The sequence below is a fragment of the Patiriisocius marinus genome (genome assembly GCF_008974325.1).
GTDB classification, from domain to species: Bacteria; Bacteroidota; Bacteroidia; order Flavobacteriales; family Flavobacteriaceae; genus Patiriisocius; species Patiriisocius marinus.
The window spans coordinates 230,686-332,085 of sequence record NZ_BKCG01000004.1; the positions used below are offsets into that span (position 1 = coordinate 230,686).

General features: G+C 33.7%; 82 protein-coding genes and 1 pseudogene (1 of these 83 only partly in view). 52 read left to right on the top strand and 31 right to left on the bottom strand.

Going from position 1 to position 101,400, the window contains the following annotated elements; translation table 11 throughout:
* The 5 genes from GBH57_RS09555 to GBH57_RS09575 all read right to left on the bottom strand — a co-directional run.
* Positions 1-1,117: the 5' end (the start) of a M1 family metallopeptidase gene (locus tag GBH57_RS09555; RefSeq protein WP_151674266.1), read on the bottom strand. Its footprint begins 1,187 nt before the window's first position; 1,117 of the gene's 2,304 nt are visible here — the first part of the coding sequence; its start codon is at positions 1,115-1,117; the stop codon falls past the left edge of the window.
* A gap of 64 nt (positions 1,118-1,181) precedes the next feature.
* Entirely contained in the window at positions 1,182-1,685 is a 504-nt protein-coding gene (locus GBH57_RS09560; protein WP_151674267.1) for a DUF6702 family protein, read from the bottom strand.
* A 127-nt stretch (positions 1,686-1,812) separates the two neighbouring features.
* Entirely contained in the window at positions 1,813-2,580 is a 768-nt protein-coding gene (locus tag GBH57_RS09565; protein WP_151674268.1) for a carboxypeptidase-like regulatory domain-containing protein, read from the bottom strand.
* On the bottom strand, positions 2,570-3,394 hold the full coding sequence (locus tag GBH57_RS09570) for a peptidase associated/transthyretin-like domain-containing protein (RefSeq protein WP_151674269.1): 825 nt from the start codon (positions 3,392-3,394) through the stop codon (positions 2,570-2,572). Before GBH57_RS09570 ends, GBH57_RS09565 begins: the two co-directional genes overlap by 11 nt.
* Before the next feature lie 66 nt (positions 3,395-3,460).
* Positions 3,461-4,285 carry a carboxypeptidase-like regulatory domain-containing protein gene (locus tag GBH57_RS09575; protein WP_151674270.1) on the bottom strand — a complete coding sequence of 275 codons (825 nt, stop codon included), beginning with the start codon at positions 4,283-4,285 and terminating at the stop codon, positions 3,461-3,463.
* Positions 4,286-4,378: 93 nt separating this feature from the next.
* Here GBH57_RS09575 and pepE point away from each other — a divergent pair, with 93 nt between their 5' ends.
* Complete coding sequence (gene pepE / locus GBH57_RS09580; protein ID WP_151674271.1) at positions 4,379-5,080, top strand: dipeptidase PepE; 702 nt, start codon at positions 4,379-4,381, stop codon at positions 5,078-5,080.
* Between the two features lie 252 nt (positions 5,081-5,332).
* Here the strand turns inward: pepE and GBH57_RS09585 are convergent, their stop codons facing one another.
* Positions 5,333-5,767, bottom strand: a complete 435-nt coding sequence (locus GBH57_RS09585; protein ID WP_235904684.1) for a GNAT family N-acetyltransferase — start codon at positions 5,765-5,767, stop codon at positions 5,333-5,335.
* A 59-nt stretch (positions 5,768-5,826) separates the two neighbouring features.
* Between GBH57_RS09585 and GBH57_RS09590 the strand changes: the two genes are divergently transcribed.
* The 8 genes from GBH57_RS09590 (at position 5,827) to GBH57_RS09625 (ending at position 13,596) form a co-directional block, all read left to right on the top strand.
* Entirely contained in the window at positions 5,827-6,564 is a 738-nt protein-coding gene (locus GBH57_RS09590; protein WP_151674272.1) for a M15 family metallopeptidase, read from the top strand.
* A 141-nt stretch (positions 6,565-6,705) separates the two neighbouring features.
* A complete protein-coding gene (locus GBH57_RS09595) occupies positions 6,706-7,479 on the top strand; it encodes a M48 family metalloprotease (protein WP_151674273.1) in 774 nt (257 codons plus the stop codon).
* Positions 7,479-9,293, top strand: a complete 1,815-nt coding sequence (locus tag GBH57_RS09600) for a NosD domain-containing protein (RefSeq protein WP_151674274.1) — start codon at positions 7,479-7,481, stop codon at positions 9,291-9,293. Before GBH57_RS09595 ends, GBH57_RS09600 begins: the two co-directional genes overlap by 1 nt.
* Before the next feature lie 122 nt (positions 9,294-9,415).
* The gene (gene gpmI / locus GBH57_RS09605) at positions 9,416-10,933 is read left to right on the top strand and encodes a 2,3-bisphosphoglycerate-independent phosphoglycerate mutase (protein WP_151674275.1); all 1,518 of its coding nucleotides are present in this window, start codon (positions 9,416-9,418) and stop codon (positions 10,931-10,933) included.
* A gap of 8 nt (positions 10,934-10,941) precedes the next feature.
* Positions 10,942-11,568: a TlpA family protein disulfide reductase gene (locus GBH57_RS09610; protein WP_151674276.1), complete on the top strand. Its 627-nt coding sequence runs from the start codon at positions 10,942-10,944 to the stop codon at positions 11,566-11,568.
* A gap of 42 nt (positions 11,569-11,610) precedes the next feature.
* A complete protein-coding gene (locus GBH57_RS09615) occupies positions 11,611-12,012 on the top strand; it encodes a BT0820 family HAD-type phosphatase (RefSeq protein ID WP_151674277.1) in 402 nt (133 codons plus the stop codon).
* 3 nt (positions 12,013-12,015) lie between these two features.
* Positions 12,016-12,819 (top strand): type I methionyl aminopeptidase, encoded by an 804-nt coding sequence (gene map / locus GBH57_RS09620; RefSeq protein ID WP_151674278.1) that lies wholly within the window; start codon positions 12,016-12,018, stop codon positions 12,817-12,819.
* Between the two features lie 6 nt (positions 12,820-12,825).
* A complete protein-coding gene (locus tag GBH57_RS09625) occupies positions 12,826-13,596 on the top strand; it encodes a class I SAM-dependent methyltransferase (RefSeq protein ID WP_151674279.1) in 771 nt (256 codons plus the stop codon).
* Here the strand turns inward: GBH57_RS09625 and GBH57_RS09630 are convergent.
* The 10 genes from GBH57_RS09630 to GBH57_RS09675 all read right to left on the bottom strand — a co-directional run bounded on the left by GBH57_RS09630 (position 13,588) and on the right by GBH57_RS09675 (position 26,243).
* A complete protein-coding gene (locus GBH57_RS09630) occupies positions 13,588-14,598 on the bottom strand; it encodes an FAD:protein FMN transferase (RefSeq protein WP_151674280.1) in 1,011 nt (336 codons plus the stop codon). The genes GBH57_RS09625 and GBH57_RS09630 overlap by 9 nt on opposite strands.
* Entirely contained in the window at positions 14,595-14,957 is a 363-nt protein-coding gene (locus GBH57_RS09635; protein WP_151674281.1) for a DUF8840 domain-containing protein, read from the bottom strand. Before GBH57_RS09635 ends, GBH57_RS09630 begins: the two co-directional genes overlap by 4 nt.
* Before the next feature lie 112 nt (positions 14,958-15,069).
* On the bottom strand, positions 15,070-15,936 hold the full coding sequence (locus GBH57_RS09640; protein WP_151674282.1) for a DUF4846 domain-containing protein: 867 nt from the start codon (positions 15,934-15,936) through the stop codon (positions 15,070-15,072).
* A 99-nt stretch (positions 15,937-16,035) separates the two neighbouring features.
* Entirely contained in the window at positions 16,036-19,956 is a 3,921-nt protein-coding gene (locus tag GBH57_RS09645) for a zinc-dependent metalloprotease (protein WP_151674283.1), read from the bottom strand.
* Positions 19,957-20,136: 180 nt separating this feature from the next.
* Positions 20,137-21,444 carry an NADH:ubiquinone reductase (Na(+)-transporting) subunit F gene (gene nqrF, locus GBH57_RS09650; RefSeq protein WP_151674284.1) on the bottom strand — a complete coding sequence of 436 codons (1,308 nt, stop codon included), beginning with the start codon at positions 21,442-21,444 and terminating at the stop codon, positions 20,137-20,139.
* 14 nt (positions 21,445-21,458) lie between these two features.
* Complete coding sequence (gene nqrE / locus GBH57_RS09655; RefSeq protein ID WP_151674285.1) at positions 21,459-22,208, bottom strand: NADH:ubiquinone reductase (Na(+)-transporting) subunit E; 750 nt, start codon at positions 22,206-22,208, stop codon at positions 21,459-21,461.
* 67 nt (positions 22,209-22,275) lie between these two features.
* Positions 22,276-22,923, bottom strand: coding sequence for an NADH:ubiquinone reductase (Na(+)-transporting) subunit D (locus tag GBH57_RS09660; RefSeq protein ID WP_151674286.1), 648 nt, complete (start codon positions 22,921-22,923; stop codon positions 22,276-22,278).
* Positions 22,924-22,926: 3 nt separating this feature from the next.
* Positions 22,927-23,676, bottom strand: a complete 750-nt coding sequence (locus tag GBH57_RS09665) for a Na(+)-translocating NADH-quinone reductase subunit C (protein WP_151674287.1) — start codon at positions 23,674-23,676, stop codon at positions 22,927-22,929.
* A gap of 2 nt (positions 23,677-23,678) precedes the next feature.
* Positions 23,679-24,887, bottom strand: coding sequence for an NADH:ubiquinone reductase (Na(+)-transporting) subunit B (locus GBH57_RS09670; protein ID WP_151674288.1), 1,209 nt, complete (start codon positions 24,885-24,887; stop codon positions 23,679-23,681).
* 3 nt (positions 24,888-24,890) lie between these two features.
* Positions 24,891-26,243, bottom strand: a complete 1,353-nt coding sequence (locus tag GBH57_RS09675; RefSeq protein WP_151674289.1) for a Na(+)-translocating NADH-quinone reductase subunit A — start codon at positions 26,241-26,243, stop codon at positions 24,891-24,893.
* Between the two features lie 201 nt (positions 26,244-26,444).
* Here GBH57_RS09675 and GBH57_RS09680 point away from each other — a divergent pair, with 201 nt between their 5' ends.
* From GBH57_RS09680 to apaG, 4 genes are all read left to right on the top strand, one after another.
* Positions 26,445-27,698, top strand: a complete 1,254-nt coding sequence (locus GBH57_RS09680) for a type IX secretion system plug protein (protein ID WP_151674290.1) — start codon at positions 26,445-26,447, stop codon at positions 27,696-27,698.
* Positions 27,699-27,740: 42 nt separating this feature from the next.
* Positions 27,741-29,123, top strand: coding sequence for a pyridoxal phosphate-dependent decarboxylase family protein (locus tag GBH57_RS09685; protein WP_151674291.1), 1,383 nt, complete (start codon positions 27,741-27,743; stop codon positions 29,121-29,123).
* Between the two features lie 75 nt (positions 29,124-29,198).
* The gene (locus GBH57_RS09690; RefSeq protein ID WP_151674292.1) at positions 29,199-30,461 is read left to right on the top strand and encodes a DUF3667 domain-containing protein; all 1,263 of its coding nucleotides are present in this window, start codon (positions 29,199-29,201) and stop codon (positions 30,459-30,461) included.
* A gap of 1 nt (position 30,462) precedes the next feature.
* Positions 30,463-30,849, top strand: coding sequence for a Co2+/Mg2+ efflux facilitator ApaG/CorD (gene apaG, locus GBH57_RS09695; RefSeq protein ID WP_151674293.1), 387 nt, complete (start codon positions 30,463-30,465; stop codon positions 30,847-30,849).
* Here the strand turns inward: apaG and GBH57_RS09700 are convergent.
* Complete coding sequence (locus GBH57_RS09700) at positions 30,839-31,843, bottom strand: DUF6695 family protein (protein ID WP_235904685.1); 1,005 nt, start codon at positions 31,841-31,843, stop codon at positions 30,839-30,841. The two genes, apaG and GBH57_RS09700, sit on opposite strands and share 11 nt — an antisense overlap.
* A complete protein-coding gene (locus GBH57_RS09705; protein ID WP_151674294.1) occupies positions 31,840-32,544 on the bottom strand; it encodes an NRDE family protein in 705 nt (234 codons plus the stop codon). The genes GBH57_RS09700 and GBH57_RS09705 overlap by 4 nt, the downstream gene beginning before the upstream one ends.
* A gap of 287 nt (positions 32,545-32,831) precedes the next feature.
* Here GBH57_RS09705 and pruA point away from each other — a divergent pair, with 287 nt between their 5' ends.
* A complete protein-coding gene (gene pruA / locus GBH57_RS09710) occupies positions 32,832-34,457 on the top strand; it encodes an L-glutamate gamma-semialdehyde dehydrogenase (protein ID WP_151674295.1) in 1,626 nt (541 codons plus the stop codon).
* A 171-nt stretch (positions 34,458-34,628) separates the two neighbouring features.
* Here pruA and GBH57_RS09715 read toward each other — a convergent pair whose 3' ends face one another.
* Entirely contained in the window at positions 34,629-35,927 is a 1,299-nt protein-coding gene (locus GBH57_RS09715) for an Omp28-related outer membrane protein (protein ID WP_151674296.1), read from the bottom strand.
* Between the two features lie 148 nt (positions 35,928-36,075).
* Here GBH57_RS09715 and GBH57_RS09720 point away from each other — a divergent pair, with 148 nt between their 5' ends.
* Positions 36,076-36,558, top strand: coding sequence for a TlpA family protein disulfide reductase (locus GBH57_RS09720; protein ID WP_151674297.1), 483 nt, complete (start codon positions 36,076-36,078; stop codon positions 36,556-36,558).
* A gap of 152 nt (positions 36,559-36,710) precedes the next feature.
* Entirely contained in the window at positions 36,711-38,408 is a 1,698-nt protein-coding gene (locus GBH57_RS09725) for a DUF6029 family protein (RefSeq protein WP_151674298.1), read from the top strand.
* Between the two features lie 461 nt (positions 38,409-38,869).
* Here GBH57_RS09725 and GBH57_RS09730 read toward each other — a convergent pair whose 3' ends face one another.
* On the bottom strand, positions 38,870-39,601 hold the full coding sequence (locus GBH57_RS09730; protein ID WP_151674299.1) for a T9SS type A sorting domain-containing protein: 732 nt from the start codon (positions 39,599-39,601) through the stop codon (positions 38,870-38,872).
* 239 nt (positions 39,602-39,840) lie between these two features.
* On the opposite strand from GBH57_RS09730, the gene GBH57_RS09735 reads away from it, so the two are divergent.
* Positions 39,841-41,550, top strand: coding sequence for a T9SS type A sorting domain-containing protein (locus tag GBH57_RS09735; RefSeq protein WP_151674300.1), 1,710 nt, complete (start codon positions 39,841-39,843; stop codon positions 41,548-41,550).
* Positions 41,551-41,655: 105 nt separating this feature from the next.
* Here GBH57_RS09735 and rsmG read toward each other — a convergent pair whose 3' ends face one another.
* Positions 41,656-42,291: a 16S rRNA (guanine(527)-N(7))-methyltransferase RsmG gene (gene rsmG, locus GBH57_RS09740; RefSeq protein ID WP_151674301.1), complete on the bottom strand. Its 636-nt coding sequence runs from the start codon at positions 42,289-42,291 to the stop codon at positions 41,656-41,658.
* Between the two features lie 130 nt (positions 42,292-42,421).
* Here rsmG and GBH57_RS09745 point away from each other — a divergent pair, with 130 nt between their 5' ends.
* Together GBH57_RS09745 and GBH57_RS09750 are read left to right on the top strand one after the other, a co-directional pair.
* A complete protein-coding gene (locus GBH57_RS09745) occupies positions 42,422-43,522 on the top strand; it encodes a fatty acid desaturase family protein (RefSeq protein ID WP_151674302.1) in 1,101 nt (366 codons plus the stop codon).
* Between the two features lie 4 nt (positions 43,523-43,526).
* Positions 43,527-44,714 (top strand): pyridoxal phosphate-dependent aminotransferase, encoded by a 1,188-nt coding sequence (locus GBH57_RS09750; RefSeq protein WP_151674303.1) that lies wholly within the window; start codon positions 43,527-43,529, stop codon positions 44,712-44,714.
* Positions 44,715-44,796: 82 nt separating this feature from the next.
* Here GBH57_RS09750 and GBH57_RS09755 read toward each other — a convergent pair whose 3' ends face one another.
* Positions 44,797-45,600, bottom strand: a complete 804-nt coding sequence (locus GBH57_RS09755) for a T9SS type A sorting domain-containing protein (RefSeq protein WP_151674304.1) — start codon at positions 45,598-45,600, stop codon at positions 44,797-44,799.
* A 212-nt stretch (positions 45,601-45,812) separates the two neighbouring features.
* Here GBH57_RS09755 and purT point away from each other — a divergent pair, with 212 nt between their 5' ends.
* Both purT and GBH57_RS09765 read left to right on the top strand, forming a co-directional pair.
* A complete protein-coding gene (purT, locus tag GBH57_RS09760) occupies positions 45,813-46,976 on the top strand; it encodes a formate-dependent phosphoribosylglycinamide formyltransferase (protein WP_151674305.1) in 1,164 nt (387 codons plus the stop codon).
* 51 nt (positions 46,977-47,027) lie between these two features.
* Positions 47,028-47,858 carry an OmpA family protein gene (locus tag GBH57_RS09765; RefSeq protein ID WP_151674306.1) on the top strand — a complete coding sequence of 277 codons (831 nt, stop codon included), beginning with the start codon at positions 47,028-47,030 and terminating at the stop codon, positions 47,856-47,858.
* Positions 47,859-47,872: 14 nt separating this feature from the next.
* On the opposite strand, the gene GBH57_RS09770 is transcribed toward GBH57_RS09765, so the two are convergent.
* Positions 47,873-49,378 carry a TrkH family potassium uptake protein gene (locus tag GBH57_RS09770; RefSeq protein ID WP_151674307.1) on the bottom strand — a complete coding sequence of 502 codons (1,506 nt, stop codon included), beginning with the start codon at positions 49,376-49,378 and terminating at the stop codon, positions 47,873-47,875.
* A complete protein-coding gene (trkA, locus tag GBH57_RS09775; protein WP_151674308.1) occupies positions 49,378-50,727 on the bottom strand; it encodes a Trk system potassium transporter TrkA in 1,350 nt (449 codons plus the stop codon). Before trkA ends, GBH57_RS09770 begins: the two co-directional genes overlap by 1 nt.
* Positions 50,728-51,010: 283 nt before the next feature.
* On the opposite strand from trkA, the gene ubiE reads away from it, so the two are divergent.
* Together ubiE and porT are read left to right on the top strand one after the other, a co-directional pair.
* Positions 51,011-51,748, top strand: a complete 738-nt coding sequence (gene ubiE, locus GBH57_RS09780) for a bifunctional demethylmenaquinone methyltransferase/2-methoxy-6-polyprenyl-1,4-benzoquinol methylase UbiE (RefSeq protein WP_151674309.1) — start codon at positions 51,011-51,013, stop codon at positions 51,746-51,748.
* Positions 51,749-51,817: 69 nt separating this feature from the next.
* A complete protein-coding gene (gene porT / locus GBH57_RS09785; protein WP_151674310.1) occupies positions 51,818-52,525 on the top strand; it encodes a type IX secretion/gliding motility protein PorT/SprT in 708 nt (235 codons plus the stop codon).
* Here the strand turns inward: porT and GBH57_RS09790 are convergent.
* On the bottom strand, positions 52,512-53,240 hold the full coding sequence (locus tag GBH57_RS09790) for a TrmH family RNA methyltransferase (protein ID WP_151674311.1): 729 nt from the start codon (positions 53,238-53,240) through the stop codon (positions 52,512-52,514). The genes porT and GBH57_RS09790 overlap by 14 nt on opposite strands.
* Positions 53,241-53,298: 58 nt before the next feature.
* Between GBH57_RS09790 and tamL the strand changes: the two genes are divergently transcribed.
* From tamL to GBH57_RS09815, 5 genes are all read left to right on the top strand, one after another.
* On the top strand, positions 53,299-55,890 hold the full coding sequence (tamL, locus tag GBH57_RS09795; protein WP_151674312.1) for a translocation and assembly module lipoprotein TamL: 2,592 nt from the start codon (positions 53,299-53,301) through the stop codon (positions 55,888-55,890).
* 113 nt (positions 55,891-56,003) lie between these two features.
* Positions 56,004-57,071 (top strand): class II fructose-bisphosphate aldolase, encoded by a 1,068-nt coding sequence (gene fbaA / locus GBH57_RS09800; RefSeq protein WP_151674313.1) that lies wholly within the window; start codon positions 56,004-56,006, stop codon positions 57,069-57,071.
* Positions 57,072-57,120: 49 nt separating this feature from the next.
* Entirely contained in the window at positions 57,121-57,987 is an 867-nt protein-coding gene (accD, locus tag GBH57_RS09805; protein WP_151674357.1) for an acetyl-CoA carboxylase, carboxyltransferase subunit beta, read from the top strand.
* A 308-nt stretch (positions 57,988-58,295) separates the two neighbouring features.
* The gene (rpsO, locus tag GBH57_RS09810; RefSeq protein ID WP_151674314.1) at positions 58,296-58,565 is read left to right on the top strand and encodes a 30S ribosomal protein S15; all 270 of its coding nucleotides are present in this window, start codon (positions 58,296-58,298) and stop codon (positions 58,563-58,565) included.
* Positions 58,566-58,886: 321 nt separating this feature from the next.
* Positions 58,887-61,115, top strand: coding sequence for a polyribonucleotide nucleotidyltransferase (locus GBH57_RS09815; RefSeq protein WP_151674315.1), 2,229 nt, complete (start codon positions 58,887-58,889; stop codon positions 61,113-61,115).
* Between the two features lie 92 nt (positions 61,116-61,207).
* Here the strand turns inward: GBH57_RS09815 and GBH57_RS09820 are convergent, their stop codons facing one another.
* Both GBH57_RS09820 and GBH57_RS09825 read right to left on the bottom strand, forming a co-directional pair.
* Positions 61,208-61,621 (bottom strand): response regulator, encoded by a 414-nt coding sequence (locus GBH57_RS09820; protein ID WP_151674316.1) that lies wholly within the window; start codon positions 61,619-61,621, stop codon positions 61,208-61,210.
* 4 nt (positions 61,622-61,625) lie between these two features.
* Positions 61,626-66,074, bottom strand: a complete 4,449-nt coding sequence (locus GBH57_RS09825) for a sensor histidine kinase (protein WP_151674317.1) — start codon at positions 66,072-66,074, stop codon at positions 61,626-61,628.
* A 402-nt stretch (positions 66,075-66,476) separates the two neighbouring features.
* On the opposite strand from GBH57_RS09825, the gene GBH57_RS09830 reads away from it, so the two are divergent.
* From GBH57_RS09830 to GBH57_RS09885, 12 genes and pseudogenes are all read left to right on the top strand, one after another.
* Entirely contained in the window at positions 66,477-67,439 is a 963-nt protein-coding gene (locus GBH57_RS09830; protein WP_151674318.1) for a tRNA dihydrouridine synthase, read from the top strand.
* Positions 67,440-67,796: 357 nt separating this feature from the next.
* Positions 67,797-68,999 carry an aspartyl protease family protein gene (locus tag GBH57_RS09835; protein WP_151674319.1) on the top strand — a complete coding sequence of 401 codons (1,203 nt, stop codon included), beginning with the start codon at positions 67,797-67,799 and terminating at the stop codon, positions 68,997-68,999.
* Between the two features lie 165 nt (positions 69,000-69,164).
* Positions 69,165-70,328 carry a tyrosine-type recombinase/integrase gene (locus GBH57_RS09840; protein ID WP_151674320.1) on the top strand — a complete coding sequence of 388 codons (1,164 nt, stop codon included), beginning with the start codon at positions 69,165-69,167 and terminating at the stop codon, positions 70,326-70,328.
* 161 nt (positions 70,329-70,489) lie between these two features.
* Entirely contained in the window at positions 70,490-71,038 is a 549-nt protein-coding gene (locus GBH57_RS09845; protein WP_151674321.1) for a hypothetical protein, read from the top strand.
* A 510-nt stretch (positions 71,039-71,548) separates the two neighbouring features.
* Positions 71,549-71,899 (top strand): hypothetical protein, encoded by a 351-nt coding sequence (locus GBH57_RS09850; protein WP_151674322.1) that lies wholly within the window; start codon positions 71,549-71,551, stop codon positions 71,897-71,899.
* A 135-nt stretch (positions 71,900-72,034) separates the two neighbouring features.
* Positions 72,035-73,117 carry an efflux RND transporter periplasmic adaptor subunit gene (locus GBH57_RS09855; protein WP_151674323.1) on the top strand — a complete coding sequence of 361 codons (1,083 nt, stop codon included), beginning with the start codon at positions 72,035-72,037 and terminating at the stop codon, positions 73,115-73,117.
* 24 nt (positions 73,118-73,141) lie between these two features.
* A complete protein-coding gene (locus GBH57_RS09860) occupies positions 73,142-76,390 on the top strand; it encodes an efflux RND transporter permease subunit (protein WP_151674324.1) in 3,249 nt (1,082 codons plus the stop codon).
* Entirely contained in the window at positions 76,383-77,822 is a 1,440-nt protein-coding gene (locus GBH57_RS09865; RefSeq protein ID WP_151674325.1) for a TolC family protein, read from the top strand. Before GBH57_RS09860 ends, GBH57_RS09865 begins: the two co-directional genes overlap by 8 nt.
* A 140-nt stretch (positions 77,823-77,962) precedes the next feature.
* Positions 77,963-78,139, top strand: a pseudogene (locus GBH57_RS16370) (hypothetical protein); the annotation flags it as partial.
* A 120-nt stretch (positions 78,140-78,259) separates the two neighbouring features.
* Positions 78,260-78,661, top strand: a complete 402-nt coding sequence (locus GBH57_RS09875; protein ID WP_151674326.1) for a BLUF domain-containing protein — start codon at positions 78,260-78,262, stop codon at positions 78,659-78,661.
* The gene (gene rpe, locus GBH57_RS09880) at positions 78,658-79,320 is read left to right on the top strand and encodes a ribulose-phosphate 3-epimerase (RefSeq protein ID WP_151674327.1); all 663 of its coding nucleotides are present in this window, start codon (positions 78,658-78,660) and stop codon (positions 79,318-79,320) included. The genes GBH57_RS09875 and rpe overlap by 4 nt, the downstream gene beginning before the upstream one ends.
* A 58-nt stretch (positions 79,321-79,378) precedes the next feature.
* Positions 79,379-80,350: a YpdA family putative bacillithiol disulfide reductase gene (locus tag GBH57_RS09885; protein WP_235904686.1), complete on the top strand. Its 972-nt coding sequence runs from the start codon at positions 79,379-79,381 to the stop codon at positions 80,348-80,350.
* 66 nt (positions 80,351-80,416) lie between these two features.
* Here GBH57_RS09885 and GBH57_RS09890 read toward each other — a convergent pair whose 3' ends face one another.
* Entirely contained in the window at positions 80,417-81,253 is an 837-nt protein-coding gene (locus GBH57_RS09890) for a zinc-dependent peptidase (RefSeq protein WP_151674328.1), read from the bottom strand.
* Positions 81,254-81,350: 97 nt separating this feature from the next.
* Positions 81,351-81,881, bottom strand: a complete 531-nt coding sequence (locus GBH57_RS09895; protein WP_151674329.1) for a DUF8685 domain-containing protein — start codon at positions 81,879-81,881, stop codon at positions 81,351-81,353.
* Positions 81,882-82,360: 479 nt separating this feature from the next.
* Here GBH57_RS09895 and GBH57_RS09900 point away from each other — a divergent pair, with 479 nt between their 5' ends.
* The gene (locus GBH57_RS09900) at positions 82,361-85,309 is read left to right on the top strand and encodes a PEP/pyruvate-binding domain-containing protein (protein WP_151674330.1); all 2,949 of its coding nucleotides are present in this window, start codon (positions 82,361-82,363) and stop codon (positions 85,307-85,309) included.
* Between the two features lie 10 nt (positions 85,310-85,319).
* Complete coding sequence (locus tag GBH57_RS09905) at positions 85,320-86,564, top strand: serine hydrolase (RefSeq protein WP_151674331.1); 1,245 nt, start codon at positions 85,320-85,322, stop codon at positions 86,562-86,564.
* An 11-nt stretch (positions 86,565-86,575) separates the two neighbouring features.
* Here GBH57_RS09905 and GBH57_RS09910 read toward each other — a convergent pair whose 3' ends face one another.
* On the bottom strand, positions 86,576-89,350 hold the full coding sequence (locus tag GBH57_RS09910) for an Npt1/Npt2 family nucleotide transporter (RefSeq protein ID WP_235904687.1): 2,775 nt from the start codon (positions 89,348-89,350) through the stop codon (positions 86,576-86,578).
* 87 nt (positions 89,351-89,437) lie between these two features.
* Positions 89,438-90,343 carry a serine hydrolase gene (locus GBH57_RS09915; RefSeq protein WP_151674333.1) on the bottom strand — a complete coding sequence of 302 codons (906 nt, stop codon included), beginning with the start codon at positions 90,341-90,343 and terminating at the stop codon, positions 89,438-89,440.
* Between the two features lie 354 nt (positions 90,344-90,697).
* On the opposite strand from GBH57_RS09915, the gene GBH57_RS09920 reads away from it, so the two are divergent.
* The 10 genes from GBH57_RS09920 to GBH57_RS09965 form a co-directional block, all read left to right on the top strand.
* Positions 90,698-91,117, top strand: coding sequence for an IS1/IS1595 family N-terminal zinc-binding domain-containing protein (locus tag GBH57_RS09920; RefSeq protein ID WP_151674334.1), 420 nt, complete (start codon positions 90,698-90,700; stop codon positions 91,115-91,117).
* A 107-nt stretch (positions 91,118-91,224) separates the two neighbouring features.
* Positions 91,225-92,472, top strand: coding sequence for a hypothetical protein (locus tag GBH57_RS09925; RefSeq protein ID WP_151674335.1), 1,248 nt, complete (start codon positions 91,225-91,227; stop codon positions 92,470-92,472).
* A gap of 10 nt (positions 92,473-92,482) precedes the next feature.
* Positions 92,483-92,743: a DUF4212 domain-containing protein gene (locus tag GBH57_RS09930; RefSeq protein ID WP_151674336.1), complete on the top strand. Its 261-nt coding sequence runs from the start codon at positions 92,483-92,485 to the stop codon at positions 92,741-92,743.
* 27 nt (positions 92,744-92,770) lie between these two features.
* Positions 92,771-94,477, top strand: a complete 1,707-nt coding sequence (locus GBH57_RS09935) for a sodium:solute symporter family protein (protein WP_151674337.1) — start codon at positions 92,771-92,773, stop codon at positions 94,475-94,477.
* Between the two features lie 285 nt (positions 94,478-94,762).
* Positions 94,763-94,957: a hypothetical protein gene (locus tag GBH57_RS09940; RefSeq protein WP_151674338.1), complete on the top strand. Its 195-nt coding sequence runs from the start codon at positions 94,763-94,765 to the stop codon at positions 94,955-94,957.
* Complete coding sequence (locus GBH57_RS09945) at positions 94,950-97,640, top strand: sensor histidine kinase (protein ID WP_151674339.1); 2,691 nt, start codon at positions 94,950-94,952, stop codon at positions 97,638-97,640. Before GBH57_RS09940 ends, GBH57_RS09945 begins: the two co-directional genes overlap by 8 nt.
* Before the next feature lie 15 nt (positions 97,641-97,655).
* Complete coding sequence (locus GBH57_RS09950) at positions 97,656-98,021, top strand: response regulator transcription factor (protein ID WP_151674340.1); 366 nt, start codon at positions 97,656-97,658, stop codon at positions 98,019-98,021.
* A gap of 73 nt (positions 98,022-98,094) precedes the next feature.
* A complete protein-coding gene (locus tag GBH57_RS09955; protein ID WP_151674341.1) occupies positions 98,095-98,319 on the top strand; it encodes a hypothetical protein in 225 nt (74 codons plus the stop codon).
* Positions 98,316-100,211 (top strand): acetate--CoA ligase, encoded by a 1,896-nt coding sequence (locus tag GBH57_RS09960; RefSeq protein WP_151674342.1) that lies wholly within the window; start codon positions 98,316-98,318, stop codon positions 100,209-100,211. Before GBH57_RS09955 ends, GBH57_RS09960 begins: the two co-directional genes overlap by 4 nt.
* Positions 100,212-100,227: 16 nt before the next feature.
* Positions 100,228-101,400, top strand: a 1,173-nt coding sequence (locus GBH57_RS09965; protein WP_151674343.1) for an AMP-binding protein, incomplete at its 3' end; no start/stop codon positions are given.

A 101,400-nucleotide genomic window follows, 5' to 3' on the forward strand; every position in this document is an offset into this window, starting at 1 on the left:
CAACTACAAGTGTTGAATAATCTTCCCATAGTGGATTTCCTTCTGGTGGATATACTGAAACCGCCATAACGTCTTTACCACCAATTTTTACTGCCATCATATCCCATAAGTAACGTCTAGATGATGCAAATCCGAAATCACGAACCATCTTAGCGTCTAACTTCCAAGTTTTCTTTGAGCGAACTTTTCCTTTAGAAGCTGCTTCAGCTTCTTCTTGAGTTACAATCATTACTGGCTTATCGTATGATTTTTTTGCCTTGTTGTAACGATTCATCATTTCTTTACTAAAAACTTCTTTACGATTTGTCAACACACCTGTTCCGTCAAGAACGTGATCTGCTGGAGTAGTTATATTTACTTCAAAATCTCCAAATGGTAATGCAAATTCATCACGACCATAAAACTGGCTGTTTTGCCATCCTTCAACATCATTATAAACCGCCATACGTGGATAGAATTGTGCAATTACATATCCTCTGTTACCATCTTCGAACGTTTCATATCCACTACGAGCTCTATCAACTGTGTGTTCAACAATGTTGTACCACCACTTGATACTGAAGCTATATTTATCTCCTGGCTGCAATGCGCTTGGCAAATCAATACGCATCATAGTTTGGTTTACTATGTGTGGAAGATTATTTCCTTTAGTATCTTTTACGTAATCAATTTTAAAACCTCCATCAAAACCTTCACCCATATACTTGTTTACGAATGATGATGCTTGCTCAACTGGAGCAGCTCCACTAGGTTCAATCAAAGGAGATTGAGACGTTTTTGCACGTACATTTTGATCTAATTGTACCCAAAGATATTCTAATACATCTGGTGAGTTGTTAGTGTATGTGATAGTTTCTTCACCGTAGATACGAGCATTCTCGTCATCCAATTCAATGTCCATTACATAATCTGCCTGTTGCTGGTAGTACTGAGGCCCTGGAGCTCCGTTTGCAGAACGGTACTGGTTAGGAGTAGAAAACTCCTGGTAAAGCTGTTTAAACCTGTTTTCGTTTGTGTGACCTGGCTTACGCTCTGTTTTACTTTCAACATCCTGAGCAAACAAGACTCCTGTTGATGAAAACAGTACCACAAGAGATAATAACTTGACTAATTTCATTGGTTTTATTTGTTAAATTTATTTGGTTTTTAAAAATAAGGTATTCCCCTACTATTGAAAGGATTTAATCAAATTTTAACAATCCTTTAGGATTTTCACGTTCAAGTATTAAACTCCTTCTATTTTTAGAAGTTTTAAAGTGAATAATATTTTGTTGATCCTCAAACATACCCATTAATACAGTGTTTTCAATCTCAACACTTTTTAAATTAGTAATATTTGTAACTTCATAAAAAAGTTTTACTTGATCTGTTTCAAATTTATGTCCAATATATTTTAAAACAACAGGTTCATTATTTACCGTTAAGGCTAATTTTTTAACAATGTATTGTTTCATCAATTCAACATCAGCCTCAGTTTCTTTTTTAGTCCCTAAATGGACTTTACGCTGTGACCTTTCGCTTAACGTTTTTTCTAAATCGTCTGTAAATATCTGAGTAATAACCTGAAGAGACTTCTTGGGCGCAACATATTCAATTTTAGTTACACTCGCATAAAATTTATGAATACCTGCTGCAGTAAGCAATGGTGCTGCAATAAGGAGTAATAGTATTGTTAAGCGTTTCATAGTAATAGGGGTATCTTTTATTAGTAATGTAGAGATGTTAATTGTTACAAAAACACTTTTTTATCTTTTTTATTATTCTGAAATATTAAACATTTATACAATGCCTAAAAGCATTAAATTTTGTTAATTATTCTTCGGCTAAATTCGCTAAATATAACGGGGCATTAGTTTTAAAAACCGTTAAAATTCCGTTATAATTTGAGAGTGCTACATCTTGTTGCATTTCCGAAGTTTCAACACACATCAACACAAAATCATAAACTCTATTTTCTGGAATTTTATATGCATCTTCAAAAAAAGATGGTGGATATAATGATAAAATAATTGCAACAGCATTTGCCTGACCTTGCCATTGCCTCATCTTTTTTAAATTTTTATAGTATCCTGAAAGATGCTTATATAAGGCATCAATATTTACTGAAACTGGCGTAATTACTTCCCCTAGCATATCTGGTATTTTTTCTTTTGGCTCTCCTTTAAAACCTGGAATTCCAACATCATCAAAATTTATATTCTTTTCAGTTTTAATATTTTTTAAATCCTTAGTTATATCTCCTGTCAATTGATTTCCTATCACAACCTCATCTAACTCATTTGTCAAATATTTGAGCGTAACAACAATACTTTGACTCACATAATTTTCTTGAGTAACAACAACCTGTTGCGGATAAAAGTTTATAGCCGAAAACACGAGCGTATCCTTAGCATTTGCTTCAATTTTAAAATTTCCGTTTTGATCAGTAATTGCATTAAAACGCGATGTTTTATTTAATATATGGATGCCTTCCACATCAATTTCATTAGTCAAATCCCCTTCAATTAAACGTTCGTTTTGAGAAAAGCTTGAGTAGCTTATTAAAAAAAGGATGATATAAAGTACTAAACTACTCTTCAATTTGAACTAAAAATATAGCACTTTGTTTAGCAATAAATTCATACAATAAAAGCTCATTTTCTAATTTCATCAAATCTTTAGGAATTCCTTTATCTCTAAGGTAATCAATAAATTGTGCTGTTCTTTCTTCAGGAATACCGTATCTACTATTAATAATTTTATCTGTAAATCTTCCTCTAAAACTATAATAGAGCTTATCATTTTCTGCAAGTATTTGCTCAGCTGTTTGCAACTTTTCTTTACTACCAAAAATAGCACGAAACAAAGCTGGAATACCTTTCCTAAAATCTAGACCATTTTGAGTTTGTCCATTATGAAATACATCATTTGCTACAATTCCTATTACTGCCGTTACAGCATCTGGAGCAAAATCGTATGCGAAGGTCAATTCTTCATATGACAAACCTAAACCTTGACTTGCGTCAAAAGTGGTTATTTTACCAACATCAACTGTAATATTTCCAGCTAAATCATAGGGTTTAATTATAACCTCTTCAAGTTGATTGACAGCTGGGTTCATATATATTTTAACTTGTCCTGTTTTAATAATACCATTATCAACAATTACTTTAAAACTTACAAACTGAAGCGCTGTTACTTCTAAACGATCATTTTCAGCCATTTCCATTTCAAAAAAACCAATTTCATTTGTAACCGTACCCTTTTGTGAGGAAATATTATAAATATGGATTCCTTCAACAGGTTCTCCTAAAGGTGCCGTAATCGCACCATTAACAAGTACTCGAGTGACTTCTTGCCCAAAAGAACTTATAGAAACTAAAAGAAATAAGAAGAGTTTTATAGTATGTTTCATTTCATATAAATATCCTAATTGATAGATTTTATTTCTAGTAGTAACCTCTACCCTTTCGCTATGTGTCTATTCTTTAAACTCTTTTAAAAATAAGCTGCTTTGCATTTTTATATATTCAAAAAGCAACAACTCATTTTCTAATTTCATTAAATTTTGTGGAATATTTTGATCCTCTAAATAATATCTAAATTGTGCTGCTTTATCTTCCGGAATATGGAACCTACTCACCATTATTTCATCTGTAAAACGAGCTTTAAAACTATGTAGCAATTTCTGATTTTCAGCTTCCAACTGTTCTGGAAATTTAGTTTTTACTGAGGATCTAAATATTGCATCAGCTAACAAAGCAACCAATCCTAAAACATTTCCCCCATTTTGAGATTGACCGTTATAAAAAACTTCTTCAGCATAATTACCTTTAATTGAAGTTTGAGCATCCGGAGCAAAATCGTACGCAAAAGTGATTTCTTCGTAAGATAAATCTAAATTTTTAGCAACGTCAAACGTTTTGATTTTACTAACATCTACTTTAATATTCCCTGTTAAATCATAGGGTCTAATTATCACTTCGGCAAGTTCGTTTACTGCAGGGTTCATATAAATTTTAACCTGTTTATTTTTAATAACACCTTCATCAATTACCACTTTAAAACTCACAAATTGCAAAGCGGTAACCTCTAAACGATCATTAACTGCCATCTCCATTTTAAAAAAACCATTTTCATCTGTAATAGTTCCTTTTTGAGCTGAAATATTATAAATATGAATCCCTTCAACAGGTTCACCCACAGGTGCTGTTATAGAACCATCAATAGGGATGCGGCTAATTTCTTGAGCAAAAGAACTTAAAGAAATAAAAAGAAAAAACAATAATAAGTGCGTAGTTTTCATATCATAAAGTTAGTCAATTAAAGGGATAAATTGTTACTTGAGACTTATTAAAACATCCACTATTTTAGTAGCTTTACGTTTTAATAAATACGAATGAAAAACGCAATTGTTGCAAGTACCTCAACCTTACACGGTGGGACTTATCTAGAATACCTTCTCAAAACTCTTGAAATTCACTTTAAAGATGCTGATGAAATACTGTTTATTCCTTTCGCTCGACCTAGCGGAATTACTCACGATGAGTACACCTCAAGAGTCCAAAAAGCTTTTAATAATATAGACAAGAAAGTTGTTGGGCTTCACACTTTTGAAGATCCTACTAATGCCATTAAAAATGCAAAAGCCATTTTTACAGGAGGAGGAAACACTTTTTTATTAGTGAAGCAAATGTACGCTTATCAAGTAATGGCTCCTTTGCGCGAAATTTTATTGAATGGCACCCCTTATTTAGGCACAAGTGCGGGAAGTAATATTTGCGGAGTGACCATGCAAAACACTAATGATATGCCTATAGTGTACCCACCTTCATTTAAAACATTAGGTATAATTCCTTTTAACATTAACGCGCATTATTTAGACCCAGACCCTACAGGAACGCATATGGGAGAAACTCGCGAAACACGCATTAAGGAATACCACACTCAAAATACGGTACCTGTTGTTGGACTTAGAGAAGGTAGTTGGCTAGATGTAAAAGGTGATACAATTACACTCTGCGGAAATTTGACAGCCCGAATATTTGAGCAAGGAAAAGAAGCTAGGGAAATAGATAGTGGAAGTTCAATCAATTTTTAAATAGAAATAGTCCCTCAAATAACAAACTACTTATTCTTTTGCGACTTACATCTTTTGAAAAAAAGAAAAATAGCAAGGATAAACATAACCCCTAAACACATCAACTGAAAGGCTATGTGTTTACCTGGATATATTAATTGAGTAACTAAAATTACTGCTAAAGGAATATAAATTATGTGCTTTTTCATAATTAAACACTATACTATTTCTTTATAAAGATAGAGCTTATTCTAAAAACCAAATATCAACTTCTTACTTAAGTATTTTTACAAAATGATATCCTTTGGCTACAAAGCCGTGATTGTTATAGAATTTATGTGATGGAAAATTATCGACGTAGGTATTAAGCTCTACCCAATTACAATTTTTAGACTCAGCATATTCGTAAACAAAATCTAACAATTGAGCACCTATTCCTTGGCTTCGGTACGTTGGGTTTATAATTACGTGATCTAACTCTATGCTTCGGCCGGCGTAATGTCGTGTTTGAAACCATAACCCACAACACCCTATTAATTGTGAACCATCATAAATACCTGCACATTCGTAATTTTGTAAAATCATTTCTGAAATTCGCTCAGTCAACACTTTTTGGTCCACTTTATGATTCCCTAATTGAGAGAGCAGTGGTAAAATGGTTAAAATTTCAGAAGCTTTAATTAGCCTAATATCGATTGTAGCTTTCAAATTAATGGTACTTTTAAATCAAATTAATAACGGTGAACAGGTCTACACGAAGATATAAAATGAAAGCTAAACTATATTTAACTCGATTGCTAATAATTGCGGTTTATACTATCGCAACTACTCAAGTATTTGCACAAAGCGAACAAACATTTACAGTTTCGCAGTTAATAGGAACAGGTAATCCAGATATTGTAGGGGAAACTTATACAAGTAAAATGCATAAAGATGCAAAAACTGCATTTTTAAAAATGAAAGCAGCCGCTGCAAAAGAGGGTTTTGACATTGAAGTTGTATCATCTTATCGCAGTTTCCAAAGGCAGCGTGAAATATTTGAAAGCAAATACAATAAGTTTACAAAACAAGGTCTTTCACCAGAGCAAGCCATTGATAAAATTATAGAATACTCCACAATCCCAGGGACATCTCGCCATCATTGGGGAACAGATATTGACATCATTGATGCAAATGTACCTAGACCAAAAAGCGTTTTGCAAGAAAAAAATTTTCACGGCAATGGACCATTTTGCAAATTGAAAGAATGGTTAAATAAAAATGCTGAAAGTTTCGGATTTTACGAAGTTTACACAGACAATGCTAACAGAAAAGGGTTTGAATATGAACCTTGGCATTTTAGCTATGCGCCAGTTTCAATCCCTATGCTTAAAGCCTACAGAGCACTAGATGTAAAAGCTATCATGCAAGCTGAAAAAATTAAAGGAAGTGATTTTTTTACTGATCAATTTATTGCTAAATACCGCAAAGAGAACATTTTAGATATAAATCCGGATTTACTTTAGTAGATTTGGTTTTCGATATACGCAATTCAATAATCGATATAGACACACTGTATTTCAACTGATTAAAGTCGATTATATTTATCTTGCAAAAGTTGATTACTACACTGGTAACAAACTAAAAACACCTAAACAATTACAGTCATGAGAGGAAGTTGGAAAATACGCATTATGATAGGTCTAGCTATTGCTGCCTTTACTTATTTTCAATATTGCAATAGCAAAGAAATAAACAAATATACAGGTCGCGAACAAGCAATGGCTCTTGATCCTAATGAAGAGATTGCCATGGGATTACAATCTGCTCCTCAAATGGCACAAGAATATGGCGGACTTTTCCCTGACGAGAGAGCACAACAACTAGTTGACCAAGTAGGTAAACGTTTAGTAGACAACTCAATGGCCGCTACAAGTGAATATCAATATGATTTCCACTTATTAGCTGATAGTCAAACCATCAATGCATTTGCATTACCTGGTGGACAAATTTTTATAACTTATGCTTTATTCTCTCAATTAGAAAGTGAAGACCAATTAGCAGGTGTACTTGCGCACGAAATAGGCCACGTTCTTGGTCGTCACTCTAGTGAGCGTATAGCAGAATCTGGATTGTGGCAAGGCTTAGCTCAAGCAGGATCTGTAGGTGCAGATATGGGCGGACTTATATCTAATATGGGAGCCAATAAATTACTAACTAATGGGCGTGGCGATGAGTTAGAAAGTGATGATTTGGGAGTTAGGTTTATGATTAAAGCTGGTTACGATCCTTATGAGATGATTAAGGTTATGGAGATTTTAAAAGCTAGCGCAGGTCCAAACAGAGTACCCGAACACAAAAGCACACACCCTGACCCAGAAAATAGAATTGAACAAATAAAGGAATCCATCAAAGTCTATAATTCTGAATTCGCACAATAATGAGATTATTTATTTTTCTAGTTACAGCATTTTTTTTCTTCAATAATACAAGTGCTCAAACCGAAGTAGTTCTCGAAAAAGGTTCAAATAAATCAATCCAAGATGCTGTTGATCAAATTCAGAAAAAAGGAAATAGATATGGTACAATTGTACTTAGAGATAACATTTTAGTTCGAGAAAAACTTAATATTCCAGTAACCATTGACTTGGTTTTTGAAAATTGGAGTAAACTAGTAATAGATCATTCAACAGAAGTTATCATTAAAGGTAAAATTACTTCAAACGGAAAACACATTTTCATAACTGAGAAAAATCATAACCTTAAAATCCATAATCAAGATATCGTTCCAGAATGGTTTGGGATATGTTCCTATCAAAATAATTCGGAAATTGATGACGACCCTTTTCTATCTAGAGCCATTAGAGCTTGTGTAGAAGGTGGAACTGTGTTGTTAAGAGGTATTGAATACCGCATCAGCAATACTGTTTTAGTTGACACAAAAACAATACACATAAAAGGGAACAACGTAAACTACTTCCCTGCTGAAGGACCATCTAACAACCTAACTGTTGTTAACCCAAACTTAGATGTTTTATTTGAAATTAAACAACCAGGAGTAGTAATATCATACTTAAACTTTACTGGCTATAACGGTAAAAAAGAATACTTGACAAAAGGCGGAAAAAGTAAAGCTACTGCCCTTAATTTTATAAGAAGTATTCCCACTAACCCAAATTACCCAGACCCTGTAAAGGACGTTGACGCATTAGTAACTAACTGTGGTTTCTTAAATTTTAAAAACTGTATTTATGGCGAGGGAACCAATTTGAAGATCATTGACAATCATTTTGTAGCATCCTATATTGGGGTAAATCTTCAAGAAGCTAAATACATTAATGCAAAAGGAGATACTTTAACAAATCCAAATTTCCGCGGACATGTCATCGACAGAAATAGATTCCATAGTATGGGAGGCTTTTTTCAAGATGAATTTTTAAACGATGCTGCTTGCATTAAAATAATTGCTGCGAAAGGACACTTCTTCCCAGATCCATATCACAAAAACCCCGAAAGTTATTTTGTTAGTGGTTTTTACAATCAGATTACAAACAATTACTCAGACGATAGTAAAACATTTTTTGAAGGAAGTGTTGACAGAACTAAAATTGACAACAATGTAATATTGAGTTCAACTGACACTGCCATTAAAGCTTATGGTGGAATTTACGGAACTATTTCAAACAACTTAATTGACGGCTCATTTACTTGGAACCCAAACAAACTATACCCTCGATGCGAAGAAGGAAACCCAAGCAATCCAAAAAATTGTGACGAGACTAGCAGCTTCCCTCAAGGACATGGAATTCGAGTACGTTATGCAGATCACATTTCAATAACAAACAATCAAGTTATTAATAAACGCCAACATGGAATCTATATAGAACGCTCTAGAAACTCTACTATTCATTCAAACACCATAATGAATTTTAATAGACAGGCCTATATTAGACCTGCAGTAAATGGAAAATACCAAACAATTAGCACGGGCGACCTTAAAAACTTTGATGGCATCCATATAGAATGTACATCAACCAGAGATGGCACAGCTGGTTACAATATTGAAAACAGCGTTCAAGGAAATGTAATTTCTATGCCACTAAGCCCTATTAACACAGATGCTCCAGTAGGACGCTATGGAATTTATGTAGGTGACGGAGACAGTTCAAACTTCATTAAAAACAATGCTATTACTAGCGTAAGAATGGTTCAAGGAATTAAAATTAAAACACAAGGAATGCCTTGTGAGAGATAAAACTGAATTATTTTTTTAGCCGAAATATTACTCAATAACATCAATCTGTAAAAAATATAGTACTATAAATTCATTTTACATTTCAAACTATTGAAAGATTGAGATTCTCAGTATCTTTGGGAATGGAAAAAAAAGTACTCTTAATGATTTTAGATGGCTGGGGTAATACACAAGACCCTAGCGTTTCTGCAATAGCTCAAGCAAAAACTCCTTTTATTGACCAAGCTTTAATAAAGTACCCTCACGCTAACTTACTTACCCACGGAATGAATGTAGGTCTTCCTGAAGGACAAATGGGAAATAGCGAAGTAGGACATATGAATTTAGGTGCAGGACGCATTGTATATCAAGATCTTGCTAAAATAAATCTGGCAATAGAAAATAACACTCTTAAAGATGAGCAAGTACTCAAAAATAGTTTTGAGTATGCTATCAAAAATGGAAAAAAACTTCATTTAATTGGCCTTGTTTCAGACGGTGGGGTGCATTCGCACATCAATCATATTAAGGCTTTAATTTCTGCTGCTGACGCATACGGAGTTAAAGATTTATTTGTTCATGCTTTTACAGATGGACGCGATGTAGACCCTAAATCTGGTGCAGATCACATAGAAAATCTACAAAACCACCTTAACAATTCTACTGGAAAAATCGCAAGTGTCATAGGGCGTTATTATGCTATGGATCGTGACCAACGATGGGAACGTATTCAAAAAACATATGATGTTATTTGCAAAGGAATAGGAACTAAATCTAAAGATGCTGTAGCTTCAATTAAATCTCAATATGAAACCGGAACTACTGATGAGTTTATTGAACCTATTGTTTTAACAGATGAGAACTCTCAACCATTAGCTATAATTGAAGAAGGTGATGCAGTGTTATTTTTTAATTTTAGAACAGACAGAGGTCGTGAATTAACAGAAGTTCTTAGTCAAAAAGCGCATCCTGAATATGGAATGAAGCCATTAAAACTTCATTTTACAACCCTTACTAATTATGATGCTACATTTAATAACATCCATGTAATCTATGATAAGGATAATATTATTGAAACACTAGGAGAAGTTCTAGAGAAGCATAACAAAACTCAAATTAGGATTGCCGAAACGGAGAAATACCCACACGTTACATTTTTCTTTAATGGAGGTCGTGAGAAACCTTTTGAAGGAGAAAAAAGAATTTTATGTCCATCACCTAAAGTTGCCACTTATGATTTAAAACCAGAAATGAGTGCCTTCGAGATTAGAGATAAAATTATACCTGAAATAAAAGAACGCTCTGCAGATTTTATTTGCTTAAATTTTGCAAACCCTGACATGGTAGGTCACACAGGTGTATTTGAAGCAGCTGTTAAAGCATGTGAAGTAGTTGATAAATGCGCACAAGAAGTTACTGAAACAGCCTTAGCAAATGGATATGTAACTATAATTATTGCAGATCACGGAAATAGCGAAACAATGCGAAATCCTGATGGCTCACCAAATACAGCACATACAATCAATCCAGTTCCAGTTATTATTGTAGATAATGACATCAAAAAAGTTTCAGATGGTGTGTTAGGTGATATTGCCCCTACTATTTTAAAAATTTTAGATATTCCACAACCGGAAGTAATGACACAACATTCAATAATATAAATTCAATTATGACAAATTTCTCAAAAATCTCAATCACTTTTTCATTATTTCTTGCAGTGTCATTTACTAGCTGCAAGAATAACGAAAAGAATATTTCAGAAGAAAACACAGTTGAAAACGTATTACTTGAAGAAAACAATCCTACAACTGACGACCTAAACTCAATGGTCGATGACCCAGAAAATGAAGGTGAAAAAATGTTGCTCGGTCTTGTAAACCAAGAAGGTTTTAAAGATCAATCTCATTTCCCATGGATGTACGAGGAGTTTGAGAGTTACAAGCCAAATCCAACTAAACTTCAAGAAATTAAAACATTAATAGATGGTGTAACTTTAAAAGTTTTTATGGGAACTTGGTGCGAGGATAGCCAACGTGAAATTCCACGTTTATATAAAATTCTCCACACTATTGATTACAACTTGAGCTCAATGGAAATTGCCGCTGTATCTCACGACAAAGAAACACCATCTGGACTTGAAAAAGGGTATGATTTAGAGTATGTTCCAACAATTATATTTTTGAAAAACGGAAAAGAACTTAACCGTATTGTTGAGTATACTCAAGGTGATACATTAGAAGACGACTTTATCACAATTTTAAAAGGAGAACCATATACTCCAGCCTACTCAGAATAATTACTATAATTTCCTTTATATTCTTTGTAATTTTGCAGCTCTATGAAAACTGAATCATTAACTATCGCTATAGATTTTGATGGAACTATTGTCCACGATGCGTATCCTAAAATTGGGAAACCTATCATTTTTGCTTTTGAAACAATAAAAAAACTTCAAGAGAATGGGCATCGTACAATTTTATGGACATATCGAAGAGGAAGAGCTTTGAATGAAGCAGTTGAATTCTGTAAAAAAAATGGCATTGAATTTTATGCCGTTAATAAAAGCTTTCCAGAAGAAGTATTTGACCCAGAATATAGTCGGAAAATTAACGCTGATATTTTTATAGATGATAGAAATATTGGAGGAATGAAAAGTTGGGGAGAAATTTATCAAGAAATAATAGGACCTACAGGGCCTACACACATACAGCCTAAGAAAAAAGGTTGGTTTAAATTCTAAAGAATGATCATTACAAAAACAAGAGAAGAGATTGAGCTTATGCGTGAAGCAGCGCATGTAGTTTCAAAAACCTTAGGGATGTTAGCTAAAGAAGTAAAAGTAGGCGTAACAACAAATACACTTAATGATCTAGCCGAAGCCTATATTAGAGAACAAGATGCCATTCCAGGATTTTTAGGATTATATGATTGCCCTTCAACATTGCTATGTAGTGTAAATGAAGCTGTTGTTCACGGCTTGCCAACAGACATTCCTTTAAAAGAAGGAGATGTTGTTAGTATAGATTGCGGTGCCATAAAAAATGGTTTTTACGGAGATCACGCATATACTTTTGAAGTTGGTGTTGTAAAAGAAGAAACAAGAAAATTACTTCAAACAACAAAGGAATCACTTTACATAGGTATAAGAGAATTGAAAATTGGAAACCGCGTAGGAGATGTAGGCTTTGCAATTCAAAAGTACTGTGAAGAAAAAGGTTACGGAGTAGTTAGAGAACTAGTAGGACACGGACTAGGTCGAACTATGCACGAAGATCCTGAAATGCCTAACTATGGTCGTCGAGGTAGAGGAAAAAAATTCGTTGAAGGTATGACAGTGGCTATTGAACCTATGATCAATTTAGGCACAAGAAGAATTACTCAATTACCAGATGGCTGGACAATTGTAACGCAAGACGGTAAGCCTAGTGCGCACTTTGAACACGATGTTGCTATTGTTGACGGAAAACCACAATTGCTATCAACCTTTGATTACGTATACGAAGCATTAGGCATTAAGAGCAATGAAGAAGATGAATTTAGAGCATAACAATCTATGTCCAAAATTTTCAAATTTTTCCTTAACCTATTTCCTCGAACATTTTTAATCAGAATAAGTTATCTCGTACGCCCTTTAGTCGCTTTTTACCTTAGAGGATCAAAATACACTGACCCAATAGACGGGAAATCGTACCGTAAATTTTTACCTTACGGTTATGAAAAGGTAAGAGAAAATGTACTTGCTCCAGGCACACTTTCACTCGAACGACACAGACTTTTCTGGTTATATTTAACTAATAAAACCGATTTTTTTACAGCTAAAAAAAGGGTTTTACATTTTGCTCCTGAACAAGCTTTTTTAAGAAAGTTTAAGCAAATGAAAAATCTGGAGTACACTACAACAGACTTAAATTCACCAATTGCAGACATTAAAGCTGATATATGCAATCTGCCTTTTAAGGATAATAGCTACGATGTGATTATTTGCAATCATGTATTAGAGCACATTCCAGACGACACAAAAGCTATGAAAGAATTATATCGTGTTTTGGCTCCTGGAGGCATGGCAGTTTTACAAGTTCCTTACGAAGCTGATAGAGCTACAACTTTTGAGGATGACTCCATTACAGATCAAGCTGAAAGAACTCGTATTTTTGGTCAATATGATCATGTAAGAGTTTATGGAATGGATTATTTCACTAAATTAGAACGCATAGGCTTTAATGTTGAGGCTGTAGATTACACAAAGCAACTCTCAAAAGAAGCTATTGATAAATTTCGTTTAGCTGATGGCGAACTAATTCCTGTTTGTAAAAAACTAGTTTAACACTAACTTTTTAAATCCCTCAGTAGAATAAACTTGCGTTGCATTTTCAGTATCTGTGTATGTTAGATACGCTTCTACCCCATCTAAGCCAGACAACATTTTTTTAGCGCGTTCAAAGCCCATTGCCATACAAGCTGTAGCATATGCATCAGCTAGAGCACAAGACGGTGCTATTATCGTGGCGCTAGTTACATCACTTTGTTCTGCGAGCCCTGTTAACGGGTTTATAGTATGAACATACTTTTTTCCCGTAATATCATCTATTCTATATTTCCTATAGTTTCCAGATCCAGCAAGACCCCTATTTTCTAATTTGAAAAGCACAGTCGCCTTACGGTTGTCTACATCAGAATCCAAAGCTTCAACACCTGAAATCCAAAAGCTATCTTTCTTAACATTTCGGCCTTTAGCAAGTATTTCTCCACCTAACTCAATAATATAGTCGGTAATATTATTTGATTCTAGAAAATTTCCCAATTGATCAATTCCGTATCCTTTTGCTACTGCATTAAAGTCGATATACACATTAGGGTTAGATTTAGTTATGGTCCCGTTTTCATTAATCTGAAATTTTCTAAACCCAACCAATTCTCTTAAACTATCAAGTGTTGCAATATCTATTTCAGCTACAGGTTTAGTATCTCCAAAACCATATGCATTTCGCAAAGTCCCGACTGTAGGGTCAAAATAACCTTTACTATTTGTATGTACCGTTTCTGAGATACGCCAAACTTCCTTGAACATATCGTCTACAACTACTGTAGTATCTCCGCGATTTATTTTAGAAATATCACTCTGTGGCAAGTATGTACTCATTGATTTGTTTACAGCATACAATACTGAATCAATTCCCTTTTCAGCCTTAAACTCTGTAGCGGTAAAATATTGAATGGTGTAAGTAGTACCAAAAGCATCACCCTGTAAAACTTTAAGTTCTGGGCTCTTTTCAGTAGCACAAGAGCAAATACTTAATACCATTAAAAGTGCGAATATATTTTTCATATTATTTCTTGAAGTCCTTTATACACCATTGTATAAGGCTCATCTTTTAAAACAGGTTTAGCATAATCATCTCCGTGCCCTAATCCTACTCCAGCATAATACGTTTTAGCATCAAACGCATTTGCATGTTCTTTGATTGTTTGCATAAAAACTGGATCATAGACATTAGCATCTTGAGGATAAGAGGAGCTTCTAACAATTACAAAATGAAGGTCTTTATTTTTAAGACCCACAAATTGTGGATCCTTACCTATTTTACTATTTACTCCTAAAAACTCGAAGCCTTTAGCTTTCATATCTTCTCCCACAATATTCATTGCGAGGTTATGTAATTCCTGTTTTGAAAGTTCTTGCGACATGGAGAATTGTTGTGTTATTTAAACATTACAAAAATAATGTAAAATGAAATATTCTTAGGTCATTTAACTTTTTGTTCTCTATCAATTGCTAACTAAAAACATAAATTGGTGTTTATAGAAATCGCATAAATCGAGCTTCTTCAAAGTAATATGTAGGTATCTGAAGCGGAGCTCCTACTTTAAGGGTAAACCAAGGCGACACTGAAGTGTTTTTCGGGTTTTTTAAGAGGTGTACGCTTTGTGCAGGAGTATTTCCCTGAATTAACGCAAACAATCGCTCTCCGCTTTCATTCTGAATAATATCTGCAATCATAACCACGTGACCCGGAAAGCCAGGTTTAATAAGCATATCTCCAATTTTCAATTCTGAAATTTTATCAATTGAAGGTAACTCTGCAAAAAGAGATTGAGTACCTGCGTAGGTATACATGAGATTAAGATAGTTATAAAAATTCTCTTTTGAATTATTAACCGAAGCTGTTTTATGAAAACTCACTTTATTACCATCAACTTTAGGCCTAAATCCTTCAGAGTATTTTTTCCAAGAACAATAATGCCCTGAAGTGAATTTAAAACCTATTTCTTTCTTTCGGTTTGTATTCCACAGATAATCTGCTCTCAATCTTATCAAGGCATCTGCACATTGCTGTAAACCATTTGAAGGAACTGAAACTTCTAAAACACCTACATGTCCTTGTTGATACAAATAAGGTTTACCATCATAGTTTATCACCTTACTTCCGTACACTTTTAAAGGATATTCTTGAATATAGTTTTGAAAACTGCCTGCAACAGCTGTATCTCTTTTAAAGCCTTCTGGGATTTTTAATCTTGAAATAATATTAGTCCCAGCTTCATTAATATTTGAAACTGGAAGCACGTAAGTCAATGCCGTATTTTTAATAACATCTCCCTTTTTAGTCCAAAAGAAGAACCAAATTCCAAGCAATACTATTAATAATATAATTAAGCGTTTCATACATACATAACTATCTTTCCGAATGAATATTTCAGAAGCATAAAAAACCGCTTCCAAAATATTGAAAGCGGTAAATCTAAACTAAAGCATTTTCAGAGCTTAGTTTTTAATTACTCTTTTAGTTATTATTCCTTTTTCAGTGAAAACCTTCACAAAATAGATAGCAGATTTAAGAGCGTTTAAATTAAGTTGAGCTTGTTCAGTTGCCTCAAACGCATTTTCTTGAACAACTCTCCCTTGTAAATCGTAAACAAAGATGTTTTCAATTAATGCATTAGGGGAATGTATTTGTAAAACATCGGTTGTTGGATTTGGAAATAATCTAACAGATTCAACTAAATTATTTGTTACATCGAGTATTTCTTCGTTTTCAAACTGTACTGTAAATCGATTATTAAATACACCTCCGGTAGTGGCAAACTCATAATCTCCTTCATTAAGGTTTGTAATAGTACCCAACAAATTATCAATTAAATACACTGTTGCATTTGAGATAAGAGCTCCTTCGCTATTTAAGACTGAAATAGTGTACGTTAAATCTTCATCAAAATAAGTTGAGAATCCCATTGGGATAGTTATAGAAGTATTAAACGCCTCTCTAGCCTGAATACTTAATTGCTCCGTGCCGTCTTGAAGGTGCGTATATAATGACACTGAGGTACCCATCTTATCAGCATCAAAACCAACATCTAATCCAGAAGTAGCTGCATTAGTAAAACCAATAAGGTTAGTACTACCTGTGTTTTTATTTTCTTGGCGTACTTTTAGCCATAAACGGTTCATTTCTTCAGAAGTTCTCAATGTTGTATTTCCAGAAGTAACACGCATAGCGTTTGTGAAATTTATCGATCCACTTGCTTTTGCTTTAATACCAAAGCCCTGTCCAGTTGAAATAATTCCATTTGGCATTGTACTCGTACCTGGATCATTTGCTGCAGGCATTGGCCCTGTTAAGTTATACATAGAAATATCTTCCATACTAAAATTCTGTGTACCATATGGTCCTGGTGTAGTTGTAGGAGCAGTTAAGTGTTCCCAGAAGTAAAGTTCGGTTACAACAGTTGCATTGGCCGGATCTCCTAACAACAAGTTAGCATCAATTGCAGAAGGGTATGGATTAGCTAGTAAATTAGCACTATTATCTTGCGTGCCATTAAATCCTGCGTTATAACTAACATTACCACTATTTAAAGTTCCATTGTTGAAGTTATAATTATAAGCACCACTTGCTGTTAGTGAAGGTCTAACTATATATCCTTCAGATGGATTTAAAACTCCAGTATGGTTTGCTAAATCATTATTATTGTCATCATAAAAGTTAACACCTGTTACAGCTTGACCGGTATACATAACGTAATTATCAGTATTATGATTTAACACTTGGTGAGCACCATTAAAAACTGATTGATTAGTAGTACTCATAGGGCTTCCTACAACCATAAATTGCCTAGCAATTAAATTTGGTGTTGTGACAGCTACGTTTATAGCCCCATCATTTATAGTTATTGCATCATCCAATACTTGAACTACACTACCTTGATGTTCCACCTCTAAAGATGAACCATTTGTTACAGTAATATCTCCTTGTACACGAATGTAATTACCCGAAGGCACCGTTAGTGTAGCATTAGATTCAATTCTTAATGAACAAGCTTCTAGATCACCACTAAAATTAGTAGCAATTACTACAGGGTTTGTAGCATCTGGCTCACCTGCGGGTGACCAAGAACCAACCCATGTTTTTGTCTCTCCTATACAAACTGAATTAGAATTAATAATATTCACTAAATAATCCTGAGTTTCTCCATATACGATATCATCACAAGGGCCTGTTGTAGATGGATCTTCTAATGCATCAAAAGCCCTTACCCTCAAAAGCTTTTGACCATTACTTGTATTTGTTGGTATAGTAATACTAAAAGTTTCTAAAGTACCATCTGTAATTGTGAAAGTCGTATTTAACAACTCTTCTCCAGCATCTGTAAACAATCCATTATCATTAAGGTCAATCCACACTTTTATACGTTCTATGTCATAAAGTGTTGAGGCTTGTAAAATATGCGTGTTTAAACCAGAAGCTTTGTCAAGATCAGTTATATAAGCTGTCCTATTAGAGTAACCTTCAATTCCTATCTCAGAATCTGTATTACAACCCTGCAATCCATCATCAACATTAATAGAACCTAGAACAAATTGTTTTATCCCGTCTATAGAACAATCATTAGTAGTTTCAGGAATACAATTAATGTGGAATACTGTTTTACAGAATTCATCATTTGAAGTATTTTCATCTGAAGCTAATAATGTTGTAATACAAATATTGTAAAATCCAAAATTTGACAAATCTACCATAATAGGAACGGTAACAGTAACTGAAGTTCCACCTGGTAAAGATGGAGCGTAAGTTTCGGTTGCAACAACAACATTATTAATAGCAACTTCATAAGGAATTCCTGACTGACTAATACTTCCCAAATTTGAAAGTGTAAAATCTAATTGCTCACTATTAGTTAATCCCATTTCTAATTCGTTAAATGAACTTATGTTAGAAATTGTAACATCTTCATTTAAAACTACTGCAGAAATTAAAGATAAGTCAAGATCATACATTTGAACATTATCCACCTGAGCTCCTTGTTGTTTTACCCTCACAAAATATGTTCCTGCCAAAGGCAAATTGACGTCTGTTAAATTTTCAGCTTCACCAAAACTATTTGTATTAGCAGTAGCAATAACAGTAGATCCATTTGTATTCAATACTTCAAACATTAAATCTGAAATATTAAGAGCATTAAAAGGTGTTCCAACAGCACAACTACCATCTACTGGATTTTGCTGACCATCTAAATATGTGGATCCTGTAGGGCTTAGTGTTGCAGATAATAATGCAGGTGCATTTATTGTAAAAGAAAAGTAATCTACATCTGTATCATCATCAATACTGCGTTGTAATTTAGAATATGAAGCTGGAATAACATTTGAACCTAAAAAGGTGGCAGAACCAAAAGTATCATTACCTTCATCGGGATCGCCATAGTTTCTATTTGTCGCTAAAATATCATCTTCCTGAGGACCTAAAAAGTTAACTGTCACAAAGGGTTCCATCAATTTAGTTTCATTCACCGGGCAAACATGCGCTATTCCTAAACCGTGACCTATTTCGTGAGTTAATACATTAGCAGTACCTACTGTGGGATTATTAATGTAAAAAGCATCAGCTGTATCTATCACCATATCTCCATTGTTAGGAAAAAAATTACAAGCCAATACATTACTATTACCATCAACATCATGACCAGAAATACGCATATCACCTCTAGTTCCTAAAACACCATCAAAACCTGTTACAGTAGCACCATCATCATTTGGTTCATAAACGAAAATTAACCCACTAGCTTCAGACCAAGAGTTGAACATAGTAACAAACACGTTATGCCATGGAGCTGTTGTATAATCTCCAGTAACTGTTGGGGGACCATAAATGCTATTAAAGAAAGCAATAAAATTACTGTTATCAGATGATTCGCCCGGAACTGAACATCCGCCATTTCCTATCGGGGTACCATCTGGAACATAACTCCAAGTTAAAGTTGTTATATCACCTTGTCCTAAACCTGAACCATTAATAGCAGTTGAAAACCAACGATTCGCTATATTAAATCTAGAATCGTTATTTAAACCTAAACTATTCGCTACGGCATTTCTGTTCTCATAAAAATTATCTATGTAAGATTGATCCGTGTCTGGAGCGAAACAAGTTGCAGGGAAACCTGCAAAACTATCAGTTGTACCCATAGTTTCTTGTATTGCTTGCGTAAATGATTGTTTAAAATGAGGCATCACTATTGAAAATGCTTTTTTCTTCTTCAATCCTTCAATTTCTTCTTTAGAAAATTCAATATCTAAAACACTTTGACTTTGAACATTATCAATATGCGAAGCAGTATTGAGATTGATTGTAATAAGTAGAAATAAAACACTTGTTAGTACTAATAAAGTAATGAGTTGAGATTTTTTCATAATGATATTTATTGAAAATTGTTATACAAGTTAAAAAAAAGTCAATAACCTGATTTTCAAATAGTAAATATAATTTTTTATTATGAATAACAAACCCTTAAATGATATTGAATAACTACAAAAAGCCCCCTATCAATAATTGATAGGGGGCTTTTAAATGTAATATTTATGAAGTTAAAATTAACCTCCAAAATCATCAAAGCGAATATGCTCATCTGGGATACCAAAATCTTCACCCATTTTCTGAACAGCTTGGTTCATTAATGGTGGACCACAGAAATACAGTTCAATGTCTTCTGGGTTTTCATGTAAACTCAAATAGTTATCTATTACTACTTGGTGTATAAATCCTACAAATCCATCTCCTTCGCCCTCAATACCGTCTTTTACTTTCCAGTTATCTTCTTCAGCTGGTTCAGATAAAGCTAGGTAAAACTTAAAGTTTGGAAACTCATCTTGTAATTGCTTAAAGTGATCTAAGTAAAACAACTCACGCTTAGAACGCCCACCATACCAGTACGTTACTTTTCTACCTGTACGTAATGTTTTGAATAGGTGATATAAGTGAGAACGCATTGGCGCCATACCTGCACCACCCCCTACATATAGCATTTCGCTTTCAGAAGGATTAATAAAGAATTCACCGTATGGTCCTGAAATGACACACTTATCACCTTTCTTCAAGTTGAAGATATATGATGATGCAACTCCTGGATTTACATCCATCCATTGATTTTTAGCGCGATCCCATGGCGGCGTAGCAATACGAACGTTCAACATAATTTCACGTCCTTCAGCAGGGTAAGAAGCCATTGAATAAGCTCTTTCCACAACTTCATTATTTTTCATTACTAAAGGCCATAAACCAAACTTATCCCATTCAGCTTGAAACTTATCTGGAGTTTCGTGTTCTTCTGGGTGGGCTGTAATATCAATATCTTTAAAGTTTACTTCGCATTCTGGAATTTCAATTTGAATATACCCACCAGCTTTGTAGTTCATATCTTCAGGAATTTCAACTACAAATTCTTTAATAAATGAAGCTACGTTATAATTTCTAACAACAACAGCATCCCATTTTTTAATTCCGAAAACTTCTTCTGGAATCGTAATATTCATATCCTGCTTAACTTTTACTTGGCAAGATAAACGTGCTCCTTCTTTTAACTCTTTACGGCTAAAGTGGGGTGTCTCTGTTGGTAGTGCTTCACCACCACCTTCAAGAACGTGACATTCACACTGAATACAAGTTCCACCACCACCACAAGCTGATGGTAAAAATATTTTATTATTACCTAGTGTTGAAAGTAATGTACCTCCACTGGCAACTTCAATAACTTTTTCACCATTAATGGTAATTTTAACTGGTCCTGATGGAGATAATTTTTGTTTTGTAAATAACAATAGTGCAACTAATAATAGTGTGAGCACTAAAAATGCGACCACTGTTGCTACTATAACTCCTAATGTACTTGCTGCTAAAAACATAGTATAAAGTTTTATTATTCTGAAATTACTGCCGCTTGAGCAGTCTCAGTTTCAATTGATTCTTCAAGTTGTAATCCCACTTTTTCTGGTTGCCCCTCTAAAGAAGGTGCTGCGTCATCCCCTCCAGTTAACATACCTCCAAAACTCATAAACCCAATTGCCATTAATCCTGTAATGATAAATGTAATACCTAAACCTCTTAAGGGTGCTGGTACATTTGAATAACGAATTTTTTCTCGAATAGCTGCAATTGCTACAATGGCTAGAAACCATCCAATTCCTGAACTAAATCCGTAGTTTAAAGCTAATCCAGCTGTCTCAATTTCTCTTGACTGCATAAATAAAGATCCACCTAAAATTGCGCAGTTTACTGCAATAAGCGGTAAGAAAATACCTAGTGAGTTATATAATGATGGAGAAAACTTCTCTACAATTATTTCTACTAATTGTACCATTGTCGCAATGGTCGCAATAAATAGAATAAAAGATAAAAAGCTTAAATCGTAATCAGCATATGCACTTAACTCTGGTGTAGCACGATTACCATCTAGCCAAGCTAAAGCTCCGGGTTGCAAAATATATTGATCTAAAAACCAGTTTAATGGAACTGTAACCGTCAATACAAATATTACTGCAGCACCAAGTCCTACAGCTGTACTTACCTTTTTAGATACTGCTAAGTAAGAACACATTCCAAGGAAATATGCAAATACCATGTTATCAACAAAGATAGATTTGAAAAAAAGTTCAACGTGTTCTAACATCTTTTTATTTTTTAAAATTTCCGAAGAAATCTATTTTAAAATTTTCTTTTAAATTTCTAGAAGAAGATTAATTCTCCTCAATAAGTGCTTTGTTTCTGCTTCGTTGTACCCAGATAATAATTCCAACTACAATTAATGCCATTGGAGGTAATACCATAAATCCATTGTTTTCGTAACCTATTGCATATAATCCTGTTTTAGTAATAGGGTCTCCTAAAACTTTGAAACCGAATAATGTTCCACTACCAAGTAACTCTCTAAAGAAACCTACTACAACTAAGATAACTCCGTATCCTAATGCGTTACCTACACCATCAAGAAATGATCTCCAAGGTCCGTTTCCTAGAGCAAATGCTTCAAAACGACCCATAATAATACAGTTAGTGATAATTAGTCCAATAAATACAGAAAGTTCTTTACTGAGCTCGTAAGCAAATGCTTTTAAAACTTGATCAACAATAATTACAAGTGTTGCTACAACGATAAGCTGTACAATAATTCTAATTTTTGAAGGGATGATGTTTCTCATTAATGAGATCACCACGTTTCCTATTCCTAATACAAAAATTACTGATACTGCCATTACAATAGAAGGCTTTAACTGTGCCGTAATTGCTAGTGCAGAACAAATACCAAGTACTTGAATAGTAATTGGGTTGTCATCCGTTAATGGATCTAATATTAGTTTTGCGTCTTTTTTCGATAATAATCCCATTGCTTATTTGTTTAGAGATTGAAAATAAGGTACATACATTTTGATGTCTTTTTTAAGCATTGCTGCAACACCGTCACCTGTAATAGTTGCACCAGCTAAGGCATCAACTTCATAATCAGTTTTATCTGTATTTAAAGGATCATTATTCCCTTTAGCAACATCGATTGCTTCAAAAGCATTACCGTTAAGGAAACTCTCACCTGTAAAGTCATCCATAAAATAACGTTGCTTAATTTCCGCTCCTAAACCTGGAGTTTCACCTTTATGATCAAAATAAACACCTTGGATTGTCATAGATTTATCCATTGCAACAAATCCCCAGATAGCGTCCCAGAGACCTTTACCTCTTACTGGAACAACATAAATTACTTTACCATCCTTTTCTCCTACCATAACTGGTAGCTTTCTAGTGTATTCTGGATTTTTTGCTTTTGTTGCTTCTTTCTTGATGTCAATTAAATATGCCTCAGGATTTTCTGTTACTTTAGTTCCTTCTATAACATATTGCTTAGTGATGTATTTTGAAAATTCACCTGCAACTCTATCAGTAGGAATAAAAGTTACATCGCCATCACCTTCATTATCATTAACATTCATTGCATAAAGAATATTCTGCTGTTTTTCAGCTTCCATATTCTCAGTAATCATTGGTTTCAATCCGTTTGCAGCTAGTGCAAGTATTGAACCAACTACCACTACCATTATAATGGCAAAGATGATAGTATAACTGTTTTTATCTGTGTTAACTGCCATAATTAAGCTGTTTTAACTTTTAAACGTTTTGCTCTTTTCTTGATGTTTCCTTCAACAACATAATGATCAATGGTTGGTGCGAACACGTTCATTAATAAAATTGCTAAGAAAACTCCTTCTGGATATGCAGGGTTGAAAACACGAATCATAATTGAAATAAATCCAATTAAGAAACCGTAAATCCACTTTCCTTTATTAGTTTGAGAAGCAGTAACGGGATCAGTTGCCATATAAACAGCACCAAATAATATACTACCAATAAATAAATGTTGCCAAAACACGACATTCATCAATCCAAAGAATTTAGAACTTTCATCAATCCATCCCATTTCAACAACTCCGTTGAAAATAAGTCCCATTGACAGTGCACCCACTAGGGTACTTAAAATAATTCTCCAACTTCCAATTTTAGAAAGTATTAAAATTAATGCTCCAACAATGATTAAAAGTTTTGAAGTTTCACCAACAGATCCAGGAATAAATCCTAAAAATTGGTCCATCATACTCCAGTCTGCAAATCCTTTATTTTGAGCTAAGCTTCCTAAAATTGTTTCTCCTGAAATTGCATCTGGTTGCCCAACAGTGTCTACCGCTCCTGTAACCCATACTTTATCTCCAGACATCCAAGTAGGATATGCAAAGAATAAAAATGCACGAATAGTTAAAGCAGGGTTTAAGATATTCATCCCTGTACCCCCAAAAACTTCTTTACCAATTACAACACCAAAAACAACTGCTACAGACAACATCCATAATGGAATATCAACTGGTACAATTAATGGCACTAGCATCCCTGTTACAAGATATCCCTCCTCTACTTCGTGACCTTTAATTACAGCAAAAATAAATTCAACTAATAATCCCACTCCGTATGAAACAATAACTAATGGCAGCACTTTCCAAGCACCAATACTGAAGTTTGAAAAGTTCCAAAATTCCGTACTAAAAAAGCTAAGCGCCTTTGTCACCTCACCTGTTTGCAAGTTATACTGATACCCTGCGTTAAAAATTCCGAATAATAAACATGGCACTAATGCCATAATTACCATATTCATTGTACGCTTAAGATCATCTGCTACCTTAACGTGTGTCCCATTATGAGTTGTTTCGTTAGGTAAGTATAAAAAAGTATGAATTGCGTTAAACGCAGGAGCCATTTTAGTCCCCTCATACTTCATTTTCATCTTATGTAAACTCTGTTTTAATCCCATCGTTTATCCTATTTCTTTATACATTAAATCAAGTCCTTTTCTTATAATGTCTTGGTGAGGCTGTTTAGATACACAAACAAACTCAGTCAAAGCAAAATCCTCAGGAGCTACTTCGTACATACCAAGAGCTTCCATAGCATCAAGATCTTTAACCATACAAGCTTTTAAAATTTGCATAGGATAAATATCTAGTGGAAATACTTCCTCGTAACTACCTGTTACTACAAATGCACGGTGTTCTCCGTTAGTATTTGTATTAAGTTCAAACTCTTTTTTAGGTGTTAACCAAGAAAAAGTCAATGCTCTTGAAGTAGATATCTTATTGAAAACTGGCTTGTTCCATCCAAAAAATTCATAGTCATCTCCTTCAGGAATAACCGAAACTACATTATTATAAAAACCTAAATGTTGTTTTAATGAAATCGCCTTACCAGAAAGCACATCACCACTAATTACACGAACGTTTTCCTCATTTAATCCAGAATCGTAAATCATTGTAGAAACTTCACTACCAATTCTAGTTCTATAATACTTAGGAGCTTTTACTGATGAGCCAGCAAGAGCAACAATACGCTCTGCATTATACTTTCCAGTTAAAAACAACTCCCCAATTATTACTAGGTCTTGAGCAGCTACTGTCCATACAGTTTCTCCCTTATTAACAGGATCAATTTTATTTATTTGAGTACCCACATTTCCAGCAGGATGCAAATTATTAGCACGGTGTTGCACTGCATCGTTTAAGCCTGCAAGCGGAGAATTTCCATCTTTACCAACTGTTACGTGAACTACACCTTCTGTCAGTTTAGCTAAAGCGCTTATAGCTACTTGCAATTCTTTTTCCTTACCTTTTAGTGTAAAGTCAAGATCTGCAGCTAAAGGCCCCGTACTTAACCCCGAAACAAAAATTGCTTTAGGCATTACATCTGGGTTTGCAATCACATCATACGGACGTTGCTTAATAAATGGCCAGCAACCAGAAAGTAACAAATGATTCTTTACAGCTTCAGCATCCATTGAATCTGGCATTTTCACGCCAAAATCTCTAAATGTGTCTTGTTGATCTCCTTCTAGAGTTATCATTGTGATAACGCGCTTTGGACCTCTTAAAATTTCGGTTAAAGTTCCGCTTACAGGAGATGAAAACTTAATGTTTTCATTGTCTTTGCTGTAAAATAAAGTATCCCCAGCTTTTACTTTAGCACCTTCTTTTACAACCATCTTAGGTGTAACAAGGTGTAAATCTGAAGGACGAATTGCGAATGTGCGAGACCGCGGTGCGTTAGAAAGTGTTTTATCCGCTTCACCTTTTAGGCGAATGGTAAGACCTTTTTTAATCTTAATGTCTTTGGACATAGGAAGTCGTGTTAAAATTGTCTTTTAAATCCGAAATATCAATACGTTAATAATAGTCTGATTTCGGATTGCAAATTTAATAATTAAAAGAGCATATCCCAACAGAAATATATTAATTTTATTCAAGAGTATGCTCCACCACCCTAGATACAATATTTAGGCACAAAATTTGTTTATATTTAGACACCTAAAATAAACTTCATGCGTTCACTAATATGCAGTCTTATTGCTGTTTTATTCTCATACTCTTTTACAATTGCTCAAGTTTACGAAACCGTTGAGCCATACCGTATTAGAACCATACAATTTAAAGGAAGTTCAAACCAAAGCCAGTTGCCAATCATAGAATTAGGACAACGACTTCAACTCTCATTTGATGACATAGTAGGTGACGAATCTGATTATTACTATACAATTACACATTATAATTTTGACTGGACACCAAGTGATCTTTCAAAAGGAGAATACCTTGATGGCTTTGACGACGTCCGTATTGAAGAATACGAAAACAGTTTTAACACATTACAATTATTTTCTCATTACAGAGTAACAATACCAAATAGAGAGACCAGGGCAATTCAAAAAAGCGGAAATTACCTACTAAGCATCTTTAATGACGATGGAGATATCGTTTTCTCAAGAAAATTTATGGTGCTTGAAAGAGAATTAAGCGTACAAGTAGACATTAAGAGAGCTAGAAACATTAAATTAATTGACCAACAGCAAGTAGTTAACTTCACTGTTGACTCTCCTAGTTTATTATTAATAAATCCGAAACAAAATGTAAAAACTGTCGTTTTACAAAATAGCAATCTAAAAACAGCAATAACAGATTTAAAACCTCTTTATACAATAGGCACTGAATTAATTTACAAATACGATCAAGAATCTGCGTTTATGGGTGGAAATGAATTTCTCGCTTGGGACAACAAAGACGTAAGATCTTCTCAAAATGGTGTTAGAAGTGTCGATTTAAAAGATTTGTATGAAAATTACCTATTTACAGACATAAAGCGAAGTGATAGACCTTATACGTATAACCCCGAAATAAACGGAAATTTTGTTGTAAGAAATATTTACGCCGAAAATCAAGACATCGAAGCAGAATATGTTGTAATGCACTTCAATCTTCAATATTTTGATGATTTAGGTGATAAAGAGATTCATCTCTACGGAAATTTTAATAATTGGACCATTGATGAAACAACCTACATGCGTTATAACGATAAAACCGATTCTTACCAAAACTCTCGTCTTTTCAAACAAGGATATTACAACTACAACTACGTACTTGTAGACCGTGACGGAACTGTAGAACCAGGTGCTATAAGTGGAAATTTTTGGGAAACAGAAAACGAATACACAGTACTAGTGTATTATCGTGCACCAGGACAACGATTTGATAGACTTTTAGGTCAGGGAACCGGAAGTAGTACGACTATAACTAATAATTAATCGATTTTTATCATTTTCAGCACACCCAAACACTAATTAATAATGAACAAGGACTTAGCACTATTTCAAAAACTATCAGAAAAATTATTAAAAGCAGAACAAGAAGAACCTTTAGTTAAACCTATACCAGCAGAAAGTTTATTTGAAACACTTGCTATCTCACTTGAAGATGCTCCTGCCGAAGATGAAAAATTTGAAGAAATATTAGAAAAACTAGTCCTCTCCACTCCCAGAACAGCAACACGGTTATTTTTTAATCAGCTTTTTGGCGGTAGAAACTCAAAGGCAACGCTAGGCGACCTATTGGCTGTAATGCTCAACAATAGCATGTATACCTATAAAGTTGCAGGGCCACAAGTAGGTATTGAGAAAGAGATTATTCGCAAATCTTGTAATTTAATAGGATACGACAAACATAGCGATGGCACTTTCGCTCCTGGAGGTTCGATGAGTAATTTCATGGCTATGTTGATGGCAAGAGACGCTTTTAACGAACGCATTAAACATGAGGGTGTTTCTCAAAAATTAATTGTTTATACCTCTGAAGAGTCACATTATTCAATACCAAAAAATGCAGCTTTTATGGGTATTGGTCGAGACCAAGTTCATTACATAAAAACAAATAGTATAGGTCAAATGAACCCTACACATCTAGCTGCCCGTATCAAAGAAGATCTTGAAAACGGTTTGCATCCATTTTTTGTAAACGCAACAGCAGGAACAACAGTACTTGGAGCTTTTGACGCTATCGAACCTCTATCTAAGCTTTGTAAAAAACACGGGTTATGGCTTCATGTAGATGGCGCTTATTGTGGTAGTGTCATTTTTAGCAAAAAGTACAAACACCTTTTAAAAGGAATCGAACTAACCGATTCATTTAGCTACAATGCTCACAAAATGATGGGCACTCCATTAACCTGCTCTATCATATTAAGTAAACATAAAAAGCACCTCAACAATTCTTTTAGCAATGACGCTGCTTATCTATATCAAACAGATGGAGATGATTATAACTTAGGCAAAACATCTATTCAATGTGGACGACGCAACGATGCTTTAAAATTCTGGACGCTATGGAAATCAGTTGGAACTTCAGGTTTAGAAAAAATAGTCAATCATCAATTTCATTTAGCACAAGTAGCACGAGATTATATTAAAAACAATAAAGACTACGAGCTATATAGCTTTGACAATTCCATTTCTATTTGCTTTAATTATAAAGGAATCCCTGCCGAAAAACTATGCACAGCACTTTATGAGTATTCCGAAGCAATGGTTGGTTACGGAACTTTTAACGGCACTCAATTTATTAGACTCGTCACAATTAACAGCAATAATAGCAACCAAGAAATACTAAATTTCTTTAATGTTATCGAAAATTTTGTAGAAGAAAACCACTCTATATTACTAACAGAGGTCATTTAAATGCTGAAATAGGAGTACTTTAATATTTCGGCACTGCCTCATATGTAATGATAGAAACTTTACTATTTTTACGACATGAGCGATTTAACTAACCATGAGGTAATAGAAGTCGAAACTAAACTTGAATCTAACAAGGATACAAAAACTGTTTCAAGCAATAGCCGCAGACATTTTAAATACAGAAGTAATGAGTGCCTAAACTGCTCACAACCTCTTGATTTAAGTGATCGCTATTGTCCGTATTGCTCTCAACTAAACAGTACAAAACCACTTTCTCTTAAAGATTTTATTGAAGAATTTTTTAGCAGTTTTATAAGTTACGATTCCCGTTTACGCTTTACCGTAAAGGATTTACTATTTAAACCTGGAACTATCACGCGTAAGTATGTTAATGGTAAACGCCTGAAATACACTAATCCATTTAGGTTTTTTCTAAGCGTTTCGATTATCTACTTTTTGGTTTACGGAATGATTAATTTTTTCAATCCTGAAGTTGGAACTCCTTTTTTTGATGTTGACGGTAATAAAAACGATACAACAAATACTAACATCAACACAAGTAACTTCTACTTAGACGATGAAAATACAGGAGATTTAACAGTTGCTATTGAACAACTCGAATCCAACCCTGCAACTGCAAAATGGGCTGAAAAGCTTAAAAAAACAGACTCTATTAGAAAAGCAGAAATTAGAGATTTAAAAGATGATATTAAAATAATTGATGGCGACACAATTAATGATCATGATTATACTAAAAGAGTCGCAATGTTAAGCTCTGAGAATAATATTCAAGCTTTCTTTAACAAATTTGAAATAATGCAAGATTTCTACAGAGACACTAAAATATCTTCTTCTTTAACCGCATTAGACAGCTTATCTCTACCTAATACAAGAACAAACAATTGGCTTTACAGCAAGAACAAAACAATTGAACGAATTGAAGATGACCCATATTCATTTATACAGTTTGTGCTGAGTAAAACACCTGTGTTCCTCTTCTTCTTCGCTCCTTTTTTCGCCTTATTTTTTTGGCTATTATACGCAAGAAGGCCATTTACTTATATGGAACATTTAGTATTAATATTTCACATTTTTAGCTTTGTGTTTTTAGTGATGTTAATTTTATCTATACCTGATATATTTTTAGACATCTCTTTTGCTTTCGCTATATTTTTCGGTCTTGTAGCACCTTTTTACTTCTACAAAGCACTCCGCAATTTTTACAAGCAATCGCGTACAAAAACAATTATAAAATTCGTAATTTTAAATTTCGTATTTATGATAGGCGCATCAACTGCTGCTTCATTATTTTTTCTAGCTACAGCAGCTACATACTAATATGGTACAATCAATAACAAAAGGAATAAAGATTTCAATTCAGACTAGATATGAGGGCACATATATAAAAAACGGCCTTAGACAGTTTGCGTTTGCTTATACCATTACTATAGAAAACCAAAGCAAAGATGTAGTTCAACTAATTGCCAGACATTGGGAAATTAAAGATGCTCTAAATGAGGTTGATTTAGTTTATGGTGAAGGGGTAGTTGGCAAAAAGCCTGTTATAAACCCTGGTAATTCTTATACATACTCTAGTGGCTGCTTGCTTCACGCACCTTTTGGTTCTATGAACGGCTATTATGAAATGGTCAATTTCAGTACTACAAAAACCTTTAGAGCCATTATCCCTGTGTTTAAGCTGAGTACTCCTTTTTCTATGAATTAAAATTTGAAAATGAATCTACACAATGTAGTTTTATTTTAGAACCACCTTGCTCAACGTGACAAAATGCACAATGCGAATCGTATGTAAATGAATATGCTTCTGAAATATTAAAAATTTCAGAATTGTAAATACCATCAAAATCTTCTTCTAAATTTTCGTTGTAACGTCTAATACGATAATGAAATCTTGGTAAACTAGACATATTAACAATTTCAAAATACGCATTACTCCCTGTTCCTTCTAGTTTATGAAAATGTGATGGAGCAACAGACACATTGCAATTTGATTGTTTTTTTTTAGAGGGAGCTTTTTTCTTGTCGAAATAATTAGTCAAGTTTTCTTTAAAAGCAGATCCTGCAAATTCTTTGATATTTCCGTTATAAACTTCGAAAATAGGATTCCCAACAGCAGCTTTTTCTACATTACCAACAGTACTTGGCGTAAACAATTTATTAAACTTCAACCACCTTATTATTTTGTCATTGTCCGTTGCAGATAGAATAGTATCAGTAACAAAACGAGAACAATTACTGCCATTTTTTTCAAAAACTCCATATGGAATACTCCCTCTACTTTGCAATTTAATAATGTAATCTAATGCAGCTTTGTAGTCTATTTCATCGCAAACCGATGCTAAAAGTCTCCCAGAACCGTGAGTTTTTTGAGGATTTGCATCTAACCAAATTAAAAATTCATCAAGATTTAATATTTGATTTTCTTCACTAATTTGAGCTTTAAATGGAACAAACAATTCCGCATCTGTATTTTCTCCTCTTACTCTTCCGTGAGCTTGTGGTGTTACATATCTCCCAAAGTCAAAATACCTTGCATTCCCTGTTTTATTATCAATAAGCACAAGCGCCGCATGACCTGCTTTAATATAATCGCGTGTACCCAACCCCACTAAAGGAAGTACTTTACATATAAACTCTGTACTCATTTGCACATAAGTATCTGGAAACGCTAAAACTATTATCTTACCTGTATTTCTCAAAATGTTTTTATTGTTAGTGCACCCGTTTCTAATTTCTCATAACGAAATGTAACCGTTTGTTCCATTTTTGAAATCTGTGTTATACTTTTGGTTTTTACGAATCCGCGATCCATAATTAACGCATTAGCACCATATTGATTCCCTGCAGTTTTATGAAAATCTAATATTTCAGAAGTAGAAGGTTTTAGTGAATTAAATAAAAACTCAGAAAACCACTGTTTTCTTAACTCTTTAGCTTCATTTGTATATAATAAAGAGGAAGACCAAATTTGTGGCGCCCAAGGTTTTTCTTCAAAATAAACATTACATCCATCCCAAACCAATTCATAAATAGCAGCATTCGATTCCCAATCAATCAAGACAATTGTAAATTGCTCTATGCCATTAAAATCAAAAGTTGCAATAGTTTCTTTAAAATTTTCAGCAGACAATAATTGCGTTACCACAACACCTCTACTTAATCGATAAGATTCCTCTCTTGTATGTGCCGTAAAACCTCCATTGAGTAAACAAATAAGTCGTTTTTTTTCTGAAACACCAATCCACGTTCCACCAGCTGCTGCATCTTTTGGAAATAATAGATTTACACCATCAACTGCATATTTTTCAGGAGCAATTGTATCTCGCAAAGGAGCTTCATCCCTATTTGAAGTAAGAATAAATCCATCTAATGATTTAGGAATAAAAGTTAGTGTGCACATATTAAATTTATTTGTCTCTACAACTCTGTTAAACTTACGGTATCATTATACACTCGGTTTTCAAAACTAGGAATTAATTTAAGATATTGTAAATGTGCTCCATTTAAAAAATACATTCTGAAATATTAATACTTTACCAAATACGACGACACATTAGCCTATTTGTTTTCTTAAGATTATGTTATCCATTAAATTAAGCGTCACATATTTTGTAACTTCGCGCCACAATTAAAGTATTTAATCACGCTTTTTAGTTTATTACAAAGAGCCAAAAAATAAAACAACCCATGGGAAAAGGATTTTTTAGAGTACCTGTTGCTGTTAACGAACCAGTCAAAGACTACGCACCAGGATCTCCAGAACGTAAAGCCGTTTCAGAAACCTATAAAGAAATGTACAATAGCACTATTGATGTGCCATTATTTATTGACGGTAAGGACGTAAAAACAGGCGACACAGATACAATGTCACCTCCACACGATCATAAACATATATTAGGAACATACCACAGAGCTGAGAAAAAAAATATTGATGCTGCAATTGCTACAGCTTTAGAAGCTAGAAAAAAGTGGTCTAAAACACCTTGGGAACAGCGAGCAGCAATTTTTTTAAGAGCAGCTGAACTTATTGCGGGTCCATACCGTGCAAGAATTAACGCAGCAACAATGCTTGCTCAGTCAAAAACTATTTACCAAGCTGAAATTGATGCAGCATGTGAACTTATTGACTTTTTAAGATTTAATGTTCAATTTATGACGGAAATCTATAACGAACAACCTGCTTCAACTTCAGGCGCTTGGAATAGATTAGAATACCGCCCACTAGAAGGTTTTATTTACGCAATTACACCATTTAACTTTACAGCAATCGCAGCTAATTTACCTGCAAGTGCAGCATTAATGGGCAACGTTGTAGTATGGAAGCCAAGTGATAGCCAAGTATACTCAGCCAAAATTATTCTTGATATTTTTAAAGAAGCAGGTGTACCAGATGGTGTAATTAATATGGTAATGGGTGACCCTGTTATGATTACTGACACTGTACTTGCTAGCCCAGAATTTAGTGGTGTTCACTTTACAGGATCTACACACGTATTTAAAGATATCTGGAAAAAAATAGGTATGAATATTCACAATTACAAAACATACCCAAAAATTGTAGGTGAAACTGGTGGTAAAGATTTTATCGTTGCTCACAAAACAGCTAACCCATCACAAGTTGCTACGGCCATTGCTCGTGGTGCTTTTGAATTCCAAGGTCAAAAATGTAGTGCGGCTAGTCGTTGTTACATAAGCGAAAGCATTTGGAATGATGTAGAAGAAATTCTTGTTGATCAAGTAAACAGTTTTAAAATGGGATCTCCTGAAGATATGGGGAACTTTATTACAGCTGTAATTCACGAAGGATCATTTGACAAATTAGCTAAGTACATTAACCAAGCTAAAGAAGACAAAAATGCTGATATTATTGTAGGTGGATCTTACGACAAATCTAAAGGTTATTTTATTGACCCTACAGTTATTGTCACAAAAGACCCTAAATACACTACAATGCAAGAGGAACTTTTTGGACCTGTTGTAACTATTTATGTTTTTGAAGATGATAAATGGGAAGAAACATTAGATCTTGTTGACACTACTAGCGAATACGCCCTTACAGGAGCTGTATTAAGTGAAGATCGTTATGCACTAGAAACTGCTGTTAGAATGCTTGAAAATGCTGCAGGTAACTTCTATATTAACGACAAGCCTACAGGTGCTGTTGTTGGTCAACAACCATTTGGTGGTGCACGTTCAAGTGGAACAAATGACAAAGCAGGAAGCAAATTAAACTTACTACGTTGGGTTTCTCCAAGAATGGTGAAAGAAACATTTGTAACCCCTACAGATTATAAATATCCTTTCTTAGGATAATTCTGAAATATTCAATATTTAAGCCCTAAACTTCATTATTAGTTTAGGGCTTTTTTTAGGCAAACTGTTTAATGGAATAGCGCGAATACTAAATCATTTATATTTTGACGCTAAGCCATAAAAAAACCTCCATCGGTAAATCAATGGAGGCTTACTTCTAACTATTTAATATTATTCAAATAGTTTGTTCTCATTCACTTTAGCGTGTTGTGAGTTTAAAGCAGTATTATCTGCGTTTACAACCATAACAACAATCTCTAATGCTGCTACATCATAATCAGCTGGAATTTGAGCTGTTAATGTACGCTCATAAACCTCATAAGCTCCTGATCCAGAAATAGCATCACCTAACACGTTTGTTAAAGATTGACGCAAAACTTCATTGTGAACAAAATCTGGAATAGGGTTTCCTTTTTCAAAATATGGACTAGTAGGATCTTCATTTAAATAGTTAGTTTGTGGGTGCACTAAACCACTTTCAGTTAAATACACAACTAACTTATCACCTGCTCCTGCTCCATTAGCATAAATTACATCTACATTAACAGATAAAGTTTGACCTGTAATATTTGAATTTATTCCAATTGCCAAATCTGTAGGCTGCCCAGCAATAGAAGTTACATCTCCAGAAACATAAGGGCTTTCCCATTTAATAGTTCTGTTAATACGTGCTTGTGGAAATCCAAAAGCATCAAATTCATTTTTTAAGATATCTATCTCGTCAAAATCATATGGATCTGGATTACTGTTAGCTGTTTCGTGAATTGCAACTACTGAAATTAACGCATCCGTGTCTCTCAAAGCATCAATTGCGGCGGTTACCCTAGGGCAGAATCCACACCAAGATCCAGTATAATCTTCCACAACTATTTTTTGCTTAGGAACATATATAGAAAAATTTTGAGTCGCTGTTTGCAATGTAACTCCTGCATCTTCATATTCAGCATACGCAGTATAATCACCTTCCGCTCCACTAGAGAAAGTTGTATCTGTAATAGCCGCCCCATTAACAACTATTGTTGATGAGTCAGTTACATCTGCACCATTAGAATCAACTACTGAGAAAGTAATTGTTTGACCGTTCATAGCACGACTTGTACTTAATAATAATGAGCGATCATCATCACTAATTACATTTAAATTTAACGTATTACTTACTGTTCCGCTTAAATTACCTGAAACAGTTGCTGCACCTACTGTATCAAAAGTATATGTGTTGCCAGTAATTTGTGTTTCATTTACAGAAAACACACCTTCTGATGTATAATCTACACCATCACTTCCTATTAAAGTAAAAGTAACGAGTTGATTAATTGAAGTAATATTGTTTGAAGTATCACTTGTTAATACTAAACTTTCAACTCCACTTCCTCCGTTAAGAGGGACATTTTCTTCTTGTCTACTACAAGAAAATACTGCTAATGCAATAGCAAACATTAGCAAAACTTTAAGATTTCTTTTTTCTTTCATGACATTGGCATTTATTTTGTTAATACAATAATAGTAGTTTTTTAAAGGAATGTTCAACAACTCTAAAAAAAATTGACATATCAACTATTAAATTAACTATTTAAAAGAATTTTAACTAATATTGTTACACTAATAAAAAAAAATCAGAATGAAAAAAATTGTTTTGCTATTCAGTTTCCTTGCAACTATCAATGCAGTTGCACAAGAAGATCTTCCAAGTGTTGATTTAACCACTATCGATGGTTCATCAATTAACATCACCGAAGCTACAAAAAAAGACAACGTTGTTATTGTTTCACTATGGGCAACCTGGTGTGTACCTTGCTTAAAAGAACTTGACGCTATTAGTGACGTCTATGAAGATTGGCAAGACGAAACTAACGTTGAACTAATAGCAGTATCAGTTGACGACAGTCGTACTGTAAAAAGAGTAAAACCACTTATTAATGGAAAAGGTTGGGATTATGAAATTCTTCTTGACGAGAATAATGATTTCAAAAGAGCCTTAGGAGCTTCAACAGTACCATTAACATTATTGATAAAAGACAACAAAATAGTGTACAGACATTCAGGATATACACCTGGTTCTGAAAACGAATTATACGAAAAGGTAAAAGAGTACTCAAACTAATTAGTATACAAAACAATCATTTAATGGTTAATAGGGATCTCCTATTAACCATTCTCTGTTTTATATAAGTTTGTAATCATACCAAACTAATAGGATAATACAAGCAGTAGGCTCTTTAGGCTATTATGCAACAACTAAAAAACCAAAAAAAAATGAAAAAATTACTATTCTTATTTTCGATCATTTTAAGTACAGTCGTCTTTGCACAAGACACAGGAAGCTTCTACGGAGGTTTCGAATCTAACACACAATGGCTTTTAGATGACGAAGGCATTTTGTTTGACGCACCTTCAGATCAACTTAGATCTAACAACTATTTTCAACTAAACTATAACCTTGGAAAATTTACCGCTGGTATACAGTATGAAGCTTATTTACCTTCAGCTTTATTAGGGTATTCTCCAGTTTACGATAATCAAAATGGTATTGCACATTACTTCCTTAACTATAAGGATGAAAAACTTGATGTAACGGGTGGATACTTTTACGAACAGTTTGGAAGTGGTTTAATACTTCGTACTTGGGAAGATAGGCAATTAGGTGTAAACAACGCATTACGCGGTATTAGAGTTCGTTTCAATGCAACTGAAAACCTAGATTTAACCGGAATTTACGGACAACAACGAAACGGTTTTGAAGTAAGCGAAGGAACAGTACAAGGAGTAGATGCTAATTATAATTTAAGCAACGCGCTTAATTTAGAAACTGTAGATTTAAAAGTAGGCGCTAGTTACGTAGGTCGTTATCAAGATGTAAATGGAAATGATACTATTCCAGATGTTGTTTCTGCTTTTGGTGGTCGTTTAGATTTTGTAATTGGTAATGTTTATGGTGGGATTGAAGCAAATGCTAAATCTAAAGATGTTATTGCGAATGAAGGACAAATTTCAACTAACAAACTCTACGATGGTACCTCTATGCAAGTAAATGTTGGATATGCTCAAAAAGGTTTTGGTGTTAATGGTACTTTTAGAAGATTAGAAAACTGGAGCTTTTATTCAGATAGATTAGCTGAAGGAAATGTGTTTAACCAGCAGATACTTAATTATGTCCCTGCACTAACTAAACAACAAGATTACTTATTAACGAACATTTACGTATATAACTCACAACCCCGATTAATCATTGACAGTTTTGACCAAAGAGCTGGTGAAGTAGGAACGCAATTTGACTTATTTTATAGTTTCAAAAAAGATTCTTGGGCTGGAAAATACAAAACTAAAATCGCAGCTAACTTTTCATATTGGGCTGGACTTGATGCAGAATATAACGTAGAAAATGCTTTTTATGACGCTAAATTTGTAGGAAACGGTTCTAGACTTTTTAGAGACTTTAGTGTTGAAGTAAAAAACAAGTGGTCTAAGTCATTAAATACTGTTTTTACATTCCAAGATGTAATAATTGACAAAGGTGTATCTCAAGGAGGTCCTGTAGGAACACAAGGTGAAATACACGCTTACATTGCTGTTTTAGAGGCAACTTACAAATTTGGAGGAAACAAATCAGTTAGAGCAGTTGCTCAACATTTATTTGACAAAGATGGAGAAAAAAACATCACTGCTGAAGACGGATCTTTCATCGATGCTTCAAGAATTGATGGTAACTGGGCAGGTGGAGTTGTTGAATACAACTTTAACTCAAACTACTCATTATATGTTGCAGACTCATGGAATTATGGCGGACAAGGTGAAGAGCACTACTACAACATTGGTGGCTCATACACTAAAGGTAGGGTTCGTGCAGCTATGAATTATGGTCGCCAACGAGGTGGACTTATTTGCGTAGGTGGTGTATGCCGTTTTGTACCAACAAATACAGGGGTAAGTGCTAACTTAGTGGTCTCTTTCTAGAACAAAAAAAAATCTCATTTAAAAAGTCGTCTATTAATTTAGGCGACTTTTTTTATGCTGAAATATTATAAAACTGACTATTGTAAAGTTCCATTAATAATTGAGACCCTTAAACCAAAGCTTTAGACACTAGTAAAACTAACCAATAGAAAAAAAACTATAAAATCACTTATCAAAATCTCACCTAATCATTGACTAAGAGGATTCAGCAACAAAGTTCAATATATTATATATGTAAAGGCAATTCTAAAGTATACGTATCAGCAACATATCCTTAAACAAAACAACTTAACCCTATATACTAATTAGACTTCGCTAAAATTAGATATTGAAAATTTCAGCTTAAAAACATTTGACTAACTATTAAAAAAAAAACTTCTACACTTCACTTTAACTAAAAAATTAGCAATAAAAAAGCCCAACACTTTCGCGTCAGGCTTTTTCTAAAATTGAGGAATAATCTATCTTTTAATAATTTTCGTAGTTTCAGAAATGTTATTGTTATTCTTTAACTGTACGATATAAGCTTGTGCAGCAAGATCACTCATATTGATACGTTGTAAACCTGCAGTAATCATTTCGTTTTTAACGATACGTCCTCTTAGGTCAAAAATTGTAACCTGCGTATCTTCAGAAACTCTTATTTCTAAATTATCTGAAACAATTGTTGAAGTTATATCAAAGTTTAAAGTAGCAACATCGTTAGTTCCTAATGCATCTGGGTCATACCTGTAAATGATAGTAAAATCATCAGTACCTAACTCAGTATTACCATCTGCAGTTGTTTGGAAAAAACGTAATTCATATTCAGTTACAACAGCAGGGTCAACAGTTGTACTACCGTGATACATGTGATTTCCTGGTCCAGAATCTCCATTTGCAGGAACTGTATTAGAACCATTATTAGGAAATTGTTGTCCTATAGTAACACCTGTATAGCAAAGACCAAAACAAATTTCAAAATCTGCTCCATCGTTTCCTGTTGCACTAACAAGTTCAGCTTTCATAAAAATATCACTACCAGTTGAATTGAACACACGGTATTCTAATGATGCTTCAGAAAAATCTAATGAGTTGGTAACATATACATCACCGTCATTATAAACAACACCATCATTGTCTTGAAAAGTAAATTGAGCATTAGCATTAAAAGCAAGAAGAGCAAATGCAATAAGTAAATAGTTAAATTTCATAGTATTTCTTTTTTATATTAAGATGGTAAATATAGTAAAAAAAACAGTTAAAAAATTAACAACAATTCATAATTGATATTACAGATAAAAACATCTTAGTTACTTAACAATAAAGCGTTTAACCTATTGTTTTACTAGGGTTTACAGATTATTTTATTATGCTATTTTCTGTTAATATTTTATTAATTTATTAACCTTTTTATTATATTCGTGAACTACTAATTTTAAATTTAAAAACTATGTCAAAGAAATTACCTCTTAGCATCGCACTCGCCTTTTTAGGCTTAGGAGCTTTTGCACAAACAATTGTAGGTACAACGCCAGAAAACAGAAATGTTGTTCTTGAGGAGTTTACAGGTATTAATTGTGTATTCTGTCCACAAGGTCACGCAATAGCACAACAATTAAAAGATGATAACCCAGGTGATGTATTTTTAGTAAATATTCACTCAGGTGGTTTTGCTGCACCAGGTGCTGGACAGCCAGACTTTAGAACACCTTGGGGAGCAGCAATCGATGGTCAAAGTGGACTTGCCGGATATCCAGCAGGAACTGTAAACCGTCAAAATTTCCCAGGACAAGAGCAAGGAGCTGCTGGAGCAACCGCTATTGGTCGTGGAGAATGGGTAAGTGCAGCAACTCAAGTTTTAGGTGAATCTTCATACGTTAATGTTGGGGTTGAAGCCGAATTAGACGTATCATCAGGTATAATGACAATTGACGTTGAAGCTTACTATACTGCAGATAGCCCAGAAGCTACTAACAAGTTTAACGTAGCTATTTTACAAAACAACACTACTGGACCGCAAACTGGAGGTAATATGGGAGATAACTATAATCACCAACACAGATTGATAGACCTTGCAACAGGTCAATGGGGTGAAGACATCACTAACACAACAGCTTCGTCTTTGTACTCTAATACATTCTCATACACTGTACCAGCAGATGTAAACGGAATACCAGTAGAATTAGGTGAATTAGAAGTTGTAGTATTTGTAACCGAAACTACACAATACCTAGTTAGTGGTAGCGGAACAACACCAACTATTACAGGACTTGACAATGCGAATGATGCTAATTTACGTACAGTTGCAGATTTACCTGACACTTGTTTAGGTATGGCATCACCTACTGTAAATGTTCAAAATCTTGGACAAAATGAAATTACATCTTTAGATATTACTTACGACGTTAACGATGGAACTCCAGAAGTTTACACTTGGACAGGAAGCTTAACATCTTTACAAAGCACTGATATCGAATTACCTGCTATTTCTTTTCCATCTGCAGCAACTTATACATTAAATGTATCAGTACCTAACGATGATGTAACGACTAACAACGAAGTGTCTGGTTCATTCAATGCCTCTCCAGAAACTGTTGGTACTATGAGATTAACTGTTATTACTGATGACTGGGCTGAAGAAGCTTCTTGGAGTTTTGTTGGTTCTGACGGTACAGTTTTAGAAACTGGTAGCTACACCGCTAATGCTGATGACCAAACTACATTTAATTATACGTTCAACTTTGGAGATGACTGTATTACTTTTAATATGGTTGATTCTTATGGTGACGGCCTTACAACTGGTGGAAATGGTGGAGTTGAATTAAAAGATGCTAATGGTGTTATTGTTTATGCATTGAACGCTGACTACGGTGCTGGTTTTTCTATTCAGTTTGATTCAGACGGTGTATTAGGACTAGGAGACAATGATTTAAGTGAAGTATCTATTTTCCCTAACCCAGCAAACACAGTTTTAAACATTTCTAACGCAGATAATGCTACTGTTGAAGTTTTTAATGTACTTGGACAAGTAATGATGATTCGTTCTAACATTTCAGTAAATGAAGCTTTAGATGTATCTAGTCTTGCAATTGGAACTTACCTAGTTAAAATTAACGATGGAGTTTCAGTATCTACTAAAAAGTTTGTTATCGCTAGATAATTTGATTTTTATACAACTAAAAATCCCCAACAGAAATGTTGGGGATTTTTTTGTTTTATTCTTTGTCAAATATTTGAAATAATATCAATAAGAAACACAATAATATTATTTATTAGCCCTATACTTTAAAGGTAAATGCACTACTGTTTTAGTTTCAAAGAAAGGCTCTTCAAAGTAAGTGGGTAACGGGTATATTGTAGCTTTTGGAAATGGAGCCAGTTCTTCAGTAAGATCACCCCCCTTTAAATATAGAATTCCATTTGGCAATTCGTGATTATTTTTTTTAGCAATTCGCCCTTTAACCCAACGATTAAACGTTTCCATTTGTGCTACCGCCCTACTCACTATAAAATCATATTGATCATCAATGGTTTCTGCTCTAGCATTGGTAACCTTCACATTAGTCAAACCTAAACCGTCTCTAACTTCTTCAACTACTTTTATTTTTTTCCCTATACTATCCACTAAATGAAATTGAGTTTCAGGAAACAAAATTGCAAGTGGAATTCCAGGAAAACCACCTCCAGTGCCTACATCAAGTATTGATGATCCAGGATTAAAAGCTTGTACTTTAGCAATCCCTAATGAGTGAAGGACATGTCTTGTATAAATTTCATCAATATCTTTTCGAGACACGACGTTTATTTTAAGATTCCAATCCTTGTATAATTCAGCCAAAAGTTCAAACTGCGAACGCTGAGAATCAGTTAAGTCGGGAAAATATTTAAGTATTTCTTGCATTATATAGAGTATAGAGCAAAAATACAGTTTCTTTCATAACTTTATTAATTTGCGATATGCATTTAGACAATAGATGCGTATTTTTACGTTTCTTAAAAAAGAAACATTTTGTTTCACAAATATTAGTACCATGGATCAAACCCAAATAAAATTTTCCAGAGTAGATTCTGCTAAGTTTTTCAGAACATTAAACAAGCGAGTAAACTCATATTTCAAGGATAATCAAATAAAAAGAACCGGAAACTGGAAGCTACATTTAAAAACCGTAGTAATGTTTTCCATCTATCTTACCCCTTATTTTCTTTTACTTACATTAAATTTCCCTACTTGGGCTCAATTACTTTTAACTATTGTAATGGGTATTGGTATGGCAGGAATAGGAATGAATGTGATGCACGATGCAAATCACGGATCATACTCTTCTAAAAAATGGATTAATAAAATAATGGGAAGCAGTATTTATATTCTTGCCGGTAACGTTTATAATTGGCAAGTACAACATAATGTACTGCACCATACATACACTAACATTCACGGTCACGACGAAGACCTTGAGGCTGGAAGGGTATTACGTTTCTCTAAACATGCTAAATGGCACAAACTTCATAAGTTTCAACACTACTACAGCATATTCCTTTACGGATTATTAACTTTTAACTGGGCAATTACTACAGATTTTAAGCAAACCAGAAACTACTTAAAGCGTAAATTATCTTTTGGAAAATTCCCTAAACCTTCAGTTCAATGGAGTATTTTGGTTATTACTAAAATCATCTACTTTAGTATTTGGCTTGTTATACCAATTTTATTTTTTGACATTGCATGGTGGAAAATACTAATTGGCTTTTTTATTATGCATTATGTTGCTGGATTAATATTAAGTGTCATTTTCCAATTAGCACACGTTGTTGAAGAAGCTAACATGCCATTACCTGACGAATCTGGAAATATGAAAAACACTTGGGCTATTCATCAATTGTTTACAACCGTAAATTTTGGAACAACAAATAAAGTTATGAATTGGTTTACAGGTGGTTTAAATCACCAAGTTGAACACCATATTTTTCCAAATATTAGTCACGTGCATTACACTAAAATTTCAAAAATCGTTCGTGAAACTGCGCTAGAGTTTAATTTACCTTACAACGAATATAAGACAACAAGAAAAGCACTTATTGCACATTTTAAACATTTAAAGGAAATGGGAATGAATCCCGCTCTTACCGCTTAATAATATGAACGACCAACTTTCTAACCGAATTAACAAAATGGCTACCAGCGCAACACTTGCAATGGCAGCTAAAGCTAGAGAGCTTAGAGCATCTGGCAAAAACATAATTGGCCTTAGCTTAGGAGAACCAGATTTTACGGTTCCAGATTTTATAAAGCAGGCAGCTATTGAAGCTATTGAACAAGATTATCACTCTTACACACCTGTTGATGGATATGTCGAATTAAAAGACGCAATCATCACTAAATTCAAAAGAGACAATAATTTAAAATATGGACACTCACAAATTGTAGTTTCAACTGGAGCAAAACAGTCTTTATACAATTTAGCAATGATATTACTTAATGAAGGTGATGAGGTTTTACTACCCGCTCCTTACTGGGTAAGTTATGCTGATATTAGCAAAGTAGCTGGTGGTGTTCCAATTCAAATCAAAACGTCGATAGACAATGATTTTAAAGTAACACCTCAAGCATTAAGAGCTGCTATTACTCCAAAAACTAAAATGATGATTTACAGTAGTCCCTGTAACCCATCAGGATCAGTTTATAGTAAAGCAGAGCTGAGAGCTCTTGCTGATGTTCTTGTTGAATTTCCTAACATTATCGTAATAAGCGATGAAATATACGAACATATCAACTTTACAGAAGCTCATATTTCTATGGCTAGCTTTGAAGATATGTACGAACGCACCGTAACGGTTAACGGAGTTTCTAAAGCATTCTCTATGACTGGATGGCGAATAGGATACATAGGAGGACCTGAATGGATTGCACGTGCTTGTAATAAAATACAAGGACAAGTTACAAGTGGCGCTAATTGTATTGCACAAAGAGCTACCATTGCAGCATTAGAAAACCCACCAAGTAGAATTCAATACATGGTCGATGCTTTTAAAGAACGTCGCTCACTTATTTTAGACTTATTAAACAATATCCCAGGTTTTAAAACAAACGAACCGGAAGGGGCATTTTATGTTTTTCCAGATATTTCAGAATTCTTCGGAAAGGTTCTAAAAGGAACAACCATTAATAATGCAACAGATTTTTCACTGTTCTTACTAGAAGAAGCTCAAGTAGCCACTGTAACAGGTGAAGCATTTGGAGACCCTAATTGTATTAGAATCTCTTATGCAGCTTCTGAAGAGGATATTGTTGCTGCTTTAAAAGCTATTAAAGCAGCTGTTTCATAGCTCTACAAAATTCAATAAAACTATATAAAAAGCCTCGTCAAAATTTTGACGAGGCTTTTTTGTATGCTAAGAAATGGGGAGATTACTTAACAACTAAACTCTTATTTATTGTTCCAGATTCAGTTTTAATGCTAACTATATAACTTCCCGTAGATAAATCTGTAGACATCGTAAAACTACGCTGTAAGAATGAATTTGAATACACCACATTACCTAATACATTATAAATTATTACTTGTGCTTGACTTGTATTTTCTGAAAGTGTAACATTAATTTCATCACCAGAACTTGGATTTGGATATATTGTAAAATCTGTTGTAACGATGTCATCTAAACCTAAAGAGCATTGCATAGGAGTTGGACTAATCCCTACTTGAGCAAACGAATTTTCAAAATCTACCACACTACTAATTGGCCAAATATCATTTATCAATAATGTATTATCTGGCCCTATTAAAAAATATGTTGGGTAAGCAACAACATCAAATGCACCATCGGGAGCAGCCCCACCACCCTCAATAGTACTAACAGCAGGACTATGCTCAAAGGATCCTCCAAATTGATTTTCAAAATCAATAACTTCAGCATCATTATCTCCCGTTCCATTTATAGAAATCATAAATAACTCACCTTGATTACACCCATATTTATCATAGAATTCATTCCAATATTGAGCAGTAGCCTGACACGGTGGACAATCAACAAAAAACATGTCAATATAAACATATTGACCATTTGCCGTTATGTCATATAAATTGTGAACATTTCCTTCAGTATCTGTAACCGTAAAATCATCTACAACCTCTCCTACTGCAAATCCTTGTACTTGTGCTAATAAACCTGTGCTAATAACTAATGCTATTAACGATAAAATAATTTTTTTCATAATAAGTTTTTAAGTTAACAGTTTGTTAAATGTAGCACATAAAACACTACATAACAACAAAATAAGATTATATTGATTTTTAACTTTTAAACAAATTAACAAAACACCCTGTTAAGCTTATCTCTCAAAGCTACCCCATTAAGCATCTAGGAAATGAAAAAAAGTCAATTTTATTGATAGCTTTGCATTAACAATAATCTAAAAGCAACATAATGGCTAAAATACTTCTATTGGGATCTGGAGAACTTGGAAAAGAATTTGTAATTGCAGCGCAACGTCTTGGACAATATGTAATTGCAGTTGACAGCTATGCAAATGCTCCCGCTATGCAAGTTGCTCACGAATTTGAAGTTATTGATATGCTAAATGGAGCTGCTCTAGATAGTATTGTAGCAAAACACAAACCAGATTATATAGTTCCAGAGATAGAAGCCATTAGAACTGAAAAACTATACGATTACGAAAAACAAGGGATCACAGTAGTACCTTCAGCAAAAGCAACTAATTATACAATGAATAGAAAAGCTATTCGGGATCTTGCGGCTAAGGATTTAGGTTTGAAAACAGCGAATTATCGCTATGCAAACTCTGCTCAATCACTACACAACGCTGTTTCACAAATAGGAATGCCTTGCGTTGTAAAACCATTAATGTCCTCTAGTGGAAAAGGACAAAGTACCATCAAAACAGAAGCTGACATCAATAAAGCTTGGGAATATTCTCAAGAAGGATCACGTGGTGATGTAGCCGAAGTTATCGTAGAAGCTTTTGTAAATTTTGATTACGAAATAACCCTACTCACACTAACACAAAACGATGGTAACACCCTTTACTGCGCACCAATAGGCCATAGACAAGAGAGAGGTGACTACCAAGAAAGTTGGCAACCTGCCACTATGGATCAAAACCATCTTGAAACCGCTCAAGAAATGGCAAAAAAAGTTACAAATGCCTTAGGCGGTAACGGCATTTGGGGTGTTGAATTTTTTATCGCTCCAGACGGTGTTTATTTCTCTGAACTTTCCCCACGCCCACACGACACTGGAATGGTTACACTTGCTGGAACCCAAAATTTCAATGAATTTGAACTTCACCTTCGTGCAATTATTGGATTGCCAATTCCAGAAATAACGTTAGAACGAATGGGAGCAAGTGCTGTTATTCTTGCAAGTGAATTTTCTGAAAACCCTACTTTTAGCGGAACAGAAAACGTAGCTCCTCTTGCAAAAACAGATTTTAGAATTTTTGGAAAACCCACCTCTAGACCATACCGTAGGATGGGTGTTGTTGTAACTCACGATTCTTTAAGCGGAAATATTCAAGACGTTACTAATCGTGCTAAAAATGCAGCTAAACTAATTAGCGTACATAAGTAAATAACTGTTATTCAAAATTTTAAAGTAACTTTAAACCGTTAATATTTCGGAATGAATACCTATGCTCGCTTTTTAATTATTACAATCTGCTTAATAGGCAGCCAATGGAATACTAGCGCGCAAGAAACAGAGCAGCGGTTTTCCTTGTACTTTGAAAATGATAAAGATGCACTTACTTTAGACCATTTAAAAGTAATTGATAGCATCAAAGGATCTCACAATAAAGGAGACTTAGATGTTCATATTAAAGGATACACAAACAATGTGGGCGATTCAGATTATAATTTAAAGTTATCAAAACGTCGTGCTGCAAATGTCACTAAGATGCTTCGAGAATTTACCATTATTTCCTCACAAGGCTATGGTGAAATTGCCAGCGAGGCTGTTAAAAACAGACGTGTAGATATTTTAGTTCACCACAAAGACGAACACGTTTATGAACCTAACGAAGTTGTTATTCCACCTATTTCAGAAACACCAAAAATAGCTCCAATTGCAATAAAAAGCGACCTTAAAAAAGGAGACAGAATTACAATTGACGGAGTTATGTTTTATAAAGATAGAGATGTCATTCTTGAAGAAAGTATTCCTGTTTTAAACAACCTTCTTCATTTTCTTGAAGAAAACCCTGATGTGAAATTTAAGCTAATAGGCCACATTTGTTGTGGTGACACATCAAATCCCGGAAGAGATTTAATTAATCTACGCACTAAAAAACGCAACTTGAGTGAAGCTCGAGCAAAATCGGTTTACAATTACTTACGTAAAAATGGTATCGATGGTAAAAGAATGCGTTATATAGGTATGGCCTTCATCCAACCCCTTGGAGGAACTGATGAAGATGATAGACGTGTTGAAATTGAAATCACAGCCGTTAATTAAATTGTTTTATCATTTTATCGGTTTCTCCAAAAGAACGGTGTAAAAAGTATAAGAACCGTAAAAAGCTCTAACCTACCTATAAGCATTAAAAATGATGCCCACCACTTTGCTGGCGTAGATAACACTCCGTAACTATTTACAGGTCCTAAATCACCTAATGCTGGACCAACATTCCCTAGAGTAGATGCAGCTCCACCTAATGCAGTTGCAAAATCCAGTCCAAGCAATGAAAACACCAACACACCAACAATAAAGGATAACATATATAATATAAAGAATCCAAGTATATTAAATACAATAGGTTGTTGTACTGCTCTATTATTGTAACGAACTGGTAAAATAGCGTGTGGATGAAGCGTTCTTTTAAACTCTAAAACTCCATTTTTTATCATTATTAAGTGCCGCACTATTTTAATACCCCCAGAGGTAGATCCTGAAGAACCACCTAAGAACATTAATCCAAAAAAGATTATGACTAAAATTGGTGTCCATATTGCGTAATCTGCAGAAACAAACCCCGTAGTTGTAACAATACTTAACACTTGAAAAAGTCCATGGCGAATACTTGCTTCAGCTTTTCCTAATACCATAGGATGATCAATACTACTTAAACCAAAATCTACATTAAAGTAAATTAAAAACGCCATAATTATTGTTATCCCAATCACTAATAAGGAATAAGATCTAAACTCTTCATCTTTAAAAATTTTAGAAAATTTCCGCTTAAATGCAAAATAGCTTAGTACAAAATTTGCACCCGCTAAATACATAAAGAAAATAATTATATATTGTATTAATGGGGTATCGTTCCAATATGCTACACTAGCATTTTTAGTTGAAAATCCTCCCGTACTTAAAGTACTTAACGAATGATTTATCGCATCGAAAAAGCTCATTCCAGCTACATACAAAAGCAATGTTTCAGCAGCTGTGTATCCTACATAAATAAGCCATAATCTTTTTGCAGTATCGGTAATTCTAGGATGCAATTTATCTCCACCTGGACCTGGAGCTTCGGCTGCAAAAAGCTGCATCCCTCCTATTCCTAAAAGCGGTAAAATCGCTACCGCGAGAACAATAATACCCATTCCACCAATCCAATGAGTTGTACTTCTCCAAAATAGAACTCCGTTAGGAATACTTTCAATATCACTTAAAATGGTAGCACCGGTAGTTGAATAACCACTCATTGTTTCAAAAAAAGCATCTGTAAAATTGGGGATTGCACCTGTAAACAAATATGGAATTGTCCCTGCAAGCGACATAATTACCCACCCAAGAGATACTATGATGTACCCATCTCGTTTATGAATTTCTTTTTTATGTTTTCTTGTCAACAACATAGTTACAATACCCACAAAAAGTGTAACTCCGGCAGAGAGTAACATTTCCTTAAAAACTCCATCATTATAAGCAATGCTTATAATAGAAGCAATAAGCATAAATACCCCATTAACCGCTAAAAGCAGTCCCATAATGTGAACGACAATCTTAACATTTAATTTAGTAAGAATATTCATTAGATAAAGAGCTTTTCTACTTTACTAATTGATTGAGGCAGACAACAAACGACAATTCTATCACCTGTTTCGATTTTAAAATCTCCTAAAGCAATGATACCTATATCTTGTCTAATTACACCTCCTATTATTGCAGATCGAGGTAAATCGATATCCTTGATTTTTTTACCCGAAACCTTTGAACAGTCCTTGACAATAAACTCTAATAACTCAGCATTCATGTTGTTGAGTTTAGTCATTGCTACAACTTCTCCTTTTCGGATATACCTAAAAATATTATTTGCCGCTAAAAGCTTTTTATTGATTAGCGTATCAATACCAATCGAATGCGATAATTGAAAATAATCCATATTTTCAACAAGCGCTATTGCTTTTTGTACCCCCTTAGATTTAGCGACTAAACAAGACATGATGTTAGTTTCACTATTTCCGGTTACGGAAATAAAGGCATCCATACCTTGAATATCTTCTTCAAGCAATAAATCGACATTACGTCCATCACCATTAATTACTAAACAGCTAGGAATATCATCTGCAATTTCAAATGCTTTTTCTTTATCGTTTTCTATAAGTTTTACATTAAACTTATTCTTACACAAATCATTAGCAGTTTTGTATCCAATATTAGAACCACCTAAAATCATCACATTTTTAATTTCGTGACGCTCGCGACCTGTAAGTTTATAGATTTCATCAACACCCTCTTTTGTTGTTATAAAATAAACCTGGTCACCTTCTTTAAACTTGGTATCTCCACGAGGAATTAATGTGTATTGCGTACCAAAACGTTGCATTGCTATAGGCGCATACTTTAAATTTGGATAAATAGCAGCAACCTCTTTAACAGTTCTATCAACAAAACTATTTGTACGAGTTAAATGTAAACCTATCATAGTCAAGGCTCCATTTTCAAACTCGTAAGTATCATTGAATGCACTTTGGTTTAATAATAATTCAATTTCATTTGCAGCAAGTGACTCTGGAGAAATAAGTTCGTCTATCCCAAACTTCGTAAAACCTACTTCATCTTTTCGATCAATAAATTCAGTATTTGATATTCTCGCGATTGTTCTTTTAGCTCCAAGTTGCTTTGCGAGAACACAAACTGTGATGTTTGTAGTTTCAGAAGCTGTTACGGCAATGACTAAATCTGTAGCTGTAATATTACTATCCTCAAGTACTTTGATGGAAGTTGCATCTCCACGAACAACGCGAATATCAAGATGTGTATCTGCATATGACAACGAATCTCGATCAGTATCAATCAACGTAATGTCTTGAGATTCAAAAGACAACAGTTTAGCTAAATGGAATCCCACCTCGCCGGCACCAGCAATAATTATCTTCATTTGTATTTATTAATCGTACGCAAGCAGAATAAAACAGGGGACTTATTAAAACAATTATTCTTTACTCCTATTTCTTGCGCGTACACATAAGATTACAAAGGTATTGAATTTTTAAATCCTATGAGCCTGAGTGAACTGCTATATTATTTTATACTGAAATATTAATGATTCAACAAAATCAACCATAAAAAATTATACTCCTTTTAAATTCTACCATTTACATAAATGAACACATCAATAACGCTAAACTTTTGTCTTTAATTTCTGTATTTTTGCGGTTGATATGGCAGAAAACAAAAAGGTAACTCCTTACAAAGATTCAGAACTCAATAAAAAGCAACAAGTTGAACAAATGTTTGATAATATTTCTTCTAACTATGACGGCCTTAATCGTGTAATATCATTAGGTACCGACGTAAAGTGGCGAAAGAAAGTTCTTAAAATGGTTCAGGCAAAAAAACCTGAAAGCATTCTTGATATTGCTACAGGAACAGGTGACTTAGCGATATCATTTGCAATGCACACCGCTACTCCTAAAATTGTTGGCCTAGACATATCTAACGGAATGTTAGAAGTTGCGCGCAAAAAAGTAGCTAGCACTGAAATTGAGAAAAAGGTTTCTTTTATTCAAGGTGATAGTGAAAACTTACCATTTGAAGACAATAGCTTTGATGTTATTACAGTTTCATTTGGAATTAGAAACTTTGAAACTCTTGAAAAAGGATTATCTGAAATTAAAAGAGTACTTAAAAAAGGAGGGCTTTTTATTATTTTAGAAACATCAGTGCCAACTAAATTTCCTTTTAAGCAAGGCTACAACGTTTATAGTAAAAATATTTTACCATTAATTGGTAAAATATTTAGTAAAGACAAAGTTGCTTATAGCTATTTGTCGGAAAGCGCTTCTGTTTTTCCACATGGTGAAGCACTCAACAATATTTTAAAGAAAATTGGGTTTATTAAAGTGGATAACAAACCACAAACTTTTGGCGTTGCTACTATTTACTCAGCATCTAAATAAAGTTTAAAACAATTTTACTACAAATAGTGGTATAATAAAAAGTACGACTCGTTAAAACGAGCTTTTTATATGAAAAAATTAATCTTACTCTTAGCTTTTGGATTATTAGCACAAAGCATTCAAGCACAACTTTTTAGCAGAGAACGTTTATCTAATTTAGAAACATTTGACAACCGTTTTTTAACTTGGGGTTATTTTCTAGGTTTTAATAATTACGATTTTAAAATTGAATATAATGATGAGCGCGGTAGAGAACTTACCGATGTAATAGTAGAACCTTCAACAGGATTTAACGTAGGTCTAATAGGCGATATGCGTATTAACAACTACATAAATTTAAGACTCGAACCAGGACTTTATTTTACACAACGAAACCTTCGTTTCCCTGGATTTACTGAAGAACAAGATATACTAAGAGAAGTTAAATCTACATATATACACATTCCTCTTTTGGTTAAATTTTCAACTAAAAGACTTAATAACTGGAAACCATTTATAGTTGGTGGTGTTTCTACATCACTTAATTTATCAAGTAAAGAAAACAATCCAGAAGATAACGAAGAAGGCCAATTTAGAACTACCCGTTACACAAACTATTATGAACTAGGAGTTGGCATAGACTTCTATTTATACTTTTTTAAATTCACGCCATCGATTAGAGGAGTTTTTGCTATGAGTGATGAACTTGTCCCAGACGACAACCCTAATAGCCCTTATACAGGAAACTTAAACAGCATCAACTCAAGAGGAGTTTTTATCAACTTTACTTTCCAGTAGATCTTTTAAATTCGCTCAATAAAATTGCAGTAGCCGTTGCTACATTTAAACTTTCAGTAGCTTGACGAATTCCAAATTGTGGAATGGTAATGCGCGCTGTTACTTTACTTAAAATTTCGGCTGAAACACCATTAGCTTCATTTCCAAGGACAATTATTGCATTTTCTGGCAAGGCACTTTCATAAATTGAAGCTCCATCCATCATCCCCGCGTAAACAGGAAGATTAGCATTCTCTAAAAACTCATTTAAATCCACATAATGAATAGGAAGACGAGCAATTGATCCCATTGTTGCTTGCACAACCTTAGGATTGTAACAATCTACCGTATCCTTAGAACACACCAATTGCGTAACATCAAACCAATCGCACAATCTAATTATTGTCCCTAAATTCCCAGGATCTCGAACAGCATCAAGTACTACTGTGAGTCCTTTAGTTGCCAAAGGAGTAGTTTTTGGAATTTCAAAAAGTGCTAATGACGAGTTCGCTGTTGTTAGAAAACTAATTTTTTTAAGCTCTAATTCTGAAACTTTAAATACGTTGTTACTTTGTACTGTCTCATCATTAATAGTGAAAAGACTATGTAATTTTAAGCCTTCTTTTTCTAATTCAGCAATAACTTTAGGACCTTCAGCTGCAAAAAGTCCCGCTTTAGTACGGTACTTTTTTTGCTGTAATCCCGTTATAAGTTTTATTTGTCCTTTACTAATCAAATTGTAGTATTTTTACATTGTCATTACACCGTGACAAGAAATAAGATAAACACCCTTCTTGCAAACAAGCTTCACAAAAATATCACTAATTTTAGGAACGGCGCTGCTCATTGCTTCGTGTAATGCTGTCAAGAATGTTCCCGATGATAAGTTTCTTTTAACTGAAAACACAATTATTGTTGATGGCGAAGAAGAAACAGATGCTGGTGTACTCTCGCAAATAGTACAACGCCCTAACACGAAAGTTCCACTATTCGGAATACCGATGGGTCTTTACATTTACAATCTAGCAGATCAAAAAGCAGATAGCACATATTATAAATGGCTACACAAAAAACCTAAACGTGAGGAACGCTTAATTAACTTTATTTCTAAAAAACAAGTTGACGAATTAGGCAATAGCTATGTAGGCTTTAATGAATGGCTAAAAAAGAGTGGAGATGCCCCAGTTATAATAGACGAAGCCAAAACCAACAAATCACTTCAACGCATAAAATCATGGTATTCTAAAAAAGGATGGTTCAATACTGAAGGCTCTTCTAAAGTTACAGCGAACGAGAACAAAGAGAAACGCGCTTCGGTTGAATACAGAATAACAAAACACCAGCCTTATTTTGTAGATAGCATTCAGAAAAGTATTAGCTCTCCTGTTGTAGATTCAATTTTTAAGGCAACTAAAAATCAATCATTCTTAAAAGAAGGCAAGCAATACGCAGCAACTGATTTTGAAAATGAAAGAAACCGAATTAACATTCAACTTCGAAACTCTGGACTTTACTATTTTGACAGAGATTACATCAGTTTTGAAGCTGATACTGTGAAAACTAATCACAAAGCGAATATCACTTATATTATTCCTGACAGAAAAATTGAAGTGGGCGATACTGTTGAAACAAAACCATTCCAAGTACATAAAGTGAATGAGGTTAAAATAATAACTGACTACACGTTCGCTAATCAAGGGAGAAAATTTCAAGATTCCGTAAAATTTAAAGGCTACACTATATATAGTTATGGCAAAATGAGATATCGTCCTCGGGCAATTACTGATGCTGTAGCGATATCACCTAATAGAATTTTTAAAGATGTAGACCGAAATTTAACGTACAATCAAGTAAGTGATTTACGTATTTTTAAATACCCTAATATTTCTTATCAAGAAGATCCGAGGGACACCATAGGTAACGGTTTAATTAGCACAATTTTTCTAACACCTAGAAAAAAAGCAACTTTAGATGTAAGTTTTGACACGTACACATCAACAATTCAACAAGTAGGTGTTGGTTTTAGTGGCTCCCTCCTATTAAGAAATATTTTTAGAGGAGCTGAAATTCTACAAATTTCAGGAAGTGGTAGTGTTGGTTCATCAAAGGATGCTGGAGACAATGAAAGTTTCTTCAACACAACAGAAGTTGGTATCGATGCCAAGCTCTCTTTTCCAAGATTTTTATTCCCAATTAACACCACTAGATATATTCCTAAATACATGTCACCTAGAACCAATATCAGCACAGGTTTTAGCGCACAAAACAATATAGGTCTAGATCGTCAAAACTTAAGTTTTATATTTAATTACGAGTGGAAACCTAAAAAAATACGCACGAATAGTTTCGATTTATTTAATGTTCAATATGTACGTAACTTAAATACAAACAACTTTTTCAATGTCTACCAAAACTCATTTGATCAGGTTAATGACATTGCGCAAGATTTAGAAACTGCAGACACAGGATCTATAAATCCAGATTATTATTTTATTAATGATGATGGAGATCTGGAGCTTGAAATACCTACTGGTATTGATTCTTTTTTAAATGATTTTGACACAGATGGAACAAGTTTTAATACTAATAGTGATCAAGCAGACATTTTATCAAGTGTTATTGAAAGACAATTAAGACTTACAGAAGACAATCTTATTTTCGCTTCTAATTTTGTTTGGACTAGAGATACAAGAGAAAACATATTTGACAAAAGCTTTTCAAGATTTCGATGGAAAATTGAATCTGCAGGAAATTTACTTTCTAATATTGCTAGCATCGCAAGTTTAGAGCAAAACGACGATGACGAATATCGCACCTTTGGTGTTGTTTTCTCTCAATACGGAAAATTTGAAAGTGAATACATCAAACATTGGCAAATTTTTGGTGGAGATAATGTATTTGCAATTAGAGCATTTGGTGGTATTGCAATTCCTTATGGCAATAGCGAAAGCATTCCTTTTACACGAAGTTATTTTGCTGGTGGAGCAAATGACAATAGAGGTTGGCGCCCTTACGATCTTGGACCTGGTAGCAGCGGTAGTGTGTTCGACTTTAATGAAGCAAATTTTAAATTAGCTTTTAATGCTGAATATCGCTTTACTATTTTAGGCGCTTTCAAAGGAGCCCTTTTTGTAGATGCGGGAAACATTTGGAATGCACTAGACAATGTTACTGATGAAGCTTCTAGATTTAGCGGACTTAGCGATTTAAACGAATTAGCCGTAGCAAGTGGACTTGGATTACGATATGATTTTGGCTTTTTTGTTTTCCGTTTAGACACAGGATTTAAAACTCACAACCCAGCATTGACTGAAGGCAGTCGATGGTTTAAAGAATATAATTTTAGTAATGCAGTATACAACATTGGGATTAACTACCCTTTTTAAATATCTAGAAAAAAGCATTAACGATTCATTTTCATCAAAAAATGAAAACGTAATCATTAACGTTTCTGCTTCGTCTAAAATCATTATTTTTGCAGCTTAATTAAACACCAACTATGAGTCACAATATAAAATCTGGCGTAGCCACTGGAAAAGAAATTCAAGCCATACACGCGTATGCGAAGGAAAAAGGATTTGCAATGCCAGCTGTTAACGTAACAAGCACAAGCACTGTAAATGCAGTAATTGAAACAGCGGCAGAGTTAAATGCTCCTGTAAACATTCAATTTTCTAATGGTGGGTGTACATTTTTTGCAGGTAAAGGTCTTTCAAATGAAAACCAGAAAGCAGCAATTGCAGGTGGTATTTCTGGTGCAATGCACGTTCATCAAATGGCTGAGCTTTATGGCGCAACAGTAGTACTACATACAGATCACTGTGCAAAAAAACTACTTCCTTGGATTGATGGTTTATTAGAAGCTGGCGAAAAGTTTTACAAAGAAAACGGTAAGCCACTTTACAGTTCTCACATGATTGACTTAAGTGAAGAACCTATTGAAGAAAATATTGAAATCTGCAAAACATACCTTGCTCGTATGAGTAAAATTGGCATGACACTAGAAATAGAATTAGGAATTACTGGTGGTGAAGAAGACGGTGTGGACAATACAGACGTTGATGTATCTAAACTATATACACAACCGGAAGAAGTAGCATACGCTTACGAAGAGCTAATGAAAGTGAGCGACCAGTTTACGATTGCAGCTGCCTTCGGAAATGTGCACGGTGTATACAAGCCAGGAAATGTAAAATTAACTCCTAAAATTTTAATGAACTCACAAGAATACGTTCAGAAAAAATTTAACACGGGTCACAACCCAGTTGATTTTGTTTTTCATGGAGGAAGTGGTTCTACTTTAGAAGAAATTAGAGAAGCTATAGGATACGGTGTTATTAAAATGAATATTGATACAGATTTACAATTCGCATTTACTGAAGGTGTTCGTGATTATGTAATTACCAATAAAGACTATTTAATGACACAAATAGGAAATCCTGATGGAGCTGAATTACCTAACAAAAAATATTACGACCCACGTAAGTGGCTTCGTGAAGGAGAATTAACATTTAAAACTCGTTTAAAAAGAGCCTTTGAGGATCTTAATAACGTAAATACATTATAATCAGAATTTCATGATAAAAAACATTGAAATTCAACTAAACGAAGAAGATATGGCTTGGTTTAAAAGAACAAAAAAAGGTATACAAACAGCTACAGAGGACAAAAAAGATGTCCCTAAAGGACTGTGGTACAAATCCCCAACAGGTAAAGTTGTTGACGCTGAAGAGTTAGAGCGTAACTATTACGTAAGTCCAGAAGACGGATATCATGTACGAATAGGAAGCAAGGAATATTTCGAAATATTATTTGACGACAATAAATTTAAAGAGTTAGATGCTAATTTAACATCTAAAGACCCTTTAAAATTTGTAGACAAAAAGAAATATACTGATCGCCTTGAAGCAGCACAAAAGAAAACTGGATTGAAAGATGCAGTTAGAACAGCCGTAGGAAAATCTATGGGTAACGATCTTGTTATTGCCTGTATGGATTTTAGTTTTATTGGTGGATCAATGGGATCTGTTGTAGGAGAAAAAATTGCTCGAGCAGCAGATTATGCACTAAAAAACAACACCCCATTTTTATTAATAAGTAAATCTGGTGGAGCCCGAATGATGGAAGCTGCACTTTCATTAATGCAATTAGCTAAAACAAGTGCAAAACTAGCACAATTAGCAGATGCAGGAATACCTTACATATCACTATGTACAGACCCTACAACAGGAGGAACAACAGCATCGTTTGCAATGTTAGGTGATATCAATATAAGTGAACCTGGAGCATTAATTGGTTTTGCAGGACCACGTGTTGTAAAAGATACAACGGGAAAAGATTTACCAGACGGTTTCCAGAGTGCTGAGTTTGTACTTGAACACGGTTTTCTAGATTTTATCTCACACCGTAAGGATATGAAACGTAAAATCAACCTATATTTAGACTTAGTTTTAAATCAACCATTACGTGAGAAAACAGCTTAAACAGCTAATATCTCTACAATACAAAACCCGTTAACTTGATTGTTAACGGGTTTATTTATACTACTTTTTTTTACTGAAATATTAATTTGATTATTCCCTGTGCAGCTATTTTATTCAATTTAGAATACTTCATAAAACAATTCTAGATGAGTATTTCAGAAATATCATTTTAAGTCATTGACTGACTTGCAATTAAAACAATACGTATTTTTAAATAAAACAATGTGATATTACTAAATTTTAGTATTTTTGCAGCCGAATTACGACACGCGTGATTCATACATAAAAATCATTTTAACAATATTAGCATGTATTTAGATTCAAAAGAAAAAGCAGAAATTTTCGCAAAGCACGGGAAATCTGCAACTGACACAGGTTCTGCAGAAGGACAGATCGCTTTATTCACTTACAGAATTGAGCACTTAACAGGTCACCTTAAAAGAAACCACAAAGATTACAACACAGAGCGTTCTCTAGTTATGCTAGTAGGTAAGCGTCGTTCATTATTAGATTACCTAATGAAGAAAGACATTATGCGTTACAGAGCTATTGTAGCTGAACTAGGATTACGTAAGTAATATATTTAAAGGAGCACTTAATAGTGCTCCTTTATTTTTACCTCGAATATTCAATTTCGAGACTTTTTTATATTAAATACCCTTCGCTAGGAGAATAAATCAACTATCGAAACGTTCATTAAAATAACATTTCCGAAGTACACCTTATTAGTGTTTTATATGGAAATTAGATATCTGAATTTTCAGATATAAAAATACTGAAAAGGCTACCCTTTAGTTTTTCATTGGTCAAACCACAACAACACAACAACACTTCAATTGAGACCCAATTGTTGACCAAATTAACATTTCCGCTTGCGGAAATATGAAAAACATTTTTTTATGATACCTAAAGTATTTAGAGAGGTCATTGACCTTGGTGACGGTAGAGAGATCTCTATTGAAACTGGAAAATTAGCAAAACAGGCACACGGTTCAGTCGTGGTTCAGTCTGGAAAATGTATGATGCTTTGTACAGTAGTTTCTAACTACGAACAAAAGGATCTAGATTTCTTACCATTAACGGTAGATTACCGTGAAAAATTTGCAGCAGCAGGACGTTACCCAGGTGGTTTCTTTAAAAGAGAAGCGCGCCCAAGTGATGGTGAAGTTTTAACTATGCGTTTAGTGGATCGTGTATTACGTCCATTATTCCCAAAAGATTACCATTCTGAAACTCAGGTGATGATCCAGTTAATGTCTCACGATGATGATGTTATGCCAGATGCTATGGCAGGACTTGCAGCTTCTGCAGCAATTCAATTATCAGATTTCCCATTTGAATGTGCTATCTCTGAAGCAAGAGTAGGACGTGTAAACGGTGAATTTGTAATTAACCCAACTAGAGCTCAATTAGAAGAGTCTGACATCGATATGATGATTGGAGCATCGGCTGATTCTGTGATGATGGTTGAAGGTGAAATGGATGAAATTTCTGAAGAAGAAATGGCAGATGCGATTAAATTTGCTCACGATCACATTAAAGTACAATGTGCTGCGCAACTTAGATTAGCAGAAGCTTTCGGAAAGAAAGAAACTCGTGAGTACCCACCTGAAAGAGAAGATGATGAGCTTAAAGAAAAAGTTCATGCAATGGCATACGACAAAGTGTATGCAATCGCTAAAGCTGGTTCATCTAAGCACGAGCGTAGTGCTGCTTTCAATGAAATAAAAGAAGACATAAAAGCTACTTTTAGCGAAGAAGAATTAGCTGATTATGGAGGTTTAGTATCTAAATACTACCGTAGCGCTGAAAAAGCTGCAATTAGAGATCTTACTTTAAATGAAGGACTTCGTCTTGATGGTCGTAAGACTGTTGATATTCGTCCAATCTGGTGTGAGACTGATTACCTACCATCTGTACATGGTTCTGCCATTTTTACACGTGGAGAAACTCAAGCTCTTGCAACAGTAACATTAGGAACATCTAGAGATTCTAATAAAATTGATATGCCTTCTTATGAAGGAGAAGAAAACTTCTACCTTCATTATAACTTCCCTCCTTTCTGTACTGGTGAAGCTAGACCTATTCGTGGAACATCTCGTAGAGAAGTTGGTCACGGTAACTTAGCTCAACGTGGGCTTAAAGGTATGGTACCTGCGGATTGCCCTTACACTGTACGTGTAGTTAGTGAAGTATTAGAATCTAATGGTTCATCTTCAATGGCAACTGTATGTGCTGGAACAATGGCAATGATGGATGCAGGTATCCAAATGACGAAACCAGTTTCTGGTATTGCAATGGGACTTATATCTGATGCTGATTCAGGAAAATATGCTGTATTATCTGATATCCTTGGTGATGAAGATCACTTAGGAGATATGGACTTTAAAGTAACTGGAACTGCAGATGGAATTACTGCTTGCCAGATGGATATTAAAGTAAAAGGATTAAGCTATGAAATTCTTGTTAGTGCATTAAAACAAGCAAGAGATGGTCGCTTACACATATTAGAAAAACTAACTGACACTATTGCAACTCCTAGAGCCGATGTAAAAGATTACGCTCCTAAAATGGTAAGTGTTCGCATCAAAAATGAATTTATTGGTGCATTAATTGGACCTGGTGGAAAAGTAATACAAGAGCTTCAAAAAGAAACTGGATGTACTATCGTTATTAACGAAGACCCTGTAACTGAAGAAGGTATTGTTGAAATTTTAGGAACAGGACAAGAAGGAATCGACGCTGTATTAGCGAAAATTGATTCTATTACGTTTAAACCTACAGTAGGTTCAGTTTACGAAGTAAAAGTTATCAAAATGCTAGATTTTGGTGCTGTTGTTGAATATACAGAAGCTCCTGGAAATGAAGTATTACTGCACGTATCTGAGTTAGCTTGGGAACGTACTGAAAACGTTACCGATGTTGTAAACATGGGCGATGTATTTGATGTAAAATACTTTGGTGTTGACAAACGTACTAGAAAAGAGAAAGTTTCTAGAAAAGCACTTTTACCTAAACCAGAAGGTTATGTAGCTCCTGCTCCTCGTGAGGACAGAGGTGATCGTAACAATCGCGGTAGAGATAATCGTGGACGTGATACTAGAAAAGACGATAGAAAGAAAGACTAATCTTTTTAACTATTAGATATAAAAATGCCCGCTAAAATAGCGGGCATTTTTTTTGATTTCAATTTTAACTTCACTAAGACACTTGTAATTTTTTAGTTAACGTTTTTCTGAAAAGATTCAACAATTGAAATTAATTCTCCAGGTTTAATTGGCTTTATTATATAATCTGAAATATCTGAAATTCTTTTAGCTCTTTCTATATCTCTTGAATCTACTGAAGAAGAAACCATATAAATTAAAATACTTTTGCCGACTCTAGGTTTTATTTTAACATATTCTTCCATGAATTGAAAACCATCCATTATAGGCATATTAATGTCTAACAAAATAATGTCTGGTAAAGTCTCATTAGTTTCAATATTCCTTATTAAGAAATCCAATGCTTCTTCTCCATCTGAAAAAACCATAATATTCTTGGCCAAATCATACAACTTTATTGTTTTAGTAATAGTGTATTGATAGATTAAATCATCATCTATGACACAAATATTATAAAAATTTTTCATTTTTTTAGTTATTAAAAATTACAGTAAATTTTGAACCTTTACCTAATTCACTTTTAGCAAAAATTGTTCCTCCCATAGTCTCTACTTGTATTTTAGTAAGATACAACCCAACACCTTTTGCCTCTGGGTGTCTATGAAACGTTTTATTTAAACCAAAAAGCTTATGACCATGTTTATTTAAATCAATCCCTAAGCCATTATCACTTATAGTTAACCAAACTTTTCCTTTTACGAGTTTAGATTCTATATGTATTTTAGGATGTCGAATTGGGTCTTTATATTTAATTGCATTCGTTACTAAATTAAGAAAAATACTTTCCAAATATGTTTTATGATACTCAATAATTGGTATTTCTGAAAAATCACTTGTAATCATCGTATTAGTATCTTGTATTTGTTGTGATATTAAAACCTTTGTCTTAACTAATACATCATTAAAACTTATTTTTTCAAGCACTTTTATGTTTTCTTTTTTAGTCTTAATCGCCTCTATCAATACATTCAAAGTTGATGTAAGATGACTAATTACAATTTCAAATTTTTCAAAAACTTCTTCTCTTTCTTCTTCGGTTTCACAGTGGTTATATATATGCAATAATGCATTTAAATTACTAACTGGAGAGCGTAGATTATGAGATGATATATGTGCAAAATCCTCAAGTTGTTTGTTTTGACCTGATAAATGTTTAGTTAATAATTTTAAATTTTCATTAGCCTGAATAATTTTAAGCTCTGCATTTTTTTGGACTGTTATATCCCTTATTGCTGCTGAAACCAACAATCCTTCTTCTGTTTGAAGTGGGCTTAAACTTATCTGAATCGGAATTTCTTTACCATCTCTATTAATTCCAAATAATTCTTGTCCTTTTCCAACACCCATTGACCTAATTTTTGGATTAGAAAAGAAATCAGATCGATTTTGAGAATGATTATTAGAAAATCTAGTAGGTATCAATATTTCAACAGATTTATTAAAAATTTCATCTAATGTATACCCAAATAAATTTTCGGCTTGCTTATTTATTAATTGAATATTTCCAAGATCATTCACAATAACCATAGCATCTGGAGCAGATTCAAGAAGACCTCTAAACTTATTTTCAGCCATTCGTTGAGTCGTAACATCCTGACAAGTACCTATAACTTCAGTTACATTATTAGAATCATCAGTTACAACTTGAGCTAATAACTGTACAATTTTTACCGTACCGTCAGCTAATTGAATACGATGAACTAAATCAGTAAAAACTTTCTTTTCAACTGTATCGCGCATATGTTTTGCCACCTTGGCTTTATCATCGGGATGGGTGAATTCAAGATATGTTGCAAGTGTTGTTTTAGTATTCTCATCTAGCTGAAAAATACGATACAAATTAGTAGACCATTTAACTTCATCATTGACAATATCAGCTTGCCAATTACCCATCAAAGTTATTTTTTCAGCAAAATTTAATATATGATTTTTTCTAATCAGCTCATTCTCAGTAAATTTCTGGGCAGTAATATCTTGACAAGTACCTATCATTTCAACTGCATCTCCTTCACTATTTAAAATTATTTCTGCTAAAAGCTGTATTGTTTTTACTGTACCATCTTTCAAACTTATTTTATGTAATAAACTTTCAAATGAATTTATTTTCAATGATTTTTCTATATGCTTTGTTACAAGTTCTTTATCATCTTGATGAACAAATGAAAAATAGTCATCAAAATTCACTTCTAAAGAACTATCAATACCAAATATGCGATATAAGTTAGCAGACCATTTGACATCATTTGTCATTAGATTCCACTGCCAATTACCCATCATGGTGATTTCCTCTGCAAAACTTAATAATTGATTTTTACGCAGCAGCTCATTTTCAGCTTTTTTTTGCTTTGTAATATCACGTATAGCTACAGACACCAACAAACCCTCTTCAGTCTGTAGAGGACTTAAGCTAATATGGACTGGAATCTCTTCCCCTATTTTATTAATTGTATAAAGGTCTTTTTCCAATAAATCCAAAACCTTAGCCTTTGGATTACCAAAAGATTCCGTTAAGTAGATTTCATAATTTTCCATAAATCTGTTAGGAATTAAAATTTCCACAGATTCGTTTACCAGTTCAAATGCTGGGTAACCAAATAAATATTCAGCTTGTTTATTTACGAGTTGGATTATTCCTTTGTCATTTACAATAATCATAGCATCTGGAGCAGATTCAAGTAGGCCTCTAAATTTATTTTCAGCCATTCGTTGTTCAGTGATATCCTGACAAGAACCTATCATCTCCAAAACATCACCATCTTCATTTTTAACTACTACCGCTAAAAGTTGGATAATCTTTATAGTTCCACTTTTTAAAATGATACGATGAATTACACTATTAAACAATTCACCTTCTATAGATTCTTTTATTTGATCAGATACTTCTTCTCTGTCATCTGGATGCACAAAATCAAAATAAGTTTCGAATGTTATATCGGTATTTTCATCGATTTCAAATATTTTACAAAGGTTAGTTGACCAATACAAATCATTGGTAATTAAATCCCATTGCCAGTTACCCATTTTGGTGATTTTTTCAGCAAAATTTAATAATTGATTTTTTCTAATCAATTCTTTTTCCGCTTCTTTTTGAATGGTGATATCTCGTATTGCCGTTGAAACTAAAATCCCTTCATCTGTTTCAAGTGGACTTAAACTTAATTGCACGTGAATTTCTCTGCCATCTTTAGTGATCCCAAAAGAATCCTTATTTACACCAATTGATTTAATTTTTGGGTTTCCAAAATACTTAGCCTGATATTTATCAAAGTAATATGCTATTCGTTTTGGGAATAATATCCCAGCAGACTGTCCAATCAATTCTGACGAAGTGTAACCAAATAAAATTTCGGCTTGTTTATTTGCTATTTGAATTAATCCATCCTCATCTACAATAATCATAGCATCTGGTGCAGACTCTAACAAACCTCTAAATTTATTTTCGGACATCCATTGCTCTGTGATATCTTGACAAGTACCAATCATTTCAACTACCTCACCTTTTTCATTGGTAGTAATTTCTCCTAAAATCTGAATTGTTTTAGTTTTTCCGTTAGTAGAAATTTTATGCACAAAACTCTTCAGCCCCCTTCCTTTAATAGCATCATCGAACCTTTCAGCAACAAAATCTTTATCATCAGGATGTACATATTTGAAATAGGTGTCAAATTGTATATCAATTACATTCTTGTCGAGTTCAAAAACGTTATACAAATTATCTGACCACCTTACCCTATCTGCAATTACATCCCATTTCCAGTGCCCTGTTTTTGTAATAACTTCAGAAAAATTTAATAGTTGATTTTTCTTTAATAGTTCTTCTTTAGCTTTTTTCCTTTCTGTAATGTCAAATGCAATACCGAGAAATCCTACTTTCTCACCGGCACTATTTTTAATTGCATTTAAGGTTAATTGCACAGGAAATACAGAACCATCCTTTCGTTTAAAAGTCCATTCGCGAGTGTCGTATAAATTTCTTTTAGCTAGTTCTAAGTAAGGATCATAACCTTCGGGATCTGCCCCATACGTTTCGGCTATATCAATTCTAAAATTATCTAGCTCCTCTTTAATATGAAACATTTCAGGTTCATTTAAACCAACCATTTCAGAAGCGGAATACCCTAACAATAACTCAGCACCGTGATTAAAGTGATTAATTATTCCATTAACATCTGTTGAAATAATGGCAATAGGCCCTGAATTTAAGATTGCTTTTAATTCTAAATTTACTTTACTCAAAGCTCTTTTTGAAAGCTCTTGATTATTTTTTGAAATTGAAAGTTCTTCCTCAACTGCAGATATATCAGTATTTCTATTAAATAACTGTTTAAAACTTGGTGCAATTATAAATATATATTGCCCTATTATTATTAAGAAAGCTGCTAATGCAAGTAGATTGATATAGTTAGCTAAATCTTCTAGGTTTTGATCTAATTTTTTTTGATACGCTAGGACTAATAAATCCATATTAGACAAATACGATGATTCTGCTTTAGCAATAACCGCTACATTATCCTTTATATTAATAGTATCTGGCTTATTGATTATGTTCCAAGAAGATTGAACAATTTTATTTAGATAAATCTGACTAACACCTAATAAAGAATCTACAACAACCGAATTATCTTTATTATTCTCAACCAAGTATTTATGCGAGTTTTCAAACTCTTCTACTATTATTTTTAATGATGTAATAGAGTTTAATTTAGAAGTTTCATTCTCACTATTATTAATTGAGAAAACAACTTTACTAATGCTTTGACTAAGCATACGCTGTTTTCCAGATAAGTTAATTAAGTAAGAGTCCTCAGTTTGGCAATTAACACTATGGCGCACCACAAGCAACACCGTAATTATAAGTATCACGGCAGTTATAACAAAAGGGAAGTACCTATTTTTGATAGATTTGGCTGAATTATTCATTACAAAACCTATTAAATAGTTTTAAAAAAAATGCAGCTAATATCTATTGAAAATAAATGTGGTGGGGAATAGTAGCTATATAGCATATAAATCGTTTTACAACTCACTAGGCCAAAGTGGTTTTATATATAAAAGAATATAAAGATTTTAAATGAATTTATAAGAAAGTATAAGTAGAATAGGCTATTTCTATTACAACTTGGGGGAACTCCAATAGTATTCAATTATTTACTCTAACAATATAATCATTTTTTTTATGATTGAATTTTCAAAAATAAAAAGAACAAAATAAATTTTATAAAAATAAGTAGAACACCTTACTTTTTACCTTTGGAGAAGCATTGCTTTTATAGAGCTAAACAACTCGACATTACACTATCTTTGCGTTAACAAAACTTAGCAATGTCCTACAAACTACTATCATCTCCACTACAAGGCTTCACGGATTTCCGCTTTAGAAATGCACAACAAAAATTTTTTGGAGGAATAGATACCTACTATGCACCATACATTAGGTTTAATAAAAAAATGATTATTAAAGGATCGTATCAACGGGACTTAAATCCAGATGTAAATACCACACTTGAGGTAATCCCGCAAGTTATGACTGCAAATGCAGACGAGTTCATATTTGCTGCTAAATACATTAAATCTCTAGGCTATACGGAGCTTAACTGGAATCTGGGCTGTCCCTACCCTATGGTTACCAATAGTGGAATGGGATCAGGTTTAATATGTAATACTGAAAAAATAGACCACATCCTAGATCGCGCACATACCGAAACCGATGTAACCATTTCAATGAAAATGCGTTTGGGTTATGAAAGTCCTTCGGAAATATTAGAATCATTTCCCATTCTAGAAAAATACCCCCTTAAAAACGTAGCTATCCACGCACGATTGGGAAAACAACTTTACAAAGGAGGTGTTGATCTTGAAGCTTTCCAAAAATGTATTGACGTTGCTAAACATACACTCTACTACAATGGCGATATAACCACTGTTGAGCAGTTTAAAAATATGCGAGAACGTTTTCCGTCTGTTGAACATTTTATGATAGGTCGTGGCTTAATTTCGGATCCTTTTTTACCAAGTATGATTAAAGCAGATACCACTGAATATCCTGCTGACCGATGGGAAATTTTTAGAGAATTTCACGATACTATTTACAAGCAGTATGACGAAGCACTTTCAGGGCCAACCCCTATAAAAATGAAAATGCTTGGTTTTTGGGAATTTTTCTCACAATCTACCCACAACCCACAAAAAGTGTATAAGGCTATTAAAAAAGCTGGAAACCCATTTAAATACCGAAATGCTGTAGGCGAAATTATCGCGCTTCAAAAAGCAACTACTCGTCGATAAACTATTGTAGTTCTTATTAAGTAGTGACTTATTATAAGCATCTATTGGGGATTAATCTAAACACCTTTTTTTTACCTGAAACATTTAAATACTTTATCGATTTACAAATTTCAGTACAGAAGAATTAAGGTGAAGTTTTTATATAACGAGTTTAGGTTCAACAAATAGCTTCCCGCGCGTTATCATTGCTAAGTTTTCTTCAAAAAAACTCGTACGATCACAACCACCGTTGCACATTAAAAACCATCTTAGTTTTCGTCAACAAAAAATAAGTCAGGCAACTATATCATAAAAATTAGCGTCTTATTAAAAAAGAATCAACGACTGTTTATTCTAAAAAACTAAGAAACTCTAATTATGAAATTAACCAAATTATTCTATTCTATTATAACAGTAGTTTTATTGTCAAGCTGCGCAGGTTCAAAAATTGACAGCGTATTAAAACAAGGAAATGTACTTCAGGAAAACTTTAAAACCACTATTCCTTTTAACTATGTAAATGGATGGATTGTTTTAGAAGTAGAAATTCAAAACAACACTTACAATTTCATATTAGACACGGGTTCTTCTAATATAATAACAAAGGAATTTGCTAAAAAAATTAATAGTAAAGTACTTGGTGCTGAAACAATAAAAGATATCAATCACACAGAAAACTCCACCGAATACACCAAAATCAATAGTATTAAAATAGGAAATATTGATTTTCAAAATACCATCGCAGGTATTGTTGATCTAAATAAAATAACAGAAATAGCCTGTGTTAAAATTGATGGTTTTATTGGCTCTAACTTAATGAGAAAAGCCATTTGGGATTTCGATTTTCAAAATAAGTTAATCACAATTACAAATGACGAAACCAATTTAAATATCCCTTCAGAAACTATTGACTCTAAGCCATACATTGGTACTGCAGGTATTCCTGCTATTACTGTAAAAATCAATGGAAATAAAATTCTAAACAATACAGTAGATTTTGGGAATGGCGGAGTTAATCTATTGAGAGGAGATCATTTCAACAATCAAAAAGAGGAGCACTTAATAACCGAATATGTAAGAGGAACTGAAAAAGCTTTTGGTGGTTTTGGCCGAAGAGAAAGCAAGGTGTTTTATGATACAATGATTAATGAACTAAAAATTGGAGACCACACCATTAACCGTATTCATACAAGGGTAAAAAGTGGCGCTGGAAATAATTTAGGCTTAGATTTCTTTAAAAACTATAGAGTAATTTTAAACTGGAATAAGAAAAGAATTAGAATGATTGAAGTTAGTAAAGCAGGCAATGACACTTATAACTCGTATGGCTTTGCCCCTATTTACGAAGACGGAGGCCTTTACGTAAATACAATTATAGAAAAAACGAGTGCCTTTAAACTTCTAAAGCAAAACGACAAAATAGTAAGCATCAATAACACAAGCTATGCTAACATTACCGAAGCGCAATACTGCGATGTTTTCCGTAACGGTTATGATAACGAAACAGATGTATTGTCCATTACAATTTTAAGAGATGGAGAAGAACTTACCTTCGAGCTATTAAAAACGAAACTACTCTAAAACTCCAAGTAGCACTATTTCTATTATATAATAGAATATATTATTATAAATAATCACGCAACTTTTTTTAAAATGTTCAAGACTATAAAGAAATAACCCTAAAAAAGTTGCTGATCAAGTAAAAAGACTTTTTAAAATTGACTTAAACAACTTACCTTTAACGGTATGACATCGATAACACTATCCCCTTTTACACACAATTCAAAAAGCTGTATTGCTATTAAATTTCTATATAATTTTACTGCGAAAGAATACATAAAAAGAGGGCCTGACGTTAAATGGACTAAAACACATCGTTGTTTTTATATATACTATGATGAGTTGCGACTTGAAAAACTTAAAAGCTACTTAAACAATGGTGACTTTAAAATTATAAGCGAACAACCCAAAACTGTCGAAACTAGTAGAAGAGGTATTATTACCAATCAAAAACCTTTAAACGAAGAGAAAATTGAAGTCTATAAGCACTTTATTAAATTTTTGAAGGGAAAAAGATATAGTATAAGTACAGTTACTGCATATGGAAATTTTATACTAGACTTTTTAAGATTTACCAAAAGCAAACCTACAGATTCTTTAAATGAAAATGATGTACGTTTATATCTAGAATGGGCTGTAGGCACTTTAAATTATGCCGTTAGCACACATCGCCAAATGGTAAGTGCACTGAGACATTTTGCACATTTTTATCCTGCCTGCTCTATAAATGCAGAAGCCATTTATATGCCTTCAAAAGACAAAAAATTACCCGTAGTATTGAGTATAGAAGAAATTATAAGTCTACTACAAGTAACTAAAAATTTAAAACATAGGGCTGCAATTGCTATGCTATATGCTTCGGGATTAAGAATTGGCGAATTAATAGCTTTAGAACTATCTGATTTCGATTTTCAACGTAGGCAATTACACATTAGAAATGGAAAGGGCAGAAAAGATAGATACGCAACAATTGCAGAAAATTTATACCCACTTCTAAAAAACTATAATTCAACCTTTAAACCCAAAAAATATTTTATTGAGAATCCAAAAGGCGGTCAATACAGTCCTGCTTCAATTAGATCATTTTTAAAAAGAAGTTGCAAGCTTGCAGGTATTACAAAAAAAGTTACGCCACACACTTTAAGGCACAGTTATGCTACTCATTTATTAGAACAAGGAACAGGATTAAGACACATACAAGAATTATTAGGCCACTCTAGGCCCGAAACCACAATGCTTTACACTCATGTAGCAAGAAAGGATTTAGAGCAAATAAAAAGCCCCTTAGATATTGCTTTAAACAAAGTAACTTTACGGGATAACCAAGACAACTTTCCATTACTATCCTGATTATTTTACGCGTTGTGGATTCTATTAGTTAAAAATTTAAAAAACTGTATAAAAAACAATCCTTTTAATCCAAGATGAAGTTTCTGAAATAAATTCAATTATATCCAGAAGAAACAATAAATCAAGGATATGCTATTGGCAACTTTTGTAATTAAATAACTATGAAATTTAAACATCTATTTATTGTAATATTATTTACAGGTTGTGCTACGTTAAAGCAGCCAAAAGAAAAAGAAGTTGAAAAATTAATAACCAAGGTATTAAATGATTTAGCTGAATCTAATGAATTTAAGGGTGTTGATGTTTTTAAATTTGTAGAAAATGAATTTACGAAAGGTTTACACGGCTCATCTTTAGCTATAAATGACGAATACATTCTTGATAATAGTAGTAGATTCTTTTCAAATTTAAAACATTGTCCCCTAGATTTTGAAAAAGAAATGAATTTTATCGAATTCAAACAATATTACTTAGAACAAAAAAAAAACAATCCTAATTCGCTAGCAAATGTTAAAAAGAATAGAACTAGAAAAAAAGAAGAGTCAAGATTAGAAAATTATTTACAGATTTCGAAACCTTTCATTTCTCCTAAAAAAAACTTTGCTATAATTTTAGTTGCTTCTAGTAAGTTGGGTGGAGAAATTAAGGCATATAAAAAAGTAGATAAAATTTGGGTAGAACAATGCAAATTTTCTGCTTTTATGCACTAAAGGAATACATTAAAATTTATTATTGCTTGATATTTCATTAAAAGCAAATTTAGACTAAGCTACTAATGAAAATACAAACCACAACAACTTATAAAATAATAAGGAGGTTTTATTAATAAAAAAAGTTTGTAATTGAACAGAATGAAAATAGCTTACTTTCTGTTCTACTACTTGTATACAAAATTGTTAGAGCAAACTTTTTCCTCTCTTGATTAAACAAAAAGAATTATTTCTATGAATTTTTAATATTAACAATAAAAGGAAGCACAAAAATTAAATAGACATTAAAATTTCACCTTTTTAAAATTCATATTATTTTTTTTTTTTAAATTAATAATAGCTAAAGTTAAGTTTATCATAAATCATCTACTTCATAAAAGAAATACGAATCATTATTTTTGATGATATTAAAATAATAATATAAGTTTGCATAGCAAAATATAAAGATTTTTGAAGCTTAAAAATTACATACCCATACTTTTGCTATTGTTTTTAACAAAAACAAGCAACTTGTATGCTAATACACTACCTACTTATGGAGTGGATAATTTTTATGAGCATATTCAAAATAATATAAAAGACGTTCAAACATCTTCAGAAAACGTCTTTTTTAAAATATCAAAAGAAAAAGAAGACAATCTTCTTTTTGCAGAGATTAATGAATATGAGGAAGTTGAAACTAATTCTGAATCCTCTACACATCAATTAACTTCAGTTTACGGATACCTCCTTGCCTTGTTTAGCTCTCAGCCATTAGATGCGCTGTCTAAAAAGCTTCAAAACGATGTTGTCCAATATATTCCGCATTTAGATACCACTTCCACACGACTTCATGTCAAATTTCAAGTATTTATTATCTGATACTTCTTTCTGTGTAAATGATCCAAAAATAGATTTACACACTCCATTTCCATTTTAGAATAATTTTCACTTTTCAGTTTGTCTAAAACCTAGACTAACTCAATACATTTTATACACCCAATACATTTCATACTTATGAAAAAATTAGTCATTCTTATAGGCTTGTTTATGCTTATAATTCAAACAAGTTGCGAGTCTAAAAAAGAAGTAAAAAAGGAACACACCGCATTTCTTGTTACAAATCCTATAAAAAAAGATACCATAATAACTAAAGATTATGTAAGTCAAATTCACGCTATCAAGCACATTGAAGTAAGGGCTTTAGAAAAAGGCTATTTAAAAAGCATATCAGTAGATGAAGGTCAAAACGTTAAAAAGGGACAGCCTATGTTTCAAATTATGCCTAATATTTATCGAGCTGAGTTGCAGAAAGCGCAAGCAGAATCTAATGTCGCAGAAATAGAACTACAAAACACCAAATTATTAGCAGATGGTAATGTGGTTTCTAAAAACGAATTAGCAATGGCAAATGCCAACTACGAAAAATCGAAAGCTGACGTATCCTTAGCGCAAACTCACTTAGGTTTCACACAAATAAAAGCACCTTTTGATGGCATTATGGATCATCTTGAAGCAAGAGAAGGTAGTCTTTTAGATGAAGGCGAATTATTAACCACACTTTCAGACAATAGCAAAATGTGGGTCTATTTTAATGTTCCCGAAGCACAGTATTTAGATTATATGATGAACGGTCATAAAGATGATAAAGAAGAAGTGCGTTTGTTATTGGCAAATAACCGTGAGTTTAATCAAAAAGGTATTGTCGAGACTATAGAAGGCGAATTTAATAATGAAACTGGAAATATTGCCTTTCGAGCAACCTTTCCAAACCCTGAAGGTGTTTTAAGACACGGCCAAACAGGTAGTGTTTTAATGACTGTACCCTTTAAGGATGTAATATTAATTCCGCAGAAAGCAACGTTCGAAATTTTAGATAAAACTTATGTTTTTGTAGTGGATAAGGAAAATAAGGTAAGACAACGTGAAATTACCATTGGCGCAGAGTTGCCAAATATTTACGTGATAAGCAAAGGGCTTTCGGAAAACGATACTATTCTTCTAGAAGGTATTAGAATGGTTAAAAACAATGAAGAAATCCATACCAAATTTGAAGAACCTAATAAGGTTATGAACGCTTTAAACTTGTACGCAGAGTAATCTCAATCCTAATCCAAAGAAAAAATGTTTAAACAATTTATAAAAAGACCCGTTTTGGCAATTGTCATTTCGGTAATGATAGTCTTTATAGGTGGTCTTGCCATAAAGCAATTGCCTATATCACAGTTCCCGCAAATTGCACCAACTACGGTAAACATCTTTATTGCCTATCCAGGTTCTAGTTCTGAAGTATTAGTTAATTCTACATTAATCCCTTTAGAAACCGCAATAAATGGCGTGCAAGGTATGCGTTATATAGCATCTGATGCAACAAGTGCAGGAGAAGCAACCATTCGTATAATTTTTGAACCAGGCACAGACCCAAATGAGGCTGTTGTTAGGGTAAAAACACGTGTGGATCAAGTTATGCCTTTATTGCCAGAATTGGTACAGCAAGAAGGTGTAATTATAACACCTGTGCAACCAAGTATGTTAATGTACGTCAACTTGTCTAGTATAGATAAAAACAATGACGAGAAATTTCTATACAACTATGCTTACACTAAAATTATTCCAGAAATACAACGTATCAATGGTATTGCAAGTGCTAAAATTTTAGGAAGTAGAAAATATGCAATGCGTGTTTGGCTAAAACCAGACCGTATGCGAGCTTATAATATATCTGCCGAAGAAGTACTGGAAGCTATGGAAGAGCAAAGTATTCTTGCCAGACCAGGACGTTTAGGGCAAAGTTCGGGAATGACGTCCCAATCTTTAGAATATGTACTAACTTACCAAAACAGATATAACGAACCCGATCAATACAAGGAGATTATCATTCGTGCTAATGAAGAAGGCGAAATGATTCAACTCAAAGATATTGCAGATGTACAATTGGGAAGTGAATTTTTTGATATCTATTCAAACCTTGATGGAAACCCCTCAGCTTCCATAGTTTTAAAACAAACACTTGGTAGTAATGGTAGCGATGTTATTGAGGCCGTTAAAGCAAAATTAGCAGAGCTTGAGGTTGATTTACCACCAGATGTTAATTTTCAAATAAGTTATGATGTGTCTAACTTTTTAGATGCCTCTATCGAGCAAGTATTACACACATTACGAGATGCGTTTATACTGGTAGCTATTGTGGTATTTTTATTTTTAGGCGATTGGCGTTCTACCTTAATTCCAATTATAGCAGTACCTGTATCGTTAATTGGAGCCTTTTTTGTAATGCAAATGTTCGGTTTATCCATTAACTTAATTACACTTTTTGCTTTAGTTTTAGCCATAGGTATTGTGGTAGATAATGCAATTGTGGTAGTCGAGGCAGTCCACGTAAAAATGGAAGAAAAAAACCTTACTCCTTACAAAGCTTCTTCAGAAGTATTAGGAGAAATAGGTGGTGCTATTGTAGCGATTACTTTGGTAATGGTATCTGTTTTTATTCCAATTTCATTTATGACGGGTCCTGTGGGTGTATTCTACAGACAGTTTTCAATTACAATGGCTGGTTCTATTGTAATTTCAGCTATTGTAGCGTTAACACTAACACCTGTTTTGTGTGCGATGTTATTAAAGAATAACCACGGAAAAAAGAAAAAATCACTCATCGATAAATTTATTAATTGGTTTAATAAAGGTTTTGAAAGGTTAACAGGAAAATATGTAAAAATTCTAAATAAAATTGTAGCAAGACGCATTGTTACCTTCGGAATATTAGCTGTCTTTTGCTTCGGAATTTATGCAACCAACGAAACACTTCCTGCTGGTTTTATCCCCAACGAAGACCAAGGAATGATTTACGCCATAATCCAAACACCACCAGGTGCAACATTAGAACGCACTAATGAAGTGGCTAAAAAACTTCAGAAAATATGTGAAGAAACCGAAGGTGTTGCCTCAGTAACGTCTTTGGCTGGTTATGAAATTATGACTGAAGGTCGAGGATCTAATGCTGGTACCTGTCTAATTAATCTTAAACCTTGGGGAGACAGACACCATTCCGTACACGAAATTATGGAAGAACTAGAAGAAGAAACAAAAGATTTAGGTGCTGTAATAGAGTATTTTGAGCCACCAGCAGTTCCTGGTTTTGGTTCTTCCGGAGGGTTTGCTATGCGTTTATTGGATAAAACAAACTCTACCGATTATCATCAGTTTGAAAACATCAACAATAAGTTTATGGAAGCCTTGTCTAAACGAGAAGAATTAACTGGTTTATTTACGTTCTTTTCTGCAAACTATCCGCAATATAAATTGAAAATCAACAATAAAATTGCAATGCAAAAAGGAGTATCTATTAGTAAAGCAATGGAAAACCTCAATATCTTAATCGGTAGTACTTATGAACAAGGTTTTATACGTTTTGGTCGTTTCTTTAAAGTTTATACTCAAGCAGCACCAGAATATAGACGTTTACCTTCAGATTTAGAAAAATTATTTGTTAAAAATGAAAGCGGAGAAATGGTGCCATACTCTGCATTTATGAGTATTGAAAAAAAATTAGGGCCTAATGAAATTACACGTTACAACCTTTACAATTCTGCTTCCATTAGAGGCTTACCTGCAAAAGGATTTACTAGTAGTGATGCTATTAATGCTGTAAGGGAAGTTGCTGCAAAGGAATTACCAAATGGATATGATATAGCTTGGGAAGGTCTTTCCTTTGATGAAGCTAACAGAGGTAATGAATCTCTATATGTTTTTATAGTAGTACTCATATTTGTATACTTCGTTCTTGCTGCGCAATACGAAAGTTTCTTATTGCCTTTTGCTGTTATTTTATCACTTCCTGTAGGTGTATTTGGCTCTTTTATTCTATTAAAAGCAATGGGGTTAGCAAATGATGTGTATGCACAAATTGGTGTAATAATGCTTGTTGGACTTTTAGGTAAAAATGCAGTTTTGATAGTAGAATTTGCTGTCCAGAAACAGCGAGAAGGCGCAACTATTTTAGAAGCTGCAATTGAAGGTTCTAAAGCACGTTTTAGACCTATTTTAATGACCTCTTTCGCATTTATTGCAGGATTGATTCCGCTAGTTGTTGCCTCAGGTGCAGGTGCTATTGGAAACAGAACCATTGGAGGTTCTTCTTTAGGAGGTATGTTTATTGGAACCCTTTTTGGAGTGCTTATTATTCCTGGCTTATACTACATTTTTGCAAAAATGGCTAAAGGTAAGGGCCTAATTCAAGATGAAGCTTTTGAACCACTTTCTGAAAACATTATTAGAAATAGTGAAGCTGAAGATCAATCCAAAGTCAATACTGAAAGTATTAGCAAATTGAAAAAACTGATTAATAAATTGACAAAAAAGAATAATAATGAATAAGGTAATTAAGATAAAAAAACACATTGTCGTTGGTATTTTTGCATTCTTTTCATTGTATGCTTGTGTCCCAACAAAAATGGTACGAGAAGAAAACAAAGCAGTACCAGAGCAGTTTAAAAATCAAACTACAGACACAACTACTGCTGCTACTGTAAAATGGAAAGATTTCTTTTCAGATCCTAATTTGATAACACTAATTGATTCTGCTTTAGCAAATAACCAAGAGCTTAATATTTTATTACAGCGTGTAAATATGGCACAGAATGAAATTCAAGCTAAAAAAGGAGAATACTTACCTTCTGTGAATATTGTTGCAGGTGCAGAAGTTGAAAAAGTTGGAGAATTTACACGAAATGGAGCTGTAGAACATAATCTCAATATCCGAGAAGACGAAGAATTTCCAGAACCTTTAGCAAATTTTCAAGCGGGATTATCTGCTTCTTGGGAATTAGATGTTTGGAAAAAACTACGCAATGGAAAAAAAGCAGCAGTTTTAGAGTATTTAGCGTCTATTGAAGGCAAAAATTTTATGGTTACCCAATTAGTTTCAGAGATTGCGAGTGCGTACTACGAATTAATGGCTCTAGATAATCAACTAGAAATCATTGAGCAAAATTTAGAATTGCAACAAAATGCGCTTCAAATGGTAAAACTACAAAAGGAAGCTGCACGTGCTACACAATTAGCCGTGAGACGTTTTGAAGCTGATGTACTTAAAAATCAGAGCAATAAATATCTAATAAAACAAAAAATTGTAGAAACAGAAAATCTTATTAATTTCTTAGTTGGAAGATACCCACAGCCTATTGTTCGCAATTCTGAGAATTTTATGGATACGACAGTGGATTCTCTTACTGTTGGAGTGCCATCACAATTATTAGCAAATCGAACAGATATTAGACAAGCCGAATTAGAACTTGAAGCTTCAAAGCTGAACGTTAAAATTGCAAAAGCTAATTTTTATCCGTCTTTTGGAATTAGAGCAGGTGTTGGTTTAGAGGCTTTTAATCCTAAGTTTTTAACCAGCACACCAGAATCTTTAGTGTATTCATTGGTTGGCGATGTGGTGTCGCCATTAATTAACAGAAATGGGATTAAAGCAGCATATAACACAGCCAATAATCAGCAATTACAAGCCGTATTTGAGTATGAACGTGCTATCTTAAATGCGTATATGGAAGTCGCAAATCAATTATCTAATGTTGATAATTTAAATAAAAGTTATAAACTTAAAGAAGAACAAGTCAAGGCTTTAACTGAGTCTATAGACCTTTCTCTGTTATTGTTCAAATCTGCACGAGCAGAATACACGGAAGTGTTACTTACACAAAGGGAAGCTTTAGATTCTAAAATTGAAATTATAGAAACCAAACGCGACCAATTGCTAGCTAATGTAAAATTATACCAAGCACTTGGTGGTGGTTGGAATTAGGCACTTATGAGCTCACTGTAAAAGGCGCAACTTATATAAAGTTGCGCCTTTTTTATTAGAAATCTGTTAATTGATTATATTTATACAAATTGGCATTACATTAACTTAATAAGAAATATAGTAGTAATGTTAACAAAGGGAGAGCTGCAAACAACTTATTTGTAAAAAATGACTTCGATTTTATATTAATACTTGGTGATGATTGGACAGATGAAGATATGTTTGAAGCTGCACCCAAAAATGCAACTACAAAAAAGTTGGTTACACTAAAGCGAAATATAAGGTTAAAACTACTGAGCAAGTTAGAGATTTGTTAGTACGTTTAACTTAGAATAATAAGTATTCAATTTGAAAATTTGAGTTAAGTTTTAAAAAAATAACCTTTAAAAATTAAACTTTTAATACATTTGAGAATACAATAACTAACCTTACCTTAAATGATTCATACAATATGCTATACTAGTAAAACAAACAATCTTTCAAAAGAAGCTGTAGAAGCAATATTTGCTAAAACATATACTAATAACTCACTCAAAAATATCACAGGAATTCTATTACATGGAATGGATGATTTTTTTCAAGTTTTAGAAGGTCCTGAAGATGTTATAGTTCCGCTTTTTGAGGATGTTATTTGTAAAGATGAAAGACATTCAGATATATTTACAATAATTAACAAACCCAAACCTAAAGCTCTCTTCGCAAATTATAGTTCCACTTTTAATATTGTTAGAAACGCAGACCAACTTGAAAACCTAAAATTGTATCTTCGCGCTAATAAAGAAAGCACCACTGCTGAAAAAATGCAGCGACTTTTAGAACCCTTTTTAATAGTGTTATGAGCCATACTTTAATTGCCCCGTCAGTACTAGCAGCAGACTTTGCTAACCTTCAACGTGATATTGAAATGATTAACAACAGTGAAGCAGATTGGTTTCACATTGATATTATGGATGGAGTTTTTGTTCCTAATATTTCATTTGGAATGCCAGTATTGAGAGATATTGCAAAACATGCAACAAAAACTATTGACGTACATTTAATGATTGTAGATCCAGATCGTTATATTCAAACTTTTGCAGATCTTGGAGCAGATATATTAACAGTACACTACGAAGCTTGTACACACTTACACAGAACACTACAAGCAATAAAAGCTGCGGGAATGAAAGCCGGTGTTGCACTTAACCCACATACAAACATTGCCCTTTTAGAAGATACTATTGAGGATATTGACCTTGTATGTTTAATGAGTGTTAACCCAGGTTTTGGAGGTCAAAGCTTTATTGAAAACACTTACCATAAAGTAGCATCATTAAAAGATTTAATAGAGGAACGTGGTTGCGACACTAAAATTGAGATTGATGGTGGTGTAACTAATAAAAATGCAAAGGAACTTGCTGAAGCTGGTGCAGATGTATTAGTTGCTGGAAGCTACGTTTTTAAGTCAGAAGATCCAATTGCAACTATTAAAGATTTAAAAACGTTACTAGCTAAATAATCTTTTTTAGTAAGAAATTTTAAGGATTCAAGACCAATAGGTTAAACTTATTTCACCCTTGGATAATACAACTAAAATTATCGATGTACTCATTATTGGTGGCGGTCCCATAGGCATTGCCTGTGCCCTAGCCTGTAAAAAAAACAACCTTGATTATCTAATAATTGAAAAGGGAGCATTAACTAATTCAATATTCAACTACCCTTTGAATATGAATTTCTTTTCAACTTCTGAAAAACTAGAAATCGAAGATATTCCTTTTATAAGCACTAAGCCCAAACCTAACCGAGACGAAGCACTCGAGTATTACCGAAGAGTAGTTACTAATAACAACCTCAACATTCATCTATATGAAACGGTAGAACATGTTGAAAAGAGCGAAAATTTCAGTATAAAAACTGATAAAAATAGCTACATAGCTACTAACATAGTTGTGGCTACAGGGTTTTATGACATCTCTAAAAACCTCAACATTCCTGGGGAACATCTTCCTAAAGTAAGTCACTATTACAAGGAGGCACATCCGTATATTTTACAAAATGTAGCCATAGTAGGTGCCAGCAATAGTGCTGTAGATGCAACGTTAGAAATCTGGCGCAAAGGTGGAACTCCAACAATGGTGATTCGTGGTTCAGAAATAGGCGACAGAGTAAAATATTGGGTTCGTCCAGATATTATTAATCGCATTAAAGAAGGTAGTATTAAAGCGTATTTTAATTCTGAAATCATACAAATTTCAGAACACGAAATTGAAATTAAAACTCCTGAAGGAAATGTAACAATTGCAAACGATTTTGTTTTAGCTTTAACAGGCTATGTTCCTAATTTTGAATTTTTAAAATCAATGGGGATAACACTTTCCGAAGACAAATTAATCCCGCAATACAATCCTGAAACAATGGAAAGCAACGTGGAAGGTTTGTACTTAGCAGGCGTGGTTTGTGGCGGTACAGAAACGCACAAATGGTTTATAGAAAACTCGCGAGTACACGCTCAACTAATAATTAAATCAATCCTCAAAAAACAATAGATTGACTTTAATATTTCATTTAAAGAAATCTTAAAATTCACCTCTAGGCTCTCTCTTCTAAGCAACCTAATACCCTAAAAACTTTAGGTTGAGCATTTTGTTTACATGAGTGTAGACAACTGGAAAGTGCTGTTTTAAATGGTCTGGAGACTCAAAAAAGTATTCTACTAAAACAGCCATAAACTCATATTGATTTGTAAAAGCATAAGCTCTAAAAAACTGTGTTTGATCTAAAGTTCTTTTTAAATCTTCGTCATGCAACCTGAGCATTAACAATTTAAAATGTTTCATAAAGCGAGCAGAATCAATGTCTTTTCCTACTTTGGCTTCTATGTGCATTGCATGCATTATTTCATGAATACCTAAGTTTAAATTATCATCACTAATACGGAAACCGTGTTCAAAGTGTTTCCAAGAAAGTACTAACGATTTATTTTTGGGATTGAATTCGCCTTTATGATGATCTTCTGCAATTTTACTGTAAAACTCAGACGGGTAAATCAATATATAATCTAATAAGCGATACGTGTAATTACGCCTCCCAAAACTTACCATACAAGCAACAGCGCTTATCAAAACTTTATGGCGATCAGTAACTAATAGCTCTTCTCTACCTATCCATTCTTTTTTAAGAATAAACGAGGCGACTCTATGTTCAAATTGTTTTTGTAGTTCAGGAGAAAGGTTTTGATAAAAAGAGAACTCCGATTTTAAGACCGCTATTTGGTTTTTGTCTAACTTTTTATTGGTTAGAAAATTTCGGAATAAAGGCTTATCCTTTGCTCGCGAATACCAATAATCAATTGCTAAAACTGTAACCAGTATCACCCCACCTATTAACAAAGCTATAGCTACATAACCCATTGTAGAAATGGGTTTATACAATTGCAAAAAAATATTCATAGGCAAGTTGTTAAAATAAAAGTGATGAATACCTAACGTAAGTAACCGCTTTTTGTTTTACAACGCTAAACGGCCAGCTTTTAAAATATTAGCCTCCTTATTTTTTACTGCTGTCTCCTTTAAAATTTTGACTGTTATTTTTAAACAACACATTAAAAGTTGTCAAGCTTCCATAACAGCGAGTAATATACTGTTGCAAATCAATTTTTTCTTGATCGTCTAGATTTTTACTGCTATTTATTTTTTGCTCCATTACACGCAATCTATCACGTAACATAACAATTTTATGGAAAAATGTATTTATAGGAATTTCCTTATTTGAAAGGCTTACATCTTCAGGTTGAAGTATCATTTTACCACCTCTATATTTATCTGCCAATGGTACTACTTCGCTAGTATCACTCCATTTTTTTAATATTTGAATAAGTGACGCTTCTATTTCATAAAAACTAACCGAATCCACTTCGTCTTCAGCTGCCTCTATGACCTTAAAGTCAGCATCAATTGCTATTGTTTCTAGTCCTTTTTCAATAAAAGTAACCCAATACATTGTTGAAGTAACGTTTGTCACAACTCCTTTTCCATATTCTGAATGATCAATTCGCGAGCCTATTCCTAATAGTTTCATAAGTGGTTGGCTTTCGCCAAAATTTTAAAGATTTAATACCTGTTTCAGAGATGAAAAATAATAAATAATATATATTTTAAACCCTCTTTATTGATTAATAAGTTGGCTTTTCGACTAACAAACCATTTAACCGAAGTATTCATAAAATTTCAGCATATTGCATCAAACAGAACCTTAACAAAACTTTCTTACATCACCAATAATAGGCGTTAAAGTGTGTTAAAGATATTTTTTAAGACATCACCTCTCACTATTTTTATTTTAAATACTAAGGTAAGTTAAAACACAGTATACGAATGATTTACTTATAATATTTATGGTAACTTTAAGTATTGAATGATTTGTTTATTTTATGAATTTCAAAATAAATTCTCAGTAATTTTTACTTTTAATTTATAACAATAAATAACTAGTCAAAAACTATAGTTACATTACATACAACTAACAATAACGCAACCTATTTCCATTAAAGTTTATTTATGAAATCTAACCACTACGTTCAAAAAACACTTATTACTACAATAGGCGTTTTTTTATTTTCAGTAATTAATTCGGCTCAAGCACAGGAAATTCCTACTTCATACCTTAAAGAGAAAATAGCATTCTTTAAAACAAATGCTCGTGGACCTTATAAAAGTATCCATTGGTTTTGTAAAGATGGTGAAGTTCGCGATGCTCGAGATCCTTGTCCAGAAAATAAAGATGACGCAGTACAGCACGCAGACTATCGTGACGACACTAAGGAAATCGCTAAAAAATACAAGCTGTACTTTGGAGAGATACTAGCTGGTACTAATCGTACTGCTTTTTGGGATGAAGACAATCATCAAAGTCGTCTTAAACAATACCAATTAAATAAATATCTTGAAAGCGTAGACGATGGATGGATCCAGCGACAATCGCAATTTTATCGAGGTGCAATACAAAGTGAAGATGAACAAGCTTGGGGTGTAGCTTTTTACGAAAAATTTCTTCCAAGAGATTCTCGTATTACAAACCACTATTATTTATTACGCCAATCTCTACGCGATATTCCACATGACGGCGACAGCAACCTCGCGCAAGCAATGCGAAGCGAAAGTAAAATAATTGCAGATGCTTACCCTAAATTTATGGACGCCCGTATTAAAATACACGGAAACCCATCAGTTGAGGATATTGAAATGGTGAAAAATTTCCAATTAAAACATAACGACAAATTATCTCCTAAACTTAAAGAAGAGTTTGCTTCGCTACAGCAAACCATGGCTGACTTTTACGCACCTTTAAATGTTAGCACGCTTCGTTCACAAGTAGAACAAGTATCTAAAACCAATGAAACTAGAGCACGATTAATTCAGTTTTTAGAAAGTTATAAAGATACAGATGCACCAGAAAACGCCGTGCCAGCTTTAGCTGATATACTATGTGTAATTAGGACTTCAATTACCGATGCTACTACTGGAAACGATCGCTTATTATTATTAGATCTTTCTAATGCTATTGAAGATGTATTATTAAAAAAAACACAAGAGTGGAACCCTGATGACCTTACGGGATTATTAGAAAAAATAAGACATTTAAGTATTGCAGCAGCTGGAACTGGACTTATTGAATTATGGGAATGGGATAAAGTAAAGAATGATCTTGAAGTTCATTTAGGAAACAAAGACATAACGATTGAACAACTCAACCAATTTCTACAAACCTCTCGCGGTATTGTAGAATGGAGTGCTGCTATGACTAAAGCTACTTATGGTGACATAGTTGATACGTACACTACATTCGAACCTAAAGCATATGGTTTTATTGATGACCGCGTTCGCTCATCAGTTGCATTAGACCTTGGGGAAAGCGTTAGTGAACTAGGTGCATTAATCTCTAAATATGCTAACATTTCAAATAGCATTATGGACATTGACTCTCAAAGTAGCGTTAGAGGTTTAAACCCTGGTTATGCTTATGGAGAGTTAGTAGTTATAGAAGAATCTCCAGAAAATGTGCCAATAGATACGGACAAGATTTATATTTTCCAAAAACCACCAAGCGATTTAAAACCTGTTGCTGGTATTATGACGGTTAGTGAAGGAAACCTTGTTTCGCACGTTCAATTATTAGCTAGAAATTTAGGAATACCCAATGCAGCACTTTCAGGCAATAATTTAAAAGCGCTTAAAAAATATGATGGCAAAAAAGTGTTTTACGCTGTAACCGAAAAAGGAAATGTGATTCTTAAAACTGAAGCTGATATGAGTGAGGAAGAAACAGCACTTTTTAGTAAAAAAGAGCGCAATCAAGAAAAAATTGCAGTTCCTGTTGAAGACATTCGTTTAGATGTAACTAACGTTTTAAACATGAGAGATGTTGACGCTAGCGACTCAGGCAAGTTATGTGGCCCTAAAGCAGCTAACCTAGGGCAGCTTAAAAAGATGTTTCCAGAAAATGTGGTGGAAGGATTAATCATTCCTTTTGGGATTTTCAGAAAACATATGGACCAACAAATGCCTGGTGAGGGTGTAACTTTTTGGCAATATTTAAATAAAACCTTCAAAGATGCTGATATTATGCGAAGCAATAATACCAACGAAAATGAAGTTGAACAATTTCAATTAAATCGTCTTTCAAAGTTAAAATCGGCTATTGAACAAATGCCATTAGATCCTGTTTTCGTTTCACAGTTACAAGAAGGATTTAAAAAATCGTTTGGTAATTCCATCGGAAATGTGCCTGTATTTTTAAGAAGTGACACAAATATGGAAGACTTAAAAGAGTTTACTGGCGCTGGTCTAAACTTAACACTCTTCAATATACTTTCAGAAAAAAACATCACCGAAGGTATCAAAAAAGTGTGGGCTTCACCATACACAGAACGCAGTTTTAAATGGAGGCAAAAATACCTCAACAATCCTGAGAATGTTTTTCCATCAATACTTATTATTCCAAGTGTAGACGTTGAATACAGTGGTGTTATAATAACAAAAGGTATCAATCGCGGTACTGATGATGACTTAACTGTAGCCTTTAGCCGTGGTGCTGGTGGAGCCGTTGACGGTCAAATTGCAGAAACTCGCTTAATTACATCAAAGACAAACTATTTATTAGCGCCTGCGAGAGAAGAAAGCTATTTGAGACTACCATCAACAGGTGGGACAACTAAAAATATTACAACGTTTCAAACCGAAATATTAAACGAAAAGAATATTTCAGATATAAAAAATATTGCTCAAGAAATTAGAACTAAAATACCGCAAGAAACTGGAACCGAATACAAGGGTGCTTGGGATGTGGAACTAGGTTTTGCAAATGATAAGTTATGGTTATTTCAGATTAGACCTTTTGTAGAAAACAAGAAAGCTAAAAGCAGTGACTACTTAAAATCAATAACACCCGAAATTGACTATACCAAAAAAGTGTGGGTGAAATTACCATTAGAAACCAACAACAATTAACAAACCAACAATGAAAAATATAGGAATTGCAATAGTAGGAATTGGGATCTTTCTATCCTTAGGATTTTATCCTATTGATGGTTACGAACGCTCAAGAATAAAGAGATTATTAGAAATTAAAAAGACCCTTGAAAAAGGAGATGAATATAAACGTATACCTTTTGGAGCAAAAGGAAGTATTGATGACATACGCCTTAACTTAAGTGAAATAAGCTATAAAAACATAGATAGTCTTTTAAAAGAAGATAGCGAATTCTCAAGAAAAATTCAACGAATAACTCCAGGAGGTGCTTACTCATTAGCAGTGATGGATATAACTGATCCTAACAATTTAAAATATGCTGCTCATAGAGAAAATGTAGGATATCAACCTGGAAGTGTTGGAAAGATTGCAGTATTAAACGCTGTGTTTTATCAAATGAAGAAAATGTATCCTGATGATTTTGAAGCTCGCATTGCACTACTTTGCAATAAAACTGTTGATTCTCGTTATTGGGGAACTGGAGATCACCACACTATACCTATCTACGATGTAGAAAAAGATAAATTGACAAAAAGGCAAGTTGTTGCAAGTGATGAATTTACTTTATTCGAATGGCTTGACCATATGTTATCAGTAAGCAATAATGGAGCTGCAAGTGTGATGTATCGTGAAGCTATGTTGATGGCTGCTTTTGGAAAAGAATACCCAAGACTATCAAATAAAGATGCTGAACAGTACTTTGTTGATACTCCAAGAGACACCCTTACATTATTAGCAAATACCGTAGTGAATGAGCCGTTAAGAGAAATTGGAATAACGGAAGACGATTGGAGATTAGGCGGAATGTTTACAGATCCAGCAGGGAAATATGTTGGTCGTTTAGGAGGCAGTATAGGAACGCCTAAGGGCCTAATGAAATATCTTGTGCAATTAGAACAAGGGAATGTTATAGACAAGGAATCAAGCCTTGAAATGAAGCGCTTGCTATATATAACAGATCGCCGTATTCGTTATGCGAAATCAAGTAAATTAGATAGCGCTAGAGTTTATTTCAAATCTGGAAGTTTCTACAGCTGTGATAAAACTAAAAGTGCACCGTGTGGTGATTACGCTGGTAATAAGTTCAATTATATGAATTCAGTTATTACAGTTGAACACCCTAATGGAAAAAGATACATTGTATGTTTAATGACGAATGTACTAAGTAAAAATTCTGCTGGAGAACACATGTATTTAGCATCAGCTATTGATAAAGCGGTAACGGCCAATTAACATTTTACAGACTATTTTTTTAGTCTGCTTCTTAACTCATCAAGTGCGTTTTTTGCAGAAATACGCACTTTTTGGTTTTTGTGCTTTAACAGAGGAATCATTCGGTTGGTATATGATGCATCATCTGAATACTGCATGACCTGCACCACTGCCACTTTCATTCTAGCACCTCTATTGTTCAACAAACGTAATAAAGCTTGTTTTTCAGTAAGTATTTTAACTTCATAATCTGAAACGTGATTGCCTTCAGCATCAATTATATGATGTTCAATAGATGGAAGCACTGCATTCTTCAATCTAGATTGCAACAAATTATCTAAAAATTCTAAAGCATTTATTTTAGTTTCACGCAATTCGCTTTGTAAACCGAAATAAGCCGTTTCAATATCCACTTGGTCATATTTAAGACTCAGTAATTGAAATATCGCATCAAGACTCTGCTGTAATTGATCTGAAAGTATTTCAAGTAAATTTTCTAAAGCGATTACTTTATCAGTTTCAAGATCAGAATCTAAAATATCTTCGATACCAGATTTTTCAATAACCCCTTTTATCGATGCCGCTGTATTTATTGAGTTGCGATAGTAACTACTTTCTTTTAAAATTACTCTTGTTAGTTTGCGTTGATCTATATTAAAAGCCGCACCATTTTTACGAATGTTATTTAACGATTTAGCTGCCTCTAAACGAATTACAAAATCCTTACTATTTAGTAAACGCATTAACACACGTATCGCTTCTCTATTTTTAAACGACTCTATAACCTTAGGCAAATATCGCTTGATAGACTCATCAAAAGATTGAGATTTATCCTTCTTAAGAATGTTCGTAATAATTCCAACACCGAAATTTCTCAAAGCCTGTGTTGAAACCTTACGGTATTGCTTCTCAGCAAGAAAATTGAGTAACGTATCTACAAATGGTTCGTGAGCGGAGATACCTGCAGCTTTAATAGCGTAACCTACAATGTAAGGTTCCTTATTATAAAACTGTGTTGCGATAAAAGAATAAAACTTAGGCTCTTTTGCGTGAGCAATAGTCATTAAAAGCTCTGCAATTTCCTCTTTACGAGTAGCTGTTTCAGCTAAAAACAACTCCCGAATTTGCTTTTGAATTCGGTTGTGTAAGTTATAATTATCAGCTAGTTTTTGATTTAACTGAGACTCTTTAGCTAAACACAATAATGCTGCTTGTGAAATATAAGAAGATGAGTGATCCAGATATTTATTATAAATCTGTTTATCATCTATTAGTGTGTGATGTAATAAATACTCCATTGCTTTGTAAACAAGTCCGTCATTTTTTTCAAAAATGAGTTGTTCAATTTTGTTTACAGCCGCTCCCTTTTTGTAGAAGTACAATTGTTCAATTGCTGCTTTCTTTACAACAATAGATGGATTATCTAAAAGCTTTGTAATTTGGTTTTCGAGCGTTCTTAATTGATATTCTTGCAGACTGTTTAAAGTATATAAAATTTCGGCTTCCGTTCCATCTCGCAATATTTTAATGGTTGTATTTAAATTAATACGACGTTTAATCAAAGCTCTTGGCTTTTCAGTTTGAACTATTGCACTTTGAATATTGTTTCTGAAAGACTCAAAATATGCTTCGCGAAGTTTATAAATTAAAAACATCCAAATAAACAAAATGAAGATAATGATGACGGTAATGTAAGACGTACTAAGGTTTAGCTTTTTAATAACAAATATTAAAAGTAAGCCAGCAAATCCTGTTGCAATACTATCTACAACAACATCAATGTACGATTTTGCTTGACTTTTAATATGCAACGGAATAGGTAAAATAGCAAGCTCTATTCCTGCTTTATTCAATGATTGCTTAAAACTACCATCCATTCCTTTAATTAAAATGAGCACCCATAACTCCGGAAATGTTAAGAATAACAAACATCCCACTGCAATCCCTAATGGCAGAATCATTAGACTTGTAGTTACCCCTAGCCAAGCCAAAACTCTGTTCGTAACAAATAATTGAATCAATAATGCAACTACGTTAAAAGATGAAAACCAAAAGCCGAAAAAAGAAGCCAACTCATCAGTATCAGGAATTGCTCTGTTAGCAAAATCACTGAATTGATAATCAACAAGTTTTGCCATTATCACTCCTACCCCTACAATTGCTGCGAGATAGCTTAAATGTTTAGATTTAATAATAATTTTATATGGTGTACTATAGGTTTCGTTAGCTGCAACCTTTTTCTGGTTGATACTATAACTACTCATTTTTCTAATACGCAATCGCCAAACTACCTGTATTAGTGGGATACAAAGTAAAATTAAAAGTGCTGCAAGGATAATGACTGTAACATTTCCGAAGATAGGCGCAATCAATGATGTAATATAACCTCCAAAGATCCCACCAGCTATTGCTCCAGCGCCAATAAAACCGAACAACCTTTTTGCTTCTCGAGCATTAAAAACAAGGTTTGCAATCACCCAAAACTGCGATGTAACAAGCACTGCAAACAATGCTACACTTAAGTAATATGTATAAAGCACCCACTCATTTAAAGCTTTATTGTACATAAGAATTCCTAAAACAATAAAACTCATGCTAAAGAACACAAGTGTGCTTATGGTAATACGTTTAAGTGAATAACTCCGTATGGCTTTGTTGTAAAAATAAGAAGTAATTACAGCTATAATTGCTACAAGAATATAACCATATGGTAAATGATCTGCGCCTAGTTTTGAAAGAAACAATGCGTTAATGGTAGGTTTCACCATTAATAAAACCGAGATAAGCAGAAAAATATATAACTGCATAAAAAAAGAGATGCGGATTTCCCCATCTCTTATATCAAAGGTTTTTTTAAATAAATTTTTGAGCATGCTCAGTTGGTTGGTTAGACCCTATAAAGAACGTGAATTTTTCATTGCTTTTTCTAAAGGAATTACTAAATCTCTTATAATTTGTTCTCCAAATTCGTTATCAATTAAAGCAACCATAATATACTTACGGTTAGGTCCCCAAACTAAAACTGAATCGCTATGGTAATTTTTCCAAGAACCAGATTTTCTAAACAACCGTGCTTTAGGAGCTATACGATCTAATGTATTAACAAATTTGTGGTGTAACGCTGGATCCTCCATTATATCTAACATAGCCTCGCTTCTAGCCTCACTTATCAAATTACCCATAGCTAGCTGGTAGTAAAAACTACATACTTGACGAGTTGTCGCTGCATGACTCAATCCTTTCATAGGTTCTGGATGCCGCTTACCACCTGCTGCATAACGTTTACCTACCCATAATCCACCTCCTTGATCTTCAGCATATAATTTATGCTTCGGCATTCTTAGAACTTCTTCAATTTTTTCATACCCTAAACGATCAATCATTCTTGTTGTCGCTTGGTTATTAGATTTACTAATCATTAAACGCATGTCTTTTTGGATTTCTGGTGAATCTTTTAATTCTCCTTTATCCAATGCATCCATAGCAGCTAAAAGAACCGCAATTTTTGGCAAACTTGCAGCATACATCATATGCTTATCATTTAAACCAGCATATGTAACGTTATTTATATCAGAAAGATCAACGATAGCGACTGACATATGCTTATTTTGAACAAGCGATTTCCAACTTCTATTTTTAAATATCTCTAATTCAAGATTTTTTTGTAAAACCTCATCTTGTAAATTACCAATAGGATCAATATCACAATCTTCTGAGATTGGAAGTTCCTGCGAGAAAACACTTGTGCCTAATAAAGTTAAAAATGTTACTAGTAAATAAGTGTTTACAATTTTCTTCATATATATAATTATAAATTTGTGCAATTTTACTAAATATTCCCCTAATAATCAGCTAAATACCTATTAAATATTTTATTTTATTTACTGAAATATTTAATAGAATTTAAACTTATTTAATGTCCAAATCTCGTGCCATATCAATCAATTAAAATATCAATTTTAGATAATTTGCTATTTAAAAATTAAACTCGGATAGAATAACACTTTCCTTATTAAATAACAACTAAAAAAGCACCTACAGTATTGTGAAGAGATTGAAATGTTCAGAATAATATGTTCAATACAATACAGAGATGCAATAAGCCTAACTAATAATAGTTGCTAAATTAATATATTTATGCTAATTTAGTATATATGAAAATTGAAGCTTGCCCAAATTGTGGTTCAGATAAAAAAATTAAGAGTGGGATTGTCAATAATAGACAGCGCTATAAGTGTAAAGAATGTAACTACTTCTTCACTGTAAATAAGGTAGGAAAGAAAATTGACGACTATTACGTCAATAAATCATTACAACTATATTTAGAAGGTTTAACCTATCGAGAAATTGAGCGTATTTTAGGTATTTCTCACGTTAGCATTATGAATTGGGTTAAAAAATATAACATTAAAAGACCCTATAACGCGAACTACCACCCTACATATAAAATACTTAATGCGATAGAGCTTAGTGAATACTTTAAAAATGCTGCTAATATTAAAGGAGCAGGAGTTATTGTAACCGAACTTGGTGATAAATTTATGCTTATAAAATGGGAACGATTTAAAGATTAACTATAGTAAGTTACCAAAAAAATATATTAAGTTTTCATTAACACGTTGTTTTTAAGAGTTTAGCGGTGCACACAGAACCAATGATTCACCACTAAACCAGTCAATCAATGAGAAAACTAACACTTTTACTAACGGGATTGCTACTTGCATCCTTTCAGTATTCAAATGCCCAAGGGTCTCCAGATTATACAGGAGGATTAAAAATGAAATTTAACGAAGATGGCTCTAAGTATCTCCGTGTAATTTCCTGGGCACAAGTTCAAGCCAATTATAATCTAGACGAATCTTTAGATGCTAATGGAAATGAAAACAGTCAACTGAGTTTTAATTTACGTCGAGCACGTGTATTGATGTTTGCTCAAATCAACAAGGATTTTTTAATTCTTACGCATTTTGGACTTAATAGTTTAAACAGTTCCACTTTAAGCCCTACAGGTAAAGGTGATGGTTCTCAATTATTTTTTCACGATGTTTGGGCACAATACAATATTGGTAAAAACCACACTGTTGGTGGTGGATTACATTATTTCAATGGAATTTCTAGACTTAACAATCAGAGTACATTGAATATGATGACCCTTGACAATAACCGTCAATCGTGGGCTACAATTGGCCTATCAGATCAATTTGCAAGGCATATAGGAGTTTTTGCTAAAGGACAGTTTGAAAAACTTCAATATAGAGTAGCAATAAACGATGCATCTGCTTCATCATTAGATAGTCGTACTGCAATAGCAGGTGGAGAAGCTGTTTACAACGGTCGAGCTACTTTAGGTTCTAAAGATGCTGGAAAAACATATGCAGGATATTTTGACTATCACTTTTTTGATCAAGAATCGAACTTTTTACCGTACAAAGTAGGTACTTATCTTGGAGGCAAAAAAGTATTTAACGTAGGAGCAGGTTTCTTTTTACATCCTAAAGGAGCTGTTATAGATACTGGCTCAGAAACTGCACCAGATCTTCAAGGTGAGGATGTTTCAATATTTGCAGTCGATGCTTTTTACGATGCTCCACTAAGCGACAACGGAAGCGCAATAACTGCTTACGCTGTATTTCAGTCTAACGATTATGGAAAAGATTATTTATTTAGTGCTTACGGAACAGGGAGTATGTTATACGGTCACGTAGGTTACGTTTTTAAAGGCGAAGCTACTAAAACTAGATACCAACCTTATATAAGTTATGGAACTCACAGTTACGATGCTGTAAGCGATAACCGAAACACTCTTGGCGTAGGAGTTAATGCTTTTATGAGTGGACACAATTCAAAATTAACACTAGAATATAAAAATCAAAAGTTTGGTGAATTAGACTCAAATGTCATTTCACTTCAGGCAATGATTTATCTATAAACAAACAACTATGTCACAAAAACAAGATAACGCAACTGCGTATTGGAAAGAAAATCTAAGATACCTAGCCATATTACTAGCTATTTGGTTTATAGTCTCTTTTGGATTTGGAATTCTACTAGTAGACCAATTAAATGAAATTAAACTAGGCGGATTCAAACTAGGTTTCTGGTTCGCTCAACAAGGGTCAATTTATGTATTTGTTATCCTCATATTCGTTTACATACGATTAATGAATAAACTGGATAAAAAATACGGTCTTGACGATTAAACTAACTATAAAAAATAAACATATATTATGGGAATATTAACTTGGACCTGGATACTAGTAGGTATCACATTTGCACTTTACATTGGTATTGCAATTTGGGCTAGAGCCGGATCATCAAAAGAATTTTATGTAGCCGGTGGTGGAGTTCACCCTATCGTAAACGGTATGGCTACAGCTGCTGACTGGATGTCTGCCGCATCATTTATATCACTCGCTGGTATCGTATCCTTTGGTGGATATGACGGTTCCGTTTACTTAATGGGATGGACCGGAGGTTATGTACTATTAGCATTACTACTCGCACCCTATCTGAGAAAATTTGGAAAATTTACTGTGCCAGATTTTATTGGAGATAGATACTACTCGAATATCGCGCGTATTGTTGCAGTAATCGCCGCATTAATTGTTTCTTTTACCTATGTAGCAGGACAGATGAGAGGTGTTGGAATCGTTTTTTCAAGATATTTAGAAGTTGAAATTGACACAGGAGTTTACATTGGTATGGGTATTGTATTATTCTACGCCGTTTTAGGAGGAATGAAAGGAATCACCTACACACAAGTTGCACAATACTGTGTATTGATATTTGCCTTTATGGTACCTGCCATTTTCATCTCTATACAAATGACAGGAAACCCTATTCCACAATTAGGATTTGGAGGAGTTGGAGAAGATGGCGTTTATTTACTAGATAAATTAGATGGGTTACATAAAGAATTAGGTTTTAGTGAATACACCACGGGAGGTAAATCTATGATTGACGTATTTGCCATCACACTAGCATTAATGGCTGGTACAGCAGGATTACCACACGTAATCGTTCGTTTCTTTACTGTACCTAAAGTAAAAGATGCACGTAAATCTGCAGGATGGGCTTTATTATTTATCGCAATCATGTACACTACTGTTCCTGCCGTTGCAGTTTTTGCAAGAGTGAACTTAATTGAAACTGTAAGTAATGAAAATTATGCAGATTTACCAGAATGGTTTGGAAACTGGGAAAAAACAGGCCTTTTAGGCTTTGAAGATAAAAACAATGACGGTGTTGTTCAATATGTAGCAGATAAATCTACTAATGAACTTACTATTGACCGTGACATTATGGTACTAGCAAACCCTGAAATTGCAAAACTACCTAACTGGGTAATCGCACTTGTAGGAGCTGGTGGTTTAGCAGCCGCACTTTCAACTGCTGCTGGTTTGTTATTAGTAATTGCATCATCAATTTCTCATGATTTATTCAAAAAAATATTGATGCCAAAAATTAGTGAAAAAGGCGAACTTATCGCTGCACGTCTTGCTGCTGCAGTTGCAGTTGTAATTGCAGGATACTTTGGCATTAATCCACCAGGATTTGTCGCCGCCGTCGTCGCACTAGCCTTTGGTCTTGCAGCCGCCTCCTTTTTCCCGGCTATTGTTTTAGGAATATTCGACAAGCGAATGAATAAAGAAGGAGCAATTGCAGGAATGGTTATAGGATTAGGACTAATGTTATTCTATATGTTAAAATTTAAATTCGGAATTTTCGATGGTGGAAAAGAAGCAGTTGCTGGATTAAAATCTAGCTGGTGGTTTGGTATTTCTCCAGAAGGATTTGGAACAATCGCAATGTTTGTAAACTTCATTTTCTCTGTAATAATTTCTAGAATGACACCTGCACCACCAGAAAATGTTCAAGAAATAGTAGAAAATATTAGAATACCTTCAGGAGCCGGGGAAGCTTCTGCACACTAAACTGTTAGGATATTCTATAACACTTGTATAGAAATTAGTAATTTAGTTAGTAATAAATCAGCACTACATATTTTTGTGGTGCTGATTTTCTTAATTAAAATTATTTAACTTTATAACATTATAACAGCACAAGTGCTCAACCATTAAAATTTCCGAAGTTAGTATTGTATGGCGTGACCACAAGGGTCGGGCTTTGTGTTACAATTCCTCGCTCTTCCTTATAGTCGAGCTGCGGGATTTTCACTTCAATCCCTCACGCAAAAAACAAATAGAAATCCGTAAAATATGAAGAAACGCCACGAACAAAAACTTATCGTATTATCGATTGCGTTGTTTTTAGCTTTCAATATTCCATTTGTTTTGATTTTCAATTTTGAAGGTGCCATATTTGGAATCCCAACATTTTACTTCTCTATTTTTTCAATCTGGCTGCTTTCTATTATTATTTCGGCAATAGTTTTAAAACGACACTATGAATAATTATATCCTCATAATTATCATTGTTTCATATTTGGCAATGTTATTTTATGTTGCTTTTCTTGCTGAAAAAAGAAAGAAAAGTAAATGGGTAAACAATCCTTACGTTTACACATTATCCCTAGCTGTTTACTGTTCTGCATGGACTTATTATGGGAGTGTTGGTATTGCCGCGAACTCCGGAATCGACTTCCTACCCATCTATATTGGCCCAGTAATTGCCGCTCCGTTGTGGATTATAGTACTTCGAAAAGTAATCCGAATTTCTAATCAGAATAAAATTTCGTCAATAGCAGATTTTATTTCGCTCCGCTATGGAAACAATGTATTTTTAGGAGCACTTGTTACAGTCATTTGTCTTTTTGGAACACTGCCATATATTTCATTACAGCTAAAAGCAGTTTCTGAAACTTTTGAAATTATGGCTGATCACACTAGTTATGTTTCAACTAATATATTAGATGATTCCACTTTTTACGTAGCTCTATTACTAGCCATTTTTGCAACATTTTTCGGAACCCAAAATGCAGATGCTTCAGAAAAACATACAGGTATCATTGCATCGGTAGCTTTCGAATCTATTTTAAAACTTGTATTTTTTCTAATTATTGGTATTTATATCACTTTCTACCTTTTTGATGGCACTACTGATATTTACAATCAAATATCTATAATCGATAATTTTAAAGAACTCACCAGTTTAAATGGTTTAGAAGACGGTTTTAATTGGCTGTTTTTAATATCGTTATCTTTTATGGCAATCTTTTTATTGCCACGCCAATTTCAAGTTTCGGTATTAGAAAACAATCGTGAGAAATACTTAAAGAAAGCAATCTGGTTATTCCCTCTTTATTTATTACTTTTTAATGCGTTTGTAATCTTTATTGCTTGGGCAGGAAAATTGACTTTTGATGGTGCTGTAAATTCAGAATATTACACACTGTTACTTCCTTTAGAAAATGGCAATTCATTTTTAGCGACTTTAGTTTTTCTAGGTGGTTTTTCTGCTGTAATCTCAATGGTTGTAGTTTCGACATTAGCCCTATCCATAATGGTTAGTAATAACTTGATTATTCCTTATGGATTTTTAGATAAATTCATAAAAAATCAACCCGAACGAAATGCCAAATACATTAAAAATATTAGACGTATTTCAATTTTCACCATTATAATAATTGCCTATTTCTTTTATATTCTTTTTTCGAAACAACTGTCTTTATATTCAATTGGACTTATTTCATTTGTAATTATAGCCCAGCTTGCCCCATCATTTTTTATTGGACTTTTCTGGAATCGCGGTTCTTCTAAAGGAGCAATCATTGGTATCATCGTTGGATTCTGTATTACCTTTTACACATTGATACTTCCATTTACTTTAGTTGCCTACACAGGCACAGATACATTTACTCAATTAGGGTTTAATGGAATTGAAGCACTTAAACCTCATGCGCTTTTCGGCATAGATTTTTTAAGTCCGCCAGCACACGCATTTTTCTGGAGTATACTTTTTAATCTTCTTTGCTATTTAATATTTTCAATCATTACCAAAGGAAATTATAGAGAACGAAATTATGCCGAAATGTTTGTTGACAGCAATAATTTTAAGGCATTACAAGACAGTGCGCTTGTATGGAAAGGTGAGGCTTATGTGGCCGATATTAAAAGTGTTCTTGTTCGGTTTTTAGGGGAGAAAAAAGCAAGTAGAGCTTTAAGATTATTTTTTACGAAATATAAATTACCCCTAGACACTCAATTAGCTGATGCTCGATTAATTAATTTTTCTGAAAAGCTTTTAACTGGAAGTATTGGTAGTGCTTCGGCAAAAATATTGATTGCTAAAGTGGTTAAAGAGGAACAAATAAGTTTGATTGAAGTTTTAAGAATTTTAGAAGAATCAAAGGAAAATATCGTAAGCAATAAAATATTACTCGAAAAATCCGATGAGCTTTCACAACTATCCTCAAAACTAAAAGATGCCAACAAAGAATTAGTAATTAAGGATAAACAAAAAGATGAGTTTTTAGATACTGTTGCGCACGAATTAAAAACACCAATTACAGGAATTAGAGCCGCAACTGAACTGCTAATGGATGATGAAGATGATATGCCTACTGAAATTAAGAAACAATTTCTTTCCAATATCCTCCAAGACTCAGATAGGCTAGGCCGTCTAATCAATAATATTTTAGATTTTGAAAAACTAGAAACAGGTCGCTTGAGTTTAGATATCACCTATTTGGACATTCATGAAACTATTAATAAAGCGATTGCAAATACACAGCATATTGCTGCAAAAAAAGGAATTACATTAAAACTTAACAATGTTTACCGCTTCAAACTAGATTATGATGAAGACCGAATTCTTCAGGTTTTGATGAATTTAATTTCTAATGCCATTAAGTTTTGTGAACCTGAAATAGGAATAATTGAAGTTGATTACATACTAGGTAATAATGAATTAGAAATTTCAGTTTCTGATAATGGAAAGGGAGTCCCTAACGAAGATATGGAATACATTTTTGACAAATTTTATCAATCGCAACATCAAAATACCATTAAACCAGAAGGTAGTGGATTGGGCTTAGCGATAACAAAGCAAATTGTTGAAAAACATAAAGGTAAAATATGGGTAGACAAAACGAAAAAAACAGGTGCAAAATTTGTTTTTACGTTGCCAATTAGCTAAATTACATCTTGATTTATGAAGCACAGAATTTTAATTGTTGATGATGAGCCAAACATAGTAATGTCGCTAGAATACGCTTTTAAAAAAAAGGGTTTTGAGGTGTTTATTGCAAGGGATGGTAGTGAAGCTTTAACGATTTTAAAAGACACTATTCCAGATATCGTATTATTGGATATTATGATGCCTAATGTTGATGGATATCAAACATTAAAACACATAAAAAATACCGTTAGTTTAGAAGCTACAAAAGTAGTTTTCCTTACTGCAAAAAATAAAGCTTCAGATATTGAAAAGGGTTTAAAAATTGGAGCAGATAAATATTTAATAAAACCTTTTTCAGTAAAAAAAATAGTTTCAGAAATACTGGAACTTGTGACTTAAAAGTAGTCTTATAAGTCTTTTTAAATGTTGGTTTTGTGTGCAAACAAACAATGTTTAATTAAAATTTTAAGACGTGAAATTTAAGATAAACCCGCGTACTTCAGATATAGTGTTAACTATATATGTTGTGCTCACTTTATTTTATAGAATAAAGTTTGAAAATGAAGCAGGTGTAACCGCATTACAATCTCTTGTAATAGGTCTATGCCTTGTTGCTATGCCTTGGTCTCTTATCAAACTAAAGGTTCTTAATCCTAATTGGTTCGGTTTATTTAATCCTAAAATTCCGAAGTCATGAAGTATTCAAAATTTTACAATGACAGTATTGATAATCCTGAACGTTTTTGGCAATCTCAAGCGAATAATTTAGCATGGTACAAAACACCCTCTACAATTTTATCGAAGGACCAGCACAATTATGATCAATGGTTTGAAGATGGCGAATTAAATTTAAGCTACCTATGTATTGACAAACATATAGAGGATGGTTTTGGAAATCAAAATGCGATTATTTATGATTCTCCTGTTACAAACACGAAAGAACATATTACATTCAACACACTCCATGAAGAAGTATCAAAACTAGCTGGAGGTTTACAAAATTTAGGACTCAGTAAAGGTGACACCGTAATTATTTACATGCCTATGATTCCACAAGCGTTATATGCTATGTTAGCTTGTGCTAGAATTGGTGTTATACACTCAGTTGTTTTTGGTGGCTTTGCACCGCACGAGTTAGCGATAAGAATTGATGACTGTAAGCCGAAACTAATTATCACAGCATCAAATGGAATAGAAATAGACAAGATAATTCCTTACAAACCTTTTGTTGACGAAGCAATCGTAAAAGCAAACCATAAACCCGAAAAGGTAATTGTTTTTGACCGAAAATTAGGGGTTAACATACAGCACAAAAACTATGATGTAGGCTATTCAGCCTTAGTTGAAAAATCTCCTTCCATTGAGGCTATTCCAATGCCATCTACACATCCTTCATATATATTATATACTTCAGGAACCACCGGCACACCTAAGGGAATTGTTAGGGACACAGGAGGATACGCAACTGCATTAAAATTTTCAATGAAATACATTTACGGTGTTGATGAAGGAGATACTTTTTGGGCAGCAAGTGATGTAGGTTGGGTTGTAGGACACAGCTTTATAGCTTATGGCCCATTATTAAACAGAAATACTACAATTCTATTTGAAGGTAAACCCATTAAAACTCCAGACGCATCTACTTTTTGGAGAGTTATTAGCGAACACAATGTGAAAGCAATGTTTACTGCTCCTACTGCAATTAGAGCTATCAAAAAAGAAGATCCAGATGGAGCATTACTTAAAAAATATGATTTGTCTTGCTTGAAATATCAATTTTTAGCCGGAGAACGTTGCGACGTGGCAACATTAAACTGGACAGAAGAGCAATTAAAAGTACCTATTATTGACCATTGGTGGCAAACTGAAAGTGGCTGGCCTATGATTTCGAATATGGTAGGAGTAGATTTAAAACCTGTAAAACCTGGATCTGCAAGTTTACCCGTTTGTGGTTATAACATTCAAATATTAAACGAAGAGGGTGAAGAAGTTGAAAATAGTGTTGAGGGATATGTAGCCATAAAACTACCCTTACCGCCAGGAACATTGAGCAACCTTTGGGAAAACCCTGAACGCTTTAAAATGGGATATTTAAATAGATTTCCTGGATATTATTTTTCTGGAGATGGTGGTTATAAAGATGAAGATGGATATGTATTTATAACCGGACGCGTAGATGATATAATCAACGTTGCGGGACACAGATTATCTACTGCAGAAATGGAAGAAATTGTTTCTTCACATAAGGCTGTTGCAGAATGTGCCGTTTTTGGAGTACACTGCGAAATTAAAGGACAAAAACCATTAGGTCTCATTGTTTTGAAATCGGAGAAAATTTCAGAAACTAATGTTATTCAAAAAGAAATAATTCAAGACGTTAGACGCGAAATAGGTGCTGTTGCATCCTTTAGAGATGTTCATATTGTTAAGCGATTACCAAAAACTAGAAGTGGAAAAATTCTTCGTAAATTGTTGCGTAACATTGCTGACGAACACCAATATAACATACCATCAACAATTGATGACGCATCCATAATTGACGAAATAAAATCAACATATCAAACCCAAAAAATCGGGATTCATAAATAAAATTAAAAAAATTGTAATGAGTAATTATCACATAAAACACCTAGAAGAATACTACCAAGTATATAGAAAATCAGTTCGTAATCCAGAATCTTTTTGGGAAGAAATAGCGGAGGAACATTTTCTATGGCGTAAAAAATGGGACAATGTTTTAAGTTGGGATTTTAAAAAACCCGAAGTAAAATGGTTTGAAGGAGCTAAGCTCAATATCACTGAAAATTGCATTGATAGACACCTAGCAACTAGGGGTGAAAAAACCGCAATTTTATTTGAACCAAACGATCCAAGTGAAGCAGCGCAACACATTACATATAAAGAATTATACCACCGTGTAAACAAGTTTGCACATGTTTTAAAATCTAAAGGAATTAAAAAAGGTGATAGAGTTTGTATTTATTTACCGATGATTCCAGAATTGGCTATTTCAGTATTGGCTTGTGCAAGAATTGGCGCTATTCATTCTGTAGTTTTTGCAGGATTCTCTGCTACAGCATTAGCAACTAGAATTAACGATAGTGATTGTAAATTAGTTGTAACATCAGACGGTTCTTACAGAGGTTCAAAAACAATTGATTTAAAAGGAATTGTTGATGAAGCTTTAGAAGATTGCAGTGGAGTTAAAGATGTATTAGTGGTTAAACGTATTAATACTGAAATCAACATGAAAGAAGGCCGTGATGAATGGCTACAACCACTTTTAGACAATGCTTCAGATGAGCTTACAGCTACTGTCCTGGATGCTGAAGATCCATTATTTATATTATATACTTCTGGTTCTACAGGAACACCAAAAGGTATGGTACACACCACCGCAGGCTATATGGTTTATAGTGCGTATACATTTAAAAATGTATTTCAATATAGAGAAAATGATATCTATTGGTGTACAGCCGATATAGGCTGGATCACAGGACATAGCTACATTGTTTATGGACCGTTAGCAAATGGAGCAACTACAGTTATGTTTGAGGGTGTTCCAAGTTATCCTGACTATGGTCGCTTTTGGGAAATTGTCGAAAAACATAAAATTACTCAATTCTACACAGCACCTACTGCAATTAGAGTATTAGCTAAAGAAGGTGTTGAACACGTTGAAAAACACGATTTATCATCCTTAAAAGTTTTAGGAACTGTAGGGGAACCTATTAATGAAGAAGCATGGCACTGGTATGATGACAATATTGGGAAAAAG

What these genes read in the sequence shown, in the direction of transcription:
- GBH57_RS09560 (WP_151674267.1), bottom strand. Translation starts at nt 1,685, where the DNA reads ATGAAACGCTTAACAATACTATTACTCCTTATTGCAGCACCATTGCTT.
- GBH57_RS09570 (WP_151674269.1), bottom strand. Translation starts at nt 3,394, where the DNA reads ATGAAACATACTATAAAACTCTTCTTATTTCTTTTAGTTTCTATAAGT.
- GBH57_RS09575 (WP_151674270.1), bottom strand. Translation starts at nt 4,285, where the DNA reads ATGAAAACTACGCACTTATTATTGTTTTTTCTTTTTATTTCTTTAAGT.
- pepE (WP_151674271.1), top strand. Translation starts at nt 4,379, where the DNA reads ATGAAAAACGCAATTGTTGCAAGTACCTCAACCTTACACGGTGGGACT.
- GBH57_RS09590 (WP_151674272.1), top strand. Translation starts at nt 5,827, where the DNA reads ATGAAAGCTAAACTATATTTAACTCGATTGCTAATAATTGCGGTTTAT.
- GBH57_RS09595 (WP_151674273.1), top strand. Translation starts at nt 6,706, where the DNA reads ATGAGAGGAAGTTGGAAAATACGCATTATGATAGGTCTAGCTATTGCT.
- GBH57_RS09600 (WP_151674274.1), top strand. Translation starts at nt 7,479, where the DNA reads ATGAGATTATTTATTTTTCTAGTTACAGCATTTTTTTTCTTCAATAAT.
- gpmI (WP_151674275.1), top strand. Translation starts at nt 9,416, where the DNA reads ATGGAAAAAAAAGTACTCTTAATGATTTTAGATGGCTGGGGTAATACA.
- GBH57_RS09610 (WP_151674276.1), top strand. Translation starts at nt 10,942, where the DNA reads ATGACAAATTTCTCAAAAATCTCAATCACTTTTTCATTATTTCTTGCA.
- GBH57_RS09615 (WP_151674277.1), top strand. Translation starts at nt 11,611, where the DNA reads ATGAAAACTGAATCATTAACTATCGCTATAGATTTTGATGGAACTATT.
- map (WP_151674278.1), top strand. Translation starts at nt 12,016, where the DNA reads ATGATCATTACAAAAACAAGAGAAGAGATTGAGCTTATGCGTGAAGCA.
- GBH57_RS09625 (WP_151674279.1), top strand. Translation starts at nt 12,826, where the DNA reads ATGTCCAAAATTTTCAAATTTTTCCTTAACCTATTTCCTCGAACATTT.
- GBH57_RS09630 (WP_151674280.1), bottom strand. Translation starts at nt 14,598, where the DNA reads ATGAAAAATATATTCGCACTTTTAATGGTATTAAGTATTTGCTCTTGT.
- GBH57_RS09635 (WP_151674281.1), bottom strand. Translation starts at nt 14,957, where the DNA reads ATGTCGCAAGAACTTTCAAAACAGGAATTACATAACCTCGCAATGAAT.
- GBH57_RS09640 (WP_151674282.1), bottom strand. Translation starts at nt 15,936, where the DNA reads ATGAAACGCTTAATTATATTATTAATAGTATTGCTTGGAATTTGGTTC.
- GBH57_RS09645 (WP_151674283.1), bottom strand. Translation starts at nt 19,956, where the DNA reads ATGAAAAAATCTCAACTCATTACTTTATTAGTACTAACAAGTGTTTTA.
- nqrF (WP_151674284.1), bottom strand. Translation starts at nt 21,444, where the DNA reads ATGTTTTTAGCAGCAAGTACATTAGGAGTTATAGTAGCAACAGTGGTC.
- nqrE (WP_151674285.1), bottom strand. Translation starts at nt 22,208, where the DNA reads ATGTTAGAACACGTTGAACTTTTTTTCAAATCTATCTTTGTTGATAAC.
- GBH57_RS09660 (WP_151674286.1), bottom strand. Translation starts at nt 22,923, where the DNA reads ATGGGATTATTATCGAAAAAAGACGCAAAACTAATATTAGATCCATTA.
- GBH57_RS09665 (WP_151674287.1), bottom strand. Translation starts at nt 23,676, where the DNA reads ATGGCAGTTAACACAGATAAAAACAGTTATACTATCATCTTTGCCATT.
- GBH57_RS09670 (WP_151674288.1), bottom strand. Translation starts at nt 24,887, where the DNA reads ATGGGATTAAAACAGAGTTTACATAAGATGAAAATGAAGTATGAGGGG.
- GBH57_RS09675 (WP_151674289.1), bottom strand. Translation starts at nt 26,243, where the DNA reads ATGTCCAAAGACATTAAGATTAAAAAAGGTCTTACCATTCGCCTAAAA.
- GBH57_RS09680 (WP_151674290.1), top strand. Translation starts at nt 26,445, where the DNA reads ATGCGTTCACTAATATGCAGTCTTATTGCTGTTTTATTCTCATACTCT.
- GBH57_RS09685 (WP_151674291.1), top strand. Translation starts at nt 27,741, where the DNA reads ATGAACAAGGACTTAGCACTATTTCAAAAACTATCAGAAAAATTATTA.
- GBH57_RS09690 (WP_151674292.1), top strand. Translation starts at nt 29,199, where the DNA reads ATGAGCGATTTAACTAACCATGAGGTAATAGAAGTCGAAACTAAACTT.
- apaG (WP_151674293.1), top strand. Translation starts at nt 30,463, where the DNA reads ATGGTACAATCAATAACAAAAGGAATAAAGATTTCAATTCAGACTAGA.
- GBH57_RS09705 (WP_151674294.1), bottom strand. Translation starts at nt 32,544, where the DNA reads ATGTGCACACTAACTTTTATTCCTAAATCATTAGATGGATTTATTCTT.
- pruA (WP_151674295.1), top strand. Translation starts at nt 32,832, where the DNA reads ATGGGAAAAGGATTTTTTAGAGTACCTGTTGCTGTTAACGAACCAGTC.
- GBH57_RS09715 (WP_151674296.1), bottom strand. Translation starts at nt 35,927, where the DNA reads ATGAAAGAAAAAAGAAATCTTAAAGTTTTGCTAATGTTTGCTATTGCA.
- GBH57_RS09720 (WP_151674297.1), top strand. Translation starts at nt 36,076, where the DNA reads ATGAAAAAAATTGTTTTGCTATTCAGTTTCCTTGCAACTATCAATGCA.
- GBH57_RS09725 (WP_151674298.1), top strand. Translation starts at nt 36,711, where the DNA reads ATGAAAAAATTACTATTCTTATTTTCGATCATTTTAAGTACAGTCGTC.
- GBH57_RS09730 (WP_151674299.1), bottom strand. Translation starts at nt 39,601, where the DNA reads ATGAAATTTAACTATTTACTTATTGCATTTGCTCTTCTTGCTTTTAAT.
- GBH57_RS09735 (WP_151674300.1), top strand. Translation starts at nt 39,841, where the DNA reads ATGTCAAAGAAATTACCTCTTAGCATCGCACTCGCCTTTTTAGGCTTA.
- rsmG (WP_151674301.1), bottom strand. Translation starts at nt 42,291, where the DNA reads ATGCAAGAAATACTTAAATATTTTCCCGACTTAACTGATTCTCAGCGT.
- GBH57_RS09745 (WP_151674302.1), top strand. Translation starts at nt 42,422, where the DNA reads ATGGATCAAACCCAAATAAAATTTTCCAGAGTAGATTCTGCTAAGTTT.
- GBH57_RS09750 (WP_151674303.1), top strand. Translation starts at nt 43,527, where the DNA reads ATGAACGACCAACTTTCTAACCGAATTAACAAAATGGCTACCAGCGCA.
- GBH57_RS09755 (WP_151674304.1), bottom strand. Translation starts at nt 45,600, where the DNA reads ATGAAAAAAATTATTTTATCGTTAATAGCATTAGTTATTAGCACAGGT.
- purT (WP_151674305.1), top strand. Translation starts at nt 45,813, where the DNA reads ATGGCTAAAATACTTCTATTGGGATCTGGAGAACTTGGAAAAGAATTT.
- GBH57_RS09765 (WP_151674306.1), top strand. Translation starts at nt 47,028, where the DNA reads ATGAATACCTATGCTCGCTTTTTAATTATTACAATCTGCTTAATAGGC.
- GBH57_RS09770 (WP_151674307.1), bottom strand. Translation starts at nt 49,378, where the DNA reads ATGAATATTCTTACTAAATTAAATGTTAAGATTGTCGTTCACATTATG.
- trkA (WP_151674308.1), bottom strand. Translation starts at nt 50,727, where the DNA reads ATGAAGATAATTATTGCTGGTGCCGGCGAGGTGGGATTCCATTTAGCT.
- ubiE (WP_151674309.1), top strand. Translation starts at nt 51,011, where the DNA reads ATGGCAGAAAACAAAAAGGTAACTCCTTACAAAGATTCAGAACTCAAT.
- porT (WP_151674310.1), top strand. Translation starts at nt 51,818, where the DNA reads ATGAAAAAATTAATCTTACTCTTAGCTTTTGGATTATTAGCACAAAGC.
- fbaA (WP_151674313.1), top strand. Translation starts at nt 56,004, where the DNA reads ATGAGTCACAATATAAAATCTGGCGTAGCCACTGGAAAAGAAATTCAA.
- accD (WP_151674357.1), top strand. Translation starts at nt 57,121, where the DNA reads ATGGCTTGGTTTAAAAGAACAAAAAAAGGTATACAAACAGCTACAGAG.
- rpsO (WP_151674314.1), top strand. Translation starts at nt 58,296, where the DNA reads ATGTATTTAGATTCAAAAGAAAAAGCAGAAATTTTCGCAAAGCACGGG.
- GBH57_RS09815 (WP_151674315.1), top strand. Translation starts at nt 58,887, where the DNA reads ATGATACCTAAAGTATTTAGAGAGGTCATTGACCTTGGTGACGGTAGA.
- GBH57_RS09820 (WP_151674316.1), bottom strand. Translation starts at nt 61,621, where the DNA reads ATGAAAAATTTTTATAATATTTGTGTCATAGATGATGATTTAATCTAT.
- GBH57_RS09825 (WP_151674317.1), bottom strand. Translation starts at nt 66,074, where the DNA reads ATGAATAATTCAGCCAAATCTATCAAAAATAGGTACTTCCCTTTTGTT.
- GBH57_RS09830 (WP_151674318.1), top strand. Translation starts at nt 66,477, where the DNA reads ATGTCCTACAAACTACTATCATCTCCACTACAAGGCTTCACGGATTTC.
- GBH57_RS09835 (WP_151674319.1), top strand. Translation starts at nt 67,797, where the DNA reads ATGAAATTAACCAAATTATTCTATTCTATTATAACAGTAGTTTTATTG.
- GBH57_RS09840 (WP_151674320.1), top strand. Translation starts at nt 69,165, where the DNA reads ATGACATCGATAACACTATCCCCTTTTACACACAATTCAAAAAGCTGT.
- GBH57_RS09845 (WP_151674321.1), top strand. Translation starts at nt 70,490, where the DNA reads ATGAAATTTAAACATCTATTTATTGTAATATTATTTACAGGTTGTGCT.
- GBH57_RS09855 (WP_151674323.1), top strand. Translation starts at nt 72,035, where the DNA reads ATGAAAAAATTAGTCATTCTTATAGGCTTGTTTATGCTTATAATTCAA.
- GBH57_RS09860 (WP_151674324.1), top strand. Translation starts at nt 73,142, where the DNA reads ATGTTTAAACAATTTATAAAAAGACCCGTTTTGGCAATTGTCATTTCG.
- GBH57_RS09865 (WP_151674325.1), top strand. Translation starts at nt 76,383, where the DNA reads ATGAATAAGGTAATTAAGATAAAAAAACACATTGTCGTTGGTATTTTT.
- GBH57_RS09875 (WP_151674326.1), top strand. Translation starts at nt 78,260, where the DNA reads ATGATTCATACAATATGCTATACTAGTAAAACAAACAATCTTTCAAAA.
- rpe (WP_151674327.1), top strand. Translation starts at nt 78,658, where the DNA reads ATGAGCCATACTTTAATTGCCCCGTCAGTACTAGCAGCAGACTTTGCT.
- GBH57_RS09890 (WP_151674328.1), bottom strand. Translation starts at nt 81,253, where the DNA reads ATGAATATTTTTTTGCAATTGTATAAACCCATTTCTACAATGGGTTAT.
- GBH57_RS09895 (WP_151674329.1), bottom strand. Translation starts at nt 81,881, where the DNA reads ATGAAACTATTAGGAATAGGCTCGCGAATTGATCATTCAGAATATGGA.
- GBH57_RS09900 (WP_151674330.1), top strand. Translation starts at nt 82,361, where the DNA reads ATGAAATCTAACCACTACGTTCAAAAAACACTTATTACTACAATAGGC.
- GBH57_RS09905 (WP_151674331.1), top strand. Translation starts at nt 85,320, where the DNA reads ATGAAAAATATAGGAATTGCAATAGTAGGAATTGGGATCTTTCTATCC.
- GBH57_RS09910 (WP_235904687.1), bottom strand. Translation starts at nt 89,350, where the DNA reads ATGCAGTTATATATTTTTCTGCTTATCTCGGTTTTATTAATGGTGAAA.
- GBH57_RS09915 (WP_151674333.1), bottom strand. Translation starts at nt 90,343, where the DNA reads ATGAAGAAAATTGTAAACACTTATTTACTAGTAACATTTTTAACTTTA.
- GBH57_RS09920 (WP_151674334.1), top strand. Translation starts at nt 90,698, where the DNA reads ATGAAAATTGAAGCTTGCCCAAATTGTGGTTCAGATAAAAAAATTAAG.
- GBH57_RS09925 (WP_151674335.1), top strand. Translation starts at nt 91,225, where the DNA reads ATGAGAAAACTAACACTTTTACTAACGGGATTGCTACTTGCATCCTTT.
- GBH57_RS09930 (WP_151674336.1), top strand. Translation starts at nt 92,483, where the DNA reads ATGTCACAAAAACAAGATAACGCAACTGCGTATTGGAAAGAAAATCTA.
- GBH57_RS09935 (WP_151674337.1), top strand. Translation starts at nt 92,771, where the DNA reads ATGGGAATATTAACTTGGACCTGGATACTAGTAGGTATCACATTTGCA.
- GBH57_RS09940 (WP_151674338.1), top strand. Translation starts at nt 94,763, where the DNA reads ATGAAGAAACGCCACGAACAAAAACTTATCGTATTATCGATTGCGTTG.
- GBH57_RS09945 (WP_151674339.1), top strand. Translation starts at nt 94,950, where the DNA reads ATGAATAATTATATCCTCATAATTATCATTGTTTCATATTTGGCAATG.
- GBH57_RS09950 (WP_151674340.1), top strand. Translation starts at nt 97,656, where the DNA reads ATGAAGCACAGAATTTTAATTGTTGATGATGAGCCAAACATAGTAATG.
- GBH57_RS09960 (WP_151674342.1), top strand. Translation starts at nt 98,316, where the DNA reads ATGAAGTATTCAAAATTTTACAATGACAGTATTGATAATCCTGAACGT.